This is a genomic window from Nannocystis sp. RBIL2 (assembly GCF_026626745.1).
Taxonomy (GTDB): Bacteria; Myxococcota_A; Polyangia; order Nannocystales; family Nannocystaceae; genus Nannocystis.
Genome location: NZ_JAPNJW010000001.1, coordinates 5,601,684 through 5,716,728, shown reverse-complemented (window position 1 = coordinate 5,716,728; position 115,045 = coordinate 5,601,684). Strand labels below are relative to the sequence as shown.

98 protein-coding genes (2 of these 98 only partly in view) are annotated in these 115,045 nt (G+C 70.8%); 51 read left to right on the top strand and 47 right to left on the bottom strand.

From position 1 onward, the window contains the following. A protein-coding gene (locus OV090_RS22785; RefSeq protein ID WP_267706228.1) for a hypothetical protein crosses the window boundary here: on the top strand, positions 1-187 show its 3' portion. Its footprint begins 179 nt before the window's first position; 187 of the gene's 366 nt are visible here — the last part of the coding sequence; its start codon lies off the left edge, out of view; it ends in the stop codon at positions 185-187. Between the two features lie 269 nt (positions 188-456). On the opposite strand, the gene OV090_RS22780 is transcribed toward OV090_RS22785, so the two are convergent. Further along, positions 457-1,404 carry an HDIG domain-containing metalloprotein gene (locus OV090_RS22780; RefSeq protein ID WP_267706226.1) on the bottom strand — a complete coding sequence of 316 codons (948 nt, stop codon included), beginning with the start codon at positions 1,402-1,404 and terminating at the stop codon, positions 457-459. Positions 1,405-1,569: 165 nt separating this feature from the next. Between OV090_RS22780 and OV090_RS22775 the strand changes: the two genes are divergently transcribed. From OV090_RS22775 to OV090_RS22765, 3 genes are all read left to right on the top strand, one after another. Then, on the top strand, positions 1,570-2,274 hold the full coding sequence (locus tag OV090_RS22775) for a hypothetical protein (RefSeq protein ID WP_267706224.1): 705 nt from the start codon (positions 1,570-1,572) through the stop codon (positions 2,272-2,274). A 30-nt stretch (positions 2,275-2,304) separates the two neighbouring features. Continuing rightward, positions 2,305-2,607, top strand: coding sequence for a glutaredoxin domain-containing protein (locus OV090_RS22770; protein WP_267706222.1), 303 nt, complete (start codon positions 2,305-2,307; stop codon positions 2,605-2,607). Positions 2,608-2,750: 143 nt separating this feature from the next. Then, positions 2,751-3,452 carry an MYXO-CTERM sorting domain-containing protein gene (locus OV090_RS22765; protein WP_267706221.1) on the top strand — a complete coding sequence of 234 codons (702 nt, stop codon included), beginning with the start codon at positions 2,751-2,753 and terminating at the stop codon, positions 3,450-3,452. 183 nt (positions 3,453-3,635) lie between these two features. Here OV090_RS22765 and OV090_RS22760 read toward each other — a convergent pair whose 3' ends face one another. Further along, a complete protein-coding gene (locus OV090_RS22760; protein ID WP_267706220.1) occupies positions 3,636-4,595 on the bottom strand; it encodes an AraC family transcriptional regulator in 960 nt (319 codons plus the stop codon). Between the two features lie 101 nt (positions 4,596-4,696). Here OV090_RS22760 and OV090_RS22755 point away from each other — a divergent pair, with 101 nt between their 5' ends. Continuing rightward, the gene (locus tag OV090_RS22755) at positions 4,697-5,083 is read left to right on the top strand and encodes a nuclear transport factor 2 family protein (RefSeq protein WP_267706219.1); all 387 of its coding nucleotides are present in this window, start codon (positions 4,697-4,699) and stop codon (positions 5,081-5,083) included. A gap of 24 nt (positions 5,084-5,107) precedes the next feature. Here OV090_RS22755 and OV090_RS22750 read toward each other — a convergent pair whose 3' ends face one another. The 3 genes from OV090_RS22750 to OV090_RS50810 all read right to left on the bottom strand — a co-directional run bounded on the left by OV090_RS22750 (position 5,108) and on the right by OV090_RS50810 (position 7,973). After that, entirely contained in the window at positions 5,108-5,677 is a 570-nt protein-coding gene (locus OV090_RS22750) for a thioredoxin family protein (protein WP_267706218.1), read from the bottom strand. 10 nt (positions 5,678-5,687) lie between these two features. After that, positions 5,688-6,746: a type I asparaginase gene (locus OV090_RS22745; RefSeq protein WP_267706217.1), complete on the bottom strand. Its 1,059-nt coding sequence runs from the start codon at positions 6,744-6,746 to the stop codon at positions 5,688-5,690. 210 nt (positions 6,747-6,956) lie between these two features. Next, positions 6,957-7,973: a WYL domain-containing protein gene (locus OV090_RS50810; protein WP_267706216.1), complete on the bottom strand. Its 1,017-nt coding sequence runs from the start codon at positions 7,971-7,973 to the stop codon at positions 6,957-6,959. A 461-nt stretch (positions 7,974-8,434) separates the two neighbouring features. On the opposite strand from OV090_RS50810, the gene OV090_RS22735 reads away from it, so the two are divergent. Further along, on the top strand, positions 8,435-9,781 hold the full coding sequence (locus tag OV090_RS22735) for an AarF/ABC1/UbiB kinase family protein (protein ID WP_267706215.1): 1,347 nt from the start codon (positions 8,435-8,437) through the stop codon (positions 9,779-9,781). 48 nt (positions 9,782-9,829) lie between these two features. Here the strand turns inward: OV090_RS22735 and OV090_RS22730 are convergent, their stop codons facing one another. The 6 genes from OV090_RS22730 to OV090_RS22705 all read right to left on the bottom strand — a co-directional run bounded on the left by OV090_RS22730 (position 9,830) and on the right by OV090_RS22705 (position 18,691). Further along, a complete protein-coding gene (locus tag OV090_RS22730; protein WP_267706214.1) occupies positions 9,830-11,236 on the bottom strand; it encodes a glycosyltransferase in 1,407 nt (468 codons plus the stop codon). A gap of 280 nt (positions 11,237-11,516) precedes the next feature. Beyond that, positions 11,517-12,677 carry a sugar phosphate nucleotidyltransferase gene (locus OV090_RS22725; RefSeq protein WP_267706212.1) on the bottom strand — a complete coding sequence of 387 codons (1,161 nt, stop codon included), beginning with the start codon at positions 12,675-12,677 and terminating at the stop codon, positions 11,517-11,519. A 176-nt stretch (positions 12,678-12,853) separates the two neighbouring features. Then, the gene (locus tag OV090_RS22720) at positions 12,854-15,529 is read right to left on the bottom strand and encodes an MMPL family transporter (RefSeq protein WP_267706210.1); all 2,676 of its coding nucleotides are present in this window, start codon (positions 15,527-15,529) and stop codon (positions 12,854-12,856) included. Between the two features lie 11 nt (positions 15,530-15,540). Continuing rightward, a complete protein-coding gene (locus OV090_RS22715) occupies positions 15,541-16,530 on the bottom strand; it encodes a glycosyltransferase family protein (protein WP_267706207.1) in 990 nt (329 codons plus the stop codon). Between the two features lie 3 nt (positions 16,531-16,533). Continuing rightward, positions 16,534-17,286, bottom strand: a complete 753-nt coding sequence (locus tag OV090_RS22710; RefSeq protein WP_267706206.1) for a polysaccharide deacetylase family protein — start codon at positions 17,284-17,286, stop codon at positions 16,534-16,536. Positions 17,287-17,527: 241 nt separating this feature from the next. After that, positions 17,528-18,691, bottom strand: a complete 1,164-nt coding sequence (locus OV090_RS22705; protein WP_267706205.1) for a glycosyltransferase — start codon at positions 18,689-18,691, stop codon at positions 17,528-17,530. A gap of 335 nt (positions 18,692-19,026) precedes the next feature. Between OV090_RS22705 and OV090_RS22700 the strand changes: the two genes are divergently transcribed. The 5 genes from OV090_RS22700 (at position 19,027) to OV090_RS22680 (ending at position 25,578) form a co-directional block, all read left to right on the top strand. Beyond that, positions 19,027-19,941: an alpha/beta fold hydrolase gene (locus OV090_RS22700; RefSeq protein ID WP_267706204.1), complete on the top strand. Its 915-nt coding sequence runs from the start codon at positions 19,027-19,029 to the stop codon at positions 19,939-19,941. 143 nt (positions 19,942-20,084) lie between these two features. Then, complete coding sequence (locus OV090_RS22695) at positions 20,085-20,843, top strand: lysophospholipid acyltransferase family protein (protein ID WP_267706203.1); 759 nt, start codon at positions 20,085-20,087, stop codon at positions 20,841-20,843. A 732-nt stretch (positions 20,844-21,575) separates the two neighbouring features. Beyond that, positions 21,576-22,217 carry a 2-dehydro-3-deoxyphosphogluconate aldolase gene (locus OV090_RS22690; protein WP_267706201.1) on the top strand — a complete coding sequence of 214 codons (642 nt, stop codon included), beginning with the start codon at positions 21,576-21,578 and terminating at the stop codon, positions 22,215-22,217. 129 nt (positions 22,218-22,346) lie between these two features. After that, positions 22,347-24,620 carry an Rv1355c family protein gene (locus tag OV090_RS22685; protein ID WP_267706200.1) on the top strand — a complete coding sequence of 758 codons (2,274 nt, stop codon included), beginning with the start codon at positions 22,347-22,349 and terminating at the stop codon, positions 24,618-24,620. A gap of 226 nt (positions 24,621-24,846) precedes the next feature. After that, the gene (locus tag OV090_RS22680; protein WP_267706198.1) at positions 24,847-25,578 is read left to right on the top strand and encodes a hypothetical protein; all 732 of its coding nucleotides are present in this window, start codon (positions 24,847-24,849) and stop codon (positions 25,576-25,578) included. A 124-nt stretch (positions 25,579-25,702) separates the two neighbouring features. Here the strand turns inward: OV090_RS22680 and OV090_RS22675 are convergent, their stop codons facing one another. After that, positions 25,703-26,131, bottom strand: coding sequence for a hypothetical protein (locus OV090_RS22675; RefSeq protein WP_267706196.1), 429 nt, complete (start codon positions 26,129-26,131; stop codon positions 25,703-25,705). Between the two features lie 401 nt (positions 26,132-26,532). Here OV090_RS22675 and OV090_RS22670 point away from each other — a divergent pair, with 401 nt between their 5' ends. After that, complete coding sequence (locus OV090_RS22670) at positions 26,533-28,854, top strand: Rv1355c family protein (protein WP_267706194.1); 2,322 nt, start codon at positions 26,533-26,535, stop codon at positions 28,852-28,854. 57 nt (positions 28,855-28,911) lie between these two features. Here OV090_RS22670 and OV090_RS22665 read toward each other — a convergent pair whose 3' ends face one another. From OV090_RS22665 to OV090_RS22645, 5 genes are all read right to left on the bottom strand, one after another. Next, a complete protein-coding gene (locus tag OV090_RS22665) occupies positions 28,912-29,652 on the bottom strand; it encodes a hypothetical protein (protein WP_267706192.1) in 741 nt (246 codons plus the stop codon). Next, positions 29,639-30,184, bottom strand: a complete 546-nt coding sequence (locus OV090_RS22660; RefSeq protein ID WP_267706190.1) for a hypothetical protein — start codon at positions 30,182-30,184, stop codon at positions 29,639-29,641. Before OV090_RS22660 ends, OV090_RS22665 begins: the two co-directional genes overlap by 14 nt. A gap of 71 nt (positions 30,185-30,255) precedes the next feature. Then, positions 30,256-30,801 carry a hypothetical protein gene (locus OV090_RS22655; protein WP_267706188.1) on the bottom strand — a complete coding sequence of 182 codons (546 nt, stop codon included), beginning with the start codon at positions 30,799-30,801 and terminating at the stop codon, positions 30,256-30,258. Further along, a complete protein-coding gene (locus OV090_RS22650; protein ID WP_267706186.1) occupies positions 30,798-31,343 on the bottom strand; it encodes a hypothetical protein in 546 nt (181 codons plus the stop codon). Before OV090_RS22650 ends, OV090_RS22655 begins: the two co-directional genes overlap by 4 nt. A 72-nt stretch (positions 31,344-31,415) precedes the next feature. Next, on the bottom strand, positions 31,416-32,015 hold the full coding sequence (locus tag OV090_RS22645) for an RNA polymerase sigma factor (RefSeq protein ID WP_267706184.1): 600 nt from the start codon (positions 32,013-32,015) through the stop codon (positions 31,416-31,418). Between the two features lie 62 nt (positions 32,016-32,077). Here OV090_RS22645 and OV090_RS22640 point away from each other — a divergent pair, with 62 nt between their 5' ends. Beyond that, positions 32,078-32,884, top strand: coding sequence for a pseudouridine synthase (locus tag OV090_RS22640; RefSeq protein ID WP_267706182.1), 807 nt, complete (start codon positions 32,078-32,080; stop codon positions 32,882-32,884). 1 nt (position 32,885) lies between these two features. Further along, positions 32,886-33,605, top strand: a complete 720-nt coding sequence (locus OV090_RS22635; protein WP_267706181.1) for a 4Fe-4S single cluster domain-containing protein — start codon at positions 32,886-32,888, stop codon at positions 33,603-33,605. Positions 33,606-33,620: 15 nt separating this feature from the next. On the opposite strand, the gene OV090_RS22630 is transcribed toward OV090_RS22635, so the two are convergent. The 3 genes from OV090_RS22630 to OV090_RS22620 are packed head-to-tail and all read right to left on the bottom strand — an operon-like array spanning position 33,621 to position 36,957. Then, entirely contained in the window at positions 33,621-34,388 is a 768-nt protein-coding gene (locus OV090_RS22630; RefSeq protein WP_267706180.1) for a hypothetical protein, read from the bottom strand. Next, the gene (locus tag OV090_RS22625; RefSeq protein WP_267706178.1) at positions 34,385-35,347 is read right to left on the bottom strand and encodes a hypothetical protein; all 963 of its coding nucleotides are present in this window, start codon (positions 35,345-35,347) and stop codon (positions 34,385-34,387) included. The genes OV090_RS22630 and OV090_RS22625 overlap by 4 nt, the downstream gene beginning before the upstream one ends. A 14-nt stretch (positions 35,348-35,361) precedes the next feature. Further along, positions 35,362-36,957 carry an aldehyde dehydrogenase family protein gene (locus OV090_RS22620; RefSeq protein ID WP_267706176.1) on the bottom strand — a complete coding sequence of 532 codons (1,596 nt, stop codon included), beginning with the start codon at positions 36,955-36,957 and terminating at the stop codon, positions 35,362-35,364. Positions 36,958-37,113: 156 nt separating this feature from the next. On the opposite strand from OV090_RS22620, the gene OV090_RS22615 reads away from it, so the two are divergent. Both OV090_RS22615 and OV090_RS22610 read left to right on the top strand, forming a co-directional pair. Continuing rightward, positions 37,114-38,193: an MYXO-CTERM sorting domain-containing protein gene (locus tag OV090_RS22615; protein WP_267706174.1), complete on the top strand. Its 1,080-nt coding sequence runs from the start codon at positions 37,114-37,116 to the stop codon at positions 38,191-38,193. Between the two features lie 117 nt (positions 38,194-38,310). Further along, positions 38,311-39,705, top strand: a complete 1,395-nt coding sequence (locus OV090_RS22610) for a hypothetical protein (protein WP_267706172.1) — start codon at positions 38,311-38,313, stop codon at positions 39,703-39,705. Positions 39,706-39,792: 87 nt separating this feature from the next. Here the strand turns inward: OV090_RS22610 and OV090_RS22605 are convergent, their stop codons facing one another. After that, positions 39,793-40,455 carry a DUF4920 domain-containing protein gene (locus tag OV090_RS22605; RefSeq protein WP_267706170.1) on the bottom strand — a complete coding sequence of 221 codons (663 nt, stop codon included), beginning with the start codon at positions 40,453-40,455 and terminating at the stop codon, positions 39,793-39,795. A gap of 93 nt (positions 40,456-40,548) precedes the next feature. Here OV090_RS22605 and OV090_RS22600 point away from each other — a divergent pair, with 93 nt between their 5' ends. Further along, on the top strand, positions 40,549-42,264 hold the full coding sequence (locus tag OV090_RS22600; protein WP_267706169.1) for an alkaline phosphatase family protein: 1,716 nt from the start codon (positions 40,549-40,551) through the stop codon (positions 42,262-42,264). Positions 42,265-42,274: 10 nt separating this feature from the next. After that, positions 42,275-43,414: a gluconolactonase gene (locus OV090_RS22595; protein WP_267706167.1), complete on the top strand. Its 1,140-nt coding sequence runs from the start codon at positions 42,275-42,277 to the stop codon at positions 43,412-43,414. Between the two features lie 67 nt (positions 43,415-43,481). On the opposite strand, the gene OV090_RS22590 is transcribed toward OV090_RS22595, so the two are convergent. Then, positions 43,482-44,270: a hypothetical protein gene (locus tag OV090_RS22590; RefSeq protein ID WP_267706165.1), complete on the bottom strand. Its 789-nt coding sequence runs from the start codon at positions 44,268-44,270 to the stop codon at positions 43,482-43,484. Between the two features lie 366 nt (positions 44,271-44,636). Between OV090_RS22590 and OV090_RS22585 the strand changes: the two genes are divergently transcribed. The 5 genes from OV090_RS22585 (at position 44,637) to OV090_RS22565 (ending at position 49,205) form a co-directional block, all read left to right on the top strand. Next, a complete protein-coding gene (locus tag OV090_RS22585; RefSeq protein WP_267706163.1) occupies positions 44,637-45,836 on the top strand; it encodes a hypothetical protein in 1,200 nt (399 codons plus the stop codon). Between the two features lie 181 nt (positions 45,837-46,017). Further along, positions 46,018-46,260, top strand: coding sequence for a hypothetical protein (locus OV090_RS22580; protein WP_267706161.1), 243 nt, complete (start codon positions 46,018-46,020; stop codon positions 46,258-46,260). A 288-nt stretch (positions 46,261-46,548) separates the two neighbouring features. Continuing rightward, entirely contained in the window at positions 46,549-47,865 is a 1,317-nt protein-coding gene (locus tag OV090_RS22575; protein WP_267706160.1) for a HAMP domain-containing sensor histidine kinase, read from the top strand. Between the two features lie 338 nt (positions 47,866-48,203). Continuing rightward, positions 48,204-48,761 (top strand): hypothetical protein, encoded by a 558-nt coding sequence (locus OV090_RS22570; RefSeq protein WP_267706158.1) that lies wholly within the window; start codon positions 48,204-48,206, stop codon positions 48,759-48,761. 309 nt (positions 48,762-49,070) lie between these two features. Next, a complete protein-coding gene (locus tag OV090_RS22565; RefSeq protein WP_267706156.1) occupies positions 49,071-49,205 on the top strand; it encodes a hypothetical protein in 135 nt (44 codons plus the stop codon). 240 nt (positions 49,206-49,445) lie between these two features. Here OV090_RS22565 and OV090_RS22560 read toward each other — a convergent pair whose 3' ends face one another. The 4 genes from OV090_RS22560 to OV090_RS22545 form a co-directional block, all read right to left on the bottom strand. Further along, complete coding sequence (locus OV090_RS22560) at positions 49,446-50,597, bottom strand: AI-2E family transporter (protein WP_267706154.1); 1,152 nt, start codon at positions 50,595-50,597, stop codon at positions 49,446-49,448. A gap of 171 nt (positions 50,598-50,768) precedes the next feature. Next, positions 50,769-51,443 carry a hypothetical protein gene (locus OV090_RS22555; protein ID WP_267706152.1) on the bottom strand — a complete coding sequence of 225 codons (675 nt, stop codon included), beginning with the start codon at positions 51,441-51,443 and terminating at the stop codon, positions 50,769-50,771. A 1-nt stretch (position 51,444) separates the two neighbouring features. Continuing rightward, a complete protein-coding gene (locus tag OV090_RS22550) occupies positions 51,445-53,175 on the bottom strand; it encodes a carboxyl transferase domain-containing protein (protein WP_267706150.1) in 1,731 nt (576 codons plus the stop codon). A 31-nt stretch (positions 53,176-53,206) separates the two neighbouring features. After that, positions 53,207-54,571: an acetyl-CoA carboxylase biotin carboxylase subunit gene (locus OV090_RS22545; RefSeq protein WP_267706148.1), complete on the bottom strand. Its 1,365-nt coding sequence runs from the start codon at positions 54,569-54,571 to the stop codon at positions 53,207-53,209. 311 nt (positions 54,572-54,882) lie between these two features. Here OV090_RS22545 and OV090_RS22540 point away from each other — a divergent pair, with 311 nt between their 5' ends. Further along, positions 54,883-57,279, top strand: coding sequence for a serine/threonine-protein kinase (locus tag OV090_RS22540; RefSeq protein ID WP_267706145.1), 2,397 nt, complete (start codon positions 54,883-54,885; stop codon positions 57,277-57,279). 61 nt (positions 57,280-57,340) lie between these two features. Here the strand turns inward: OV090_RS22540 and OV090_RS22535 are convergent, their stop codons facing one another. Next, positions 57,341-58,264 carry a ribonuclease Z gene (locus OV090_RS22535; RefSeq protein WP_267706143.1) on the bottom strand — a complete coding sequence of 308 codons (924 nt, stop codon included), beginning with the start codon at positions 58,262-58,264 and terminating at the stop codon, positions 57,341-57,343. Between the two features lie 183 nt (positions 58,265-58,447). Between OV090_RS22535 and OV090_RS22530 the strand changes: the two genes are divergently transcribed. Next, positions 58,448-59,449 carry a hypothetical protein gene (locus OV090_RS22530; protein WP_267706141.1) on the top strand — a complete coding sequence of 334 codons (1,002 nt, stop codon included), beginning with the start codon at positions 58,448-58,450 and terminating at the stop codon, positions 59,447-59,449. A gap of 7 nt (positions 59,450-59,456) precedes the next feature. Further along, the gene (locus tag OV090_RS22525) at positions 59,457-59,750 is read left to right on the top strand and encodes a DUF971 domain-containing protein (RefSeq protein ID WP_267706139.1); all 294 of its coding nucleotides are present in this window, start codon (positions 59,457-59,459) and stop codon (positions 59,748-59,750) included. A gap of 84 nt (positions 59,751-59,834) precedes the next feature. Here the strand turns inward: OV090_RS22525 and OV090_RS22520 are convergent, their stop codons facing one another. From OV090_RS22520 to OV090_RS22500, 5 genes are all read right to left on the bottom strand, one after another. Continuing rightward, entirely contained in the window at positions 59,835-62,057 is a 2,223-nt protein-coding gene (locus OV090_RS22520; protein ID WP_267706137.1) for a DUF3160 domain-containing protein, read from the bottom strand. A gap of 84 nt (positions 62,058-62,141) precedes the next feature. Then, positions 62,142-62,687: a GNAT family N-acetyltransferase gene (locus OV090_RS22515; RefSeq protein WP_267706135.1), complete on the bottom strand. Its 546-nt coding sequence runs from the start codon at positions 62,685-62,687 to the stop codon at positions 62,142-62,144. Positions 62,688-62,733: 46 nt separating this feature from the next. Continuing rightward, positions 62,734-62,973 (bottom strand): RNA-binding protein, encoded by a 240-nt coding sequence (locus tag OV090_RS22510; protein WP_267706133.1) that lies wholly within the window; start codon positions 62,971-62,973, stop codon positions 62,734-62,736. Positions 62,974-63,193: 220 nt separating this feature from the next. Next, positions 63,194-64,807: a FecR domain-containing protein gene (locus tag OV090_RS22505; RefSeq protein ID WP_267706131.1), complete on the bottom strand. Its 1,614-nt coding sequence runs from the start codon at positions 64,805-64,807 to the stop codon at positions 63,194-63,196. After that, positions 64,804-65,430 carry an RNA polymerase sigma factor gene (locus OV090_RS22500; protein ID WP_267706128.1) on the bottom strand — a complete coding sequence of 209 codons (627 nt, stop codon included), beginning with the start codon at positions 65,428-65,430 and terminating at the stop codon, positions 64,804-64,806. Before OV090_RS22500 ends, OV090_RS22505 begins: the two co-directional genes overlap by 4 nt. 91 nt (positions 65,431-65,521) lie before the next feature. On the opposite strand from OV090_RS22500, the gene OV090_RS22495 reads away from it, so the two are divergent. After that, a complete protein-coding gene (locus OV090_RS22495; protein WP_267706126.1) occupies positions 65,522-66,130 on the top strand; it encodes a hypothetical protein in 609 nt (202 codons plus the stop codon). An 86-nt stretch (positions 66,131-66,216) separates the two neighbouring features. After that, the gene (locus OV090_RS22490; protein WP_267706125.1) at positions 66,217-66,645 is read left to right on the top strand and encodes an HU family DNA-binding protein; all 429 of its coding nucleotides are present in this window, start codon (positions 66,217-66,219) and stop codon (positions 66,643-66,645) included. A gap of 119 nt (positions 66,646-66,764) precedes the next feature. Here the strand turns inward: OV090_RS22490 and OV090_RS50805 are convergent, their stop codons facing one another. Next, the gene (locus OV090_RS50805) at positions 66,765-68,645 is read right to left on the bottom strand and encodes a PEP-utilizing enzyme (RefSeq protein WP_267706123.1); all 1,881 of its coding nucleotides are present in this window, start codon (positions 68,643-68,645) and stop codon (positions 66,765-66,767) included. Positions 68,646-68,886: 241 nt separating this feature from the next. On the opposite strand from OV090_RS50805, the gene OV090_RS22480 reads away from it, so the two are divergent. Then, on the top strand, positions 68,887-69,360 hold the full coding sequence (locus tag OV090_RS22480) for a hypothetical protein (protein WP_267706121.1): 474 nt from the start codon (positions 68,887-68,889) through the stop codon (positions 69,358-69,360). Next, a complete protein-coding gene (locus OV090_RS22475; protein WP_267706119.1) occupies positions 69,357-69,716 on the top strand; it encodes a hypothetical protein in 360 nt (119 codons plus the stop codon). The genes OV090_RS22480 and OV090_RS22475 overlap by 4 nt, the downstream gene beginning before the upstream one ends. Positions 69,717-69,766: 50 nt before the next feature. Here OV090_RS22475 and ppk1 read toward each other — a convergent pair whose 3' ends face one another. Continuing rightward, a complete protein-coding gene (gene ppk1 / locus OV090_RS22470; protein WP_267706117.1) occupies positions 69,767-71,908 on the bottom strand; it encodes a polyphosphate kinase 1 in 2,142 nt (713 codons plus the stop codon). A 22-nt stretch (positions 71,909-71,930) separates the two neighbouring features. After that, complete coding sequence (locus OV090_RS22465; RefSeq protein WP_267706116.1) at positions 71,931-72,407, bottom strand: phosphoglycerate mutase family protein; 477 nt, start codon at positions 72,405-72,407, stop codon at positions 71,931-71,933. Between the two features lie 130 nt (positions 72,408-72,537). Here OV090_RS22465 and OV090_RS22460 point away from each other — a divergent pair, with 130 nt between their 5' ends. The 6 genes from OV090_RS22460 to OV090_RS22435 all read left to right on the top strand — a co-directional run bounded on the left by OV090_RS22460 (position 72,538) and on the right by OV090_RS22435 (position 77,527). Beyond that, positions 72,538-73,479 (top strand): DUF2079 domain-containing protein, encoded by a 942-nt coding sequence (locus OV090_RS22460; protein ID WP_267706113.1) that lies wholly within the window; start codon positions 72,538-72,540, stop codon positions 73,477-73,479. After that, positions 73,452-74,687 (top strand): DUF2079 domain-containing protein, encoded by a 1,236-nt coding sequence (locus OV090_RS22455; protein ID WP_267706111.1) that lies wholly within the window; start codon positions 73,452-73,454, stop codon positions 74,685-74,687. The genes OV090_RS22460 and OV090_RS22455 overlap by 28 nt, the downstream gene beginning before the upstream one ends. 117 nt (positions 74,688-74,804) lie before the next feature. Beyond that, entirely contained in the window at positions 74,805-75,542 is a 738-nt protein-coding gene (locus OV090_RS22450) for a hypothetical protein (RefSeq protein ID WP_267706110.1), read from the top strand. A gap of 1 nt (position 75,543) precedes the next feature. Further along, positions 75,544-76,077 carry a hypothetical protein gene (locus tag OV090_RS22445; RefSeq protein WP_267706109.1) on the top strand — a complete coding sequence of 178 codons (534 nt, stop codon included), beginning with the start codon at positions 75,544-75,546 and terminating at the stop codon, positions 76,075-76,077. Positions 76,078-76,087: 10 nt separating this feature from the next. Next, on the top strand, positions 76,088-76,591 hold the full coding sequence (locus tag OV090_RS22440) for a hypothetical protein (protein ID WP_267706108.1): 504 nt from the start codon (positions 76,088-76,090) through the stop codon (positions 76,589-76,591). A 402-nt stretch (positions 76,592-76,993) separates the two neighbouring features. Then, positions 76,994-77,527 (top strand): hypothetical protein, encoded by a 534-nt coding sequence (locus tag OV090_RS22435; protein ID WP_267706106.1) that lies wholly within the window; start codon positions 76,994-76,996, stop codon positions 77,525-77,527. A gap of 36 nt (positions 77,528-77,563) precedes the next feature. Here the strand turns inward: OV090_RS22435 and OV090_RS22430 are convergent, their stop codons facing one another. Next, positions 77,564-80,245, bottom strand: a complete 2,682-nt coding sequence (locus OV090_RS22430; protein WP_267706104.1) for a glucosidase — start codon at positions 80,243-80,245, stop codon at positions 77,564-77,566. Between the two features lie 93 nt (positions 80,246-80,338). Between OV090_RS22430 and zwf the strand changes: the two genes are divergently transcribed. Genes zwf through ppsA form a run of 4 tightly spaced genes read left to right on the top strand, consistent with a single transcriptional unit; the run spans position 80,339 to position 86,327 of the window. Then, complete coding sequence (zwf, locus tag OV090_RS22425) at positions 80,339-81,865, top strand: glucose-6-phosphate dehydrogenase (RefSeq protein WP_267706102.1); 1,527 nt, start codon at positions 80,339-80,341, stop codon at positions 81,863-81,865. Continuing rightward, entirely contained in the window at positions 81,862-82,545 is a 684-nt protein-coding gene (gene pgl, locus OV090_RS22420; RefSeq protein ID WP_267706100.1) for a 6-phosphogluconolactonase, read from the top strand. Before zwf ends, pgl begins: the two co-directional genes overlap by 4 nt. Further along, positions 82,538-83,989, top strand: coding sequence for an NADP-dependent phosphogluconate dehydrogenase (gndA, locus tag OV090_RS22415; protein WP_267706098.1), 1,452 nt, complete (start codon positions 82,538-82,540; stop codon positions 83,987-83,989). The genes pgl and gndA overlap by 8 nt, the downstream gene beginning before the upstream one ends. A 31-nt stretch (positions 83,990-84,020) precedes the next feature. Further along, on the top strand, positions 84,021-86,327 hold the full coding sequence (gene ppsA, locus OV090_RS22410) for a phosphoenolpyruvate synthase (RefSeq protein WP_267706095.1): 2,307 nt from the start codon (positions 84,021-84,023) through the stop codon (positions 86,325-86,327). Positions 86,328-86,441: 114 nt separating this feature from the next. On the opposite strand, the gene OV090_RS22405 is transcribed toward ppsA, so the two are convergent. The 7 genes from OV090_RS22405 to OV090_RS22375 form a co-directional block, all read right to left on the bottom strand. Beyond that, positions 86,442-87,341, bottom strand: a complete 900-nt coding sequence (locus tag OV090_RS22405) for a hypothetical protein (RefSeq protein ID WP_267706093.1) — start codon at positions 87,339-87,341, stop codon at positions 86,442-86,444. A 356-nt stretch (positions 87,342-87,697) separates the two neighbouring features. After that, positions 87,698-88,681 (bottom strand): zinc-dependent alcohol dehydrogenase family protein, encoded by a 984-nt coding sequence (locus tag OV090_RS22400; protein ID WP_267706090.1) that lies wholly within the window; start codon positions 88,679-88,681, stop codon positions 87,698-87,700. A 1-nt stretch (position 88,682) separates the two neighbouring features. Then, complete coding sequence (locus tag OV090_RS22395) at positions 88,683-89,324, bottom strand: hypothetical protein (protein ID WP_267706088.1); 642 nt, start codon at positions 89,322-89,324, stop codon at positions 88,683-88,685. A 434-nt stretch (positions 89,325-89,758) separates the two neighbouring features. Next, a complete protein-coding gene (locus OV090_RS22390) occupies positions 89,759-90,376 on the bottom strand; it encodes a hypothetical protein (protein ID WP_267706086.1) in 618 nt (205 codons plus the stop codon). Between the two features lie 21 nt (positions 90,377-90,397). Beyond that, entirely contained in the window at positions 90,398-92,143 is a 1,746-nt protein-coding gene (locus OV090_RS22385) for an AAA family ATPase (protein ID WP_267706084.1), read from the bottom strand. A gap of 101 nt (positions 92,144-92,244) precedes the next feature. Beyond that, complete coding sequence (locus OV090_RS22380; protein WP_267706082.1) at positions 92,245-93,276, bottom strand: agmatine deiminase family protein; 1,032 nt, start codon at positions 93,274-93,276, stop codon at positions 92,245-92,247. Between the two features lie 4 nt (positions 93,277-93,280). Continuing rightward, entirely contained in the window at positions 93,281-94,258 is a 978-nt protein-coding gene (locus tag OV090_RS22375; RefSeq protein WP_267706081.1) for a deoxyhypusine synthase family protein, read from the bottom strand. Positions 94,259-94,375: 117 nt separating this feature from the next. On the opposite strand from OV090_RS22375, the gene OV090_RS22370 reads away from it, so the two are divergent. From OV090_RS22370 to OV090_RS22350, 5 genes are all read left to right on the top strand, one after another. Next, positions 94,376-96,010 (top strand): glycerol-3-phosphate dehydrogenase/oxidase, encoded by a 1,635-nt coding sequence (locus OV090_RS22370; RefSeq protein WP_267706080.1) that lies wholly within the window; start codon positions 94,376-94,378, stop codon positions 96,008-96,010. Between the two features lie 61 nt (positions 96,011-96,071). Beyond that, positions 96,072-97,019: a diacylglycerol kinase family protein gene (locus tag OV090_RS22365; protein WP_267706079.1), complete on the top strand. Its 948-nt coding sequence runs from the start codon at positions 96,072-96,074 to the stop codon at positions 97,017-97,019. A gap of 30 nt (positions 97,020-97,049) precedes the next feature. Continuing rightward, positions 97,050-98,726, top strand: a complete 1,677-nt coding sequence (locus tag OV090_RS22360) for an FAD-binding oxidoreductase (RefSeq protein WP_267706078.1) — start codon at positions 97,050-97,052, stop codon at positions 98,724-98,726. Beyond that, positions 98,723-99,277: a hypothetical protein gene (locus OV090_RS22355; RefSeq protein WP_267706077.1), complete on the top strand. Its 555-nt coding sequence runs from the start codon at positions 98,723-98,725 to the stop codon at positions 99,275-99,277. The genes OV090_RS22360 and OV090_RS22355 overlap by 4 nt, the downstream gene beginning before the upstream one ends. 118 nt (positions 99,278-99,395) lie before the next feature. Beyond that, complete coding sequence (locus tag OV090_RS22350; RefSeq protein ID WP_267706076.1) at positions 99,396-100,244, top strand: hypothetical protein; 849 nt, start codon at positions 99,396-99,398, stop codon at positions 100,242-100,244. A 9-nt stretch (positions 100,245-100,253) separates the two neighbouring features. On the opposite strand, the gene OV090_RS22345 is transcribed toward OV090_RS22350, so the two are convergent. Beyond that, positions 100,254-101,144 carry a hypothetical protein gene (locus OV090_RS22345; protein ID WP_267706075.1) on the bottom strand — a complete coding sequence of 297 codons (891 nt, stop codon included), beginning with the start codon at positions 101,142-101,144 and terminating at the stop codon, positions 100,254-100,256. A gap of 578 nt (positions 101,145-101,722) precedes the next feature. Between OV090_RS22345 and OV090_RS22340 the strand changes: the two genes are divergently transcribed. Further along, positions 101,723-103,129, top strand: a complete 1,407-nt coding sequence (locus tag OV090_RS22340) for a hypothetical protein (RefSeq protein WP_267706074.1) — start codon at positions 101,723-101,725, stop codon at positions 103,127-103,129. Positions 103,130-103,141: 12 nt separating this feature from the next. Here OV090_RS22340 and OV090_RS22335 read toward each other — a convergent pair whose 3' ends face one another. After that, the gene (locus OV090_RS22335) at positions 103,142-105,454 is read right to left on the bottom strand and encodes a hypothetical protein (RefSeq protein WP_267706073.1); all 2,313 of its coding nucleotides are present in this window, start codon (positions 105,452-105,454) and stop codon (positions 103,142-103,144) included. Between the two features lie 788 nt (positions 105,455-106,242). On the opposite strand from OV090_RS22335, the gene OV090_RS22330 reads away from it, so the two are divergent. Together OV090_RS22330 and tssD are read left to right on the top strand one after the other, a co-directional pair. Then, positions 106,243-106,548: a hypothetical protein gene (locus tag OV090_RS22330; protein ID WP_267706072.1), complete on the top strand. Its 306-nt coding sequence runs from the start codon at positions 106,243-106,245 to the stop codon at positions 106,546-106,548. A gap of 235 nt (positions 106,549-106,783) precedes the next feature. Continuing rightward, positions 106,784-107,341 carry a type VI secretion system tube protein TssD gene (gene tssD / locus OV090_RS22325; protein WP_267706071.1) on the top strand — a complete coding sequence of 186 codons (558 nt, stop codon included), beginning with the start codon at positions 106,784-106,786 and terminating at the stop codon, positions 107,339-107,341. A 36-nt stretch (positions 107,342-107,377) separates the two neighbouring features. On the opposite strand, the gene uvrA is transcribed toward tssD, so the two are convergent. Further along, a complete protein-coding gene (gene uvrA / locus OV090_RS22320) occupies positions 107,378-110,665 on the bottom strand; it encodes an excinuclease ABC subunit UvrA (RefSeq protein WP_267706070.1) in 3,288 nt (1,095 codons plus the stop codon). Beyond that, complete coding sequence (gene pdxA, locus OV090_RS22315) at positions 110,662-111,570, bottom strand: 4-hydroxythreonine-4-phosphate dehydrogenase PdxA (protein ID WP_267706069.1); 909 nt, start codon at positions 111,568-111,570, stop codon at positions 110,662-110,664. The genes uvrA and pdxA overlap by 4 nt, the downstream gene beginning before the upstream one ends. 131 nt (positions 111,571-111,701) lie before the next feature. On the opposite strand from pdxA, the gene OV090_RS22310 reads away from it, so the two are divergent. From OV090_RS22310 to OV090_RS22300, 3 genes are all read left to right on the top strand, one after another. After that, positions 111,702-113,024, top strand: a complete 1,323-nt coding sequence (locus OV090_RS22310; protein WP_267706068.1) for a DUF3108 domain-containing protein — start codon at positions 111,702-111,704, stop codon at positions 113,022-113,024. A 133-nt stretch (positions 113,025-113,157) separates the two neighbouring features. Beyond that, entirely contained in the window at positions 113,158-114,600 is a 1,443-nt protein-coding gene (locus OV090_RS22305; protein ID WP_267706067.1) for a serine/threonine-protein kinase, read from the top strand. A gap of 26 nt (positions 114,601-114,626) precedes the next feature. Further along, a protein-coding gene (locus OV090_RS22300) for a gamma carbonic anhydrase family protein (RefSeq protein WP_267706066.1) crosses the window boundary here: on the top strand, positions 114,627-115,045 show its 5' portion. It continues 100 nt past the right edge of the window; only the first 419 of its 519 coding nucleotides appear in the window; the start codon lies at positions 114,627-114,629; the stop codon falls past the right edge of the window.

Genomic DNA, 115,045 nt, shown 5'->3' with positions numbered 1-115,045 from the left:
GCCCGCGGACGCCAAGTCCGGCGAGATGAAGTGCGGCGAGGGCAAGTGCGGCGAGGGCAGCTGCGGCGGCGCCAAGCACGGTGACGGCAAGGCCGCCGACGGCAAGGCGATCCCCGTCGACGGCGCGCCCGCGGCAGGCGGCACGGCCCCGGCCGACGCCAAGGCCGTCGACGGCAAGAAGACCTGAGCGAGCGCGGAGTGAACTGTCCTTCGGGACAGTTTTGTTCATCGATGCGCTGCCCCTTGCGGCAGCCCGCTGCGATGGAATGAGCTGTCTCTCGGGACAGCATCAAACGCCAGAGAGCTGTCCCGGGGGGCAGCTCGTTGTCTTGGAGGCGCTGCCTCGCGGAGCTGCTCAATGCGCCGACGACGACGGCCGCGGCGCTTTGGGGCCCGAGACTCGTCGGGCCCGATCGGCGCGAATTATCGCAAGGACGATCTGTCCCGGGAGACAGCTCAGGTTGTCGGTCCGGCGAGCTCGGTCAACAGCCCGCGCTCGCGCACGACCCCGACATAATACTCCGCCGGCTGACCGGCCTCGATCTCGCCGGCCTCGCACAGGGCCGTCAGGCGGTTGCGCAGCAGGCCGATGATCTTGCCAGGCGCGAGGCCCAGCTCGCGGATCAGCACGTCGCCGACGCCCGAGGGCAGCGGGGGCACACGGGCGTCGAGCTCGGCGATCTCGCGGATCCGCCGGCTCAGTTCGCTGATGAAGAAGAGGCAGCGCTGGCGCTTGCCCGGGCGCTTGCTCGTCACGTCGGCGCGCGACAGGTCGAGCAGGTCGGTGAGCAGCGGGCCCATCTCGTGGGCGAAGCGCCGCACGGCCGCGTCGGTCCAGCCGCCGTCGTACTGACCCGGCCGCAGGTGATGGAGGATGAGCAGCTCGACCTGCTCGCGCAGCTCGGGGGGGAAGCCGATCCGGCGGGCCGGGCCGCGCCGGTACATGCGAACGCCCTCCTCCGCGTGGCCGTGGAACGTGACCTTGCCCGGGCCGACGAAGCGGCGGGTCGTGACCTTGCCGATGTCGTGCAGGACCGCCGCCCAGCGGACGGCCGGGCGCGGCACCGACTGGCGCACCACCGCCTTCGTGTGCTCCCAGACGTCCTTGTGCCGGCGGCCGCCCTCCTGGGAGAACGCGACCGTCGCGTCGAGCTCGGGCAGCAGGTGGACCAGGAGGCCGGCGTCGCGGAGCCACTGCATCGCGACCTCGGGGTAGCGGCCACAGAACGCCTCGCTGAGCCGTTCGAAGGCCTCTCGCGGGTCGATGGCCGCCACCCGTTCGGCGCAGGCGGCGATCTGCGCAGTGAGCGCGATTTCGGGGATCTCCCCGGTTTTGCCGGCCTGGACGGCCGGTGCGAGCAATTCGCCGGGGGAGGGGAGGAGCGGGACGACGGCTGCGGACACGGGACTTCGCGGCCCGACGATGTCGGGTGCCGCAGCATAGCAGGAGCCCTCGCCGCCGTAGTTACAGGACATTTGTGTGAGTGGACCGCCTGCGAAGTACAGTTGGGCTTGCGGTGCGCGTAAATCGCCGGCAACCTAGACCGGCACGCTCCTGCGAGCAGCACCATGGCGGCCAACCAGTCCCCCCAGCTCGGCTACAACCACAACATCCCGCACCGGGGGCGGCTCTATCACGTGCAGACCGAGGATTCGGGCATTCAGAAGGCCCACATCTTCACGCACGTGTTCTACGACGGCACGATCATCTCCACCAACAAGGTCGACTATCGCGACCGGTTGGAGAGCGAAAACCTCGACGCGGTGATCGTCGCGGCGATGCAGGACTCGCACAAGTCGATGATCCGCCAGCTGCGCAGCGGGTCGTTCGACGAGCGGATCATCAAGTACATCGGCGCCCACCCCGAGGCCTCCAACAAGCCCGAGGTCGCCGCGCCGGTGGTGCAGGAGAAGGCGCCGGCGAAGCGGCCCGATCGGCGGCCGCCGCCCGAGCCGCGCGAGGTCGTGCCGCAGGGTCCGCCGCTGGCCGCGGGTGAGCCCGGTCCGACCCTCGATCCCACGCTCGGTCACGTCGTGTTCACCGCCCCCGAGGCGCAGGCCCAGGTGGCCGCCTCGGCCGCGGGTCAGGGTCCGCCGCGTCCGAGCCGCGGGCCGAGCCGCGTCGGACGGCGCCCGATCGGCGGCATCGGCGGACAGGGCGTCACCGCGGGCACGCCCATCGCTCAGCGGCGCGACGTCATCGTCGGCAAGTTTGCCAGCGAGCACCAGCACAAGCTCGACGACGAGATCCTCGCCCTGCTCGCCGAGGACTGATTCTCTGCTACACCCTCGGCGAGAACCGCCATGGGTGTCGCCGAGGCCATCACTGAATTCAAGACGCCGGAGCAGCTCGGCGCCGACGTCGTGTTGTACGTGACCGACACGTGCGGGTACTGCCGCATGGCCGAGTCGTTGCTGCGACGGCGCGATATCGCGTTCGTCGCCGTCGACGTGTCCGACCTGCCCGAGGCCCGCAGCTGGCTGATCGAGAGCACCGGCCGCCGCACGGTCCCGCAGATCTTCATCAAGAATCAGAGCATCGGCGGCTTCACGGAGCTGGCGGCGATGGACCGCAGCGGAGCCCTGGCGACGGCCCTGGGCGGCTGAGCCCGCGCGTTTTGCACGTGCTTTCGCTCCGGGGGGCGCGGCAGCGAGACGTATTTTGGGGTTCACAGTCCCCGACGCGGGCTGTGCTACCCTCCGTCCCGACCGCCATGACAAGCACACCGCGCATCAACTTCCTTCGACGCTTGACGCTCTCCTCGGCGTTCGCGCTGGCCGCGCTCAGCAGCGCCGCGGCTTACGCGGGCGAGGTGAAAGTCGGCGCCACTCCGATCGAGATCGACGGCACCGGCAAGATCACCGCCAAGGGCAAGTCGGCCGTCGTCGACACGCTCGACGAGGTGCCCGGCGAGGATCGCTGGATCGCCTACGTCCACGCCAAGCTCGAGAACCCGGCGCCCGGCCCGCTCTACATCGAGTTCTTCCAGGAGCTCGACGGCAACAAGTCGTCGGTGTGGCGCCACGACGAGAACGACTTCGCCGGCGACAAGTGGTTCTACGGCGAGCTCGAGCTCGACGGCCGCAAGGGCTTCAACAAGAACCGCACCTACGACATCAAGGTCACGCAGGTCAACGCCAAGGGCAAGGAGCTCACCCTCGCCAGCGGCAAGATCAAGCTGATCAAGAGCGGCAAGAAGCCCGAAGCCGCGAAGGAAGACGAGACGAAAGAGGACGAGGCCGCGGCCGAGCAGGACGCGCACGACTCCCTCGGCGGCGACGGCGACGGCGGCGGCGGCAGCAGCACGCCCGCCCCGGACTCCGCCAGCGAGGGCCCGCCCCCGGTCGAGAAGAAGAAGGGCTGCTCCGTCGACGCCGACGGCAACGCCTGGAACGGCGCGATGGTCCTCCTGGCCCTCGGCGCCGGCTTCATCCTCCGCCGCCGCCGCTAGGCTCGCTGCCGGCGAAGCCCGAGGGAACCCTGGCCCTCGGGCAGCTCGGCGGGAGCTTCAGAGCGGAAGAGCCTGGTCTTCGGGTCAGGCTCCGTAGCGACGTCGATGGCGTGTGCAAGCGCTTTGGGACATGTGCGTTGCGCCATGTCCTGAAGCGCAGGCGATCTGCGTCGGGGCGACGATCTACGTCGTGTCGGAAGTGCCAGGCGCGGCGCGGCGGAACGCGCCCGGCCCCACGCCCACGTACCTTTTAAAGGTTTTGCTGAAGGCGGCCTCCGACGTGTAACCGACCTGCTCGGCGAGCTGCGCCAGGGACAGCTCGGCGTCGCGGAGCAGCGTCATCGCCCGGGCGACGCGACAGCGCGTCAGGTAGCGCGCGGGAGACTCGCCGACGAGGACGCCGAAGCGCTCGGTGAAGACGGTGCGCGACAGGCCGACGCGGGCGGCGATGCCCGTCACCGTCCACGGCCGGGCGAACTCGCGGTGGAGGAGCGCCACCGCGGCGCCGATCTGCGGGTCGCGGAGGGCGTCGAGCCAGCCGGGCGGCGCGTTCGTCGGCGCCTGGAAGTGCGCGCGGACGGCCTGCACGAACAGGATGTCGAGCAGTCGATCGAGCAGCAGCTTGCGGCCGGGGCTGGTGGTGTGGACCTCGTGGTCAAGCAGGGCCAGAGTCGAGCGTAGCCACGCAGTGTGCGGCTCGGCCGGATCGGCGTCGTGTGCTCGCACCAGCAGCACCGGCGGCAGCGCGTCGAGCAGCGCCCGCCCGCTCTCGTCGTCGAAGAAGACCGCGCCGCACAGCAACGTCGTCACCGGACCGTCGCCGCCGTGCGTCAGCCGGCCCTCGGCGTCCACTGGCGACACTGCCAGCATCTCCTCGAGCGTCGGCGTCGGCGAGCCCGGGCTGTCTCGCACCGAGTACGCGTTGCCACCGGGGATGATGGCGAGATCGCCGGGGCCGAGGCTCAGGGGCGCGGGGAGGTTCTTCAATTCGAGCAGCAGGCTGCCGCCCAGGACCAGATTGAAGCTCGCCGGGCTGCGGCCCTCGACGCGGAAGCCCCACGGCGCGCGCATCGTCGACTGACAGAAGACGCGGCTGCGCAGGCGCACATTTTTTAAAATGTCGCTGAGGGGGTCGATCGTCATGGCCGCGGCGACGCCATCTTGCCCGAGCCGCGCGACGAACGGACAGAGATCGCGGACGTTCGCACATGGCGCCGGCCGGGCGCCGGCGGCACGTTTACGCCATGAACAGCGAATTGAAGGCGACGAACAGCGCGAGGGAGACGGTGATCGAGTTCGAGGCCGCGTGGCAGCGCGGCGACTACGCGACGGTGCGGCGACTGCTGGCCGACGACGTGACCTTCGCCGGTCCGTTCGAGACGGTGCACGGCGCCGACGCCTACGTCGCCTCGCTGGCGCGGGCCGGAGAGCGACTCGAGCGGATGGAGGTCCGGAAGATCTTCGCGGACGCCGGCGACGTGGCCGTCTTCTGCGACCTGGTGATGAAGGCGCCGCTCCCGACCTCCTTCGTCGCCCGCTGGTACACCGTCGAGGACGGCAAGATCCGCGCGGCCCGGGTCGTGTTCGACGCGCGGCCCTTCGTGTCCGCTGCTCCGCCGGCCCGCTCGTGAAGGATCGGCGCGGCCTGCTCGCGGCTAGGTCGCGCTCTTTGGCCGCGTGTCGGCCAGCCAGTGGGCCAGGGTCGGCTCGATCTTCGCAGCCTCGAGGCGCTCGATCGCCTGCTTCATCTCCTCGCGGGGCTTGCCCTCGTCGTCGAGCAACATCAGCAGCGGATACGAGCCCGTCTGGCCGACCCAGCGGCGGCGCAATTCATTAAATTCGTCCATGCGGGCGGCCGCGCTCCAGTCCTCCTCCTTGAGCTCGAGGAACCGGACGTCGCCGATCTCCGCGGCCGGGTGGCGGTTGCCGAGCTCCTGCTCGAGCTCGCGGCACGGCTCGCACCAGTCGGCGCTGAACAGCACCGCCACGCGCTTGCCCTCCGCCAGCGCTTGCGCCCGCAGGCGGTCGAACATCGCGGCCAGGGTCTCCTCGTCGCGCGGTCGCAGGCGCCGCAGGTCGTAGCCGATCAGCGCCTCGCCGGCCGGTTTGGCCGCGGGCTTGGCCGGAGCGGCGGCGGCCGGCGCGGGAGCCGGCTCCGAGCTGCACCCAAGAACAGGTGCCAAAAGACATGCACAAACGGACAGGCTTATGAACAGGTCACGCATCGTCGCACCTTCACGAGACGGTCGCGCTCGCGGGGTCCGGCGTCATCTCGCCGGCGAGGTCTTGTTGCATGCGCGCGCGGACGGCGGCCGGCGGCAGGCCGGAGGCGAGCAGGCAGTAGAGCTTGGTGAGGGCGGCCTCGGGGGTCATGTCGAAGCCGGACAATACGCCGGCGCGGGCGAGCGCGGCGCCGGTGCTGTAGGTGGTCTGGCGGACCGAGCCGCCGTGGCACTGCGAGCAGTTGACGATCACCACCTCGCGCGGCGGCGCGGCGCTGCGGGCGATCGCCGACAGCAGCGCCTGGTCGCGGCTGGGCGCGTTGCCGACGCCGTAGGTCTCGAGCACCAGCGCCTCGAGCGGGGGCTCGAGCAGCTTCGACATCATCGCCGCGCCGATGCCGGGGAACAGGCGCACGGAGGCGACCTCGGGCCGGCGCACCTGCGGGAGCATCGTGAGGCCGGCCGCGCCGGCGCTACCTGGCTTTCGGACCAGGTGGCGCGCGACCTCGATGCCGACCCCGACGTGGGCGAGCGGCGGGAGGTTGCCGCTGTCGAAGGCGACGAAGTCGAGGTTGTGGACCTTCTGGGCCCGGTTGCCGCGCAGGAGGCGAGAGGCGAAGTAAATGCAGACTTCGGGGATCTCGCAAGTACCGGCGAGCAGGATGGCGGTGATGATGTGCTCGCGGCCGTCGCTGCGGACGTGGGTGAGGCTGAGCTGCGAGCCGGTGAGGATGACCGGCTTGGCCAGGCCGGGCAGCAGGAAGCTCAGCGCCGAGGCGGTGTAGGCCATCGTGTCGGTGCCGTGGACGACCACGAAGCCGGTGTAGTCGGCGTAGCGGGCGGCGATGGCCTCGGCGATCCGGACCCAGTCCTCCGGCGCCATGTCGGCCGAGTCGAGCAGCGGCTCGAGCGAGACGACGTCGAAGGCCGGTAGCTCGGGGCGGCGCAGCTCGGGCATCGCGTCCATGTACTCGCCGAGGAACCCCGGCTGCGGCGCGTAGCCGGTCTCGGTGCGGACCATGCCGATGGTGCCGCCGACGTGCAGGACGCAGACTCGCGGGCGCGTGCTCACGCGCGGATGATAGCAAAAGGAGGCGGGGGACCCACGCGACGACCTGCGTCGCATGGGTCCCCCGCCGGGGCCTGAGGTCACCACGACTCCAAGCCCGAAAGGCCAGCTTCGGCCCCGGGGCGATGGAGTCACCCTCCCAGAGTCAATCTCCCCTCGACCTCGCGGAGGAGCTTGCCACGGGCGCTTGATCCGCGGCAGACAACGCGGCGCTCACGCCTGCGCGATGTGGCGATCGAGGCGGTCGAGGAAGGCGCGCGCGTCGCTGACGACCTCCTCGCGCAGCTCGGTCGGCTCGATCGACTCGAGGCCGTCGACGATCGTGAACAGCCGCCGCGCGAACTCGCGACACGAGTGATACGGCACCTTGCGCTCGAGCAGCTCGCCAGGCTCGATCCACTTGTCCTCCTGGCCGGGGTCCCACACGAGGTTGGCGATCCAGCGGGCCACGCCGCCGCGCACGCGCAAGGTAGCGACGCCGGGGCGATCGCTGTCGATGCCGTAGCCCGGCTCCGAGCCGCCCCACAGGTTGCTCTTGGTCGGCACGGCCTCGCGCGGGGTCTGGCCCGGGAGCACGCGCGCGTGGACGATCTGCGCGACCCGGAAGCTGCGCGCGTCGCCGGTCGTCCGCGAGAACGCGCGCATGTACATCACGCCGTCGTGCAGCCGCAGCTGCCACGGCTCGACGTCATGCGTCTTGCGCGTGCCCGACCACGGGCTGTCGTACTCGATGCGCACCACGCCCGAGCCGACCGCCTGCAGCAGCTTCGACACCAGCCGCGAGTCGACCCGCGTGCCGGTGGTCATCGTCGCGGTGACGCTCTTCGGCCGCACCTTGGCGGCGCTCTTCTGCGTCTCCTCGACCGCGGCGTCCATCTGCTCGACCAGCCGCTTGACGCGAGCGTTGAGCTCGGCGTCGGCGACCGGCTGCAGCAGCGCCGAGGCGAACACCACCGCTGCGAGATCCTCCGGGTCCGGGTCGGTCAGCGGCAGCGTGAACTTGTCGTCGAGCAGCTTCCACACCTTGCTCGCGTGCACGAACTCGAGCGGCGCGTCCCACTCCTCGCGCATGTACTTGAGCGCCCGCTGCACCGTGACGCCGGCGACGCCGGCCTTGGTGGACAGCGTCTCCTTGGTCGCGCCGTCGCCGTTCTCTCGCAAGTAGCGGAGGATGAAGCGCGCGGTCTCCTGGACGGTCCTCGACGAGTCTGGCTTCGCTTCGCGGGTCACGGTCTGCTCCGTCGCCCATCCTACAGGCTCGCGGGCCCGGCGGCGCGGGCTCCTCGCAAGGCCGGGCGGGCGGGCCCCTGGCCCCGCGAGCGCCCGGACCCCAGCTCCGCGGGGCGTTCGGCCCGATCTCGGCACGATCGGCCGATCTGCGGCGTTCGGAGCGCCACCTCGGCGAGGGCGTGGCGCCGCGGCCGCGAGCCAGCGCACACGGGGACGCGGGTAATCACTCCCTCGACCGCGAGCGGCGATACGGGACGAACTTGTTCGTAGGAACATGTCCCTGAGGACATCTATTCCGACCGGAAGACCTGTCCCGAAGGACATCTGCGTCAGGTCCGCCGGCGGCGGTCAGGTCACGGCTCGGTGGCGGCGAGGCCCACGGGCGCGCGCCTGCGACGCGCGGGCGCGTGGGCTTGCGCGGGCCTGAGCGGGCGGGCAGAGTAAGAGGAGCGAGCGGCGCGATGAACGAGGGCCCGGTCACCAAGGGGAGGCGCTTCTTCAAGCTCGCCGGCATGACCGCGCAGGTCGCAGGCAGCTACGCGAAGACGCGGATCAAGGGCCTGTTCCAGTCGGAAGAGGACGCCGAGCGCGAGCGCAACGCGGCCCACGAGCTCAACGGTAGCCGCATCGCCCGGACCCTCGGCGAGCTCAAGGGCGCGGTGATGAAGGTCGGGCAGATGGCGTCGATCGCCAGCGACATGCTGCCGAAGGAGCTGGCGGAGGCGCTGCGCTCGCTGCAGCGGCAGGCTCCGCCGGTCGACTTCGCGGTGATCGCCCGCCAGATCGAGAGCGAGCTGGGCGCCGCGCCCGAGGTCCTCTTCAAAAACTTCGAGGTCGAGCCGTTCGCGGCGGCCTCGATCGGCCAGGTCCACCGCGCGACCACCGACGACGGCCGCGAGGTCGTGGTCAAGGTGCAGTACCCGGGCGTCGACGGCGCCGTCGACTCCGACCTGGCGCAGCTCAAGTTCGCCCTCAAGGCCGGCGGGTTCGTCAAGCGCGCCACCGGGCTGGTCGACGTGAAGCAGCAGAGCCTCGACGAGGTGTTCGCGGAGATCCGCGCTCGCCTGGTGGAAGAGCTCGACTACTGCAACGAGGCCGACAACGTCCGCCGCTTCGGCGAGATCCACCGCGGCGACGCGCACATCATCGTGCCCGAGGTGGTGGGCGAGCGCTCGTCGCAGCGCGTGCTCACCCTGACCTTCGAGCCAGGTGACCGCATCGACGAGCTCGATGAACGCGGCTACTCGCAGGAGGTCCGCGACCGGATCGGCGACAACCTGTTCCGCGCGCTGGCGGCCCAGCTGTTCGAGCACCGGATCCTGCACGCCGACCCGAACCCGGGCAACCTGGCGTTCCGCCCGAACGGCGAGATCGTCCTGTACGACTTCGGCTGCGTGAAGCAGGTGCGGCCGGAGATCGCCGCGGCCTACGCGAAGACGATCCGCTGCGGGATCGCCGAGGACTGGGACGGGGTCGACGAGGCCCTGCGCGAGCTCGGCGTGCGCAACCCCGAGGGTCCGCCGGTCGAGCCGGCTTTTTATAAGCAGTGGCGCGACACCCTGGCGCTGCCGTTCCTCACCGGCGAGCCGTTCGACTACGCCCGCGCCACCCTGCACGAGGACGTGATTCGCCTGATCCCCGCGGCCATCAAGCGCATGGCCTCGTTCCAGCCGCCGCGCGAGATCATCTTCATCGACCGCGCGATCGCCGGCCACTTCGGCAACCTCCGCCGCGTCCGCGCCCGCAGCCGCGTGCTCGACATGGTCCAGCCGTACCTCGACGTCGCGCTGGCCAACGCGCCGGAGTAATGCTGTCTTTCGGGGCATGTGCCATCGCACATGCCCTGAAGACCATGTCTAGCTCCACGCCGGCTGCTCGCCGCCGTTGCGGTTGAGCAGGGCGGGCGGGCGCAGGGCGCTGAGGCCGACGACTGCGCCGTGGACCGCGAGCCAGCGGGAGATCAGCCGGGGCGTGTTCAAGCCCTGGGTGCGGCGCTCTCCGGCGGTGCTGCGGCAGTGCTCGCGAGCGGCCTCGAAGGCGGCGTAGTAGCGGGCGATGCTGCGGTCGGGGTCGGCGCGGTCGCGGGCGTGACTGGCTGCCTCTTCGGACATGCTCTTCAAAGCAGCCTCGTCGCGCAGCAGGGCGACGACGCGGGCGCCGAACTCGGCGTCGGCGGCCTCGGCGTCGGGCCCGGGCTCGACGAGCCAGCCGTCGCGGCCGCTGCGGATCTGCTGCGAGACGCCCATGCCGTCGGCGAAGGCCACGGCCGCGAGCCCGCACCACATCGCCTCGCTGACGACCTGGCCGTAGGTCTCGGACAGCGAGGTGTAGACGAACAGGTCGGCGTGCCGGTAGTAGGCCGGGACGTCGGTGACGGGCACCTCGCCGACGAAGTGGGCGCGGCCGCCGAGGCCGAGGCGCTCGGCGAGCGCGCGGAAGACGTCGTGGTCGGGGCCGTCGCCCACGAGGGTGAGCGACGCCTGCGGGCACGCGGGCGCGACGTGGCGGGCGAACAGCCGCAGCAGCCGCTCGACGCCCTTCTCGCGCGAGTGACGGCAGACGACGAGGAGGCGCTGGCCGGCGGTGGCGCTCGCGGGGAACGGATCGTCGCCGGCCGGGGCGTCGAAGATATGCGGGGCGACGGCGCGCGGGATCACGTGGATCGGCACGGTCACGCCGCGTTCGCGCCAGTAGTCGACGAGGCCCTCGGCGAGGACGATGAGGCCGTCGCCGAGGTTGTAGACCTCGGCGGAGTGGTGCTCGAGCCACGGCATCAAGCGGTCCTGGAACAGGCCGTTGATGGTCCGGTTCTTGCGCATGCGATCGGTCAGGACCACGCCGTAGACGCTCGGCAGGTGCAGCGTGTTGACGCACAGGAGCGGCACGTCGTGCTTGAAGCGCAGCCACACGCCGAGGTCGCACAGGTCGTGGTTGCTCTGGCTGAGCACGAAGTCGAACTTCTGCGCCGCGGCCTCCCGGAAGCTCCGCGCCGAGGGGAACGGCATGTACACCCCCGGGTGATTGCGCAGCGGCAACGAGGGCAGCAAGATCCGCCGCGGCGGCAGCTGGTCGGGCCGCGCGTGCGGGTCGTTGGGACCGATGACCGTGACCTCCTGCCCGCGCGCCGCGAACTCCCGTCGCAGCATCTGCGAGGCGAACGAGGAGCCGTTGGCGTAGGGGACCCGCGCGTAGTCGTTGAGGATGGCGATGCGCCGCAGCCACTGCGGCGGGGTGGCGCGGGTGCTGGCCTCGGTGCTCGTCACGTGCGGCGAGTATAACGAAGCGGCGCGGCCGGCCCAGGCGCGCCGGCGTGCGAGGCCTCGCGCGGGCGAGGGCCGGGGACCGCGCGGGAGGGGCCAGGTGATCCTGTGTTCCCGGCGTGAGTCGCTGTCTCTCGGGTCAGGTCAGTGAGGCACGCGCCACGGAAGGCTCACGAGACTCGTCGCCGGTCGCGAAGTCTGCGGGCCGCTGGCCTTCTTCGTCCCGCGGGCGCGCAGGCAGGACCGCTGGAGGACAGCGGCTGTCCTTCGGGACAGCCCGCGATCAGGCGTCGGGCTTGTCGCGGGGGCGGGCGGCGTGCCTGGCGGAGGCCTCGGCGGCGGCGCGGACCTCCTGGGCTCGCTCGAGCGGGCACACGAGGATCCGGCCGCCCGAGGAGATCACGGCGACGCCGTCGAGGCCGACGATGGCGACGTCGGCGCCGTCGGTCCACACCAGGCCGTCGCGGCCGTCGACCACGTGGACGGCCGCGCCGTTCTCGGCGTGGACGGCGAAGCCGTCACCGTCGCGCGGCAGGGCCTCGCGGATGGCCGCCCACGAGCCGAGGTCGGTCCAGGCGACGTCGCTGGCGGCGACGCGGAGGTCGGCGAGCTGCTCGAGGATCGCCACGTCGATCGAGGCCGGCTGGATCGCCGCGTAGGCGGCAGCGGTGCGCGTGCGGGCCAGCTCGGCCTCGCCCTCGCGCAGGGCCGCGACCACCGGCGCGAACGCCTGCCACAGCGTCGGCGCGTGGCGCTGGTACTCCGCCAGCATGCGGCCGATCGGCGTGATGCACACGCCGGCGTTCCACAAGAAACGTCCGCTCGCCAAGAACTCGCGCGCGCGGGCCAGGTTCGGCTTCTCGACGAAGCGCACCGCGGAGTAGAGGTTCAGCGCGGCGCAGGCGGTGTCGTCGGGGGACGTGCGCGGCAGGCCGTCGCGTTCGATGTAGCCGTAGCCGGTCTCGGGCCGCGTCGGCGTGACGCCGAGGACCACTACGTCGCGGGTCTCCGCGGCGCAGTCGCAGGCGCGCGCGAGCAGGTCGGCGAAGCGGCCCTCGTCGCCGACGTGATGATCGGACGGCAGGACCATCAGCGCGGTCTCGTCGATCTGTCTCTCGGACCAGCCGCGGGCGCGTAGGCGCTCGACGATGTGGACCAGCGACAGGGCCACGCAGGGCGCGGTGCTGCGCGGGCACGGCTCTTCGATCACCTGCTCGGGTGCGAGCTGCGGCGCCGCTGCGCGGACGGCGGCGGCCAGGCCATGGGTGGTGACGAGGAAGGTGCAGTCGGCGCCCGCGACCGCGGCGGCGCGATCGACCGCGGCGGCGAGGAGGCTCTGCCTTCGATCGTCGCGCAGCGCCATGAACTGCTTGGGCCGCTCGGGGGTCGAAGCGGGCCAGAGCCGGGAGCCGCCGCCGCCGGCCATCACGAGGGCGATCCGCATGCTCCCCTCACTTTAGCGGCTTTGCCCCACAGCAGGCCAGTACGCGCGCTTGCGCGCACGACCAACCCGTGCAACCGCGAGCACGGCCGCGCGGCTGCTCCCGTGCCGGCCGGCGGGACGGCTGCCGGCGGCGCCGGAGGAGCGTCTGGCGTTCGGAACATGTCGTAAAGGACCTCTCACTCGCCGCGCCGGACCCGCAGCCACTCGCCGAGGCGCAGGCAAGCGGGCACGAGCGTGAGCGAGGCGACCAGGCAGAAGGTCATGCCGACGACCGCGGTCCAGCCGAGCGAGCGCAGGCCGATGTGGTCGACGAACAGCATGCTCGAGAAGCCGATGACCGTGGTGACGGTGGTGAGGACGACGGCGCCGCCGGTCTCGCGCATGGTGTGCGCCAGCCGGCCGAGGCCCTCCTCGCGGTAGCGGTGGATGATGTGGAGCGAGTCGTCCTGGCCCATGCCGACGAGCAGCGGCAGCGCGACCAGGTTGAACAGGTTGAGCGTCCAGCCCATCCACACGAACACTGCGGCCAGCCAGCCGAGCGCCGAGCCGACGGTCGCCAGCACGATCGCCGCGTGGCCGACGCTGCGGAACATCACCAGCGCGGTGACGATCAGCACGCCGAACACGGCGCACATCACCAGCGGGCCGTCGCCGCGGATGGCGTCGACGACCTCGGGCACGACGAAGTGCGAGCCGACCGCCGGGGCCGGGCCCAGCGGCGTGTCGATGGTGTCGAAGGCGTCGTGGATCCGCTTGGCGTGGGCGTACTCGGACTTGGGCCCGCGCTGCCAGCAGGCGACGAAGCGCCCGAGCTCGCCGTGCATGTCGGTGAACTGGACCTTGACCCACGGCGGCAGGTCGTCGGGCCCGACCGGGCGGTCGACCTGCAGGTAGCGCTCCCACGACTTCAACTTCTCGAGGTCGGCGTCGCTGAAGGAGCCGCGCTTGTTGTCGATGCGCGTGCGGATGTCACGGATGATATCGAGCTTCTCTTGCTGCAGCTCGGGCACGAAGCTGTAGATCGACAGCACGCTGCTGAGCAGGTCGTCCATCTCGCGCAGGCGCTCGGGCGGGTACTGCTTGAGCTGTTCGAGCACCGCGGGGTCGACCGTGCCGCGGGTGCGCGCGAGCTCGGCGAGGCGGACGAACTTCGGGTCGTCGGGCTCGACGTCGTCCTCGTCTTCTTCCTCGTCGCCGCTCGCGGGCTTCGGCGCGGGCGCGGGCTTGGGCTCGGGCTTCGGCTTGCGCGGGGTGTCCGGGTAGGGCTCGAGGCCGGTGATCTCCGCGATCTGCTCCGGCTCGAGGTCGAGGATCGCCTGCAGCTGGCGGTTCACGGCCTCGGTCTGCGGCAGGCTCTCGGTCAGGACGATCGTCGGGTCGGTCGACTGCGTGCGGCCCACGGCGTCGCGGTACTCGTTGGCCCGCTGCTGCTCCTCGGGGCTGGTGCGATCGGGCGGACCCAGCTTGCCGAGGTTGTACTCGAAGCCGATCCGCGGCAGCTGGGCGGCGCCGAGGACCCCGCCGACGAGGCAGACCACGGCTGTCCCGAGGGCCAGCCAGGGGAGCTCGCGCGAGACGATGCGGGCGCCGGGAGCCTGGGTGGCCGCCGCTGCGGGCACGCGCCAGGGGACGATGCGGTCGAGCACCAGCACCAGCGCGGGCAGGACCACCAGCGCGGCGACGAAGGCGATCATGATGCCGAGGCTGCCGATCACCCCGAACTGCGAGAAGCCGCGGAACTCGGCCAGGACCAGGAACAGGAACGCGAACGCGGTGCTCAGCGCGCCGCCGGCCGTCGATACGCCGGTGGTGGCGATGGTGGTGCGGATCGCCGCGTACTGCTCGAGGCCGCGGCGCCGCTCGTCGCGGTAGCGCGACAGGATGTGAGTGCCGAAGTCGATGCCGAGGCCGAGGGTGACGGCGAAGATGAAGGCGCTGACGAGGTTGAGCTCGCGGTAGAGGGCCCAGGCGATGGCGAGGGTGGTGACGACCGCGATCAGCAGCGGCACCAGCACCAGCGGGACCGCCCGCAGGCCGCGGAAGTAGATCGCCACGACCAGCAGGAGCAGGCCGAAGGCGAAGGCGGTGCCGGAGATGATGTCGCGTTCGAGGCTGCTGGCCTGGGCGGTGTGCTCGGCGTAGCTGCCGTCGATCGTGACCTCGATGTCGGGGTGGAACTGCTTGGGACCGATGCCGTCGATCGCGGTCTTGAGGTTGCGCGACAGGCCGCGCGCGAACGAGATGTCGGTGTTGGGCCGGGTCGGCCGCGCGCGCACGACGACCAGCCGGCCCTCGTCGCGCTCGAAGTACTCCGAGGGCTCGCGGTCGAGGCCGTAGCGCTCGCGCAGGGCCTTCTCGTCGAGGCCGAGGTCGTCGCGCTCCCCGCTCGCCTCCTGGTCCTCCGGGAACATGCTGAGCTCGCGGCGGACACGGGCCTGGATGGCGTCGATGACCTGCTGGCGCAGGTCGAGCAGGTCCTGCAGCCCGGCGTAGAGCAGGAGGTTGTCGCGGAAGAACGCGGGGTCGCGACGGAACAGGACGTAGCGGATGTCGTCGCGCTGCTCGAGGTCGGCGGCGATCGCCGCGCCGAGGGCGAGGTTGGCCTCGCGCGAGGGGCCGCGGATCGTGACGTAGAGGTCGGACTGGTTGCCGAGCCGATCGGTGACCGCGTCGAGGCGGGTGACGCTGGGCGCGTCGTCGGGGAGCAGCGCGCGCAGCTCCTGGTCGATGCCGAGCCGGCGGGTGCCGAAGTAACCGAGGACGCCGAGCACCAGGGCGACGACGACGATCGCCAGCGGGCGGCGCACGACGAGGGCGGCGAGGCCGGTGGCGCGGGACGACGACTCGGACATGCGCGTGGGCCTTATACCAGGAGCGCCGCGACGGCGCTGACGACCACCTCGGACACCGGCGGCATGGCGGTGACGAGGTCGGGCGCGGCGAACTCACCGCCGCGCACCCGGGCCAGGAAGTCGGCGATGTCCCCGGGCCGCAGGTCCTCGAAGCTGCGCGCGAGGGCGACGCCGGCGTGCTCGGCGAGCCGGGCGTTCAGGGCCTGCTCGGCGTCGCCGCGCTTGTACAGCGCCAGGGCCGGCTTGCGCAGCATGACGCACTCGGCGAGCACGTTGCTGCCGGCCGAGGTGATGACGCCGTCGCAGCGCCGCAGGTGGTCGGCGAAGCCGGCGCGGCCCGAGCGATGGAACACGAGGCCGGGCAGCTGCGGGTCGCGCTCGCCGAAGCAGACGACCTGGGCGCCGGCGGCGAGGGCGAGGGCGAGGGCGTCGCGGCCGTTGTCGTCGCGGAAGTAGGCCAGGAGGAAGCCCTCGCGGGCGACGGGGCCGCGCAGGTCGTCGCGCAGGTCGGGGCGGGCGACCGCGACGCGCGGATCGGTGACCTCGAACGGCAGGAAGTGGACGGCGACGAGGCGGTCGGCCAGCGCCAGCGGGGCGTTGTTGAGCCGCTCGTACAGCCGCATCGCCGCGGGCGGGCGGATCGGCAGGCGGCTGTGGGTGAGCGCGAGGCCGTGATCGATCGCCACGCTGCCGACCTTGCGCCGGCGCGCGACCACGAGGCTCGGCTGATCGCCGTCGCTGACGACGCACTCGGGCGCGGCGGCGGCGAAGCGGTCGGCGTCGCTCGCCAGCCGCCCCAACCACCCGCTGACCGCGCCGAGGCCGGGCCGGACGATCGGGACGGATGTCACTTCGTACATGTCCTTGAGGACATGCTCGGCGTCGCCGCCGGCGAACACGTGAAGGGCGTGGCCGGCGTCGCGCAGGGCGCGGGCGCAGGCGACCGCCCGGCTGGCGTGGCCGCGACCGCGGCCGTGGACGACGAGGCTGACGCGGGCCATGGCTCAGGCCTCGACGAGGGCGCGCGCGGGCACCACTGCGTCGCCGACGGCCCAGCGCAGCAGGCCGCGGATCTCCTTGCGCAGCACCTCGTGGCGCATGTCGGCAGGGTGGATCGCCACGCGCGCGGGCAAGAAGCGCCGGGCCGGGCGCGCGAGTCGGCAGTAAATCAGGCTCGACCACAGCCGCGCCGGGGTGCGGCTGGCGTAGTTGAGGACGACGCTGGCCCGGCGAGCGCCGGCCGCGGGGTCGTACACGTGCAGGTGATCCTCGGTGTAGCGGTAGCCGCGTTCCCGCAGGACCGCGTGCATCCACGGCGGCATCGACCACGCGGGGGCGATGAAGCCGTCGAGCTGCTCGAGACCGGCGCGGCGCAACACGGCCTCGCCGTCGTCGAGGCGGCGGCGGGCCTCGGCCTCGTCGACGTCGCTGAACTCGGCCTCGCCGCCGGACACGACCTTCTGCGCCCACAACTTCCGCAGGCCGCGCGGTGCCGTGTTGCCGGCAGTGGCGCTCGCGCGGCGGTCGGCGCCCGCGAGGTGGTAGTAGCCGTGCAGGAAGATCTCGTGGCCGTCGGCCTGCCACTGTCGCAAGCGCCGGGCGTAGTCGGGGTGCTCGTCGAGCGGCCAGGCGCCGTGATAGTTGGGGATGACCAGAAGGCCAGGCTTGATGCCGACCTCGGCGCACGCCTGCAAGGCGGCGTCGACCTCCGCGGCCCAGGCGGGGGTGACGTCGTGGATCGATACGTGGACCGGCACGCGCGGATGCTGGCACGCCGGAGGTGCGCTCGCAATGACGCCGCGGTCCACGCGGGCCTGCGGGCCGTGGCGCAGTGACCCAGCGCGCAGCGAGGTCGGGGCGCGGTCGATGATTTATAAAGGTCGGCCGACCTCGCCCGCGAAGCAGGGGGGCGCTTCGCATCGCGGAGCCGCGAGCTCGCGACAGCGGGCGCGCTCTGTCACTCGATGCAGGGTGAGCGCACGGTCGCGGCTCGCAGCGTCAGCGCGCCAGCAGCTCGCGGTAGCGGCCGAACAGGGCGTCGAAGTGGTCGACGACGCTGGGCACGCGGCGGGCCGCGATCGCGGCGCGGGCCCGCAGCTCGGCCGGGTCGACGGCGAGCAGCGCCTCCGCGGCGGCCACGCAGGCCGCGACGTCGCCCGCCGGGTACTGCACCGCGCTCTCGGGCGGCGCCTGCTCGGCCGCACCGCCGGCGTCCGGCACCACCACCGGCAGGCCGCTGGCGATCGCCTCGGCGACCCCGAGGCCGAAGGTCTCGAACGGGCAGCCGTGCAGCAGCAGGTCGCCGCTGGCGAGCGTCACCGCCAGGAGGTCGCGGTCGCGCTCGAAGCCGAGGACGCGGACGTCGTCGCGGTCGCCGAGCCTGTCCTTGAAGACATGTCTCTCGGGACCGTCGCCAAACACCGCCAGCACCGCCCCGGGCCGGTGCTCGGCCAGCCGCGCGTAGGCGTCGACGACCACGTCCCAGCGCTTCTCGACGGCGAAGCGGCCGATGGCGAGCACCAGCGGCCCGGTGCGCCCGGCCAGCAGCTCCTGGCGGCGGGCCTCGCTGCGCCGCTCGGGGGCGAAGCGGCCGGGCTCGATGCCGAACGGGATGTGCTCGACGCGGGCGACGCCGTGCTGCTCGAGCTTGTACTTCTGCCAGCGCGAGCCGACCACGGTCATGGCGCAGGCGTCGGCGATCCGGCGCACGTGGGCCCACAGCGGCTCGACCAGGCGATCGGCGGCCCGCGGCGCGCGGCCGCCGAACAGCAGCGCGAGGCGCCGCTCGAGCCCGCCGCGCAGGTAGGTGTCGATGAAGTCGGAGTGCCAGACGAAGGTGCGCGCCCCGAACTCGCCCGGCCGCAGGCCGAGGGCCGCGATCGCGGCGACGTAGGGCGAGTGGATCTCGAGCACGTCGGGCCGCTCGGCCCGCAGCAGCCGCCGCGCCGCGCCGATCCGCCACAACAAGTGGTAGGTCGGGTCGTAGGGCAGCGAGGGGCCCGGGATGTAATGCACGCCCGGGTCGGCGGCGTGACGCGGACCTGGCGCGAAGACCAGGTGCTCGTGGCCCCGACGCGCGGCGGCGGCGGCCTTCTCCGTCAGGTGCGTGCGCACGCCGCCGCCGCGCTGGGAGTAGAACTCGGTCACGTCGACGAGCTTCATGGCGCGGGCGCCGGGTTTTACGCGGGCGGCGACGAGGCAGTCAAGCAGTCCCGAGGGACATGTCCGAAGAGGCATGCGACATCTTCGCCGCCCTCTGCCCCCAGCGCGGGCGCCGCTGCGCGGGCGGCCGATGCGCAGCCGTCGTGGACGCGCGCCCGGTCGCGGCCGTCATCTGTCTCGGGGGACAGGTCACACCCGGGGGCCGCAGGGGTCGGGCGGAGCGCGGCCGCATGCGCGCCTGCGCAGGGGGGTTCACAGCGGTCCTGTGATCCCCAGCACGGTCTGAACGCGCCGCTTTGTGGACATTTCCTGGGGCTCTGAAGTCTCCTAATCCCATGCTGACCCTGCCCGAGCGACTCGCCCGCCGTGTCCTCAACGTCTCCGGCCTGAAGAGCCGCCGGGTGGCCACCCGCGTCGGCGACATTCACGTGCTGGACGGGGCGGGCGGCGGTGGTTTGCCGCCGATCGTGGTGCTGCACGGGCTCGCCGCCCACGCGGTGTGCTACGGCGGGCTGCTCAAGCGCTTCCAGCCGCACGTCCGCCGGGTCATCGCGCCCGACATGCCGGGCCACGGCTTCTCCTCGTTGCTGCGACCGGGCGACCCGCCGACGGTGCTGCTCGACGCCTTGGTCGAGACCCTCGACAAGGTGCTCGACCAGCCGGCGCTCATCCTCGGCAACTCCATGGGCGGCCTGGTGGCGATCCGCTACGCCCTGGCCCGCCCGCACATGGTCCGCGGCCTGGCGCTGGTCTCGCCCGGCGGGGCCCCGCTGCCCCCGGCCCAGCACGCGGCCTTCCTCGACCGCTTCCGCATCGACACCTACGGCCAGGCGCTCGATTTCGTCGACGACGTGTTCGCCAAGGTGCCGCCCCTCATGCGGCACCCGATCGCGCACAACCTCCGCCGCCGCTTCAACCATCCGCAGCTGCGCCAACTGCTCGGGGAGATCTCTCCCTCCGTGCTGCTCACGCCGGCGGAGCTCGCGAGCCTCCACATGCCCGTGCTCTTCGTGTGGGGGCGCGAGGAGCGGATCTTGCCGCGCGCGCACTATCGCTTCTTCGCGCAAAATCTGCCCGCACACGCCGAGATCGAGGAATTCACCGATTTCGGTCACATCGGCTTCATGGAGCAACCGGAAGCGCTGACCCGACGCGTGCTTGATTTCGCCCGGCGCTTGCCTGCGCAGGATGTTTCACAGCGCTCCTCGACGTGTGCCCCGGGTCATGACACTTTTCGAGCATCCGCCTAGCAAGACCATACCCCCTCGAGGGCTTCGCGCCGCAGGCTGCTGAGGGAACGCCCCCCCCGTTGCTGCGCGCGGCCCCTGCTGTGGATTCAGCCGCTCCCTCCGGCGATGTCCCAGGGGTGTGCCGCTCGACACTGCGGTCGGCGGTGGCGGGCTTCGACGTGCTGTCCCGCTACCACCGCTGCGAGGTGCGCGGGGTCGAGAACGTCCCCGAGGGCCCGGCCCTCATCGTCGCCAACCACAACGGCGGCCTCAATCCGGTCGATGGCCTGTTCCTGGTCGAGTACTACCGCCAGCGCGGCTACGACCAGCCGATCTTCATCCTCGCCCACGACATCCTGTTCCGCATCAAGCGAGTGGCGAAGCTGCTCGAGTCGGTCGGCATCATCCGCGCCCGCAAGGGCCAGGCCCGCTCGCTGCTCGAGCAGGGTCACAAGGTGCTGGTGTTCCCCGGCGGCGACGTCGAGTCGATGCGCCCGTTCCGCGACCGCCGCCGGATCGTCCTGGCCCAGCGCCAGGGCTTCGCTCGCCTGGCCCTTCGGGCAGGCGTGCCGATCGTGCCGGTCGTCAGCGCCGGCAGCCACGAGACGATGATCGTGCTCACCCGCGGGCACCGACTGGCGCGCCTGATGCAGACCCACAAGTGGGCCCGGATCAGCTCCCTGCCGATCATCCTGGCCGCCCCCTGGGGCCTGCTGCTCGGCCCGACCTGCGCGCTGCCCTACCTGCCGCTGCCGTCGAAGATCACGTTCCAGGTCGGGCAGCCGCTCGCGCTCCACGACCAACCCTGCTGCGAGGTCGAGGCGGCCGAGCGCGCCCCCACGATCTACGACAGGGTCGAGCAGACGATGCAGACGATGCTCGACTCGCTGTACGAAGAGCGCCTGCTGCCGATCTTCGGCTGACCGCGCGCGGGACGGCCGGGTCCGAGCGGGGCCGAACCAGAGCTGTCCGTTGGGACAGGTGATGCTCGCTGCTCGGCGAGTCGGCGATGCGGCGCCGTCATGGGCTCGAACTCAGGGGGCGTCGTCGCGGAGAGGGAGGCGCTTGAGTCCCGCTCGGCATGTCCTCAGAGACAGGTAATCCGAGCTCGCGGACGGCGACGGTCGTAATCGGGACAGTCGTGAGGAAGTCGGACGGGATCACCCGCGAGTTGGTGCCGACGTCGTCGTCGAGGATCGATGACCTCGCCGCCGTGCAGAACACTGCGGTGAGCGGCTGTGGAGGCCGACTCGACTGGCTCTGCCGAAGGCGACGAGCCTTCGGCGAGGTGTCGTTCGAATATGAACAAAAGGACATGTGCGGCGACCCGCAGTCCTTGGCACCGCGGTGGGCGACCGAGATCGCGTCGCACAGCGGAGCACTGCGCAACTGCTCGCGCGGCGTCGCCTCGCGTGCGAGTCGGCCACGGCCGGGCGCTCGGCCGCCGGAGCGCCTCGTCGCAGCCCCCTCCGAAACGCAGTGCGATAGTCGTCGCCGAGTTGCGCAGAGCATCGCACCTGCGTGACCGCCGCTGACCGCGAGGCTGCGCGGTCGCCTCCGCCGAGGCCGGGTGCGCTTCACCTCGGGTCGGCCCCGGCCGCGGCCCGGCGGCGAACTTGCGGCGCGAGTGGCCGTTGGCCTACGATGGCACCAGCATGTCCTCGGAGACAGCCTTCACCGCGGCGCTCGCCGAGCACCGCGCGGTCGCCATCATGCGCGCGACCAGCCGCGACCACGCGGCCGCGGCGATGTGGGCCGCCGTCGAGGCCGGCTTCCGCGTGCTCGAATTCACCGTGACCACGCCCGACGCTCTGGGTCTCATCGCGGAGTTCGCCCGCGACGGCCGCCTCACCGTCGGCGCCGGCACCGTGATGGACGCCGAGACCGCCGGCGCGGCGGTCCGCGCCGGCGCGCGCTTCCTGGTCTCGCCGGTGCTCGACGAGCGCGTCGTCGCCTGCGCGCGCGCGCTCGGAGCCGCGGCGGTGCCCGGCTGCTTCACCCCGACCGAGCTGTGGCGGGCCCACTCGGCCGGCGCAGCGGCGCAGAAGCTGTTCCCGTCGCCCGGCGACGTGGCCGCGTTCGTCCGCGCGGCGCTCGGGCCCATGCCGTTTTTGCACATCCTACCGACCAATGGGGTCGACGCCGCGAACACCGCCGCGGTGCTGCGAGCCGGCGCTGTCAGCGTGGGCTTCACGACGCCGCTGTTCCCCCCGGAACTCGTGCAGTCCGGAGATCTCGCAGCGATCGGGGCGCGCGCGACGACCCTGCTGACGGCCGTTCGGAGCGCCGCCGCATGAACCGCGAGCTCGCTCCGACACGTCGGGAATTGAAGGCAATGCGCCGCCCTTGTCGACTTCGCGCGCCTTGCGCTATCGTCGAAGCGTTGCGAGCCGAGCCTACGCGCCGCGTTGTCTGAGGAGCCGTCGATGCCTGCGCGCCGTTTGCCGAAGACTCTGGCTCCGTGGCGTGAGGTGCTCGCGTCCGCCGAGCGCGAGTCGTGGTTCCCGTTGATCTTCGATCGCTCCGTGCCCGCCGAGGCCGAGGCGATGGACGAGCTGATGAACGACGGCGAGGTCGTGTACATCCACGACATGCTCGAGGCCCAGCTCAAGGACCTCGTGCGCTCGCGGACGCCGAGCAAGAACTACACCGACGACGAGGTGGCGCAAGAGATCGTGCGCCTGCTCGACGGCCAGACGCCGCAGAACTACGGGCGCTGGGCCTTCTATCCGTGGTCGCGGCGCATGGTCCACCTGCTGCCGCCCGACTCGTTCACCGAGCTGCGCTCCGATCGCAACCGCAACAAGATCACCAGCGAAGAGCAAGCTCGGCTGCGCAAGATCAAGATCGCCCTCGCCGGCCTCAGCGTCGGCAACGCGGTCGCGGTCACGCTCGCGCTCGAGGGCGTGTTCGGCGAGCTCCGCCTCGCCGACTTCGACACCCTCGACCTGTCGAACATGAACCGCATCCGCTGCGCGGTGCATCACCTCGGGCTCAACAAGGCGATCATCGCGGCGCGCCAGATCTACGAGCAGAGCCCTTACGCCAACCTGGTCCTCTTCACCGACGGCGTCACGACCGACAACATCGGCGAGTTCATCGACGGCACCGGCCCGGGCGACCGCGCCGACATCGTCATCGACGAGTGCGACAGCATCCAGATCAAGCTCAAGCTCCGCGAGGAGGCGCGCGCCCGTCGGCTGCCGGTGCTGATGGAGACCAGCGACCGCGGCATGCTCGACATCGAACGCTTCGACCTCGAGCCCGACCGGCCGATCCTCCACGGCCTCGTCGGCAACGTGACCTCCGACCAGGTCAACACGCTGCCGCCGCCGGCGCGCCTCGGTCTCATTCTGCAGATCGCCGGCCTGCACACCATCTCGCCGCGCCTGGCCGCCTCGCTGCTCGAGCTCAACCTCACGCTCAAGGGCTTCTCGCAGCTCGGCTCCGACGTGACCCTCGGCGGCGCGACCACGACCACCGCGGTCCGCCGCCTCGCGCTCGGCATGCCGCTCGCATCGGGTCGCGTCTACATCGACGTCAGCGGCCAGCTCGCCGAGGTCACCTCGCCGCCGCTGCCCGACTTGAGCCACCCGCGGCGGCTCCGCGACATCGCGGAGGTCCGTGAATTGGTGCAGTACGCGATCATGGCGCCGTCGCACGGCAACGACCAGCCGTGGCGATTCGAGTACGGCGACGGCGTCCTGCGCGTCCTCCACGACACCGAGCGCGGCGGCGGCGGACGCGATGAGATCGGCCGCCACTGGGCGCTGGTGGCCATCGGCGGGGCGCTGGCCAATTTGCAGATCGCGGCGGGGGTCAAAGGTCGCGAAGCCAACATTCAGCTGTTCCCGCCCAAACAAGACCCGTCCCTGGTCGCGGAGGTGCGATTCGGACTGCGCGCCGGCGGACCGGCCGACGACCCCCTATTCGAGGAGATCCCGCGGCGAAACACCAACCGTGGCCTCGGGACCCGTGCGCACCTGTCGCCGGTCCATGTGCAAGCGTTGTCGGCAGCCGCCCGCGACAGCGGGGCCAAGCTGCAACTATGTACGGACCGCGCGCTGCTCGGCGAGCTCGGGCAACTGATCGGTGAGGCCGAACGGCTGCGACTGCTCACCCCGACGCTGCACGGTCCCACGATGCGCCAGATCCGCTGGTCGGAGGCCGAGGCCCACGACACCCAGGATGGCATTCGCGTCGAGGCACTGGCAGTGACACCGATGGACTTCGCGGCGTTTCAGCTGCTCCGCTCCACCGATGTCGCCAAGGTGCTACGAGACACCAATGGTGGGCGCTTGCTGATGATGTCCTCGGTTCAGGCCCTAGCCTCATCCGCAGCGGTCGGCCTGCTCACCATTCCGGGCCAATCGCCCACCGCGCTGGTGCGCGGGGGGCAGGCGATGCAACAGCTGTGGCTCACCGCCAGCGCCCTCGGCGTCGCCATCCATCCGATGAACACGCTGATTGATATGTTCGCCCGGGTGGAACGCTTCCACGGGGCCGGCTTCGACAAACGCGAGATTCAGCGCTTCCTCGAGATGCGCGAGCGCTTCACTCGCGCCTTCACCGTCGCGCTCGCCGATGTCGAAATCCTGCTGTTTCGCCTCTCCTACGCAGACCCCGCGCCGTTGCGGACCTTACGCAGACCGGTCGATGCCGTGTTCTCTGCGCTGCTTCCGGAGAAGAAATCGCCGTGATGCTCTCCGACCGATCGCGACGCGAAGGGGCCCAAAGACCGCAAACTCGTTGCAATTTGTGTATCGCAGCACACATTTGCTGCATGTGCAAGAAAGCAGCGCGTCTTGACACTGCCAGGTGATTCCCGTACTCTCGACCGAACATGCGGTGGCGGGAGGCAAACAGGGTTTTGCGTGCCAGTGAGGGTTGCCGCGCCCTTTCCACACATGGACGGTGGTTCCACACATGCTCTCGCTCTCCCTCGTGAACCCGCATCTTGAGCCGTCCGTGGTGGACGAGTTCTCGCAGGCCCAGCGGGCCTGCTATGAGGAGTTCTCGGCGGAAGCGGCGGTCAGCGAGGTCGCGCAAGAAGACCTGATGAGCGGCCGTGTGGTGTATTTCGTGGCCCGCGACGAGACGGGCGCGATGGTCGGGGGCCTGCGGCTGCACCTCAGCTTTCCAGGCACCAAGTTGCCGGTCGAGCACACGCTCTCGCAACTGTCACAGCTCGCACGATTGTTGGAGAGCCGGCGACAGCACGGTGTCGCCGAGGTGTGTGGCCTGTGGGCCTATTCGCGGTATCGCGGCACCAAGCTGAGCAATGCGCTGGTGCGCACGGCCGTGGCCGCTGCGCCGCTGTGTGAGACCAACCTGCTGATCGCCCTGTCGCACCACTATGTGGTGAACCACTGGGCCCCGATCGGATTCACCGCGGAGCCGCGCCTCGGCGTGCATTCGTACCCCGACGCCCGCTACTTCTCGAAGGTCATCCTGCTCGACCCTGTGCGCCTCGCCACCGCCGAGCCCGAGCACAAGTGGCGGATCTTGGGCCTCCGCCAGGCGCTGCGCATGCACTGCCCGATCTTCTGGTCGCCCGAGACCGAGGAGCACGTGCCCGTGCAGCCCAGCGAGCACGTCCCGGTCTCCTCGTCGTCCGAGCACATCGCCGGCATCGCGCAGGCCGAGCACCCGGCGTGACGCGGGCAGCGCGTCGCGTGACGCGGATCATCGTCGCGACGCCCGGACGTCGCGTTCGCGCTGCGTCGCGATCGACGACGCGCAGGACGGCTGCGGGCTCGTCTGTCGGGGACTCGCGGGGCCGCTAGGTCATCGCGCTCGAGATGCCGACCTTGTCGCGCAGCCGCTTGATCTCGGCCATCAGGCGCTCGTGGTGGTCCTTCGGGATCTCGAGGTACTCGATGGCCGCGGGGATCTGGACGGTCGTGAACGCCTTGACGTTGGGATTGAACCAGCTGAGGGCGGTGACGATGCCGCGGACGAGGCGATTGAGCGTCACGACCGAGACCTTGCCCTTGAAGCCGTTGGCCTCGAGCAGGTCGTTCATCGCCCCGCGCTGGGTCGCGTTGGGCCCCCCGCCCTCCGAGATCACGAGCGAACTGGTGTATTTGCCCATCTGCTTGCGCCCGAAGTCGACGTAGCCGCTCCACTCCTCTTCGGTGGGGTTGTCCTTCGTGTGCACGGCCACCAGCACCGAGTGGTAGAGCGAGTAGGCCATCGTGGGGGCGGACATGGGGCGCGCTTCTTCTGGGCGTGGCGACGGCGGTGCGGACCCCGCTGAGCCTGCGAGAGTATAGACCAAGAGTGTGGGGACCGGGCCGCCGCGGGCGCGCGATTTTGCTCCTCGGAGGGGCTGCGGGATTTGCGCATTGTCGCGCTCGCTGCGTCTGCGGAGCTGTTTTTTGAAACATGTCCTTTGCGACATGCCGCAAAGAGCATGTCACGAGGACCCGGCGGATCGGCCGTGCGGAGCGTTACCGCCCGCAAGCCGGCTGCGGCTCCAGGTTCCGCGCCCGCGGCGCCGGACGAGCGCGATCGAGCGCGCCGGCTGCGGTGGATCGACGCGACGAGCCCAGCCTATCATGGCGGGGAGAACGGGCCGCGCAGGCGCGACGGGCAGCGGCGGGAGAGCACGTGGAAACAGGGGACCGACTGGGCAAGAGGCTGCTGGAGGCGCGTTACGAGTCCGAGGCGTGGCGACCTCAGCTCTTTCGCCTGGCTGTCGCCGAGGACCGACGTGCGCTGTCGAAGCTGCTCGACGAGGTGCCTGGCCTCCAGGTCTACGACGCGATCGAGGAGCAGCTGATCGACCTGATCCGCACTCGCAACCCGAGCGAGAGGATCAGCGACCTCGCGGCGCGCGAGCGGGTGCAGGTGTACCTCGGCGAGACGCCGCCGGACGAGTACGGCGTGTGGGTCTACTACCCGTGGGCCGCGCGTCTGGTGCACTTGCTCGACGAGGCCGAGTTCGTCGAGCTGCGGACCAATCGCAACAAGTACAAGCTGACGCCCGAGGAGCAGGCCCGGCTGGCGAAGAAGCGGGTCGGCGTGATCGGCCTGTCGGTCGGTCAAACGGTGGCGACGACGATGGCGCTCGAGCGCAGCGTTGGTGAGATCCGCCTGGCCGACTTCGACCGCCTCGACCTGTCCAACCTCAACCGGATCCGCAGCTCCGTCCACAACCTCGGCGTCTCCAAGGTCCTGATCACCGCCCGCGACATCGCCGAGATCGACCCCTTCCTCAAGGTCGTGCTCTACCCGGTCGGCGTCCACGACGACAACCTCACCGCGTTCCTCCTGCGCGGCGGCAAGCTCGACGTGCTGATCGACGAGTGCGACAGCATCGACATCAAGCTCAAGCTGCGGTTCACCGCCAGGCTGCACAAGATCCCGGTGTTGATGGAGACCAGCGACCGCTCGCTCATCGACGTCGAGCGCTTCGACCTCGAGCCGACGCGTCCGATCTTCCACGGCCTCGTCGGCAACATCGAGCCCGAGCGGATCGCCAACCTCTCGACCGAGGAGAAGATCCCCTACGTGCTCAAGATCATCGGCGAGGGTACCATGTCGAGCCGCATGGTCACGTCGATGATCGAGATCGAGTCGACCATCAAGACCTGGCCGCAGCTCGGCTCGTGCGTCGTCTACGGCGGCGGTGCGGCCGCCGACATCGTCCGGCGCATGAACCTCGGGCAGATGAACTACTCGGGCCGCTTCATCGCCGACATCGAGAACATCGTGCCCAACGATCCGGGCGGCGGCGACGGTCGGCTCGACCTCCCGCACGTGCCCGAGTGGACCGCCGAGGGCATGGAGCGCGCCGCCGATCGCTGGTCGCACGGGCGCCCGGCCGCGCACGCGTGGCCGCCCGAGCTGGCGCGCGAGCTGGTCGAGATCGCGGCGCGGGCTCCCTCCGGCGGCAACACCCAGCCGTGGCGCTGGCTGCTGCGCGGCGGTCGGCTGTTCCTGTTCCACGAGCGCGCCCGCTCCGAGACCCTCGCCGACTTCCGCACCCTCGGCGGCGTCGCAGCTCTCGGTGCTGCGGCGGAGAGCTTGCGCCTGGCCGCGCACGCCCGCGGGCTCGAGCTGTCGCAGGTCGCGTTCCCCAGCGCCGACGAGCCCGACCTCGCGGCGGTGTTCGAACGCCTCCCCGGTCCCGGCCCCGACGCCGCGCCGCACTGGCGCGACGAGCTCGCCGGCGCGCTCGGTATGCGCCACACCAACCGCAAGAACTCGGCCCGCGCGCCGTTCGACCCGGCCCACCACGCCGCGCTGGTCACGGCCGTCGGCTCGGTCGCCGGCGCGCAGCTGCTGTTCGTCAGCGGCGACGCCGAGCTGGCCGAGATCGCCGATCTGGTCGGCATCGGCGACCAGCAGCGCATCATCGACGATCGGCTCAACCGCGAGATGTTCCGCGAGGTCCGCTGGACCCCCGAGGAGGCCGAGGCGACCCGCGACGGCATCTACATCGAGTCGCTCGAGCTCAGCGCGGCCGACCTCGCCGGTCTGTCGATGTGCCGCCGACGCGACGCCCTGGCCCTGCTGCGCGCCCTCGGCGGCGGCAAGGGCCTGCGCAAGTCGGCCGCCAAGGCGATCGCCTCGGCCTCGGCAGTCGGCCTCTTGACCATGCCGCGCGTCAGCGCCGATGACTTCTTCCGCGGCGGCCAGGCGCTCCAGCGCATGTGGCTGGTGGCGCACACCCTGGGGCTGGCGATCTATCCGATGACGACGCTCGCCTACATGTTCCTGCGCGCCCGCCACGGCGGCGAGGGCCTCAGCGAGGCCGCAGTCGCCGCGCTCGTCGAGGCCCGCCCGCGCTTCACCCGGCTGTTCCCGGTGAAGCCCGAGCAGGCCGAGGTGCTGCTGTTCCGGGTGTCGCAGGCCGACGCGCCCACGCAAGCGTCGCTGCGCCGCCCGGTCCCGGAGATCTTGCACATCAGCGGCGCGGGGTCGTGACAATGTCCTTCGGGACATGTCACAACAAATAGGATCGCGGAGTCTCGTGATTCGCGATCACGGCGAGCAGCGCTGGCAGGCCTCGGCGGCCAGGCGGCAGTCGTCGTCCGCGCGCCGGCACAGGTCGCCGTAGCGCGGGTCGCCGGGGTGCCGGGTCGCGAGGTCGCAGATCTTGCCCTCGAGCTCGCAGGTCGCGGCGGACAGGTCGCAGATGCTCTGGCAGCGGTTGCTCGGCGCCTCGTCGTCGGCGGCGGTGTAGCCCTGCGTGTTCGTCGCGGACTTGGCGTCGGGTTTGTACTCGACCTTCTTCTCGCGCGTGGCCGAGGTGCTCGAGGTCGTCGCGCCCTTCGACTTCACGGGCGCGGGCGCGGGCGCGGCCCCCTGGGCGACCGTCGGCGCGTCGGCGGCCCGTCCGGCGCCGGCGTCCTTGCGCGGTCGCTTGGCCTTCGCCGCGTTGACCTGGAACTCGTCCACGGCCTCCTCGGCGGGCACCGGCGCGGGCGGAGGCGGCGGCGCGAACGCACCCTCACCCCTGGCTTCGGCCACGGTCGCCGAATCGCGCACGGCCAGCAACACCCCGGCGGCGCGCAGGCGCGACTCCTTGTCGGCGAGCAGGCGCTCGTACTCGGCGAGCCCGAGCTCGTCGTCGTTGTTGGCGCGCTCGGCCTCTTCGCGCTCCGGGGCCACCGGCGCCGGAGCGTCGAGCGGCGCGGGGGTGGCGAAGCGCTCGGCGTCCTGCGAGGCACAGGCGGCGGCCAGCACCATCAGTGAAGCGCCGGCGAGATCACGAGCACGCATGGCAGGCCTCCGTGGCGAACTCGCAGTCGGTGGTGGCGCGCTCGCACGCCTGCTGGTAGCGCGGCTCGCCCGTGTGACGCGGCGCGAGGTCGCAGATGTGATCGCGCAGCTGGCAGATCGAGGTGGTGATGTCGCAGACCGACTCGCAGCGCGCGGGCGAAGGCTCGGCGGGGGCTGCGGAGGGCGTCGGCGACGCGCTCGGGGGCACAGGTCCCGCTGCCGAGGGCGTCTGCCGCTCGGCCGACTTCGCCGCTTTGTCGCCCGCCCGCGAGTCCGCGTCCGCCTGTGCGTTGCGGTCCTCGGCCTCGGTCTTGGCCAGCGCCTCGCCGCCGCCGCCGGCCGCGGGCGGGGTCGCTCCGAGCGCGCGCAGCTGGTCCTCGCGCGCGGCCAGCTGGGCCTCGAGCGCGTCGATGTCCTCCGGCCCGGCCATGGCGTCCGCCGTCGTCTCCGGCGGGGCCGTCTCGGCCGCCCGCTTGGCGCACCCGGTCAAGGCCAGCCCGGCGAGCGCGAGCGAGAGTGTTCGCAGGGACATGTTCATTGCGACAGGGCTGAAACGCAAGGTGCGAAGGAACAGGTCGGAACGGACAGGCCCGAACATCGCGTTCATGGCGCGGCTCCGGCGAGCGCCTGCTGGAGCAGCGCGCGGTTCATGTCGAGGGCCTCCTCGTAGGCGAGGAGGGCGTCGCCGTCGCGGCCCTGCTTCTCGGCGATCTCGCCGCGCAGGCCGACGAGGCGGGCGGTGAAGGCGTTGGTGGCGATCGCCTTGTAGTCGGCGCCGAGCCCCTCGCCGACCAGCTCGGCCAACGCGTCGGGGGTCTTGGGGTCGACGTCGGGGTGATCGAGGCGGAGGCGGACCAGGCGGCCGTAGACGTCGTGGCGCAGGACCGCCGCGGCGTCGCCGGCGACCGCTGGCTCAGGCCAGGCGATGGTCCGCATCTGCTCCAGCGCCGCGATCGCGCCGGCGTAGTCGCGCTGCTTCAGCAGCACGTCGACGCGGCGGTGCTCGGCGTCGACGGTCTGGGCCAGGGTGACGAGGACCTCGGGCCGCGGCGCCGGCGCCAGCCGCCCGGCCTGCGCCAGGCCGGCCAGCATCACGCCGGCGCCGACGACGGCGCCGAGGAGCGTGGCGATCCACGTGTGGCGCGTCATGGCTTGTCTCCGAGTGACATGGCCAAAAGGTCATGTCGAAGGACGCCGCGATCGTCGTCGACGCGGTCGTCGAGGTCGCGGCGCGCGTCGTGCTCGAGCTGAGCGAACTGCTGCGCGAGCAACTTCGAGGTGGTGGGACCGGAGGCCGCGGCGGCGGGTGCGGCGGCGGACTCGGCGGTGGCGACCTGGGGCGGGGCCGCCGGCTCGGGCCCGCGGATCACCACCAGCACGACCGCGGCGGTGGCGACCGCGGGCACGGCGCCCCACAGCCAGCGACGGCGCCACCACGGCGTCGGCGTCAGCGCCGGGGCGAGTCCGCCCGACCACAACTTGTCGAGCTCGCCGGCCGTGAGCGCCTCGGGCGCCCGGGCGTGGCGGAGGAGGCGGACGATCGCCAGCTCGTCCTCGATCGAGCCGGCCTCGCCCTCGGCCTCCTGGCCGCGTCGCAGCTCGTCTTCCCACGCCGGGTCGAGGACGCCGCGCGCGGCGGCGCGGTCGATTTCGGGCTTGGGGGACGTGGCGGACGGATCAGACCCGGTCATGCGAGCCTCCTGAGGCGCGGTCTGGTGGCTGAACGTGGGCAGCCGGAAGAAGCTTACGCGAGGCCATGAAAGTCATAACTCGGCGCCTACGGGTAGGCCGCGTTTTTCGCACGCGGCCCGGAAGGCTTTGCACGCGCGGAAGAGGAGCACGTCGAGCGTGCCGATCTTCACATCCAGAGTCGCGGCGCACTCTTCGCGCGGACGATCTTCGAGCAGGCGCAAGCGGAGCACCAGGGCGTAGCGGGGGTTCAGCTCCGACAGCACGGCCTCGATGCGGACCCGCAGAGCGTCGCGCTGCAGCTCCTCCTCGGCCGGGTTCTTCGGCTCGGCCGCGCCGGCGTTGCCGAGGTGCTCCTCGAACGCGCCGCGCAGCCGCTGCCGCCGACCCGAGGCCCGCAGCAGGTCACGCGCCTTGTTCTTCGCCATCGTCTTCAGCCACGGGTAGACCCCCGACTCTTGCCACACGAAGTTGGGCAAGTGGCGATACGCCGAGAGGAAGGTCTCGCGCAGGCAGTCGTTGGCGTCGTCGCGGTCGCCGAGCATCGGCACCAGCACGTACGAGAACAGGGTCGGCGCGTAGGCGCGGTACAGCCGCTCGAAGGCGCGGCGGTCCCCGGCGGCGGCCTTGTCGACCACGCTGCGTTCGTCGGGGAGCGGCTCGGGGCGACCCACGCGCCGCGAGACTATCGCGCTTTTCGTCGGTGTGGCGAGCGCGGCGAGGTTAGGCTTCGGGGGTGCCGCGGCTCGACCTCCTCATCGCCCACAACCTCGGCCTGTCGCGCGGGCAGGTGACCCGGGCCGTCCGCGCCGGGCGCGTGCAGACGCCGGAGGGCGAGCCGCTGCGCGACCCGGGGCTGAAGATCGCGCCGAGCGCCCTGCCGCAGATGGTGATCTTCGCCCACGAGCCGCTGGTGCTGCGGGTCCGCTATCACCTGCTGCAGCACAAGCCGGTCGGCGTGGTCACGGCCCTGCGCGACGATCGCCACCGCACCGCCTACGAGCTGGTCCGCGGCGCGCCGCTCGGGCGCGATCTCCGGGCCGTCGGTCGCCTCGACCTCGACACCTCCGGCCTCTTGCTGTGGACCACCGAGGGCGCCCTGCTGCACCGACTGACCCACCCGCGCTACGCGGTGCGCCGCACCTACCAGGCGGCCCTGACCGGCCCGTGGCGCGCGCCGCCGCCCGAGCTCGAGCTCGACGACGGCCACCGCCCCGAGATCCTCGACCTCCGCCCGCTCGCCGCCGAAGAGGTCCACCCCGGCCTCCAGGTGCCCGAAGGGACAGGTGCGCTGGCGAGCATCACGATCGCCTCCGGCAAGTTCCACGAGGTCCGCCGGATCTTCGCCGCCCTCGGCGCCGAGGTCCTCGGCCTGTGCCGCGTCTCGTTCGGCCCGCTCGAGCTCCCGCGCGACCTCGCCGCCGGCGAGCACCGCGAGATCGATCTGCACGCCCTGTTCGCCGGCACCCTCCACCCGGCGCCGCTGGCCGCGGGCGAGGCGCCCGACGAGGCGCCGCCCGACCCGCTGCTCGAGGACGAGTGACATGTCCGAAGAGACACCCGGGGCGGCGAGCGAGAGCCCGACCGAGCCGATGATGGGCTCGCTGTCTGAAAAGACAGGTGATTCCTCCGCGACATCTTCGCCCTGCAGCCCCGAGATTCGCCGCGATCTCCAGCTCCGCGTCGGCGCCCGGGTCGCCTGCACCGAGGCCGAGGGCCCGGGCAGTCGGTTCGCGGTGTGGGTGCAGGGCTGCGACCTGCGCTGCCCCGGCTGCTGCAACCCCGAGTTCTTCGCCCGCGACGGCGGCGAGTCCCTGCCCGTGACGACGCTGGCGGACGAGCTGCGCGCGGCCAGGGACAGCCACGCGATCACCGGTCTCACCGTGCTGGGCGGCGAGCCGAGCGAGCAGGCCGAAGCAGTCGCCGCGCTCTGCAAGAGCGCCCGCGGCCTCGGCCTGAGCACCCTCGTATTCACCGGCCGCACCCTCGCCGAGCTGCAGGCCATGCCCGAGGCGCGCGTGCTGCTCGACGCCGCCGACACGCTCGTCGACGGCCGCTTCGACGCCCGCCGCCGCGAGCCGCCCGACGGCCGGCGGTGGATCGGCTCGACCAACCAGCAGATCGTTCACCTCACGCCGCGCCACGCCGACCCCGCGCTATGGCGCGGCCGCGATCACGTCGAGCTGCAGATCGACGCCGCCGGCCGCCTCACCGCCCACGGCGCCCCCGATCTGCTCAGACGTCTTTTAAAGTGTATGTCCTGAAGACGAGGGACGGCTTCACAGCGACATCGTCGCCGTGCCCCAGCCCCACAGCTTCTTGATCTTCGGGCAGCGTCGGCGGAGCTCGAGCATCGCCGCCTCGTTGCCGCCGTAGTTCGGAAAGATGTCGACCAGCGCGACGTCGGCCGCGAGCGTCGGCAGGACCGCGAACGCGTCGCCCACGATCACCGTCAGCCGCTTCTTCACGTGCGGGCGGATCTTGGGCAGATAGAAGTCGACCAGCTCCTGGCTGAGCTCGACCAGCACCACTTCTTTCACCTGCAGCCGGCGCGACACCTCGATGAGCTGATGGCCGAGGCCGAGGCCCGCGATCACCACCCGGCCCTTCGCCAGGCGCGTGCCCTCGCGCAGCGTCATCAGCTCCGCGGGCGTCAGCGACATCCACGGCGACTCGTTCCACACCCCCGGCTCGCCCTCGCGGCACTGGAAGATCGCCGGGATCGGCACGTCGCTATCAAAAATCACCGAGCCCGTCTGCGGGCCCCACCACGTCAGCAGCCGGCGACCGGCGCGGTGCAGGCGGATGCAGTAGCGGAACAACTTGTTCGGCGAGTCGGCGTGCTCGGCCGGGTTGAGCTCGGCCACCGGCGCGTCGCTCGGCGCCAGCTCGGGGAAGGCGATGAACGGCCGATACGAAGCGCCGACGAGGTTGAGCTCCGGCACCCACTTCATCGCCGAGTCCCACGGCACGCAGCTGCGCATGCGTCGCTGGTACTCCTCGAAGATCTCCAGCTTCTGCGCCGGCGTCAGCTCGATCTTGGTCATGCCGCGCCCAGTGTATCAGCGCGCAGCCAGCGATATGCCGCCGCCGCGACGGGCACATAGAGGAGCACGAGGAGCTCGCCGTACACCCGCGGCTCGTAGATGTTGGCGACCAGCATCAGGCCGGCGAACCAGGCCAGGGCGACGAGCGCGAGGCGCCGGTGGTCCGCGGAGATTTGTTTAAAGAACAGCACCCACGCCAGCGGCAGCAGCGCGAAGTACATCGGCAGCCACAACCAGTGGACCGGCTCTGCCAGCCACTCGAGGTTGTGCAGCCAGCGCGGCGTGTCCTTTCCGATGGCGAAGTGCAGGGCCTGGCCGGGGTTGTCGGGCAGCGCGAGCGCGACCGCCAGGCGCGCTGCGACGAACGCCGCGATCATCGCCAGCGCCGGACGGATCGTTCCCCGCATGTCCCGAAGCACATGTCCCGAAGACCCGACGTGCAACGCCAGCGCGGCCGCCGGGATCAACGCCGCGCTCTCGCGGTTGAGCGCCGCGACGAAGCACAGCGCCGTCGCGGCGGCGAACCGCCGGCTCGCCACCAGCGCCAGGCCGGCGGCGGTGAAGGCCATCGCCGGCGTGTCCCACGGGTAGAACACCGCCCACTTGTGCTTCAGCAGGAACGGGAACGCCAGCAGCGCGAAGAAACATGTCGCGAAGAACATGTCCCATCGCGCACCCACGAGCGGACGCAGCGCCGCGCGCAGCGCGAACCACAGCCCCAGCGCCGCCGCGGCCTCGAGCGCGCCCCACACCAGCGCCAGCGGCCAGTCGGTCGCGGCGCGCAGCGGCCAGGCGATCAGCGCCATCAGCGGGCGGTGGCCGAACGGCAGCGGCGCCGTGAACTCGGCGATCTGGGCCCACGTGGCGCCCTTGTACTCGCCGTTCATCTGCAGGCGGAGGGCGGCCCAGCCGGCGGCCAGCAGGACCAGCGCCCCGCCGCGACATGCCCTTGCGAGCATGTCCCCAGAGACAGCTACTTCCCGGCCGTCGCGCGCTTCCACAGCGCCTTGCCCATGTCGACGAGCCCGCGGGCGCGGCCGGCCAGGCTGGTGCTGTAGAGGATGTGGAGGATCGCCTTGCCCTGCTCGTAGGTGCCGGGGCGGACCGGGTACATCTCGACCGCGGCGTGGATCGGCAGGCGGTCGGTGATCACCGCCTTCACGTTGGACAGCCCGCGCAGGCCCTCGGGGCCGTTGAGGCGGCCGAAGCCGGAGCCGCGCACGCCGCCGAACGGCAGCTCGTGGGCCATGTAGTGCATGGCGAAGTCGTTGATCACCGTCGAGCCGGCGACGATCTGGCGGGCGATCCGCTCGGCGCGGGCGCGGTCGCGCGAGAACACCGACGACGACAGCCCGTACGCCGAGTCGTTGGCCAGGCGGATCGCCTCCTCCTCCGAGCGCACGCGCATGATCGCGATCACCGGGCCGAAGGTCTCCTCGCGCATGATCTTCATCTCGTGGTCGACGTCGACCAGCACCGTCGGCTCGAAGTACTGCCCGCCCGGGCCGCGCTTGCCGCCGGCGAGGACCCGCGCGCCGCGGTGGACCGCGTCGGCGACCAGGCGCTCGACGATGTCGACCTGGCCAGGCATCGTCATCGCGCCGACGTCGACCGTGCCGCCGCCGAGCGGCGGGCCCTGGCGCAGGCCGCTGACGATGCGGGCGACCGCGGCGACGAACTCGTCGTAGACCGCGTCGAACACGTAGATCCGCTCGGCCGCCATGCACAGCTGGCCGGCCGACGTCAGCGTCCCGATCAGCGCGTTGTGCAGCGCCTGGTGGATGTCCGCGTCGTCGCACACGATCATCGGGTCCTTGCCGCCGAGCTCGAGGATCACCGGCGTCAGCGTCTCGGCCGCGGTCTGCAGCACGCGCTTGCCGTTGGCCATCGACCCGGTGAAGATCACCTTGTCGACGCCCGCGCCGACCAGCGCCGCGCCGGTCTCGGCGTAGCCGGTGATCAACTGCACGAGGTCGGTCGAGTGGCCCTCGGCCCGCAGCGCCTCGTCGAAGATCTGCTGGATCCGCGGCGCCGACCAGGACGTCCACTCCGACACCTTGATCATCGCCGCGTTGCCGGCCATCAGCGCCGGGATCGCCGGCGCGAGCACGTTCTGCAGCGGGAAGTTCCACGGGCAGATCGCCGCGATCACCCCCAGCGGGTGGTACTCGATGCGGGCGGCCTTGTGCATGAGCACGCCGGACGAGGCCTTCTGCGGCTTCAGCGCCTGCTCGGCGTGGGCCAGGTTCCAGCGCAGCATCTCGCAGATCGGCCACATCTCGACGGTCGCGTTCTCGAGCGTCTTGCCGGAGTCGCGGCTGATGAGGCGGCACAGCTCGTCGGTGTGGTCGAGCAGGTGCTCGAGGATCCGGCGCACCACCCGGCGGCGCTGGGCGAAGCTCGTCTTCGCCCACGCGGTTTGCGCAATTCGGGCGCGCTCCAGGCGGGCCTGGACCTCGGCGCGGTCCATGGCCGGCACTTCGCCGAGCGACTCGCCGGTGGCCGGGTCGGAGCAGGGAATGGTCGAGCGCGCGGCAGCGAGGCTCTTCGGCGAGGCGGCGTGGTCCATGGCGCGGGGACCCTACCCCAAACCGCCGCCCGCCTGCGCGTGATCCGCCCCACTGTGGCCTCTCGTGGTCCGCCCCATGCGTGCCCGCCGGCCGGCGTGACACTTTGGCAGCCGGTCGCACTTGAGCGCGTCATCGTGTCCGATTAGCTTGTGGGTATGCGGGTCGCGTCCACGCTCCTCGTCCTCTCGGTGCTCGCCGCTTGTACCAGCGAGTTCACCTTCTCCGATTCGGTCAACAGTCGGCTCTACGAGTTCAAGCCGCGCGCCGAGTACGGCGACGAGCTGAGCACCCCGTACGTGCTCGGGGCGCAGTTCGAGGTGTTCGTCGAGGACAACGATCAGGAGACCGACTTCCTCGGCTGGAAGGTCGAGAGCATGGACCCCAAGGTCCTGCAGCTGCGCGCCGAGCCGTACAAGATGAGCCCGCACATCCTCGTCGTCGAGGTCGGGGCCATCGGCGAGGGCGTCACCGAGCTGCTGCTCAAGGACACCTCGGGCGCGATCCGTGGCAGCGCCGCAGTCGAGGTCAAGCGGCCCACCCGCGCCAAGTTGTTCGCCGCGCCGATCTACGCGCTCGACAACCCCGACTTCCGCGGCGAGACCCCGCACCCGCGGATCCTCATCGGCGGCACCGCGACCTTCGCCGTCGAGTACTTGCACGAAGACATCCGCCTGCAGGGCTCGACCGACATCCAGGTGGCCACCAGCGCGGCGATCGACGCCACCATCCGTCACTCCGAGCTGGTCGACAACCGCAACTGGTTGCAGGTGAGCGTCGGGGCCCAGGGCCGGCACAGCGCCGAGCTGTGGCTCGGCGACAGCCTCGTCGAGGAGGTCGACATCTACGGCGTGCCGAGCAGCATGATCGCCGGCGTCGAGCTCATCGACGGCGACGCCACCAATCCGGACGAGCTCGCCGGCGAGTGGCTCTTGGTCGGGCAGGCGGTCGCCGAGGACAAGCAGCCGATCTACGGCGTCGACTTCGAGTGGGCGCTGCCGGACCGCGGCTTCACCGAGCCGGGCGACGTGTTCATCTACGAGCACGACCCCGAGCAGGAGTTCCGCAAGATCACCGCGCGGGCCTACGGCGTCGAGTCGCAGATCTCTGTGCGCGTCGCGGCCGGTGAGCCGGCCTCGTCGAACGACACCTCGATGACCTGCAGCGTCACCGGCGGTCCGTCGCCCTGGGCGCTCGGTCTGTTGCTGCTCGGCCTGCGTCGTCGTCGTCGCGCCTGAGCGAGTTTTCGCGCTCGGCGAACCCCGGAGTCGCCCCTCCGCACCGAGAGGGGATCTCCGCTTCCGCTGACGAGAATTCCCCCTCGCTGTGCTAGCGTGCAGCTTCGGGGAGTTCTCATGAGAAACGAGCTTAAGTCCTTAATCGCCGCCTCGGTGGTGTTCGCCTGCGGGGACAACGGCGGGCGTGACGACGGCGGGGCGTCGGCCACGTTGACGCCGCCGACCTCGAGCCCGATGACGGTCAGCACGACCGAGCCGGGCACCGCGTCGGAGAGCGCCGGGCCGACCAGTGAGACGCCCACGATGGGGACCGGTAGCGACAGCAACGCTACCACCCAGAGTCCCACCGACCCGACCGAGGGTGTCACCGGGACCTCGGTGACCGCGAGCGGCGGGCTCAAGTTCGACCTCGGCATCACGCCTGACGGCGGCATGGCCTGCAGCGGCGGCGGCGGCGGCGAACCCGACTTCTCGTACATCTGGATCGCCAACAGCGGCCAGGGGACGATGAGCAAGATCAACACGGTGAACCTGGTCGAGGAGGGGCGCTACATCGTGCGCCCCGACTCGGCGGGCAACCCGTCGCGCACCTCGGTCAACCTCTCGGGCGACGTGGTGATCGCCAACCGCAGCGGCGGTCTGACGAAGGTGTACGCGCAGCCCGAGCGCTGCGCCGACACCAACGGGACGCCGGGGATCCAGACGGCCGTCGACGGCAACTTCCTGCCGTGGGGCGCCGACGAGTGCGTCGCCTGGTACACGCCGATGAGCTACATCAGCCAGCGGCCTGTCGCGTGGACGCAGGGCAATTTCAACAAGGCGACGTGTCAGTGGGAGAACCAGAAGATCTGGACCTCCGGCAACAACGACGACTTCGTCAACGCCGACAACCAGCTCGACGTCTTGCTCGTCAACGGTGACACCGGCGCGATCGAGGCGACCGTCAACGTGGTCGGCGTGAACCCCGACTACTACGGCATCTACGGCGCGGCGGTCGACGGCAACGGCAACTTCTGGGGCTCGCAGCTCGGCGTCGGCCAGCTGGTGTTCATCGACCGGCTCAGCCTGCAAGTCAAGATGTGGCCGATGGCGATGTCGGGCTACGGCATGACCGTCGACTCGAAGGGCTACGTGTGGACCTGCAGCGGCAGCGGCGCGGCGCGCTTCGACCCGATGACCGAGACGTGGCAGACCGTCGTGGTCTCCGGCGGCGGCGGCTGCATGGAGGACGGCGCCGGCACCCTCTACATGTCGGGCAACCCCAACCTCATCATCGCAGTCGACACCGAGACGATGGTCCAGAAGGACGTGCTGAACGTCCCCAGCTACGTGCACGGCATCAGCATCGACTTCTACGGCTACGTCTGGGGCGTGACGCTGTCGGAGCCCTACGCCTACCGCGTGCACCCGGTCATGAAGACGGTCGACACCTTCACCGGTTTGACCGCGCCCTACACGTACAGCGACATGACCGGCTTCGCCCTCAGCAACGCCGGCTCGCCGTCGGGCTAGCCGATACGACGAAGGGCCATGTCCTCGCGGACATGGCCCTTCGGGCATGAGCGTAGCGACCTGTCCTGCAGGACAGGCCAGACTGGCTCAGCTGTTCTGGATCTTCACGCCCGAGGCGGTGAGCACGTACTCGGTGCGCTCGCCCGAGGCGGTGGCCGGGTCCTTGCCGGCGTCCTTCTCGAGGTGCTTGACCTGGGCCTCGGTGAAGGTGCGGGCCTCGATGGTGCCCTCGACGACCACGGGCTTGCCCTTGGTGTCCATCGGCACGGTGAAGCCGTGGTCCTTCATGAGGATCCGGGCCTCTTGATCGCCGTCCTTCACGACCATCCAGCAGCCCTTCTTCTGGCACACGCTGTCGACGGTGCCGCTGACCTGGACGGCGTCCTTGGGCAGGGCGTCCTTGCCGGCGGCGAGGATCGGGCCGAGCGGCTTGGCACCCTTGAGGGCGAAGGCCGCGCCGAAGTGGCCGGGCTCGCCGGAGTTCGGGGTGCCCTCGGCGCCGCCGTGCGGGCAGTCGGCCTCGTCGCCTTCCTTCTTGTGGGCGTCGGCGTAGATGCAGCCCTCTTCGGCCTCGTGCTTTTCGGCGACGGCGACCTTCTCTTCGGGCTTCGCGGCTTCGGCAGCCTTCGCGGGTTCGGCGACCTTCGCCGGCTCGGCAGCGGGCTGGGCGGCGGGGGCAGCGGCGGGGCCCTGGCAGGCGACGACGGTGCATCCGAGGAGCGAGGCGAGGATCGCGTGGCGGACGTGCATGGCGCGGAGTGTGAAAGGGCGACCTGGGGCTGTCAATCAGTGCCTGCCTCACACCTGGACCCTGGCCGCGAAGGGGCGTAGATCTGCCGCCGCATGCTCGCAGCGAAGCACACTGCGTTCTCGTGGACCCTCGGCCTCGGCCTGGCCGCGGCTTGCACGCGCGAGTCCGGCGGTCAGTCGACGGTCTACACGCCCGAGGTCCCCGAAGCTGCTGCGCGGCCGCGCCTGGTGGTCCTCCTGGTCGTCGACCAGATGCGCGCCGACTACCTGTCGCGCTACGCCGACCTCTATACCGGCGGCCTTCACCGCTTGCGCCAGCAGGGCGCCCTGTTCGAGGAGGCGCACATCCAGCACGCGCTGACGTTCACCGCCCCCGGTCACGCCAGCGCGTCGACCGCGACCCACCCGAGTCACCACGGCATCATCGAGAACGAGTGGTACGACCGCTCCATCCGCAAGAAGGCCTACGCCGCCGACGACAAGGACGCCCGCATCGTCGTGTCGGGCCAGCGCGCCGGCTCGCCCGACGGCCGCTCGCCCGAGCAGCTGATGCGCCCGGCGATCGGTGACTGGCTCAAAGAACAGGTCCCGAAGGCCAGGGTGTTCGCGGTCGCCTTCAAGGACCGCGCGAGCGTGATGATGGGCGGGCAGCACCCCGACCGCGCCTACTGGTTCGACGCCGCTGCCGCCGGCTACGTGTCGTCGAGCTGGTACGGCGAGTCGCTGCCGGCGTGGGTCGCCGACTTCAACGGCGAGACCAACGTGTTCCGCCGCTTCGCCGAGGGCTGGCAGCGGCTGCGCGACGCGGGGACCTACGCGCGCTCGGGCGCCGACAAGGTCGAGTTCGAGGCCGACGGCGTCCACAGCGAGCTGCCGCACGCGTTCGACGACGGCTCCCCGCAAGCGCGCGACACCTTCCTCAAGGAGCTGCAGTGGACCCCGTTCGGCGACGAGCTGACGCTCGCGTTCGCCCAGCGCATGTTGAAGGAGGAGCAGCTCGGCGTCGACGCCGACCCCGACATCCTGCTGGTCAGCTGCTCGAGCGCCGACTACGTCGGCCACCGCTACGGGCCGATGAGCCACGAGGCCCAGGACTACTACATGCGCCTCGACGGCTACCTCGACGTGTTCCTGCGCGAGCTCGACACCCAGGTCGGCGCCGGCAACTACGTCCTCGCCCTCACCGCCGACCACGGCGCGATCCCGATCCCCGAGCTCCTCAAACAGACGGGCCAGCAGAAGGACGCGCGTCGCGTGGTCATGGCCGACTACAAGGCGCAGGTCACCCAGAAGGTCGGGCTCGCCACCAAGGCGCTGAACCTGCCGCCGGAGATCTTGCTCGACATCGGCGAGACGGGAGTATGGCTCGACGTCGCCGCGGCGGAGGCCAAGGGCGTGGGGCCCGAGCAGCTGCGCGCGGCCGTCGGCAAGGAGCTGGCGAAGCTCGACTTCGTGGCCGAAGTGTTCACCGCCGACGTGCTGTCGGGCACCACCCCCGACACCGGCGCGTCCGAGTTCCTCGAACGCTACCGCCGCAGCTTCTTCCCCACGCGCAGCCCCGACGTGACCCTGCGCTTCAAGGAGTGGACGCTGGCCGCGAGCTACCCGAGTGGCACCAGCCACGGCTCGCCATACCGCTACGACACGCACGTGCCGGTGCTGTTCTTCGGCGCGAAGGTGGTGGCGAAGACGCTCGCCGAGCCGGTCGGGACCGTCGACGTCGCGCCGACGCTGGCCGAATTCCTCGGCATCCAACCGCCGGCGCAGGTCGACGGACGCAGCCTGGCGAGCCTGGTCACGACGCGATAGCGTGCGGCCCATGGCCTCGCGCGCACCTACTCTTGCGATCTTCCTGACCCTCGCTCCGCTCTCTGCCGCTTGCGGAGACTCCGGCGGCCAGACCACCGCCGACACGACGTCGACGAGCGACGCATCCACGACGGACGCGACCACGACGACGAGCGACACGACGTCGACTGCCGAACCGACCACCGGCACCTCGGAGCAGTCGACGACCACCGGCGAGCCGCCGACGACGTCGCTCCCCGGCACCGAGGCGACCACGTCGACGACGACCGCCGACCCGGTGACGTCGACGACCACCGACGGGACCACCGGCGACGACCTCGACTGCGTGACGATCGAGCCCGGGCCGTTCACGCCCGAGCTGATCGCCGGCGGCTTCGACGGCAGCGAGGACCTCGGCTTCGACGGCAAGGGCGGACTGGCGCTCAAGCGCGGCGACACCGTCGTGATCGTCACCGGCGAGATGCTGGAGACGGACCTCGCGGGCGGCTTCCCGCAGGTCTACGGCACCCGCTTCGCGACCACCGGCGACTTGCTGGTCGCGCTGCCGCAGTCGGGCGATCTGCAGGCGATCGCGGGCGACGGCACCGTCAGCGATCTCGCAGGCGGACTCGTCAGCCCCAACGGCCTGTACGTCGATCCCGCGGGCCGCGTGTGGCTCACCGAGTTCGGCGGCAGCCGGGTCGTTCGCTTCGACGCGCAGTTCACCAAGACCACGGTGTACGAGGGTCCGATGGCCTCGTCCGCCAACGGGGTGGTGCTCGACGAGGCGCGCAACTTGCTGTTCTTCACCAACTACGGCGCCGGGCGGGTGCTCAAGCTCGCGGTCGACGACCTCGGCGAGGCGGTCGGCGAGCCGAGCGAGGTCCTCACTGTCCCGGGCTCTCGCCTTGACGGTCTGGTGCTCGACCAGTGCGGCAACATCTACGCGGTCGACCAGGGCGGCAGCCGGCTGTTCCGTGGGATCCTCGACGGCGAGGCCGAGCTCGTCGGTCAGCCCGAGCTGCTGGCCGAGTTCGACAGCAACGTCGCCAACGCCCAGTTCGGCTGGGGCGTCGGCTGGGACCCCGAGAGCCTGTACCTCTCGGGCAACCCCGGCGACCTCTACCGCCTGCCGGTCGGGATCGCCGGCGCCCCGATCGGCCTGCCCTGAAGGGCATGCTCTCGAGGACATGAATGCAAGGGCATGTCCATGTGGGCATGCCCTTGGGGACACGTGACTATTTGAAGGTGATGCGGAACACCTGCGAGGTACAGGTCTTGACCGCCTTGCCCTCGACCATGAACGGGCGGAAGCGCCAGGTCTTGAGGGTCGAGCGGATCACCTCGTCGACGCCCGGGTCGCCGGGGAACGCCTTGAGCGTGCGGATCTCCGTGGTGCGGCCGGTGGCGTCGACGCAGAACGAGGTCTCGTTCTCGCCCGGCCGCTTGTCGAACATGCCGGCGCGGGTAGCCGCGAGCCGCTGCTGGTCGGGGTTCGGGGTGTAGACGCCCTGCGCGCGCACGACCGCGAGGGGCACCGGGGCTCGTTGCTCGTTCTTCGGCTGACGCGGGGCGGCCAGCGTCGGGGCGTTGAAGCCGGGCGGCAGACCGGTGACGCCGGGGATCCCCGTGCTCACGCCCGGCACGCCGATCTTCGCCGTGCCGGTGGCCGTGGGCGCGCCGTTGCCCACCGGACCGGGGCGTGGCCTGGGCGGCGGGAGCAGCTCGGTGAAATCCTCCGGCGGCTCGTCGTCGGGCTTTGGCTCCTCCGGAATCACCTTGTCCTCCGGTTCGGTGCGCGCCGGCGCGGGCGGCAGCGGAGGCGGCGGCAGTGGGGTGTCGAGCGACATCTGCACGAGCACGAAGCTGGCGTTCGGCGGCGCGACCTGAGCGATCTGCAGCTTGCCCATGAGCCAGGTGAAGCCGAGCGCCCCGACAGTGGACAGCGCCGCGAGGTGGGCCGCCACCAGCAAGCGCAGACGACGACGACGATCCGGGGCGTGCTGATCTAGATAGTGCTCGAACATGGTCTCACGTTAACGGCACGAGACCTCGCACGGACCGGACGTGCTTCGGAACCAATGTCTTCGCGCGACACGCTGACTTCGACAGCGGAGCGTCGATATTCACTTGCGAGATCTGACCGCGAGCGGACCTGGTCCGTGACTCGCAAGCCGACTCGAGGAGGGACGGGCTCGGGCTCGAGCATGCCCGGGAGGGCGACTCGCGGAAGGAAGATCTTCCGCTCGAAGAGTTCGGCCGTCGCTGGCGAGCCTCGACGATGAGGCGTCCGCGGGCCGTCGAGTTGCAGCGGCGACGCGAGTGGCCTCCGCACCCACGAGAATGATTCTTGCCCTCTGCTGCCGATGGGTTCGCTGTGGCATCCTCGGGCTGTGAGCGAGCAACACATCCTCGAGCGCGTGGCCCGGGGCGTGTCCGCCTGCTGGTCGTTCGTCGTGCTCGTGTTCGTCGGCGGCTTCCTCATCGTCGGGCCCTGGTGGGCGTTGAGAGGGATCCCCGCCATGGCCGTGTTGCTCGCGGCGTTCGGCCTGTGGTTCGACCTCGGAGGGCTCGCGGACCTGCTCGCGTGGGCGCCCGCGTGGGTGCGACGGGCGGCGGTGCGACTGGCGGTGGCCTCGCACCTGCTCGTCGCTGGTTGGGGCGTGGTCGAGTGGTGGCGGCCGATCGATCCGGCGTGGACTCCGCTGGCGGGCAGCGCCGACTGGTCGGACCCTCTGCTCGTCTTCTCGCAGGTCGACGGCTTCGTCGTGCAGAGCGGCGGCGGTCGCGTGTGGGCCTGGGCCGGCGACGACTGGCGCGACCTCGGTGAGCCGCCCGGCGGGCGCGCCTGGGAATTTCACGCCGCGCCTGACGGCGCGCTGTGGACGGCGCCGGCTGGAGTGGCGCGGCTCGACCGGCGCGACCCGATCACCGGGCAGTGGCGATCGGTCGGCCGGCCGGCCGGTCAGTTGAAGTCGCTGGCCATCGGCACCGACGAACTCCTGGTGACCGTCGACGGCGCGCTGCACCTCCTCGACATGGCGGAAGGGACATGGTCCAAAGAGCAGCTCGCGGGTCGAGTCGAGCAGGTCGCGCTCGGCGGTGGCTCCGCAGTGGCGCTCGGGCGGTCATGGTGGTCGCGCGATGGTGCCGAGGCGTGGGTCGACCGCACGCCGTCCGAGCGGGGAGACGGATGGTTCTATCCGGCCGTCGGCGGCGGGTGGCGCTACGCGTGGCACAGCGGCATCTGGTCGAGCGATCTCCAGGTCGCACCACCTGGCCGGTCGTTCGAGCCGAGGACGCCGCCGGCGCCGGACTTGCGGGTGATGGTGCCCGACCCCGACGACGGCGCACGGGTGATCGCCGGGTCGTGGGGACAGGGTGTTTGGGGCAGCGACGACGGCGGCGCGACGTGGACGGCGCTGGGGCTGAAGCGGGTCCAGGTGCGCAGCCTGGCCGTCGACTGGCGCCGCGGTGTCGTCTGCGCCGCCTCTTCGAACACGATCTGGGACCGCGGTGTGTTCTGCCGCGAACTCCCACACGGACAACCGTCCGGCGGTTCAGAGGCGGCAGCAGCGACGGGAACTCCCTGACGACCGGGGCGCGGGGCCCGGCTTTTGCGATCTGGGATACACAGTTTTCCCACCTCGACTTGCGTCGATGGATGGATCGCGCGTTCCAGCCCATAGTAATCTGAAGTCCCCCCTGGCGGAACACCTGGAGTTCGGTGTCGTGATCGCTAACAGTCCTCGCCGGTACACGCATCTGGTCAACTTGATCGCGCAGCGCAGCAGCGCATTGCTGACGCGCGATCCCAACTGCTCACACGACTACATGACGTGGGTGCGCTCGCTCGAGCAGACCTTCGGGGTCAGCATCGAGGTGCAGACCGTCATGGACCCCGAAGGTCGACCCTCGGCGATCGGCGGCACGATCTGCGAGAGCGAGCGGCCCGACTGTCGATTCATCTTTCAGGTCGACGGCGAAGAGACTCGCTGCGCGCTCCGCTACACGTAGCGTCCGTCCGTCGTTTTTCGCATGGCGCATGGGCCATGTGACGCGGTGACGTCGGGTCGCACGCGTGACGACGGAGGGCCGAGAACGCGGCCGAGACAGCGATGGCGAGCCCGAGCGGCACAGCTCGCATGCGGGCGGATCTGCGCGAGCACGGGGCCGTCCGGCGGGCCCGGCGGGGCGTGCCTGTCGAACAGTTGATACGCCCGCGCCGATGGTCTAGGCTGCCATTCTAGCTACAGGACGCGCTCCGAGCCCACGGGACGCGTCATCTACCTAGCCCTTCGAGTCATGATCCGGAAGTCGCCCACGCCGCTCGCGTTGCCCGAGATCGTCCGGATCGTCGGAGCCGACGCGGCCTACCTGTACTTCTACTCGGAGAGCACCGAGCGGCTGCACCTCAAGTCGGCGCGCGACGCCGAGGGCAAAGAGGCCGACCTGTCGCTGGCGAGTGCGGCCGTGCTCGAGCGGGTGCGCCTCAGTCGTGAGCCGTTCGCCGTCTCGGGCGACGCCGCCGGCACCGAGCAGCTTGACGGCAGCCCGTTGCCGCCGCGGCACATGTTGGCCGCGCCGCTGCTGCTGGGTCACCGCTTCTTCGGCGTCATCTACCTCGACCGGCCGCTCACGCGCGGGCCGTTCACGCAGGACGATGTCGACATCCTGCTGGCGATCGCCGACCACCTGGCGCTCGCGCTCGAGACGGCCCACACCGAGCGGCTCGAGAGCGAGCGCAACACGCTCGAGCGCCGCGCGCGTCGCCTGGCTCGCTCCAACGAGGAGGCCCTCGACGCCTCGCGGGCCAAGAGCGCCTTCATCGCCCACATGAGCCACGAGCTGCGCACTCCGCTGACGGCCATCATCGGCTACAGCGAGCTGCTCGAGGATGAGTTCAACGATGTCGTCCAGGCGGGGAGCTTCATCCCCGACATGCAGAAGATCCAGGCGGCCTCCAAGCACCTGCTGTCGCTGATCAACAACATGCTCGATCTGTCGAAGATCGAGGCCGGCAAGATGGAGCTCTTCCTCGAGGAGTTCGAGCTCGGAGAGGTCATCGACGAGGTGTCGATGACCGCGCGCCCGCTCATCGAGAAGAACCGCAACACCTTCGCGCCCCGCTGCGAGGAAGCCCTCGGCCCGGTCCGCCTCGACCGCGTCAAGGTCCGCCAGGTCCTGCTCAACCTCCTCAGCAACGCCGCCAAGTTCACCAGCAGCGGCGAGGTCGTCCTGGCCGCCCATCGGACCGCCACCGACCACGGCGAGCAGCTCGTCTTCACGGTGTCCGACTCCGGGATCGGCATGTCGCCGAGCCAGATCAAGCGCATCTTCCAGGAGTTCGCGCAGGGCAGCGCCGCCACCACCCGCCGCTACGGCGGCACCGGCCTCGGCCTCGCCATCAGCCGCAACTTCTGCCACCTCATGCGCGGCGACATCGAGGTCGAGAGCGCGCTCGGCCGCGGCACCACCTTCACGGTGCGCCTGCCCGTCCGCCTCGCCGAGGCCGACCTCGAGCCCCCCGTGGAGGTCGAGGCCGCCAGCAGCATGGACGGCGAAGAAGAGCCGATCGAGGAGAGCCCCGCGCGTTCGGGGGTCTACCCCTGGACCGTGTGAGCCCGTCGCCTCTTGGAGGCCAGCCCGCGTCCGTGGCGTCGGCGATCGCGTTCACGGCAGCCGCGAGGTCGCGTTCGCATCCTTGGCCGGCGACGTAGGACTCCGCCGCGATCGTCACTCGCGTCCACTGCCCGCGACGCCCGCGGCGAGGGACGGCCCGCGCTCGCGAGCGTCAGCGACGTCCGATCGACGAGCGACGCGCCGCGAGAGCGACGGCGCGCGCGTCGTTCATCGCTGCGTGCTCTGGTCCAGATCGACAAGGCCGTCGCGCTCCGTGGCAAACTGCTCCGGTCACAGTAGCCCCTCGAAGAACGAGTGGGCCCTGGGGAGGAGGAGCGATGGCTACGTCATATCGGAAGAAGGCAACGAAGAAGACCGCGCGCAAGAAGACGGCGAAGAAGGCCGCGCCCAAGAAGGCGGCGAAGAAGGCCGTGGCGAAGAAGGCCGCGGCGAAGAAGCCGGCCGCGAAGAAGACCGCGGCGAAGAAGACCGCAGCGAAGAAGACCGCGGTCAAGAAGACCACCGCGAAGAAGGCGGCGGCGAAGAAGACCGCGAGCAAGCGCCCGCCGCAGGACACCGCGCCGGTGGCCGCTGCGACCGCGAGCAACGAGGGCGACGGCGGCGGGGCTGCGACGGCCGAGACCTCGAGCGGCAGCTCCGACTCGGAGGAGGAATCAGCCGGCGACGCCGAGGATGACTTATCGGACATGTCCGAAGAGACCGAGCCCTCGGAGCTAGAGATCAGCCGGCGCCTCAGCGCCGACCTCGACGCGATCGCCGACACCGACGACGACGACGAGCGCCCCGCCGAGCCGGAGATCCCGCCGGACTCGGGGGCCCCGCTGGACGACGACGTGCTGTCCCGGCTCGGCGACGACGACGACGACCTCGATTGAGCCCGCCGCGCGGCCCGGCGCCGGACGCCGCGCTCTCCGGCTCGGCGACACCTCGACCAGGCGAGCCGCGCGCTCCGGCGCCGCGCTCTCCGTCTCGGCGACGACCTCGTCGAGCCCCGCGTCCCCGCGCCGGACGCCGACACGTCGTTCGGGCGACGACCTCGCTGCGCGAGCGCGGGGCGTCGCTCGTTGCTTCTACAAGGGTCGGAGCAGTTCCGCGCGCATAGCGCGCGCTAACAGATCTTGCGACGACCCTTCGTTCTGTTACAACTGGGAGTCATGGACGTTACGCGTACTCGAGATTTCCCGATGCTGTTCGAAGAAATCTCCCCCCAGGGCCCGCTCGCTCTGGCGCGGTTGCGCAGGCTCAGAAGTGACCTCTGCTGCCTGTTCGCGGCGGGTGGCGTGATCAGCGCGGTCGTCCGCCTGGTCATGATGGGCTGAGCGAAGGTGACAGTCTCGCGACGTGCAGGTCACGTCGCTGCGCGCGGATCTGCGCGCGATGGTCCCGCCAAAAATCCGTGATCCGTTGAGGACCGAGGCGACGCTCATTCATCGAGTCATCGGTCTGTGTCCTCGACCGGTCACGGCGCACCTGGGCCTTGGTGTCCAGGGTTCGGGTCCAAGTGCGCCGTGGCCGGTCGCAATCTATTTAAGGACCCGATGACGGGCTCCGCGTCGCTGTCACGCGCCCTGATCGGGGGGTGAGACCACGGGCGGGAGCACCGGCGCCGGCGGCAGGTCCGGTGGCGGAATCGTCGGCCGTCCCCCCTTGAGCGACGTGTCGGGGTGGAGGAAGGCGTCGAACAGCGCCAGCGCGATGGCGAGGATCACAGGGCCGAGGAACAGGCCGACGATCCCGAACAGCTGCAGCCCGCCGAGCACGGCGAAGAAGATGAACAGCTCGTGCAGCTTGGCCTTCTCGCCGACCAGCTTCGGGCGCATGAAGTTGTCGACCAGGCCGATCACGATCGTGCCCCACAGCGACAGGCCGATGGCCGCGCCCCACGAGCCGGTGATGGCGAGGTAGATCGCCGCCGGCACCCAGACCACGAACGAGCCCGCCAGCGGGATCAGCGACATGAAGGTCATCACCAGGCCCCACACCACCGCGGAGGGCAGGCCGATGAACCAGAAGGCGATGCCGCCGAGCGTGCCCTGGATGACCGCGATCACGAACACGCCGTAGACGCTGGCGCTGATGACCTCGCGGATGCGCACGATCATCTGGTTCATGGTCTTCCCGCGCAGCGGCAGCGCGTTGGCCAGGGCGGCCCACAGCTTCGCCCCGTCGCGGAACAGGTAGAACATGGTGAAGAAGACGAAGAAGGCCTCGATGATGACGCCGGCGATGCCGCCGAGGATCCCGCGCACGTAGCCGATCGAGTTCGTGGTCACCTCGCCCATCGCCGCCTGCGCCTGCTCGATCGCCTGTTGCTTCACGGCAGCGATGTCGACGCCGCGCTCCGACAGCCACTGCGTCAGCTTGCCGATCACCGGCGAGTTCGGGTCGAGCAGGCTCGAGATCATGGCCTGCAAGGTCTCGAAGGCCGGCGCGAGCTCGCGGACGAGGGCCAGGCCGATGAGGGCCGTCGGCACGCCGATCGTCAGCACGACGGCGAAGCAGGACACCAGGGCGGCGATGTCCTGGTTCTTGATGCGCTGGCGGATGCGCCTGTGAACCGGGCCGAACGCCGAGGTGAGGACGAGGCCCCACAGCAGCACCCGGACGAAGGGCTGCAGCATCAACCAGCAGAGGTAGAAGGCGAGCGCGACTCCGCTCAGGAGGATGAGCCAGCGGACCTTCTCGCGCTTGTCTTCGGCTCGTTCGTCCACGGATTACCTCATCAGCGGCGGTCAGAAAAAAATCGCATCGACCTGTCATCCAAATCGGTCGGACAGGCACTTCATGATCACGCGGGTTCGCTGGTCCGCAGTCAGCGGATCCGTCGCCAACTGAGGCCGTCCCCCCTCAACGCTATCTAAGTCGACCCCCACCTGCTATCGCTATGCCGGGTGGGGTTTCGTATTTTGGTCGTCCGCGGCGTCGACCGGCTCGACCTCGAGGAGCGGGTCGCCCTGCGCGACATCCGACTCGTCGGCCTGGCAGATCCGGACCACCCGGGCGCGTGACGGCAAGGCGTCCCCGCCGTACAGCACGCGGCTGAAGGTCTTCATGACCTCGATGAGGCCGACGGTCTGCCCGGGCTCGAGCACCGCGCCGACGCTGACGAAGGCGGGTTTGCCCGGGCCGGAGCGGACGTAGAAGCGGCCGCTGGTCGGGGCCCGCAGGACCGCTCCACCGCTGACGCCGGGGCCGGCGGCCGGACCGGACTGGTTGGCGGCGGACTCGCTGCGCGTGGCGCTCGGATCGAGGACGAGCAGCAGGTCGTCGAAGCCGACCGCACGACGCGCGGGCGCGGAGCTGCGGGGCGCGTCCTCGGGGGCGACCACGAGGCCGCCGGCCCCGACGGGGGCGAGGACGTGGTGAACGACGCCGAGGATCTCGAGCGCGCCGATCGGTTGGTCGGGCCCGACGAGCATGCCCGGGTCGGGCGCGCCGCGGAACATGCCGACGCCGGGCGCGAGCAGGCGCTGACGACCGTCGGGTCCGGCGGCCAGGCGCGCGCGGAGCACCGGCGGAGTGAGGCGAGCGTCGAGGACGAAATTCTTCACGGGCATGTCAGCGGATCCCTCCGGTGAGCACCGCGAGGTCGTGCATGGTCCAGATCCGCGGGTTCTTGACCCGCCGGTAACCTGTGTACTGGTAGCTCATCTCGACGAGCGCGCAAAGGTAACTGCGGAGCTCGCTGACGCCGACGATCTCGTCGGTGTCCATCTGTCGGGCCGCGACGTACGGGTCCATGTCGGCCTCGATGCGCTGCTCGACCGAACGCATGCCGGTCTCGATGGCGCGCCGCTCGTCGGGATCCTTGGCGAGGATCTCGAAGTTGTCGTCGAGCTTGGTGTTGTAGGTGGCGATCGCCAGAGTACGACCCTCCATCACCGAGAGCCGCGTGAGGCAGGTGGAGAGCTGCACCACCGGGTCGTAGGGCAGGCCGGCCATGGCGTAATAACCGGCGCCGGAGGCCTTGCGCAGCAGCACCGTGAACATCGGCGTGGTGTTGGTGCTGTTGGTGTAGATGAGGTTCGAACCATAGGCGAGCAAGCCCTGGCGCTCGGCCTCGACGCCGATGTCGAAGCCAGAGATGTCCTGCAACCAGATGATCGGCAAGCCGTCGCTGTCGCACGCGCGCGAGAAGGCGGAGATCTTGGCGATCCCGGCGCGGTAGAGGGTGCCTCCGGGCCTTCGCGCACCCGGATGCTCGGGGTCGCCGACCAGGCCCTGGCGGTTGATGATGAAGCCGGCGTAAAGCCCGCCGATCCGGCCGACGCCGCAGATCATCTCCTCGCCGGCGTCGGGCATGAGCTCCCAGAACAGGCTCTGGTCGCACAGGCGCGCGAGCACCTGGTACGAGTCGTAGCTCTCGCGGTGGTCGACGGGCATGAGGCCGCACAGCTCGTGCGCGGGGAACAGCGGGTCGATCGCGCCCGCGTCGCCGCGGTAGAAGTCGGCGCCCGAGCTCGGCAGCTTGCGGACCTCGCGGCGCAGGCAGTCGATCAGGACCTCGTCGTTGGGCACGCGCCGGTCGGCGCAGCCGCTGAGGTGCACGTGCACCTCGGGGCCGCCGATGTCGAGGCTGGTCAGCTTCTGGCTCTTGGCGCCCTTGATCAGCGCGGCGCCGGCGATGACCATGTACGCCTGCTCGGTCATGTAGACGCGGTCGCTGATGATCGGCATGTAGCCGCCGCCGGCGATGCAGTCGCCGAACACGCCTGCGAGCTGCGGCACGCCGTTCGCCGACAGCAGGCTGTTCATCTTGAAGATGTGGCCCGCTCCGGTGCCGCCGGGGAAGCTCTTCGACTGCTCGGGCAGGAACAGGCCGGAGCAGTCGACGAGGTAGATCGTCGGCAGCCGCAGCCGCAGCGCCATCGTCTGCGCCCGCTCGATCTTCTCCGGTGTGCGCGGCCACCACGAGCCCGAGGCGACCGTGTTGTCGTTGGCGATGACCATGCACCACCGCCCCTCGACGCGGCAGAACGCGGTGACCACCCCGGCGGCCGGCGAGGTCAGCTTGTCGCCGAACACCAGGCCGTCGTTGACGAAGGTGCCGACCTCGAAGATCCGCGTGCCGGGGTCGATGAGCTGGGCGACGCGCTCGCGCGCGGTCAGCTTGCCCTTGGCGTGGACGCGGGCGACGTAGGTGTCACCCCAGCCGGCGTGGACGGCGGCGCGGCGCGAGGCGAGGGTGGCCTCGAGGTCGCCGAGCGCCTGGCGCTGCTCGTCGAAGGTGCGGGAGTCGGCGACCTGCTCGCGCGGGGTGCCGATCGGGACCAAAGGGACATGTGCCATCGGTCAGGTTCCTGGGAGGCGCGGGCGATCGTCAGATGCCGGGGATCGCGCGGGTGTCGTAGTGATTGCTGCGGAAGGCGGGGGAGCGGAGGATCTGCAGGTGCAGCGGGACGGTGGTCGGCACGCCCTCGCACACGAGCTCGCCGAGGGCGGCGATCATGCGGTCGGCGGCCTCGTCGCGGGTGGCGCCGGCGGTGATGACCTTGCAGAGCAGGCTGTCGTAGTGCGGCGGGACCTCGTAGCCGCTGTCGACGTGGGTGTCGACGCGCACGCCCTCGCCCGTGGGGCTGTGCCAGCGCACGATCTTGCCGGGCGCGGGCTTGAAGTTGTGGGCCGGGTCCTCGGCGTTGATCCGGCACTCGATGGCGTGGCCGGTGAGGACGACGTCGGCTTGCCCGAAGGACAGGGGCTGGCCGGCGGCGACGCGGATCTGCTCGACCACGAGGTCGCGGCCGCTGCGGACCTCGCTCACGCTGTGCTCGACCTGCAGGCGCGTGTTCATCTCCATGAAGCGGAGGGTGCCCTGATCGAGCAGGAACTCCATGGTGCCGGCGCCGACGTAGCCGATGCTGGCGGCGGCCCGCACGGCGGCGGCGAGGGTCCTCTCGCGCTCCTCCGGCGACAGCGACGGCGAGGGCGACTCCTCGAGCAGCTTCTGATGATTGCGCTGGACGGTACAGTCGCGCTCGCCGAGGTGGACCACGTTGCCGTAGCGGTCGGCCATGATCTGGATCTCGACGTGGCGGCCGCCCTCGATCAGGCGCTCGAGGTAGAGGCGGCCGTCGCCGAAGGCGGCGATCGCCTCGGCCTGCGCGTCCGCGTAAGCCGACGCGACCTCGTCGGGGCCGCGGGCGATCCGCATGCCGCGACCGCCGCCGCCGCTCTCGGCCTTGAGGAGGATCGGGTAGCCGACGCGGTCGGCGACCTCGCGCGCCTGCTCGACGCTGTCGAGGATGCCGTCGCTGCCGGGGATCAGCGCCAGACCGGCGGCGCGCATGGCGGTCTTCGCCGGCGTCTTCTTGCCCATCAGGTGCATCGCGCGGGCGGGCGGGCCGATGAAGGTGACGCCGTGGGCCTCGCACAGCGCCGCGAACACGGGGTTCTCCGAGAGAAATCCCCAGCCGGGGTGCAGCGCGGTGCACTCGCTCTGGCGCGCGGCCTGGACGATCGCCTGCATATTCAAGTAACTCTGCGGCGAGCGTGCGGCGCCGATGCATACGGTTTCGCGCCCGCGCAGATAGCCGGCGTCGCGGTCTGCGGTCGAGGTGGCGAACACCGGCGTGATGCCGAGGAGGTCGCAGGCCCTGGCGATCCGGACCGCGACTTCGCCCCGGTTGGCGACCATCAGCCGGCGAAACGTCGGTACAGCGGGTGTGCCGCGGGTCTTGGCGCTCATGGAGGCGCCGAGGCTACCACCTTTTGCGCGGTACTGCCCCGCCGCTCGTCGCGCGCACGAGGTCGGTGCGCGCCGACGATCTCGGCGCGCGCTTTCCATTTATAATCGCCGCCGAGGTTCTCCTTATGGCGGACGAGGACAAGGGACGCGGTCAGAGCGACGACAAGGGGCGCACGGTCTTCGGCATCGGCTTGCCGGCGTCGGTCCAGGCGGCCACTCGCGCGGCTCCGGCCGTGTCGCCGCCTGCGCCCCCGGTCCCGAGGCCCGCGCCCCCGGTGAAAGTCCCCGCGAAGCCCGAGGACGAGGACACCATGCGCGACGTCCGGGACCTCACCCGTCCGGACGACAAGCGGGTCGCCGACGACAAGCGCACCATCGTCGCCAGGCCCGGGCAGATCTTCGGCGCAGCGGCCACGCCGGCAGCCGCGGAGCGACCGGTGTCGGACCACACGATGCCCGACATCCGCGCGGTCACGGGGCAGAAGCGGGACACCGGGGAGTTCACGCCGCCCTCGATCGCGAACGCCGATACGCACCTCGAGCTGCGCACGCCGGTGAAACTCACGGCGGGCAAGCCGATCCCGGGCACCCGCTACAAGCTGCTCCGCTGGCTCGGCGAGGGCGGCATGGGAGTGGTTTATGAAGCCGAGCACATCGACATCGAGCGGCGGGTCGCGCTGAAGATCCTGCGCGCCGAGCTCAGCCTTCGCAGCGACACGGCGCAGGTGTTCCGCGACGAGGCGCGCGCGGCGACCCGCGCCGGTTCGAAGAACATCGTCGAGATCTTCGACTTCGGCGAGCTGCCCGACGGGCGCCTGTTCTTCTGCATGGAGCTGCTCAACGGCGTCGACCTCGCCAGCCTGGTCGACACCGAGCTCGAGTTCGGCCGCCTCATCGCCGTGCTGCGCCAGGTGTGCAGGGGCCTCGGCATGGCCCACAAGGCCGGCATCGTCCACCGCGACATCAAGCCCGAGAACATCCTCCTCGTGACGCACGAGGGCCGCCGCGACATGGCGAAGATCGTCGACTTCGGCGTGTCGGCGATGCTGTCCAACGACCGCGGCTCCGGCCCGATCGCCGGCACCCCGGCCTACATGCCGCCGGAGCAGATCAACAACACCGACTTCGACGGCCGACTCGACGTGTACGCGATCGGCTGCGTGATGTACGAGGTGCTGGTCGGCCACCCGCCGTTCGTCGACGACAACCTCGCCGAGGTGCTGCTGGCGCACATCAAGATCACGCCGCCGCTGCCGAGCCAGATCAAGCCGGAGCGCAACATCCCGAAGGCGCTCGAGGACGTGGTGATGCGCTGCCTGGCGAAGTCGCCGGCCGACCGCTACGCCAACATGGCCGAGCTCGAGGCGGCGCTGTGCGAGGCCCAGATCGCGGCGCGGATCACCACCGAGTGGGACGACCTGCCGCTGCCCGACATCGATCCGGAGCGGCGCGCCGCCCTGCTCGCGCGCATGCCCGGCTCGCAGTCCGAGCAGGCGGAGAAGCGGCGCTGGGTGCTGCCGGTGGTGGCGGCCGTGGGCGCGGCGGTGGTCACTGCGGTGGTGCTGATGCTGACCGGCGCGCCGGAGGTGACGCCGGAGGAGCAGGAGCAGATCGAGTCGCTGAGCCGGACCGCGCGCCAGGCGGCGAGCATCGGCCACTACGTCAACCTGCCCGAGGACGGCGGGCCGACTGCGCTGCTCAAGGTCAAGGAGCTCGAGGCGGTCGAGGGCAGCGGCGAGCGCATGGCCGACGAGCTCGGCGAGGAGCTGCGCCAGGAGTTCTCGAACCAGCTGCTGACGATCGGCGACAAGTTCTGGGACACCGACGGCACGCGCTCGCTGTCGCGGGACTACTACGCGTGGGCGCTGGCGTTCGACCCCAAGAGCGAGCGCGCCTTGACCCGCGCGGCCCGCTCGCAGGCGGAGATCGACGACTACGTCAAGCGCGCCGAGGCCGGCACGCTGAGCCCGGGCGAGAAGGCGACGGGCGATCTCGCGGTGGCGCTGATCCAGCCCGACGAGAAGAAGCGCGAGGCGGGCTTCAAGAAGGCGATCGCCAAGGCGCGGACCGACGCGCCGCTGTCGGCCCAGACGGCGATCCTCGAGGTCGCGCGCGGGGCCGGCGTGGCGGTCGAGCCCGAGGCGGCGCCGCCCAAGGAGGCGGAGCCGGAGGCGGAGCCGCCAAAGCAGGTCGAGACGCCGCCCGAGCCGAGCGAGCCCGAGGTGGTCGAGACGCCGCCGGAGCCGACCGCGAAGCAGACGCCGAAGTCGAGCAAGGGCAGCAAGAAGAAGAGCGAGCCGGAGGACCCGGGCGACGACGAGCTGCCCGACGCGCCGGTCAAGCGCGACCCGGCCAAGGCGACCGAGATCGCCGGCCAGGGCAAGGCGGCGCTGGCGTCCGGCCGCCGCGACGAGGCCGAGTCGCTGTTCAACCAGGCGATCAGCTACGACCGTCGCAACGCGGAGGCGCTGATCGGCCTGTCGGACATCTACTTCGACCGCGGCTCGGCCGACAAGGCCCAGCGCTTCGCCGAGAAGGCGGTGGCGGTGGCCCCCAACAACGGCACGTACCGGATCAAGCTCGGCGACGCTTATTACAACGCGCTTCGCTACCGCGACGCGCTGCTGCAGTACGAGAAGGCCCAGGAGCTCGGCGAGGCCAAGGCCGCCCAGCGCATCTCCAAGGTCAAGAGCAAGCTCGGCGGCTAGGCTGGCGCCAGGGACATGCTCCGAGGGGCATGTCCCTCGGAGCATGCTCCTTCGGGCAGGCTCAGGCGCCGACCTCGAGGCGCTTCGGCACGGGGATGACGTCGCAGTCGCGGGCGGCGATCACGTCGGGGTGGATCGCCCGCGCCTCGGCGACGAAGGCCTCGGTGTCGGTGTAGCGCTGGGAGAAGTGGGTGAGGACCAGGCGGCGGACGCCGGCGTCGCGGGCGATGGTGGCGGCCTCGACGGCGGTCATGTGGCCGTGGTCGTGGGCGAGGTCGGCGTCGCAGTGGAGATAGGTCGACTCGCACACCAGCATGTCGGCGCCGCGGGCCAGCGCGAACGCGTTCTTGCACATACGGGTGTCCATGACGAACGCGAACACCTGGCCCGGCTTCGGCAGGCTGACGTCGTCGAGGTGGACGGTGCGGCCGTCGATCTCGAGCGAGCCCTCGAGCATCAGGCGGCGGACCATCGGCCCGCGCACGCCGGCGGCGGCCAGGCGGTCGGGCAGCATGGTCCGCTTGGCCTTCTCCTCGAGGCGGTAGCCGAAGGCCTCGACGCCGTGGTCGAGCGGCAGCGTCGACAGGGTCAGGTCGGCGTCCTCGTAGATCGTGCCGGGGCCGCGGATCGGTCGGGCAGTGATGTGGGCGACGTCGTGGAAGATCGAGGCGTGGCGCAGGCGGTCGAAGTACACCTGGCCCGACGCGGGGTAGTGGACGGCGACCTCGTGCTGTACCCGATCGAGCGAGATGCGCTGGGAGATCCCCGCCAGCCCGAGGCAGTGGTCGCCGTGGAAGTGGGTCACGCAGATCCGCGTGATCGCGGCGGTCGTCACCCCGGCGTAGATCATCTGCCGCTGTGTCCCCTCGCCGGGGTCGAACAGCAGGCCGTGGTCGTCCCAGCGCAGCAGATAACCATTGTGGTTGCGGTAGCGCGTGGGCACCTGGCTGGCGGTGCCGAGGGCGATCAGTTCGCGGGCGGACATAAGGGCGCGGAGCATAGATCAGGCGGCGGGGCCGCGGGGGCGAGCGGACGGCCGAGAGCGGCGTTCTCTCCAGTAGCGACTAGAACTTCGGGACAGGTCCGATGGGCCAGGCGGCGCCGCACGGGCTGATACGATGTTCAGCGGTGCGCGCGCGAGTTCGCCGCTTGTGGTAGAATCCGCGCCGTGCATTCTCGCCTCCTGAGGCTGGTCGGCGGCTCCACGGTGTGGATGCTCGGCGCGTGCGGGGCCCAGCCGACCGAGGTCGAACTGCGGCTGTATCCCTGTGATTTGATGAGCGGCGCGCCGACGAGCGTGTCGCTGCGGATCCAGAGCTACGGGGCCGACGGCGCCATCGGTGAGCCGCTGAGCAAGACGTTTCCGATCGCCGATCAGGACGTGTTCGCGGACAAGTTCGCCACGGTGGGCTTCACGCCGCCGGCGGGCACCCTCAGCGCCGACATCACGGTGACGTGGATCGCCGCCGACGAGATGGTCCAGGCGGTCTACAACGAGGCGGTGCCGGCGCTCGGCGAGGCTCTCGAGCTCGGCAAGGACGAGTGCGAGGGCGCGCCCGACTCGACGACGACCCCGACGACGATCGATCCGACGACGGCAGGGCCGGGCACGAGCGAGACGGGCACGAGCACCGAGACGGGCACGACGACGTCGACGGACCCGACCGAAACGACGAGCACGAGCACGAGCACGACCGAGACGACGAGCACGAGCACGACCGACGAGACGACCACCACCACGTCGACGACCGACACGACCGACACGACGATGGGGACGAGCGGCGGGCCGATGGAGGGCGACGACTGCCCGGTCCACAACACGGCCGTGTGCGACGCCGGGCCCGGGGTCCTAGGCAAGGTGCTCCATTGTCAGGTAAATAAGTGGGTGGTCAACAACGGCCTCTGCAGCGCAGACAGCTGCGGCGAGACCGGCTTCGCCAACCCTCAGGTGGCGGGCTGCGTGGGCACGCTGGAGTCGTGGTACTGCGCGTGCGCCGACACGCCGAAGAGCGAGTGTTCGATGGGCATGCAGAGCCAGTGCGGCGAGGCCACCGGCGACGGGGTCAAGGTCGAGCTGTGCATCGAGGACGCCGGCCAGACCTACCACTACGTGTCGGTGTGCCCGAACTGCGAGGAAGTCGACGGCGAGCCGCTGTGCTTGCTCCGCTGAGGTGCCGATGGTCCCGGTCGACATCGCCCATCATGTGAAGGAAGCTGTCCTCGAGGTCACGTGGGACGACGGCGCGACGTCCCGCCTCTCGGCGGCGCTGCTACGCGGCTGGTGCCCGTGCGCGACTTGCCAGGGCCACACGCCCGGGCTGCGCTTCCACGAGCCGCCCGCGGGCGTGACGATCGCCGAGCTGCACGAGGTCGGCGCCTACGCGCTCGGCATCCGCTTCTCCGACGGCCACGACAACGGCATCTACACCTGGCCGCACCTGCGCTGGATCGCCGCGTACGGGCAGGGCTGAGTAGCCTTCGGGACATGTCCGTGAGGACATGTCCCGGAGAGAGGCACCTCCGCATCGACGCGGAGGTGCGGGGAGCTGCTGCGACTAGCGGACGAAGCTCTCGGTCCACGACGGCCGGGCCGGCGGGTCGCCGGCGAGCTTCTCGGCCCAGGCGGAGTCGGTCTGGCGGTCGTAGTTCTCGGTCAGGACGCTGTGGAAGCTCGAGACCGGGCCGACGTAGGCGCGGGTGCCGGAGCAGTCTTCGAGGGTGAAGACCATCAGCATCGGGCGGCCGGTGGCGGCGTGCAGGACCCAGCCCTTGGGATCGCCCGCGGCGTCGGTGGGGGCGGTGTGGACGTCGGCGATGGTCGGCTCGAACTCGGCGATCTTCGCCTGGTCGAAGAACAGCTTGCCGTACCAGCCGTCGTACTGGACCTCGCCGCAGCCGACGAGCTCCATCTCGATGGTGCCGCGGAGGAAGTCGTACTCGGCGGTGGTGAGGGCCTGACCGTCGATCTCCTTCTGGGCGATGCTCTCGAGGGTGGTGGAGACGTCCTTGAGGTGGGTGAAGAACGACTGGGCGTGGCTGACCTCGAAGCCCTCGCCGCCGAGCTCGCCGGTGAGCTCGAGGCCGAGGTCGCCGAGGTGGGCCAGGCGGTTGTAAAGCGCGGGCACCGGCTCGACGTAGGCGTCGATGTACTCGCAACCATTGCCGCCGGAGTACGACTGCTTGACGTAGAGCAGGGTGTCGTGGCGCAGCTCGGCCCACGAGGCGGTCTGGGTGTTGAGGCCCTTGTCGGCCCAGGCGGCGGTGCGCATCGACTCGGGCAGGTTGTCGAACTCGCTGTGGTCGCCCAGCGCCCGGATGGCGTTGAGCCAGCCGTTGTAGAAGTTGCCGTCCCAGAACTCCTGCGGGTGGCTGTCGACCAGGAAGCGCATCTCGTGCAGGGTGCCCTGGTAGCCGTACTCGTCGAGCTCGGGCTTGAGGTGGTGGCCGGCGGCGTTGTTGCCGAGCACGAACTGGACGTCGAGCTCGCTCGGCAGCATGCGCGTGACCTTGGTGCCGGTGCGCAGGTCCTGCACGCGGTCATAGGTGACGTTGTTGAAGACGTACGAGTCGATCGTGAAGCGCTGACCCATCAGGTGGAACACGCGCGGCAGCATCAGCTGCGGGGCGTTCGGGTCGGTGTACATGATCTGCGACATGATGCGCTGGATGCCGTAGTCGCCGTCGATGAGGGCCTTGTAGACGGCCTCGTCGGACAGCTTGACCAGCTCCTCGGGGGTGTGGGCCTTGACGGCGTCCATGTAGGACGTCATGTCGGCCGGGCTCATGCTGTCGCGCTCGCCGATCAGCAGCGAGATGGTCTTGTCGATGCGCTTCCAGTTCTTCTCGGCGCCGCTGTCCTGAAGGACATGGTGCATGAGGAAGGCGGCGTCGAGGCCGCGGCGGTTGAACTGCGGCTTCTGGTTCTCGTCGTAGACGACCATCGGCAGGTCGGTGCGGCCGAGCCAGATCATGGCCTGGAAGTAGGTCTGGAGGTCGGTGTCGTCCTCGTAGTGGCCGCGCGGCTCGAGCTGCGAGAAGTCGTAGTCGACGGCGACGCCGAACAGGTCGAGCGTGGCCGGCTGCAGCGAGGCGGCGGCGGCGAGGATCCGGTCGACCTTGTCCTGGACCGCGGGGTCGTCGCTGACGGGCTGGGCGAAGCCGGAGAGCAGGGAGCGGCCGACGGTGAGGTAGACGTCGAGGTCGGCGGCGGCGGCGGCGAGCTCGGGCGGGAGCTTGGCGAGGCGCTCGCCGAGGGCCTTGTGGCTGGTCTCGAGCATCGTCGCCATCTCGACGCGGAGGACGGTGCGCTCGAAGTACATCAACATCGAGTCGAACGACTTGTGCAGCGCGTAGAGCATGCTGTCCGCCGTGATCAGGACGGGCAGATCGGCGTCGTAGATGTCGAGGTAGGTGGTGGCGAAGGTCTGGGTCTCGGCGGCGTCGACCGCGACGAAGCCGTTGTTGGCGAGCAGCTTGTCGTGCGCGTCGGTGAGGCCGGCGTAGGGGCGGATCAGGTCGAGGCCGGCGGCCTTGAGCGCGTCGTACGAGACGGAGGCGACGTAGGCGGGCTGCGGATAGAGCTCGAGGAACTTGTCGACGCTGAGCTTCTTGGCCTCCTCCTGCACCGGCGCGTAGTTCTCGGCGATCCACGGATCGGGCGCGGGCTGCTCGACTTCGGGGGCCGGGCTCGGGCCGTTGCCGTCGGGGCTGTCGGGCTGACAGGCCGTGACGGCGAGCGCGAGGGCGATAAAGGAGGAGGACAGTCGAAGCAAAGTCATGACCCCGAGGGTAGATGGACTTGCGGCCCCGTCAACCAATTGTCAGGTGCGTGTCGCCATGACGCCCGTGCCCTGGCGCGGCGGTCATACTGGGGGGACGAGGCGACGCGCGAGATAGATGTCGTGCTGGCCGAAGCCGTTGGCGTCGGGCATGACGCCGATCACCGAATAGCCCAGCTGTCGATAGAAGCCGATGGGGTGCCCGCGCAGGTTCTGCAGGCGGGCGAGGTGGCCGATCACGTCGGGGTAGAGGTCGACGCCGGCGAGCGAAGTCAGCCCGAGCTCGTCGTCGGAGCCGACGAACATCGTATGGATGCCCATCGCGCGCACGCGATCCTCCAGGTCGCGCACCAGCATGGTGCCCACGCCGCCGCGCTCGCGGTCGACCCGGACCACGAGCGGGTGGATCTCCCACACGTGATCCGTGTACCGCTCGTTGGCCGCGGCCCAGCCGAGCAGGGTGTCCCCCGCGACCACGGCCCGCGCGATCCGGGCCGGGTCCAGCGCCGCGTCGACCTCCTCGCGCGCGGCCGCCACGTCGGGCCAGCCCTCGGGCATCCGCGCGTGCAGGAGCTCGGCTGCCTGCTCGAGCAGGTCCGGACGGTCATAGGTGAGATCGACGAGCTGCACGCGGGCAAGCTAGCCAGCTTTTGCCCGGAGCGACAAGCGTCGCGGCTCAAGCGTCTTCTGTGACGCTGATGGTGGCGCCGTTGAACGGCGTATTGTTCATGATAGCGATCGCGGCGGAGCCGGACTGCGTGTTCGTGAACTCGACGTGGGCGACGCCGGTCGACGCGCCCGTCTCGTCGACGTCGAGCTGGCAACGGATGATCGATCCGAAGCCGTCGAAGCCGGCCTTCACTTGTGCCGGCGTGGTGGTGGCGGACATATTTTCTACGCGGATGCGCTTCGGCATCGTTGACTCCTTTTCGATAAACTGAAGGTCGTCCCGCGGTCCTGGAGCCGCACGTCGCGGTGTAGCACGGCGAAACCGAAAGCGCCGGTCAGCTCGCCGCGTGGCGACTTCGCCGATCGTCAGTGTCTGGCCGCGGCGCATCCGTTCGAGGTGAACGTCGTGCCGAAGTCGCGAATCGTCGCGTCGTCGACGAGCGCGGCCTGAAGGCCGCAGTCGGGTGCTACAGCTCGGAGACCAGCTGCGGGAAGCGCTGGAGGATCTTGCCGGCGTACTTGCCGTCGGGGTGACGCCGCAAATAATCGCGGCCGTGCTCGATGGCCTCGTGGATGTCGCCGTTCTCGGTGCTGGCGAGCCACAAGCGGTAGCGCGCGAGCTCGACGTCGGCGTGGTCGGGGGCGCGGGCCAGGAACTTCTCGAACGCCTGCTTGGCGGCCGGGTAGTCGTTGGCGAAGTCCATGCGCAGGATGCCGATCAGGAGGTGGCCCTCGGCGATGTCCTCGTCGCCGTGCTCGCTCATGAATTGAGTGAGGCAGCGGGCCGACAGGTAGCGGGTCTCGGCCGACTCGTAGAGGCCCTGGCAATGGGCGAGCGAGGCCATGAGCTGATCGCGGCGCGAGGCCCGGGTCTCGCGCACGAGCTTGTCGATGAGCGCCTGGCCGTCGTCGCCGCGGACCTGGCGGCCGCGCTTGGCTGCGGAGGCGTGCGGACGATCGATGCGGGGGCGATCGTCGGCGGCGGGGGTGCGCACGACGATGTGCTCGAGGCGGCGCAGGCCGGGGACGTCGGGCAGACCGGGGACGACCCAGCTCGGCGGGATGGTGCCGTCGGCGAAGACGAACTGGCCCTCGCCGTCGCCGTCGCTGAGCGGCATGGCGAGGCCGACCTCGGGCCGACCGACGTCGGCGTAGGTCGAGCGGGCGACGTCGAAGCGATAGCCGGCGCTGACCTCGGCGAGCAGATCTTCGGTCTTGAGATCGAGGACCTCGACCTCGCCGCGCAACACTGCGACGGCGGTGTCGCCGTGGTCGTCGACCTCGACGGTGAAGACGGTGCCGACGACGCGGACGATCGCGGAGGGCGTGCGGATCTTGAGGATCGGATCGGCGGGCAGGCGCTCGTAGCGGACGGCGATCATGCCGCGGCGCAGGTCGAGCTCGACGAGGCCCGGATCGGCGCGCGTCCAGTGGACCTCGGAGCCGCTGCCGAAGTTGGCGAGGATCTTCCCGACCAGGCCGATCTGCATGCTGCTGCCCGGGAACACCTCGAAGCGGGTGCCGACCGGGAAGGTGTCGGTGGCGACGGGGCGCTCGCCCTCGGCGACGAAGCTGTTGCCGGCGACGACGCGGCCGTAGTCGGCCTGGGCGTGGTGATCGAGGCCGGCGGGGCGCGCGGGCTCGGCTCGCGCGGGCGGCAGGGCGGGCAGGCTGGCGAGCAGGTCGGGCGCGTCACCGCCGGCGTCGGCCGAGGAGGCGGGGCCGTGCGTCGGGCTGATGACCACCCACGCGAGCACGGCGGCGAGCGCGGTGACGCCGACGAGGCTGACGTTCTGCCTGTACCAAGGGACAGGTGCGGAGGCGCGGACCTTGCGGAGGATCGCGCCGAACTCGCGATCGCGGGAGACCATGCCGGGGCCCGAGCTGGCCGGGTCAGGGCCGCGGTAGACGGCGGCGAGCAATTGATGGGCGCGGCGACAGGCGTCGCAGCCGCGCAGGTGGGCGTGGTAGCGGGCGAGGCCCTCGGAGTGCAGGCGATCGCACACGACGAGCTCGGCGTCCTCGCGGCACTCGAGGCAGCCGTAGCGCGGAGCAGAGTCGTCGTGGAGCGCGTGGTTCATGCGTCGCCGTTGACGAGGTCGTGGAGGCGCTTGCGCGCGCGGGTGAGCCGGTCGCCGACAGTCGAGACCGGCTTGTCGAGGATCTGGGAGATCTCCTGCAGGGTGAGGCCCTCGTAGTGATAGAAGACGAAGACCTCACGCAGGTCAGGCGCGAGCCGCTGCAGCAGCCGCTCGGCCTCGCCGCGGACGTCGACGCGGCCGGTTTGCAGGTGCGCGTCTCGCCCGTCGGTCCACCACTGGAAGGCCGACTTGACGCGGTTGCGACGGAAGCGCTGGCGCAGCAGGTTGTGCGTGGTGTTGGTGGTGATCCGGTACAGCCACGTGCTGAGCGCCGAGTTGCCCTTGAAGGTGCCGAGCGCCGCGAAGGCCCGCGCGAACACGGTCTGGACGATGTCGTCGATCTCGCTGTCGGGCCCCAGCAGGCGATAGAGGTGGCCGCGGACCTGGGACTGGTGCGCCTCGTAGAACTGCCGCAAGGCCCGCGGGTTGCCGGCGCGCGCGCCGGCGAGGACGAGCTGCTCCTCGGTGGTGAGGTACTCGGGGGCGCGCGCCTCGGTGGAGGCGGCGGCTTCGGTGGTCGCGTCGGCGGCGAACAGATCGGTGATCGGCAGGGCCTGATCCATGGGGCGGGCGTTGCGTGTCACCGATCCGACAACCTTTCCGCGGAATTTTTCCGGGCGCTTCGCCTCACCATAGCAGGGTTACACTGGGGATGTGATCGATCCGGCGACGAGCGCGCTCTCGTCCTGGCGGGCCCGCTACTGGGACCGGCCCGTGGACCGGGCGACGTGTACGGCGATGGCCGCCAAGTACGCGGCCCTGGCCGCCCTCGAGGCGCTGCCCACCGGCGCGGCCCAGGACGCGGCCCTCCGCGCGGCGGCCGAACGCTGGCCAGGCTGCCTCCGCGAGTCGCAGCTGGCCGGTCCGGCTCGCTGTCAGACCCGTCATGAACAGGCGGCGGCCGGCCTGAACGGCGAGGAGCGGCCGCGTGCGCGCTGGCGCGAGGCCGGGGCCGCTCCGGTGGTGCTGTGGGCCGACCTGCATCCGCTGCTGGCCGATCTGCTGGCCTGGCGACGGGCGACGGCCGGCAAGGGCGGCCCAGCAGGGCTGCTGGCGTTCGTCAAGGGCACTCCGGCGGCCGAACGCTGGCCGGCGGATCCCGCGCTGCTGATCCGGGTCGGCGGTCCGCAGGCTCGGGTGCGCATGGCGTATGCCTGGCTGGCCGCCCAGGCCGGTCTGGACCTGTCGGCGCTCAACCTGGAGTTGTTCGGACGTGAGGGTCCGTGGGACGCCAGGGCAGGCGATCCGCCGCCAGTGCCCTAGCGGCCTCAGGGACCGTCTTACTGCTTGAGATCCCTCGTTTTTTCCGCCTAACATCATCGCCCCCGGCGGTCTGGGAGATCTGCGACGTGACCAAATCCGAACTCATCGAGCGCGTGTCCGAAGCTGCGAAGCTGACCAAGGGCAAGGCCGAGTTGGTCGTCGGGACGATCTTCGGAGCCATGACGGAAGCGATGGTCCGCGGCGAGGGCATCGAGATCCGCGGCTTCGGCAGCTTCACCGTGCGGCAGTACAAGTCCTACGAGGGCCGGAACCCGCGCACCGGCGGGTCGGTCCACGTGAAGCCGAAGCGCCTGCCGTTCTTCAAGGTCGGCAAGGAGCTGCGCGCCCGCGTCAACCTGTCGACCGCCCCGCTCGTCGAGGACGACGGCGACGACGTCGAGGTCCAGGAGCGCAAGACGGCCGCGCCCAAGCCGGTCGCCGCCGCCCCCGCAGCCGCGAAGCCGCGCCCGGCCCCCAAGCTCCGCGAGGAGCACCTCTCGGAAGACGAGATCTAGGCCGCGGAGGCGGCGCCGGGTCGGCGAACCTGGTTCAAGAGACAGGCCATCTAACCTGTTTGAAGGGACATGTCCGGCCGCGCGCCCGAGACCGGCGCCGGGCAGGAATGACCTGTGCTTCAGGACAGGTCGGGAGAGCGCGCGCGCAGGCGACCGACGCGGGTGTCGAGCTCGACCTCGAGGCCGTCGGGCAGCTCGCTGCAGCCGGTGCAGCCGATCAGCGCCGACAGGCCGAGCTCGCGGGCCATCAGCGCGGCGTGGCTGAGCGCGCCGCCGTACTCGCAGCAGACAGCGCGCACGCCGAGCGCCCGCAGAGCGACCGCCGCCTGGGCGGTGAGCGCCGGCAGGACGACCACTGCGTCGGGCGCCGGCGGGCGCGCGAGCAGGTCGGCGAGGTCGCTCCGCTGCGCCACTGCGCCGCGCATGGAGAGACCGACGGGGATGCCGCCGAGCCGCCGCCGCGGTGAGACGGGTACGGGCCGGCCGTCGAACAGAGCCGGCGGCGGCTGCAGCGAGGCGAACTGTTCTTGCTGGCGGCGGCGGGCAGCGAGATCGGGGAGGTCCCGGCCGGCGAGCGCCTCGCCCAGCTCGTCGGGCGCGAGCAGGAAGACGTCGTCGCCGAGCCCGAGGCGCCCGCCCGCTGCGAGGTAGATCCGCCGCAGCGGCGCCAGGCCGAGCGCGAACAGGTGGTCGTCGAGCTCGCGGACGAGGACGGCGGCCCGCTGCGGGTCGGCGGGATCGGCGTCGCTCTCGGGTCCGCGAGCGAAGGAGGCCGGGGGATCGCCGGTCGCGCCGTCGGCCTCACGGCCCGCGGGCTTGCGCTCGAGACATGTCGGATCGACCAGGTCGGCGAGGGCCGGGCTGGCGATGTCCCAGGCCGCGGGCAGGACGTCGAGGTAGTCGCCGCGGTCGTGCAGGGACAGGAGGGACCGCGGATCGGGCGCCGGGAGATCTCGCGGGAGCTCGACGCGCAGCTCGGCGTGGACTGCGATGATGGCCCGCAGGTGCTCGAGAGCGCGCGGGAGCAGCGGGCGGAGATCTCCGGCGAGGTCGTCGATGAACGCTTCGAGGGCCCGCCGCGCGGCCGGGAGATGGCGCCGACGCAGCTCGGCCAGAGCGTGATGCGGGTCGACGCCGGGGCGGCCGGAGGACGAGGCGCGCTCGTACAGCCAGCCGCCGAGGACGCGCAGGCCGGCTCCCTGTCCGATGAGCCAGGTGATGACGCCGGCGTGGGCGGGCGAGAGGACGGCGGGGTTGTGCTCGCCGTCCAGCTTCCACAGGCCGGGGAGGTCGGGGACGCGGTCCGCACCGGGGGCGACTGCGGCGAGGAAGTCGGGCCAGCCGGGCACGAGGGGGCGCGCGAGCGGCCGCGCCTGGACCAGCCACACGGTGCCGGCCGGGTCGACCACGAGCTCGAGGTCGAGGGCTGTCACTTCAGACATGACCTCTGCGACATGGTCGAAGATGCTGGTGATGGCGGCGGCCAGGGCGGGTTCGGCGAGCGCGAGCGGGCCGGACCAGCTCGGGCTGGCGCCGGCGGCGAGGGCGTCGGCGCGGGTGGGGTCGTGCAGCTCGAGCAGGCGCGCGCCGCCGCGGTCGGCGGCGGCGACAGCGAGCCAGCGGCGCTCGACCTGGCGCTGGACGAGCAGCTGATAGGTCGGGGCGCCGCCGCTGTAGCGCCGGAGCCAGGGATCGCCGGCGGCCTCGGCGATGGCGGCCGCCGCCCGCTCGATGTCGGCGAGGCCGTGGCAGTCGGGCACGGACAGGCCGAGGCCGGCAGCGGCGGCGTCGATGGTGTCCTCGCTCGTAAGCGCGGCCCGGACGATCACCGGACCGCCGGCCAGGAGGTCGGCGAGGCGCTCACGCACCGCGCTCTCTGCCAGCTCCTCTGCATTGCAGGCGAGGCCGGGCGGGACCGGAAGGCCGGCGCGGAGCAGGCGCGAGAGGACGGCCGGCTTGGGCGCGGCGTCAGGCCCGGGCGAGTCGCCGAGGACGAGCACGGCGAGACTGTAGCGGATGCGCGAGGACCGGGACGGACGACGTCGCGCTCGGCCTGTGACAGTGAAGCGCTCGGCTGCGACAGTCCTCGGGGGATGGCTTCGAGAGGCCACCGATGGCGCCGCGGGTGATGCGCTGTTGAAGACGACTGCGTCCAGAGGAGCGAGGATGGCGGTCGCGGGCGTCGTACCACCGGGCGGAGCGGCGGCTCGGCGGACGCGGGCGTGGTACACCGCGCGGGTCATGGACCTGCTGCTGCCCGGGCCGGGGCTGGCCGAGTGGTTGCTCGCCGCGCTGAGCGGCAAGAAGGTGGCCCTTTGGACAGGTTCGGACGCGGGCCGCGGGCGCGGAGGTCGGGCCGCGCGGGCGACCACGACGGCGCTGCGCCACCGGCTGGGATGGGTCCCGCCGGCGGGCGCGAGCGGGCTCGATGGCCTGGTGGTGGTGATGGCGCTCGGGGGCGTGGAGCCGCCCGCGGACGTGTTGCAGGTGGTGCAGGGCGGCGGCGTGTTGATCGAGCTGGCGCATCCGCCGGGGGTGCCGTGGTGGCGGCCGTCGCGATGGGCGGGGCGGGCGGAGCTGGTGCGGCGGGCCTCGGAGGCGCGGGCGGGCGTGTGGCTGGGACGTGGGTGCTACGCCGTCGAGCAGTGGGCGCCGATCGACACGCCGCGGCTGCTCGTGACGTGCGGGCGGGTCCGTGCGATACCCGGCGCATGAGCTCCGACTTTCTGACCGTCGAGGTCGACGACGCGACGTTCACCGAGCCGGTTCAGTTGACCTTCCGCCGGCTGGAGCCGCCGCAGCGGGTGCACACGGTCGACCTCGACGGCGCGGGGCCTCGGCGCGCGCGCGGGCTGCAGCGCCGGAGCGACGGCAGCCTCGACGCCGATGCGCCTGCGTGGGCCTGCCCGGTCGAGGACAGCGGCGCGGGCGTGTCGTGGCTGGTGTACGGCGGCAACGCCGGGCTGTGGCTGGCGCCGGCGACCGCGAGCGAGCCTGACCTCGAGGACAGCGGGCAGTTGGTCGAGACCTACGTGCTCGTCGACCGCGGCGACATCGTCCTGGCGGAGTGAGGCGAGCGCCTGAAGGTACATGTCGTCATGGACATGTCCTTCAGGACAAATCACTCGAGCATGTCCTGGCGGACCAGCAGGTCCTCGAGGATCTGGCGCTGGGCCTGGGCGGCGCCCTGGTTGGCGGACAGCAGGCGGAGCAGGGTCTCCTGGGCCGGGCGGGGCTCGTCGGGGGGCACGGGGGCGCAGCGGACGTAGCTGCCGTCGGTCTGCAGCTCCCACGCCTGGGTGTTATCGGCGAGGTAGGTCGTCAGGCCCTCGGTGACGACGCGGGCGCGCAGGGCCGGCTCTTCGATCGGGAACGCGGTCTCGACGCGGCGCAGCAGGTTGCGCGACATCCAGTCGGCGCTGGCGCCGTAGGTGACCTCTTCGCCGGCGTTGTGAAAGTGGTAGATGCGGTGGTGCTCGAGGAAGCGGCCGACGATCGAGCGCACGCGGATGTTGTCGGACACGCCCTGCACGCCGGGGCGCAGGCAGCAGACGCCGCGGACGATCAGGTCGATGGTCACGCCGGCCTGCGAGGCGCGGTACAGGGCCTCGATGACCTTGACCTCGGTGAGCGCGTTGAGCTTGGCGACGATGCGCGCCGGCTTGCCCTGGCGCGCGTGCTCGGCCTCGCGGTCGATCAGCGCGATCAGCCGGTCCATCAGGGTGAACGGCGAGACCAGCAGCTTGTTCATGCGCGGCACGGTGCCGAGGCCGGTCAGCTGCATGAACACGTTGTGCACGTCCTCGCCGATCGCGTCGTCGCAGGTGAGGAAGCTGAAGTCCGTGTAGAACTGGGCGGTGACGCTGTGGTAGTTGCCGGTGCCGAGGTGGACGTAGCGGCGGTAGCGGCCGTCCTCGCGGCGGACGATGAACAGCGCCTTGGCGTGGGTCTTGTAGCCGACGATGCCGTAGACCACGGTGACGCCGGCCTGCTGCAGGCGGGTGGCGAGGTCGATGTTGGCGGCCTCGTCGAAGCGGGCCCGCAGCTCGACCACCGCGGTGACCTCCTTGCCGGCGCGCGCCGCCTCGAGCAGCGCCTCGGCCATCGGCGAGTCGGCGCCGGTGCGGTAGAGGGTCTGCTTGATCGCCAGCACCTTCGGGTCGCGCGCGGCCTGGCGCACCAGCTCGAGCACCAGAGAGAAGCTCTCGTACGGGTGGTGCAGCAGGATGTTGCCGCGCCGCAGCTCGGCGAACAGATCGATCTCGGCGCCGGGCGTGCGCCGCGGGCCGGGGATGAACGGCGGGTACTTGAGCTCGGGGCGCTTGATGACGTCGTAGATCGCGGCCAGGCGGTGGAGGTTGACCGGGCCGTCGACGCGGTACAGATCGTCGGGCTGGAGGTCGAACTTGCTGAGCAAGAACTCCGCCATCTCCGGGGGGCAGGTGTCGCTGACCTCGAGGCGCACGGCGTCGCCGAAGTTGCGGGTGCGGAGCTCGCCCTTGAGCGCGTTGAGCAGGTCCTCGACGTCCTCTTCCTGCACCCACAGCTCGCTGTCGCGGGTGACGCGGAACTGGTAGCAGCCGCGGACCTGCATGCCGGGGAACAGCTTGTGGACGAAGGTGGTGACGATCGAGCCGAGCAGGGCGTAGCCGTGCGGGCAGTCGGCGACGCCGGGCGGCAGGAACACCAGGCGCGGCAGGCTGCGGGGGATCTGCACCACCGCGGTGCCGCTGTCGCGGCCGAACGCGTCGCTGCCGGCGAGCGCCACGATCAGGTTGAGGTTCTTGTTCTGGATGTTGGGGAACGGGTGCGACGGGTCGAGGCCGATCGGCGTGAGCACCGGCAGGACCTCGCGGTCGAAGTAATCCTCGAGCCAGGCGCTCTGCTCCGGGGTCCAGGTGTAGAGCTTGAGCAGACGGATGCCCTCGGCCGCGAGCGCGGGCAGCAGTTGCTGCTGCAAGAACACGTACTGCTCGCGCACGAGCTGCTGCGCGGCCTCCTTGAGCGCGCGCAGGGCGTCCTGCGGGGTCCGGCCGTCGGGGCCGACCTGCGGCAGGCCGAAGCCGACCTGCTCCTTGATGCTGGCGACGCGGATCTCGAAGAACTCGTCGAGGTTGGTGCTGACGATGGTGATGAAGCGCAGGCGCTCGAGCAGCGGCACGCGCGGGTCCATCGCCTGCTCGAGCACGCGGCGGTTGAACTCGAGCTGGCTCAGCTCGCGGTTGATGTAGAGACTCGGATGGGTGAGCTCGACGGGCGCCATGATCGCAGCGGGGCGCAGAGTATCAGGCGCCGAGCTTTCGCAGCATTTTCGGCAGAACCAGCGCCTGCAGCTCCATCGACCCCGGACGCAGCGGTCCGGAGAGCAAGGCGAACCCGCCCTTCCTGAGCGGAAACCGCTCGCCGCGAGCGATCTCACCGACCGTCAAGAACGCCAGCAGCGCGCTGAGGTGCGGCTCGTGACCGACCAGCGCGACGCGCTCGCCCTCGATGTGCGCGAGCATCTCGAGGTCCGGCGGGCGCGCCAGATCGGTCAAACTCTGGCTCTGGCCTTCAAGCAGAGGCTGCAAGAGCTCTGCGGTCTGGACCGCGCGCAGGAGCGGGCTGTGGTAGAGGCGGTCGAAGCGCCAGCCGAGTCGGCGCGCGCCCTTCACCGCGGCGGCGAACTTGCGCTCGCCCGCCTGCGTGAGCGGGCGTGACGCGTCGGGGCGGTCGGGTGTGGCCTCGGCGGCGATGGCGTGACGAACGAGAAACAGGAGCACGACGGGTGAAGTGTGCCGCAAAAGAGCGCGGCTTGCTGGGCTGCTGGGCCCGCTGTTACACTCCGCCGTCCGGAAAAAAGGCCCGGGAACGCGGTCCTTCGCCCGCGGCGGGCCCCGCGAGACAGGCCTTATGACGACGACACCGGAGACCGAACCGCCGAAGGGACGCCTGCTGCGGGCCATCGACGCGACGGTCGCGCAGCTGTGGAGCTGGGGTCCGCTGTACCTGCTGATCGCCATCTCGCCGGGGCTCGCGCTGTGGCCCCTGCTGCGCGCACCGGCGCTGCGCTTCGTCGTGAAGAACGACCTGACGATCGGCCAGCGGTACGAGGTGCTGGCGGCGATCGCAGCGTCGGTGGTGGCGACCACCGCGGCTTACGTCGCGATCTGGCGGCGCCGCCGGCGGACCGAGCCCGAGCTCGGCCTCGGCGCGTCGTTCGCCGCGACCAATCGCTGGGCCTTCGTGCTGCTCGCGGGGCCGCTGCTGATCGGCCTCAGCGCGGTCCGCATCGAGGTCAAGCACCCGGTCTTCACCTCGTTCCTGATGGCGGCGGTCACGGCCCTGGCGATGGTGTTCTTCTACCGCGCGCTCGGGCTCAAGCGGTTCGCGCCGCCGGAGGACCCGTTCGTGCCGGCGCGCGACGGGCGGCTGGCGCGAGGCGTGTTCGCGGCCGGGCTGCTCGGCTACTGCGCGCTGCTGTGCTGGTTCTCGCTGCTCGACCACCGCAACCTGGCGACGACGGTCTACGACCTCGGGATCTACGACAACTTGGTGTGGCAGACGGCGCACGGGCACTTCCTCGATTGCTCGCTGATCCGCGGCGGCAATCACATGTCGGCGCACTTCGACCCGATCTTGCTGCTGATCGCGCCGCTGTACCTGCTCTACCCGCACGCCGAGACGCTGCTGGTGGTGCAGACGCTGTGGCTCGCCAGCGGGGCGCTGCCGCTGTGGCTCTCGGCGCGGCGCCGGCTGAAGAACGAGTGGATGGCGACGATCCTGACGATCGTCTACTTCCTGTACCCCGCGCTGCACGGGTCAACATGTTCGACTTCCACTCGGTGGCGCTGATGGTGCCGCTGGCGATGTGGGCGGTGTACCTGCTCGACTGCGGGCATCTGCGCCGCTACTGGCTGGTGTTCGCGCTGCTGCTGGCGACGCGCGAGGACATGAGCCTCCTCAACTGCTTCATCGGCGCCTACGCGATCCTCATCAGCCGCACGCGCACCGGCCTGGTGACGATCGCCGTCAGCCTGATGTACCTCGCGTACGTCAAGGCGTTCGTGATGGCCGACTCGAGCCTGCTGATGTCGGCCGACAAGGCGTACTCGTACATCTACTTCTACGAGGAGATGATCCCGCACGAGAAGGAGGGCGCGCGCGGGCTGTTCACCACGCTGCTGACCAACCCGCTGTTCGCGCTGCTGGTGCTGTTCAAGGAGGAGAAGCTGCTGTTCTTCTTCCACCTGCTGCTGCCGCTGCTGGCGCTGCCGTTCGTCGCCGGCCGCAAGGTGGTGCTGATGCTCCACGGCCTGCTGTTCCTCGGCCTGGCCAGCCGCAAGCACCTGTTCTCGCTGCACTACCAGTACTCGGCGCTGCTGTTCCCGATGCTGTTCGCGGCGCTGCCCGACGGCCTCGCGCGCGCGGTCGACAGCGAGCGCCTGCGCAGGCTCGGGCTGGCGCGCGCCCGCGTGGCCTGGACGCTGCTGCTCGGCATGCTCACCGGCTCGCTGCTGGTGTCGTGGAAGCGCGGCGTGCTGTTCGAGAACGCGTCGTTCGTGGCCGGCTGGACCCGCCTCGAGCGGCGGCCGACGCAGCACATGTTGGACCGCTACGCGAAGGTGCAGGAGATCGTGGCGCGCATCGGCCCGGACGCGAAGGTGACGGTGAGCCACGAGATCGGGCCGCACTTCTCGAACCGGCGGTACGCGTACCACTGGCCCATGATTGCCGACGCGCAATACGTGGTCCTGTTTACCGACGTCTACAGCTTCAGCAAGGAGGACGACCGCCGCTACAAGCGGCTGGTCGAGCGCGGCAAGTTCCGCGTGCTCGAAGACACGATGGGGCTCATCCTGCTCGAGCGCGTCGAGGGCACGGAGCTGCCCGAGGAGCTCCGCGGCGAGCCCGGCGAGCGGCCGAGCGAAGACGCGGCGATCGAGGCGGCTTCGGGGCAGGCGAGCAAGAAGGCCCCGGGGCGCGCCGCCGGCTCCGCAGGCCCCGCGTCCAGCGCGAACGACGACGGCAACAAGGCCGAGGCCGCGACCGCGAGCCCGTGAGCACACGCGCGGGCCTCTCGCCCCGATCCTTGACGGGGGTGGACCTGGGCATTAGTTTTTGCGATGCGGCGCGGGAAGCCCGCGCTGCGAAAGACACCCATGAAGAGTCCACTGTCAATGGTTGCGGTCCGTCCTCTCGTTGTCGCGCTGTCGGCGGCGGTCGCGCTGGGCGGAGTCACCGGTTGCGAGTCGGGGCGCTCGAACGAGCGCTGGGTCGTCACCGAGGACACGCGCGTCGAGATCGACTGGGACGCGGTCAACCAGGCCTACCGCGACGCCGAGGGGCCGGAGGACTTCGAGAAGCGCGTCAACGAGATCTACACGGGCGACGAGGTCATCAGCATCTCGGTGCGTGACCAGGACGACAAGTCGCAGGTGGTCACCGGCTTCTTCGACAAGGACGGCGACGGCGGCGCCGGCGAGTCCGAGAAGATCTTCACGATCAAGCGCGACCTCGTCGGCGAGGGCGCCGCGAAGTACCAGATCGCAGGCGCCGGCCCGTACTCGCACTACCACTCGCCGATGTGGGACATCGCCGCGGGCATGATGCTCGGCTCGTTCCTCAGCAACATGTTCATGCCGGGCTACCGCCCGATGTACATGGTGCCGTACAACACCAGCCCGGCCCGCGCCGGGGCGCTCGCGGCTCACCGCGACAGCTATCGTTCGGCCAACCCGAGCAAGTTCCCGCCGAAGTCGGGCGCGAGCTCGGGCCGCTCGTACGGCAGCCGCGGCGGGGCGTGGGGCTCCGGCGGCTCGGGCCGCTCGAGCGGCGGCGGCGGTCGACGCGGCGGCGGGTTCGGCATCCACTCCAAGGGTGGGTCGAAGCGAAGCCGCGTGCTGCTGCGCGCCTGACATGAGCTCGCTGCGCGACCTGCCGTTCGAGCAGACGCCGCCGCTGGCGCTGTTCGGGCTCGACCGGGACGGCGACGTCCCGGTCGACCACGAGCACACGCGCTACGGCTGGTGCGCGCTGCCCGGGGTCGAGCTGGTCGGCGAGGACCAGACGCTGTGGGTCGAGTCGCCGCTGGTGCTCGCGCTCCACAGCCCCGACGAGGACGAGATCGCGGTGCCCCGCAGGGGCGGGGTGCCGAGCGACATCAACCTCGAGTTCACGCTCTCCGCCGAGGACTCGGCGATCGCGCTGCTGTCGGAGTTCCTCGCCGCGCGCGTGCCGGCGATCGTCGGCGAGGCCAAGACGATCGTGCTCGCGCTGTGCAACCCCCGGCGCGCGCGGATCTCCAAGCCGCCCGCGCTGGCCGGGCGGCGCATGTACTACGGGACAGGCGACGTCGTCGCCTGGCTGCGCCGCCGGCCCGGCGCGACCGACTGGTCGCTCGCCGACGGCGCGTTCGTTCAGCTCGCGGCCGCACGCTGGTACAGCTGCTGACAGGAGCACCATGACCGTCTCGCACGCCAAGAAGATCGTCTACGCCGGGATGTACGTCCTCAAGAAGCTCGACCTCAAGGGCGGCGAGGGCGGGATCCGCCTGCCCGTGCTGCTCGAGCCGCAGCACGCCCCGCTTGAGCCGGTGCTCGAGACGCTGGTGATGGACGGCTACATCGAGATCGATCGCAAGGCCCAGCTCTACAAGCTGACGAAGCGGGGGATCTCCTACCTCGGCAAGCTGATCGACGAGGCCGAGAGCTATATCGACGAGTTCGACGAGCAGGAGATCGCCGACATCGTCGACGAGCTGCGCGCCCGCAACATCGACCCGCTGCGCGTCCGCTTCCTGTGGGGCTGGTACCAGGGCGAGTTCGACGACGTGGCGATGTTCCAGGAGCGCCGCGGCTTCGTCGAGATCGAGCCCGACTGGCCGCTGTTCATCGTCAGCGATGATTTTTATGAGAACCTCGAGCTCGACGTCGAGGGCGACGAGCCAGACGCGCTGCCCGGGTGAGCTGGCGACATGTCCTGAGGGACATGTCGATGCGAGCGTGACCTGCTCGGCGGCGAGCCGAGAGCGTTGCCGGGGGGAATGGGCGACATGTCCGGAGGGACATGTCGCCCTTCTCGCGACTGCGCCTGCTCGGCGAGCGGCCGCGCTAGCGAGGCCGCGTAAGGAGCATCTCTCGCGGCCACGAGCGCGGACGAGTTCGCAAGGAAGGCCCTGAGCCGCGCGGAGATGCCGGCTCGGGCCGGTCCTGGCGCGCGACGTCATCGGTGGGCCTGCGATCGACAGCTGAGGATCCTTCACCGACGCTGTGGGGAGGCTTTGGCCTTCCCGGCGTCCCCGGGCGCCGGAGATTCATCTGTCACGGGCCGCACGGCTCGACGAGGACGTATGCGCGAACATCGAGGATTGAAGAAGCGGCGCCAGGGGGCAGGGTTGCTGGCGCTGGCAATGGCGCTGGTCGGTTGCGATTACTTCTACGACGTGACGGTGCCGGCGAGCGACAGCACCCCGCCGGTCGCGTGGGCGGCGGTCTATCGCGCGGAGGTGTACGAGGCGATCAGCGGCGGCACCCAGACGCCGCTGTCGTTCGAGGTCGCCGACCCGAACCTCTACTACCTGGTGATCGCCGCCGGCACCGACGCGGGCGGGACCCGGAAGGTCACCATGAACCACGAGTTCACGCGCACCTGTGTGCAGGGCGACCTCGGTCAGAATACGTCGGGGTTGCTCGCGCCGTTCGTGGACACGCAGTCGGGCTCGGTCGGGTCGACGGTGTCGAACGGGGTGTGGACCGGCCCGCTGGTCCGCCTCAGCGACTACGCGACCTGTAACCCGGGATGGACGCTGAGCTACGTGGCCTACGAATGGACCGCGACGGCCGAGGACTTCCACGGCAACACTGCGACCCATGGGTGGGCGCGGATGTATTGGACGCCCTGAAAATCGGATGTCCTTCGGGACAGCTCGCTGCAGACGTCAGTGATCGTCGTCGGGCGGCGGGCACTGCTGCAGGAGCAGCTTGGCCACCAGGGCGGTCCAGCCGGTCTGGTGGCTGGCGCCGAGGCCCTGGCCGGTGTCACCGTGGAAATATTCGTGGAACTGCAGGTGCTCGCGCCAGTGCGGGTCGTGCTGGCGCGGGTCGTCGCCGGCGTAGGGGCGACGGCCGCGGGCGTCGGGCAGGAACAGGCGGGTGAGGCGGCGCGACAGCTCGTCGGCGATCTCGCGGATCGACATGTAGTTGCCGGAGCCGGTCGGGCACTCGACGCGGAAGTCGTCCGAATAGTAGTGATGGAACTTCTGCAGCGCCTCGATGATGAGGTAGTTGATCGGGAACCACACCGGGCCGCGCCAGTTGCTGTTGCCGCCGAACAGGCCGGTGCGCGACTCGCCGGGCTCGTAGCCGATCGAGAGGGTGCTGCCGTCGATGTGCAGGCGGTACGGCTCGGTCGCGTGGATCTTGCTCAGGGAGCGCACGCCGTAGTCGGACAGGAACTCCTTGGGGTCGAGCAGGCGCCGCAGCAGGCGCTTCATGCGGCTGCCGCGGACCAGGGCGAGCAGGCGGCGCTCGCCGGCGCCCGGCTCGTACCAGCGCGAGACCAGGCGCGCCAGGTCGGGGCGGTGGGCCAAGAACCACTCGAGGCGGTGGCGGAAGCCGGGCATCTGCTCGAGCAGCAGCGGCTCGACGGTCTCGACCGCGAGCAGCGGGATCAGGCCGACCAGGGAGCGGGCCCGCAAGCGAAGCGCGCGACCGTCGGGCAGGTGCAGGACGTCGTAGAAGAACTCGTCCTGGTCGTCCCATAGGCCGATGCCCTCGCCGCCGAGGTTGTTCATGGCGTCGGCGATCGACAGGAAGTGCTCGAAGAACTTGCTGGCGATCTTCTCGTAGACCGGGTTTTCGCGGGCCAGCTCGAGCGCGATCGTCATCATGTTGAGCGAGAACATGCCCATCCACGCGGTGGCGTCGCTCTGCTCGAGCACGCCGCCGCGCGGCAGGCCGGCGCTGCGGTCGAACACGCCGATGTTGTCGAGCCCGAGGAAGCCGCCCTGGAAGATGTTCTTGCCGGCCGAGTCCTTGCGGTTCACCCACCAGGTGAAGTGCAGCAGCAGCTTGTGGAACATCGCCTCGAGGAAGGCCCGGTCGCCGTGGCCCCCGTGGCGCTGCTCGATCTTGTAGACGCGCCAGGTCGCCCACGCGAACACCGGCGGGTTCACGTCGCTGAAGTTCCACTCGTACGCCGGCATCGCCCCGTTCGGGTGGAGGAACCACTCGCGCGTCAGCAGGTCGAGCTGCGACTTGGCGAACTCCGGGTCGACCAGCGCCAGCGGGAGGCAGTGGAACGCCAGGTCCCACGCGGCGTACCACGGGTACTCCCACGTGTCGGGCATCGACATGACGTGGTGGTTGTAGAGGTGCTTCCAGTCGACGTTGCGCCCGTTCGTCCGCTCGCGCGGCGGCGGCGGCTGGGCCGGGTCGCCGGCGAGCCAGTCGCGGACGATGTAGTGGTAGAACTGCTTCGACCACAACAGGCCGGCGATCGCCTGGCGGAACACCTGCCGCTCGTCGTCCGTCATGTGCGCGCGGACGCCGTCGTAGAAGGTGTCGGCCTCGGCCCGGCGGGCCTGCATCACCGCGTCGAAGTCGGCGAACGGGGCGAATTCGGGGCCCGCGACCGGCTCGGCCGGGCACTGCGGTGAGGCTGTCTTTTGGGACAGACGCAGGCGCACCGTCCAGCTCTCGCCGGGGGCGACCACTGCGCGCAGGTGGACCGCCGACTTGGTGCCGTCCTGGGCGAGGACCCCGGGCTCACGACCGACGACGTGGCGGTGGAAGGCGTCCTTGACGTGCGGGGTGCGGTTCTCGGCGCCCCACAGCCGCTCGGCGTTGGTCTCGTTGTCGGTGAACAGGAGGTCGCCGGCGGCGTCGGCGACGAACCACAGTTCGCCGAGCTCGCGGTGCTCGGCGACGATCGCCGGCAGGCCGTCGGGGCGGCCGACCGGGGTGAGCGAGGGGACGCGCGGGTCGTTCGACCAGGCCCAGGTGTTGCGGAACCACAGCGTCGGCAGCAGGTGCAGCGGGGCCGGCTCGGGGCCGCGGTTGTGCGCGGTGACCTGGACGAGGATGTCGGTCGGGCCGGCCTTGGCGTACTCGACGAACACGTCGAAGTAGCGGCCCTCGTCGAACACCCCGGCGTCGACCAGCTCGAACTCGGGCTCGGTGCGCGAGCGGCGGGCGTTCTCGGCGAGCAGGCGCTCGTACGGGTAGGCCGCGTGCGGGTACTTGTAGAGCGCCCGCATGTAGCTGTGGGTCGGCGTGTTGTCGAGGTAGAAGTAGACCTCCTTGACGTCCTCGCCGTGGTTCCCCTGCGGCCCGGTGACCCCGAACAGCCGCTCCTTCAAGATCGGGTCGCGCTCGTTCCACAGGGCCAGGGCGAAGCACAGCCGCTGGTGGTCGTCGCTGAAGCCGAGGAGGCCGTCCTCGTTCCACCGGTAGGCCCGCGAGCGCGCGTGGTCGTGCGGGAAGTAGCGCCACACGTCGCCGTTTTCGCTGTAGTCCTCGCGCACGGTGGCCCACGCGCGTTCTGCGAGGTAGGGCCCGAACAGGTCCCAGCGGCGCTCTCGTCGACGTTGTTCGGCTTGGCGCTGGCGCTCGGGATCCATGGCCGCGCGCAATGTACCACGCGACCCCGCGTTCGCCCGCCCGGCGGTGGGGGCTGCCGCGCGCGGCGATGCGGGCTACCATTGCCGCGCCTCATGTCCTCCTCTCCTCCGGCGCACGTCGTGATCTTCGGCGCGAGCGGCGACCTCACGCTGCGCAAGCTGATGCCCGCCCTCACCAGCCTCGCCGCCCGCGGCCGCCCGAACGGCGGCTTCCACGTGCTCGGGGTCGCTCGCCGTCCGCTCGACGACGAGACCTACCGCAGCCAGATCCGCGAGGCCATGCCCGAGGAGCAGCGGGCCGACTTCGACGCCCTCGCGCCGCGCGTCCACTACCTGCCCGGCGACGTCGGCGCGCCCGAGGACCTCGACCGCCTGTCGCGTCGGCTCGACGAGCTGCCCGGCGGGCGCGAGGCGGGGCGCCTTTTCTACCTGTCTTTGAAGCCAGAATTGTTCGCGCCCACGGTCGCGCTGCTGTCGGTCGGCGGGCTCTTGCACGTGCGCGCCGACGAGGCTCGCGCGTGGCGGCGGGTGGTGGTGGAGAAGCCGTTCGGGCACGACCTGGCCTCGGCGGCGGCGCTGAACCGCCAGCTGCACGAGTCGCTGCGCGAGGACCAGATCTACCGCATCGACCACTACCTCGGGAAAGAGACGGTGCAGAACCTGCTCGGGTTCCGCTTCCACAACGCGATCTTCGAGCCGCTGTGGAACCGGCACCACGTCGAGCACGTGCAGGTCACGGTCGCCGAGGACCTGGGGATGGAGCGCGGGCGGGCGGCCTACTACGACTCGACCGGCGCGCTGCGCGACATGCTGCAGAATCACATGTTGCAGGTGCTGGCGCTGGCGATGATGGAGCCGCCGAGCTCGCTCGAGCCGGCGGCGATCCGCGGGCAGAAGATCCAGTTCCTGCGCAGCCTGCACGTGCCCGGGCCGGAGCACGCGCTGCGCTACTCGGTCCGCGGGCAGTACACTGCGGGCCGCGTCGGCGACAAGAAGGTGCCGGGCTACGCCGAGGAGGAGGGCGTGCCGCACGGCTCGCGCACCGAGACGTACGTGGCGATCCGGGCCGAGTGCGACTCGTGGCGCTGGGGCGGGGTGCCGATTTTGTTGCGCCACGGCAAGCGCCTGCCCAAGAAGTTCACGGAGGTGCGGATCCAGTTCCGCGTGCCGCCGGTGCAGCTGTTCAACCGCCCCGAGGGCATCAGCGACGACGAGTTCCGCGAGCGCCTGCGCCAGGGCGATCTGTGCCAGATCCGCCCCAACGCGCTGACGATCTCGATCCAGCCGCGCGAGGCGATCCGCCTGGCGTTCGGGGTCAAGCGCCCGGGCGCGGCCATGGTCATGGCCCCGGCCGAGCTCGACTTCGACTACCGCGAGCGCTTCGGCGATCGCACCGCGCCGGCCTACGAGCGGCTGCTGCTCGACGCGCTGAACGGCGACCAGACGCTGTTCCTCCACGCCGACGAGATCGAGGCCAGCTGGCGGTTCGCCGACGCGTTCCGCGGCGCCTGGGACCGGCCCGACGCGCCGCCGCCGGCCCAGTACGCGGCGGGCTCGTGGGGCCCCGAGCAGGCCGACGAGCTGTTCAACGGCTGCGAGGGCGGGTGGTCGGAGGGATGACGCCGACGCTCGAGATCGTGCGCACCTCGCAGCCGAGCGAGGCCGCGGCGGAGCGGCTGGCCCGGGCGATCGCCCGCGTCGACGCCCAGCGCGGCGCGTGCCGCCTGGCGATCCCCGGCGGCTCGGCGCTGGCGGTGCTGCCGCATGTCCTCAAGGACCTGCCGCAAGGGACATGGTCGAGAGTACAGCTCACGTGGGTCGACGAGCGCTGCGTGCCGGTGAGCGAGCCCGACAGCAACCGCGGGGCGTACCTGCGGCTGGGGCTGCCGCCGCCGCGGGGGGTGCTGCCGCTGTGGGCCGACGACGACGACGACCCGGTGCGCGCGGTGGAGCGGTTCGGGCGCGAGTTCGTGCGCAGCTTCGCGGGCGCGCTCGACGTGGCGCTGCTGGGCCTCGGCGAGGACGGGCACGTCGCCTCGCTGTTCCCCGGGCACGCGGCGCTGCAGGCCGCGGGGGCGGCGGTGTTCGTGGCCGACAGCCCGAAGCCGCCGCCGCGGCGGATGAGCCTGACGCTGCCGGTGCTGCGGGCGACGCCGCTGGCGGTGATGATGGCCGCGGGCGCGGGCAAGCGGGCCGCGCTGCGGCGAGTGATAAGGCGCGAGGCGGGCCTGCCGACGACGGCGCTCGCGTACCTCGTGATTGCGACCGACATCGATTCGGAGGGTGAGAGCGATGAGTGAGACAGGGCTGTGCGATCTGGCCGTGGTCGGCCTCGGCGTCATGGGCGGTAACCTCGCCCGCAACTTCGCCAGCCGCGGGCTGCGCGTGGCGGGCTATCAACGCACCGTCGAGCACGCGCACGCGCTGGCGGCGGCGCATCCGGAGGCGCACCTGCGGATCGCCTCCACGCTCGAAGAGCTGGTCGGGATGCTCGAGCGGCCGCGGCGGCTGGTGTTGATGGTCAACGCCGGGCCGGCGGTCGACTCGGTGCTCGACCAGCTCGACCCGCTGCTCGAGGACGGCGACATCGTCGTCGACGGCGGCAACAGCCTCTACACCGACACCGACCGCCGGGTCGCGCGCGCCGAGTCGCGGCCGTGGCGGTTCGTCGGCATGGGCGTATCGGGCGGCTCGGAGGGCGCGCTGCTCGGGCCGTCGATCATGCCGGGCGGCGACCGCTACGCGTGGGAGCGCCTGCGCCCGCCGCTCGAGGCGATCGCGGCCCGCAGCGCCTCGGGCGTGTGCGTGACCTACTGCGGGCGCGGCTCGGCCGGGCACTTCGTGAAGATGGTGCACAACGGCATCGAGTACGGCGACATGCAGCTGATCGCCGAGGTCACGGCGTTGATGCGCGAGGGCATGGGCTGGCCCTGGGGACAGGTCGCCGACACGTTCGCCGAGTGGAACCGCGGCGAGCTCGAGAGCTACTTGATCGAGATCACGGCCGACATCCTGCGCGCGCCCGACCCGCAGAACGCGGGGGCGCTGCTGATCGACGCGATCCTCGACCGCGCCGGGCAGAAGGGCACCGGCAAGTGGACGGTGGCGGCGGCGGCCGAGCACGGGGTGCCGATCCCGACGATCGCCGCGGCCGTCGACGCCCGCCTGCTGTCGGCCGGCAAGGACCTGCGCACGCGCGCCGAGGCGGCGCTGCGGCCGGCTCGCGGGGTGATCCAGGGCGTCTCGCCGGCCGACCTGCGCGACGCACTGTACGCCAGCAAGATCGCCAGCTACACGCAGGGCTTTGCGCTGCTGCAGGCGGCCAGCGAGGCCCGCGACTACGGCACCAACCTGGCGGAGGTCGCCCGGATCTGGACCGGCGGCTGCATCATCCGCGCGGTCTTCCTCGAGCGGATCCGGGCCGCCTTCGCGGAAGCTTCACGGCCCTCCGGGCCTGAGGCTGCCGGCGACAAGCCCGAGCTGCTGGTGCTCGCGCCCGACTTCGCCGCCGACGTGGCGCGCCGCCTGCCCGGTTGGCGCCGCGTGGTCGCGGCGGCGGCCGCGGCCGGTCACCCGATCCCCGGGCTGTCCGCTTCGCTGGCGTGGTTCGACACACTCACCCAGTCGCGCGGCAGCGCATCGCTCATCCAGGCCCAGCGCGACTACTTCGGCAGTCACACCTACGAACGCGTCGACGCCCCCGGAGTGTTCGTCCACACCGAGTGGCCCAAGTCCTCGCAGTAGCGGCCCTCGCGACATTCGCCATAGTGGGGCCATGGCGACGTACATCGCGTGGCTCTCCGAGCTGTCGGCCGCCGACGTCCCGAGCGTCGGCGGCAAGGGCGCCAACCTCGGCGAGATGACCCGCGCCGGCCTGCCCGTGCCGGGCGGCTTCGTCGTCACCACCGCGGCCTTCCTCGCCGCGGTGGACGCGGCCGCGGTGCGGGCTGAGCTCTTCGACATGTTCAAAAAGACAGACGCCGAATCGCCGCAGGGGCTGGCGGAGGCGTCGGCGCGGATGCGGGCGCTGGTCCAGCGGGCGGGCGTGCCGGCGGACGTGCGGGCGGCGATCGCCGGGGCCTACGCGGAGCTCGGCGCCGACGTGCCGGTCGCGGTGCGGTCGTCGGCGACCAGCGAGGACGCCGGCTCGACGTCGTTCGCGGGGATGCACGAGACGTACACCAACGTGGTCGGCACCGCGGCCCTGTGCGAGCGGATCGTCGCCTGCTGGGCCTCGGCCTACGGGCAGCGGGCGCTCGCGTACCGCAAGGCCGAGAGCATCGGCGAGGAGCCGACGATCGCGGTGGTGGTGCAGGCCATGGTCGACGCGGCTCGCTCGGGGGTGATGTTCACCGCCGACCCCGCCAGCGGCGACCGCGACACGATCGTCATCGAGGCGGCGTTCGGCCTCGGCGAGGTGGTGGTCGGCGGGCAGGTCGAGGTCGACACCTACGTGCTCGCCAAGGCCGGGCCGACGGTCCGCTCGGCGCGCGTCGGGTCCAAGCAGTTCAAGATCGTCCGCGACGCCCGCGGGCACGAGAGCAAGGTGTCTCTCGGGACAGACGAGGCGAACCGCCGGGTCCTGAGCGACGACGAGCTGCTGCAGCTCGCGCGCCTCGGGGCGCAGGTCGAGGCGCACTACGGGGCGCCGCAGGACGTCGAGTGGGCCGAGGCCGGCGGCGCGTTCTTCCTCGTGCAGACGCGGCCGATCACGACCCTGCAGAAGGTCGCGGCGGGGCCGGTCGAGGCGGCGCGCGGGCGCGTGCTGCTGCACGGGCTCGGGGCGTCGCCCGGGACGGCCAGCGGCAAGGTCCGGGTGCTGCGCTCGCCCGACGAGGGCGGCCGCCTCGAGGCGGGCGAGGTCCTGGTCGCGGCCATGACGTCGCCCGACTGGGTGCCGACGATGCGCCGCGCCGCCGCGGTCGTGACCGACTCCGGCGGGATGACCTGTCACGCGGCGATCGTCAGCCGCGAGCTGAAGATCCCCGCGATCGTCGGCGCGCGCGAGGCGACCCGCGTGCTGCGCGACGGGGAGCTGGTGACGGTCGACGGCAAGCGCGGGCAGGTGCTCGCGGGCGCGAAGCCGGAGCGCGTCGAGGTGGTGACGCCGAGCGTCGGCGAGCCGACCGCGCCGAGCGAGGCGCTGGCGACCCGGCTGTACGTCAACCTCGCGCTGGCCGAGCGCGCGGCCGAGGCGGCGGCGCTGCCGGTCGACGGGGTTGGGCTCTTGCGCGCAGAGTTCATGATCCTCGACGCGCTGGCCGGCCAGCACCCGCGCGACCTGGTGGCCCGCGGCGGGGGCCGCGAGTTCGTGGCGGCGATGGCGGAGCGCCTGCGGCAGATCGCGCGGGCGTTCGCGCCGCGGCCGGTGATCTACCGGACCTACGACTTCCGCAGCAACGAGTTCCGCGGGCTCAGCGGCGGCGAGCGCCACGAGCCGCGCGAGGACAACCCGATGATCGGGTACCGCGGCTGCTTCCGCTACATCCGCGACCCGGCGCTGTTCGACCTCGAGCTCGAGGCGCTGGCGCAGGTCCGCGAGGAGTCGCAAAACCTGCACGTGATGATCCCGTTCGTGCGCACCCGCTGGGAGCTCGAGCGCTGCCTCGAGCGCCTCGACAAGAGCCGGCTGGGGAGCGACCGGGGCCTGCTCCGCTGGGTGATGGCCGAGGTGCCGTCGGTGGCGTTTTGGATCCCCGAGTACGCGCGCCTGGGGATCCACGGGGTCTCGATCGGCTCGAACGATCTCACTCAATTGATGCTCGGGGTCGACCGCGACTCGGAGCTGTGCGCGGAGCTGTTCGACGAGTCCGACGCGGCGGTGGTCGACGCGATCGCCCGCATCATCGCCACTGCGCGCGCGCACGGGCTCACGTCGTCGCTGTGCGGGCAGGCGCCGTCGAATCGGCCCGAATTCGCGGAGACGCTGGTGCGCCTCGGGATCACGTCGATCTCCGTCAACGTCGACGCGGTCCACCAGACCCGCGCGACCGTGGCCGCCGCCGAGAAGCGGCTGCTGCTGGCGGCTGCGCGTTCGGGCATGTCCGATGGGACACACGCGACCGAGGCGCCGCTGCGCTGAGAATTCTTTCGATGCCTCGCGCGACAAAGCATGAGGGCGACGGGTCGTAGTGAATCGCCAGATGTCCGAGAGGACATGTCCTGAGTTGCTACACGCCACGCGATGGCTCGTCGGTCACGGCGTCCGGCGGCACACGCCGAGGTGCAGGCACTGCGGGGCCTCGTCGGGTCCGTAGAACGGCTGGCAGGCCTGTCCCGCGCCGGGGCACGCAGACGGCTGGGTGAGGTCGCACCACGGGACGCAGCAGCCGGCGGCGTTCGGGTCGCACTCGAGGGCTGCGCCCGGGCCGGCGCAGTGGAGGCCGGGGTCGCACTCGCTGCCGTCGTTGCAGCCGTCGCCAAAGGCGCCCGCGGATCCGGAGGCGTCGGTCAGACACTCGAACACGATGCCGCGGCCGAGCGCGAGCGGGACGCACACCTGCGAGTCGGAGCAAGGATCGCGGATCGGGTCACAACCCGGGAGGCAGACCGACAGGCCGGAGCCGAAGATCGAGCACCAGTGGGCGGTGCTGCACTCGGGCAGGCCCTGCGGAGGACAGCTGGGCGCGTCGGGGCTGCCGGTGCAGAACGAGACGCACACGCGGTCGGACGGATCGGCGCCCTGCTCGTAACAGAACGAACCGGCGGCGCACGAGTCGAGGCCGTCGAACGCGTGCTCGCCGGTCGAGCACGGCTCGCCCGGATGGTCGGGATCGCGGGCGACCGGGACGCAGCGAAAGGTGTCGAGCGGGCCGCTGCCGCTCAGCGCGGTGCACTTCTGTCCTTCGGGACAGTCTTGTAAAAAGAGGTCGCACTCGAGGATGGCGGTGTCGGGGCGAGCGATGAAGGCGCCCGCGCTCGCGTCGTCATCGGTGGTCGGCGTGGCGGTGGTGACTGTAGCGAAGGTTGAGGTCGAGCCGCCGAGCGAGGTCGTGGTGGTGCTGCCGTCGCCGGTCTGATACGCGGGGCCGGTGCCGCATGCGAGCAGGCCGGTCAGCGCGAACGCGACGCCAGGGGACGAGCACGACCTCCGCATCGCGCCCAGAGTAGCAGCGCTGCGTCGGCGACGACTGGCAGGGTCCTAGTGCCGAGACGACGCCCTCGGCCCGCGAGTGCTGCGAGCAACACGCGACGCGCGGCAAAGCGAAGCGAGCCGGCCTGGAGGCAGAGAGCAGATGACGCGGACGCAAGGTGGTGATCGCCGGGTCGCGCCCTCGCGCGAGTGTCTTCGTCGCGGGAGCGAGGTGCGTCACTCACGGGACGGGTCTCCGCGGGGCCAATGAGGGGCGCCGGTCCGAGACCTCGCGCGAGTGTTTTTCGTCGCTCTCGGGCCGAGCAGCGTGTCGGCGATGAGAGGCGCCGTCGCGCGGGCTTCTGGCGTGACGGGCTGGCTCACGGGACGAGGACCGCGGCGCCCGTGAAGGCGCCGGCGCGCAGGTCCGCGAGGGCCTGATTGGCCTGGTCCAGCGGATAGGTGTGCGTCGCCAGCACGAGCGGGGTGCGGGCCGCGGCGGCGAAGAAGGCGTGGCCGTCGGCGCGGGTCAGGTTGGCGACCGAACGCACCACGCGTTCGCCCCACAGCAGGCGGTAGGGAAAGCCGGGGATGTCGCTCATGTGAATGCCGCCGCAGACGACCACGCCGCCGGGACGCACTGCCTGGAGAGCGAGGGGGACGAGCGCGCCGACGGGGGCGAACAAGATCGCGGCGTCGAGCGGTTCGGGGGCGGGCTCGTCGGAGTCGCCGGCCCACGCGGCGCCGAGGCTGCGCGCGAAGCTCTGGGCCGCGAGGTCGCCGGGGCGGGTGAAGGCGTAAACGCGGCGCCCCTCGTGCGCGGCGAGCTGACAGAGGATGTGCGCGGCGGCGCCGAAGCCGTAGAGGCCGAGCGCGACCGGGTTGCCGGCCAGGCGGTAGCTTCGGTAGCCGATGAGGCCGGCGCAAAGCAGCGGAGCGGCCTCGACGTCGCGGTAGCGCGCGGGCAGCACGAAGCAAAACCGCGCGTCGGCGACCGCGTATTCGGCATAACCACCGTCGAGGGTGTAGCCGGTGAAGCGCGCGGCGGGGCACAGGTTCTCCTGTCCCCGAAGACAGGCGTTGCAATGTCCGCAGGCGCCGCCGAGCCACGGTACGCCGACACGTGTCCCGAGAGGCAGGCCGCTGGCGTCCGCGCCGCGAGCGACGATCCGGCCGACGACCTCGTGGCCGCAGACGAGCGGGAGCGATGGATCGGGCAAATCGCCGTCGGTGACGTGCAGGTCGGTGCGACACACGCCGCAGGCGGCGACCTGGATCACGACCTGATGCCGGGCCGGCTCGGGGACCGGTCGTTCGACGAGCCGCAACGGGTCGCCGACGCGCTCCAAGATCATCGCGCGCATGTCAGGAGGTCGGTGCCTCGAGAGCGACCGCGGCGCGCCGGATCGCCCCGAGCCACGGGGTGGCCTTGCGGATCAGCCCGTGCACGTGGATCGGTCGCCCGAGCACGAGGTCGTCGCGGCGCAGGACGTCGAGGGTGAAGCTGACCTCGCACGGGCCGCCGCGGTCGGCGGTGACGAGCCGCAGCTGGTCGCCGCCGTCGATGATGAGCTCCCCCGCGAGCGCGCCGTAACCGACGGTGCCCTCGCCCCCGACGCCGGACACTGCGGCGAGCTGGGCGGCGTCGAGCCGCCGCAGGTGCAGCTCGCGGACGACCTGGGCCCGCTTGGCGACGAGCACGAGCTCGCCGTCGGCGTCGCGCTCGAGCACGCCGGTGAGCAAGACGTCGTGGCCGAAGAAGTCCCGCAAGCCGCGTGGATGCCGGCCGCCGGGCCCGGCCAGGCGCGGCGAAAAATCATCCATCGGCAACCACGGGGTGACTCGCAGGCGCCGACCCTGGGTGTCCTCGAGGACAGGCCACATGGCGGCGACGCCGTCGCCGCCGCACCGCCGCAGGTGCCCGCGGCCGGTGACGAGCCGCCGCAAGAGCTTGTCGGAGTGCTCGAGCAGCGTGCTGAGATCGATGGCACGCGAGGCGTCATACATGGCCGGGAACCATGGCCGGCGGCGCCGCCGCGGCAACCGCGAGAGCCACCAAGTCGAACACGGCCGAGCTCACGAAGCATGGACGGCGAGACAGCCGCCGGCGCGGCGCTCACGGCGGTCGCCGCGGTGCGGCGCGCAGGGCGAACGAGGTGGAGCATGTCTCTAAGGCCATGTGACGAACAGGGAGCGTGCTCGAGCTCGAAGGGGAATCCAGGGTCGGCCGCGGCCGCGGCGAGCGCGTCGCCGAGGAATGCGAGACGAACAAAGTCAATGCGGGTACGGGGATGTTTCCGAGGACAGGTCGAGTCAGCAGAGGACGCGACCCTCGTCGGAATGCTTGAGGCAGAACCGCCGGGTGCGAGCCCCTGCCCGCGAGCGCGAGCGCAGAGGATGCGACTCTCGTCAGAATGTTTTTGAGGCAGAGCGCCGCCGAGTTACGCGCGTAGTCCTGCGAGCTCGAGCGCGAGTTCGCAGTTCGCGTCGACGTCGCCCGGCGAGGCTGGATCGCCCGGGGGTCGCTGCACTCGCGGAGAAGCCAGCGATGATGCCGGTCGCGGGTACAGCAGCTCCCACTGTTCGTCGTCCTCGTAGTCGAGGAAGGCCGCGCGCGCCTGACCGGCCGCGGCGAGCGAGGTCATGACCTTGCGGAAGCCGCCGGGCCCGGCGAACAGCCGGCTCATGCCGCTGCTCGCGGCGGACAGGTCGAGGGCGATGTACCGCGCGCCGGCGCTGAGCTTCATGTACACGAGGCCGACGCCCGCCTTGCCGTCTCGCACGTGGCGCGCGATCGGCTCGCTGTAGCCGTCGAAGTAACGCCGGACCTCGGCGTCGACCGGGACCATCACGACGAGGTCGTAGTGGTTGACGATGTCGAACACCGGCGGCAAGCCGCGCACGCCGGCGTTGGCTCGCTGCGGGGTGTTCGGTGACCAGGGCAGACAGGCGCGCAGGCGGCGGGCGTAGCCGTCGTCGACGCGGTCGGCGAGCGCGGTCAGCAGCGTATCGCAGGAACTGCGGGGGGCGATGAACTCGAAGCTGTAGCTGAGGCCCATGGCGCTCCTGCGGAGAGGAGTTCAGGGGAGCGGGCGCTCACAGGTGGCGCACGTTTTGGAGGACGGCGCTTCGAGCTGGTTGGCGTGGCGGATGAACGCGACGAGTCTTTCTAGCTGAGTCTGCAAGTCTTCTCCCGCGGGACCGGCGAACCAAGTCTCCGTGGAGAGAGCCTTCTTCACGACGCGCTCGGCATAGGCGGTCTTGCGCTCTCCTGCTGTCCCCGTTCCCCGGCTCTTGGACGCCTTTAGATGATCGTAGAAGGGGAGGTCGGCGGTCCCGCGTCGTGCGCGAACATGCTCGGCTGCGGCAACGTCCCAGAGATGCTCAATGGCCTCGTTCGGGAGGTACCACTCGATCTCGTAACCGTGGGTGATCCAGTGGTTGTCGCCGACGAGCTTGCCGATGTCGCGCACGGGCTCTTTCGCCGGGATTTGGCCGATGCCGGCGTCGCGGTCGCAGATGAAGTAGTTGTGGCGGCAGATCCGGTTGATGTCCTGAATCCACGCTTCCGGGTCAGGGGCGATGTCGGCTGCGAGGCTGAGGATGTTCGAGCCGCCGGTCTGGGCAAACGTGTAGTGCTGGTTGACGAGGAGCTCCGGAGCGACGAGGCCGAGCCAGTGCGTGACGAGCCGAACCTCGGTCGGGCCCTCGACCCAGATGACGCAGTTGGTCTGCGTGAGGCTGCTGGGCAGGACTCCGAGCTCGTCGAGGACTTGGCGCTGCTCTGGCTTCGATAGGCAGGGATGCGCGGTGGTCCTCTTGGGTTTCGGGTTGCTTGTGAGACGATAGACGTTCGCGCCGGAGAACTCGTTGACGAAGATCGGGCTATGGGTGGCCAGAAAGACTTGGCGCTTGCCGCGGTGTAGCTCGATCTGCTTGATCAGCCGCCTTTGAGCTGACTCATGCAGGTGCGACTCGGGTTCTTCGAGGAAGACGGCGCCTTCGTCGGGCTCCGCGAGTAGCACGAGTGCGAGAGCCAAAACTTGTTCTACGCCCCCCCCGAGATCCTTGAGACCCCGGGTAGTCTCGCCATCGTCAAAGGCGACCGAAATGTCAGTCGCGCTTGTATTCTTTTCGCGATGGATGCCGATTTTGCCGATGCCGGGAATGACCGAATTCATAAATTGATCGATTCGACCGCGCAGCTTGCCGCCAGCCATGCTGGACAGGATGTGGTCGAGACGACCAGTGAGGTGCTCAGCCTCGGAGTCTAGCCTTTCGTGATAGGCACCTAACTGCTCTACATAGAATGATTTGCGTCGGTGCCACAAGAAGTACGAGCTCTTGAGCCACGCTTTGTGGGAGCCGCTCAGGTGTTGCTCGGTCGCTTTCATCAAAGAAATATCGCTCCCCCGTCCGCGTTCGACCCATTGGATTTCGGGTATCTTCAGCTGACCGGTGTGGTAGCTCCCGGGCATGATACTGGCAGTCGCCTGGACGGCCTTGAAGGCTCGATCTTGGTCGTCGCTCCAGACCGCCTCCGTGCCCCCTTTTTTATGATGAGACCAGAAATAGGTTATGCCTGCTGCGAATTTTGCGGCCCGAAGTTTGACCTGAGCTTCGGGAGAGGCTGGTGTGCCAATCATAAGCTCCTGAGCGTGTTCGACCTTGACCTGCTCGCCTGCTGCCTGGGCGAACGTCTGGATCCCTTTGAACAGCGTCGTCTTACCGACATTGTTCGGCCCGACGATGATGTTCACCGGCGCGAGGTTGCGGAGCTGGAGGCCCTCGAGGTGGCGGAAGTTGAGCAACAAGTCACTGATCATCGTCAGCTCCTCTCGGGGCGACCGCCGCCCTGCTGGGTTGTCTGGGGGCGCGCGGCCCTGCGCGCGCGCCCCTTCTTCATCAACGAAGAGAACGAGAATTTTTAGAACGGCTGCTGCTGGCTCAGGCAGTGCAGCGAGCCGAGGCCCACGACGAGATACTTCGCGGCCACCGGGACCACCACGCGGTCGGGGAACAGCTGTTCAAAAATTTTGAGCGCCTGCGCGTCGGTGGGTTGGTCGAAGGTCGGCACCAGCACGGCGCGGTTGGCGAACAGGAAGTTCGCGTAGCTCGCGGGCACCTGGCGGATGCCGCCGGGCCAGTCGTCTTCTGCGGGGAAGTCCCAGAAGATCGGCGTGGGCACGGGGAGCTCGACGAGCTGCAGCTTCTGGCCGTTCTGATCGCGCGCCTGCGTCAGCGCCTCCCAGTTGCGCTCGAGCACGTCGTGGTCCGGGTGGCCTTGCGGCGCCCGCACTGCGGCGATCGTGTCGGTCTTGACGAAGCGGGCCAGGTCGTCGATGTGGCCGTCGGTGTCGTCGCCGGCGATGCCTGCGGGCAGCCAGATCGCGTGGGTCGTGCCGAGGGCGGCGTGCAGCTCGCGCTCGATGTCGGCGCGGTCGAGGTCGGCGTTGCGGCCGGGGTGGAACAGGCACGACTCCGAGGTCATGACAGTGCCGACGCCGTTGACCTCGATGCTGCCGCCCTCGAGCACGAAGTCGTGGACCCACAGCGGCATGCTGAGCATCAGCGCGACCTTCTGCGGCACCACGTCGTCGTTTTGGCAGTCGCCGTACTTGCCGCCCCAATTATTAAAATGGAAGTCGTGCAGGGCCAGCGCGCCGTCGGACTTGCGCTTGACGAAGATAGGCCCATAGTCGCGGATCCACGCGTCGTCGGTGGCGATCGAGATCGACTCGCCGAGCATGCGCACCGGGACGAAGCGGCGCACCGCGGCGGCGAAGTCGGCGTGCTGCGCCTGCGCCTCGGCCAGGCAGCCGGGCCAGGTCGTCGGGTTGTGCGGGCGCGCCAGCCAGATCGACGACAGCGGCTCCCACTCCGCGGGCATGCGGTAGCCGAGCTCGGCCGCCGACTGCTTCAATTCGTTCAGGGGATGGTTGATGCGCGGGTGCTTCACGACGTCACCAGCCGAGTACGTAGGCGAAGACGAGCGGCGCGACGATCGTCGCGTCGGACTCGATGATGAAGTTGGGGGTGTTCACGCCGAGCTTGCCCCACGTGATCTTCTCGTTGGGCACGGCGCCGGAGTATGAGCCGTAGCTGGTGGTGCTGTCGCTGATCTGGCAGAAGTAGCCCCACAGCGGCACGTCGGTGCGCCGCAGGTCCTGGTGCAGCATCGGCACCACGCAGATCGGGAAGTCGCCGGCGATGCCGCCGCCGATCTGGAAGAACCCGATCGAGCTCTTGTCGGCGGTGCCCGCGTACCACTTCGCCAGCTCCGTCATGTACTCGATGCCGGTGCGCACCGTGTGCACGTTCTTCACGTGACCCTCGATCACGTGGCCGGCGTACATGTTGCCGAGCGTCGAGTCCTCCCACCCGGGCACGAACATCGGCAGGTCGCGCTCGGCCGCCGCCATCAGCCAGCTGTCCTTCGGGTCGATCTGGAAGCTGTCCTTCAGGACACCCGAGCGCAGGATCTTGTACATGAACTGGTGCGGGAAGAAGCGCTCGCCGGCCTGGTCGGCGCGCTCCCACTCGGCCAGCACCGCGCTCTCGATGCGCCGCATCGCCTCCATCTCGGGGATGCAGGTGTCGGTCACCCGGTTGAGGTGGCGCTCGAGCAGCGCCTGCTCGTCCTGCGCGGTCAGCGAGCGGTAGTGCGGGACGCGCACGTAGTGGTCGTGGGCGACCAGGTTGAACACGTCCTCTTCCAGGTTGGCGCCGGTACAGCTGATCGCCGTGACCTTGCCCTGGCGGATCATCTCGGCCAGGCTGAGTCCGAGCTCGGCGGTGCTCATCGCGCCGGCGAGGGTCACCAGCATGCTGCCGCCGCGGTCCAGATGGGCCCGGTACGCCGTCGCGGCGTCGACGAGGGCCGCCGCGTTGAAGTGGCGGTAATGGCGGCGGATGAACTCGGAGATCGGTCGGTCCTGCATGCGGCGGGCAGAGAATACGCGATCGCTGGGCCCAGCGGCACCGTGTGAACGGCGTCTCGCGGACAATGCGCACGAGGGCCTGGCCGCCGGGTCGGAAGGACAGTAGGTTTGCCCCGCATGCGGAGCCTCGCGCGCCTGGCCCAGCAGACCTTCGACCTCGTGATCCTCGGCGGCGGGATCACCGGCGCCTGTGTCGCCCGCGACGCGGCGCTGCGCGGGCTGCGGGTCGCGCTGGTCGAGAAGCGCGACTTCTGCAGCGCCACCTCGGGCGCGTCCTCCAAGCTCATCCACGGCGGCCTGCGCTACCTCAAAAACTTCGAGTTCGGCCTGGTGCGCGAGTCGCTGCGCGAGCGCCGGCTGTGGGAGCTGCACGCGCCCCACCTGGTCTACCCGTTGCCGATGCTGATGCCCGTCTACGCCGGCGCGGGCAATTCGCTGGCCGAGATGCGGGTCGGCCTGACCCTCTACGACCTGCTGTCCTGGGACCGCAATCGCCTGCCCGACCCCGACCAGCGGCTGCCCGCCCACCGCGGGCTGAAGCCGGCGGAGGTCCTCGCCACCGAGCCCAGCCTGACCCCGGAGGGCCTGAAGGGCGGGGCGCTGCTGTGGGACTGTCAGATGTTCTCGCCCGAGCGGCTCGAGCTCGAGTGCCTGCTCAGCGCCGCGGCGGCCGGGGCCGAGCTCGTGAACTACGTCGAGGCGGTCGGCTTCGTGCGCGAAGGCGCGCGGGTGGTCGGCGTGAAGGTCGAGGGCCGCCAGCCGGGCGACGGCTTCGTCGAGCTGCGCGCCCCGGTGGTCGTCAACGCCACCGGGCCGTGGGCAGACCTCATGCTCGCGACCCTCGGGCAGCAGCCGCACGCCCACCTGGTCCGCTCGAAGGGGATCCACATCATCACCCGCAAGCTGACCCGCGAGGTCGCGCTGATGATGGCCGCCGGGACAGGTCACTTCTTCGTCCTGCCGTGGCGCGACCACGCGCTCATCGGCACGACCGACGAGGTCTACTCCGGCCACCCCGACGCCTTCCGCGTCACCGAGGCCGACATCACCGGGCTCATCGCCACAGTCAACCAGTACTTTCCGGCGGCCGAGCTGCGCCGCGAGGACGTCCTGCACAGCTACGGCGGCATGCGCCCGCTGGTCGACGACGCCGGCCCGAAGTCGGGTTCGTACCAGAAGAGCCGCCGCGCCGAGGTCTGCGACCACGGCCCGACCGACGGCGTGCCCGGGCTGATCTCGGCCATCGGCGGCAAGTGGACCACCTCGCGCGCGCTCGCCGAGAAGGTCGTCGACCTGGCCCTGCGCCTGCTCGGCCGCCCGCGCACCGCGAGCATCACCGACCGCACCCCGCTGCCCGGCGGCGCGATCGGCAACTTCCGCGCCTTCGTGGCCGGGCTGCACGCGCGCCACCCGAGCCTGCCGGAGCCGCTGATGTACCACCTCGCGCGCAACTACGGCGCCCGCGCGGGCGAGCTGCTGGCGCTGATCCAGGCCGACCCGACGCTGGGCGCGCCGCTGCGGCCGGGGCTGCCGGAGGTGGGGGCGGAGATCGTGCACGCGGCCCGGGCGGAGTGGGCGATCGAGCTCGGCGACGCGGTGCTGCGGCGGACGGGCCTCGGGCAGCTCGGCGACCCGGGGCTGCGCGCGCTGGAGTCCGCCGCGCGCCTGATGGGCGGGCCGCGCGGGTGGGACCGCGCCGAGCAGGTGCGCCAGGTCGACCGCGTGCTCGACCGCTACGCCGCGCCGGCATGACAGGCCGGGCCGAAGCGACATAAGCTCAGGTCCGGGCCAGACTCGGCCGCGAAGGTTCCTCATGCGCGCGCGAGCGATCGTCAACCCGAACTCCTCCCGCGGCCGCCTCGCCCGCGCCTGGCCCGAGGTGCACGCGAGGTTGCAGGCGGCGCTCGGCCCGGTCGAGGTCGCGTTCACCGACGCGCCGATGGCCGCGGCCAGGCTCACGCGCGAGGCCCTGCGCGACGGCGTCGAGCTGGTGATCGCCTGCGGCGGCGACGGGACCAACAACGAGGTGGTCAACGGCTTCTTCGAGCCGCCCGCGCCCGGCGGGCCCGACGTCCGCGTCGGCGAGGGCGCGGCGCTGTCGATCCTGATGCTCGGGACCGGCGGCGACTTCCGCAAGACCTTCGGCGCCGCCGGCGAGGTCGACGCCCAGGTGCGCCGAATCGCCGAGGGCACCCCCAGGCCACTCGACGTCGGCCGCGTCGACTACGTCGCCGACGACGGCTCGCCCGCGGCCCGCTACTTCATCAACATCGCCAGCTTCGGCGTGTCCGGCGTGGTCGACCGCGAGGTCAACCGGGCCCGCCTCACGAAGTTGTTCGGCGGCAAGTTCACGTACTTCGCGGCGACCGTGCGCGGCCTGCTGCGCTACCGCCCGACCGAGGTGGTGATGCGGGTCGACGACGGGCCCGAGCTGCGGCTGGTCGTCAACACCGCGGCGGTGTGCAACGGCCGCTACTTCGGCGGCGGCATGCACGTCGCGCCGATGGCCGACCCGAGCGACGGCCGGCTCGAGGTGATCGTGATGCACGACATGGGTATCCTCGATCTTCTCAAGGACCCGAACGCGATCTACCGCGGCGAGCACCTCAAGAAGCCCAAGGTGCGCCACCTCTCGGGCACGCGCGTCGAGGCGCGGGCGCCCGCGGGCGCCGAGGTGCTGCTCGACATCGACGGCGAGGCCCCCGGCCGGCTGCCGGCGACCTTCACCGTGTTGCCCGGGGCGCTGACCCTGCGCTATTGAGTCTCACCACATGTACGAAGGGACAGACCGATGATCGACCGCCGCGCGCTGCGCTGGAACGGCTGGGGCTTCGTCCACGCCGGGTTCGAACTGGGCCGTCGCGAACCCGAGGTGTGGCGCTGGGTCGCCGACCAGCTCGGGCGCAAGACGCTGCCGCACCGCCCGGCCGCGCCGCTCGACCGCCTCGAGCTGGCGGCCAGCGCGCTGGCCGAGGCCGACCTCGCGGCCCTGCGGGCGATCGTCGGCGCCGATCACGTCAAGACCGACCGCTACGAGCGCGCCTTCCACTCGCGCGGCAAGAGCTACCTCGACCTCCTGGCCGTTCGGGCAGGTGACCTGCGGCACGCCCCCGACGCGGTGGTCTACCCCGGCAGCGCGGAAGAGGTGCAGGCGGTGGTGAACCACTGCGACCGCGAGGGCGTCGCCCTGGTCCCGTTCGGCGGCGGCTCGTCGGTGGTCGGCGGGGTCTCGGCGATCCGCGGCGACGCGCACAAGGCCGTGGTCACTCTCGACACCACGCGGCTCGGCCGGGTGCTGGCGATCGACGGCGAGTCATTGACCGCACGAGTGCAGGCCGGCATCTACGGCCCCGAGCTCGAGCGCACGCTGCAGCGCGAGGGCTTCACCCTCGGCCACTATCCGCAGTCGTTCGAGTTCTCGACGCTGGGCGGGTGGATCGCCGCGCGCGGGGCCGGGCAGCAGTCGTACCGCTACGGCAAGGCCGAGAAGTGGCTGGTGTCCGCGGAGCTGGCGACGCCGAAGGGCCCGTGGCGCACCGAGAGCTTCCCCGCCTCGGCGGCCGGGCCCAACCTCAACCAGTTCGTCGCCGGCAGCGAGGGCATCCTCGGCGTCATCACCGCGGCGACGGTGAAGATCCACCGCGTGCCGGCCGAGAAGGACTACCGCGGCTTCTTCTTCAAGGACTTCGAGGCGGGGGCCAAGGCGGTGCGGACGATCCTGCAGGAGGAGCTGCCGGTGGCGATGCTGCGCCTGTCCGACGGGTCCGAGACGCACTTCCTGCAGAGCTTCTCGGCGGCCCAGAAGCCGCCGGGGGCGATCGAGCGCGCGGCCATGCAGGCGCTGGCGTGGCGCGGCTACGGCGAGGGCCGCTGCCTGATGATCGTCGGCCTCGAGGGCGACCGCGAGACGGTGCTCGAGTCGCAGGTCCGCACCCGCGCGGTCATCGAGCGCCTCGGCGGGGTGCACCTCGGCAACCGCCCCGGCGAGCGCTGGTTCTCGAAGCGGTTCGCCATGCCGTACATGCGCGACCCCATGCTCGACCGCGGGATCGCCGTCGAGACGCTCGAGACCTCGGTCCGCTGGTCCGACCTGCACAACCTCTACCGCGGCGTCCACCTGGCCATCCACGACGCCCTGCGCGACAACGCGGCCGACGCCGATGCGCGCGCGATCGTCATGTGTCACCTGTCCCATGGTTACATCGACGGCGCGAGCCTCTACTTCACGATGATCTTCCCGCAGAAGCAAGGCGCCGAGGTCGAGCAGTGGCTGGCGATCAAGCGCGCCGCCTCCGACGCGATCGTGGCGGGCGGCGGCACCATCAGCCACCACCACGGCGTCGGCACCGACCACGCGCCGTGGCTGCTGCGCGAGAAGGGCGAGGTCGGGGTCGCGCTGCTGGCTGGCCTCAAGGACAGCCTCGACCCCAAGCACACGTGCAACCCGGGCAAGGTGCTGCCCGGGTGAGCGCGCCCGCGCCCGCGCCCGCGCGCCCGCTGCGACGCGACGTCGCCGCGGCGCTGCTGGTGCTCGTGGTCTGGGTGGTGCCGATCAGCCAGGGCGCGATCCAGGCGGCGCCGGCGACGTGGTGGCCCACGGTCGTCCGCGATCTCGGAGCGATCTCCTGCCTGTTCCGCCACCGGCCCGAGAGCGTGTCGTACTTTTATATTCAGGTGCTGCGCGACGGCCGGCGCGAGTGGGAGCCGATCGACGAGCGGGCGATGTTCCCGATGGAGCCGTTCGGCTACCGCAGCCGCTTCGACCGCTTCATGGAGCGCTTCGGGGCGAAGCACGAGGCGTCGCGCCTCGACCTGGCCCGCTGGGTGGCCGCCCGCGACCGCGAGCTGAACCCGACCCGCACGCCGGTGGTCGCGGTCCGCTTCCTCGCCGGCGCGCAGAAGATCGACCCGGCCCGCCCGCCGACCGGCCACTGGCAGAAGCCGGCGCCGACGCCCCAGACGGTCCGCGTGCTGTCGAGCCACGACCTGCGGATGGCCGAAGGGACAGGCGGGCGATGAGCTTTAAGCCTGTGTCCGAAGGGACGTGTCCACGAGGTGATGGGCGGGTCTGCTTGATGAGACATGTGCGAAGAGGCATGTTCTTGGGCATGGTCGAAGAGACAGGAGAATCCCCGGCGTGACGCCGCTGCAGCGGGCCCAGGCGTTCGTGTTCGGGCCGGTCGCCGCCGGGCGGCTGGTCGCGTTCCGCTCGCTGTTCGCGGCGACGCTGCTGTACTACGTCGTGTTCCGCTGGCGCTTCGCGGCGGAGTGGCTCACGCCGGTCGGCTACCACCCGAGCGGGGGCGCGAGCGGCGGGTTCCAGCAGGCCGTGCCGCTGCTGTCGGAGGCGGCGCTGCCGTGGTTCGGCGTCGTCTACTTCGCCTCGATCGTGGCGCTGATCGTCGGCATCAAGCCGCGCCTGGCGATCTGGCCGGTCCTGCTCGGCACCGCCTACGTCACCGGGGCGGACCGGCTGGCGGCGTTCACGATCAACAAGATCTTCCTCGGCGGCCTTTTGATCCTCGCCCTCGCCCCGCCGATCGCCACCGACGCCGAGGGCCGCGCGACCATCCGCTCGGCCTGGCCGCTGCGGGTGCTGCAATTCACCCTGATCGTGCAGCTGTTCGGCGCGGGTGTCTGCAAGGTCAGGTACGGTGATTGGCTGGCGCACAGCGACACCCTGTGGTATCAGGTCCAGCTCAACTTCATGACCGACAGCGCGGCGTGGATGGTCCGCACCTTGCCGATGTCGGTGTGGGCCGGCCTGCAGCACCTCGCGCTGGCGTTCGAGCTGGCCTCGCCGCTGCTGTTCACCGTCCGCCGCCTGCGCCCGCTCGGCTACGCGATGGGCTTCGGCATGTTCCTCACCATCGCGGTGACCATGCGCGAGCTGGTGTTCTTCGCCCTGCAGATGTGCGCGTTCTTCGTGCTGTTCGTCGACGAGGCGCGGCTGCATCGCCTGCGGCGGGCCTTCAGCCGCGATTGAGGCGACGGGTCACCGCGCCGCGCCGTCGATTCGCTGCAGCAGCTCCGGGACGTCGAGCTTCACGAAGACGTCGCCGGCGAGCGCCTCGAGCGGGGTGAACGGCCGCGGACGCGCGCGCAGCCACGCGGCGATTGGTTCGGCCGCCGCCGCGGGGACGTGCTCGCCGGCGCGGGCGCGGATCAACCACAGGCCGAGTTGCATTGGCGGGGGGAGCTCGTTCGCCCGCGCGTCGACGTGGCCGCGCTGGTCGAGGTACGCACTCCACAGCAATGATTCGGCGGCCGCGTCGCCGCCGGGCATCGCCTCGGCGTATTCGTCGTACCCGCGGGCACGGTAGAGGCCGGGGAGGTCGACGAGCCTGGTCAGCAGGTCCATCACGGTGATCGCGTCGGCCTCGAGCGCGGCGTCGCCGAGGAGCATCCACAGCTCGACGTCGCGGAGCGGCTGCACGCGACCGGCCCGCACCAGCGACCACAACAGCAGATCCCAGTCGTCGCCGGCCGCCCATTGCAGCTTGCCGAGCATTGCGAACTTGCGCCGATGCGCCCGCAGGTTGCGCGCGACCTCGCTGGCGACCTCGGGCTCGATGCCCGGTAGCGCCGTGAAGCGCCGCTCGGCGCTCGGGAATTCCGCCTCGTCGGCCAGCAGCCGCGCGCCCCGGGCCTGCAGCGCCGCGACCTGGCGCTCGAGAAACGCGGCCGCCGCCGGGGGCGAGAGCGTGGTCGTCGTGCGCGCGGCGAACCTGCGCTCGGGCCGACCACGCGCCGTCGTCACTGTCTCGCCGCGCCGGCGCAGCTCGTACGTCCGTACTGCGCCCGACCGCTCCGAATGCAGCAACCGCCGGACGTCATCGCCCTCGCCGGGCGGCTCGTAGCTCCGCGGGTGATCGGGGACGGCCATCGAACAGCAAAACAATTTGCCCAGCTTCACCGATTCGTCAAGCCGCCAATTTTTTCTGAATGGCCCGAGTCGGGAGCTCGCAATAGGTGGCCTGGCTTCAGGGGCAGCTTAGTGACGGCCTGCAGCCGAGCGTCGGGACAGCGCAAAACGCCCCGGGACCGCGAGCAACGCGGCGCCGGGGGCAAGTTCAGCGGATGTTGCCGATCGAGTTCTTGGCCGTATCGTGCCGCGTGCCGGCGCGAACGCCCGTCTTGATCGGCAAGGGATTGGTTTGCTTCTTGGTCTTCATCACGATCCTCCTTCAGGAGCCACCGTAGCACGGTGATGCGAGCGCATGAGCGCGGCCGGGCGGCCGGGTGCGGGCGAGAGCCAGCGCGTGTCGATCGCCCGCGATCGCCATCGCGCGTCGCTCCAAGAAGCAATGGCGAGTTCCTAAGAGCGACTGCGAATGGGACGTCTGGCTCTTCGGACATGTTTTTCGCGATCTCCTCGACCCGGGGCCTGGGAGCCACGGGCCTGCGTATGTGGACTTTTGAGGTACTTGCCCGCGACCGTGGCGCGTGGATACCCTTTACAAAATGCAACGCTGCATCGATCCGTCGCGGGTCCTCGGCTCCACGCTGGTGCTCGCGCTCGTCGCGTGCGGTGACGCCGGCTCGCAGACCACGGCCGGGGACACCAGCACCACCGCCCCGACCACCGCGCCGCCGGGGACCACCGCGGACACGCCGACGAGCACGGGCAGCGGCGGGCAGACGACGACCACGAGCAGCAGCGGGGCGAGCGACTCCGACAGCGACGCCACCACCGTGGCGCCGACGACCAGCACCGCCACGACCAACGGCCTCAAGCTCGATGTCGCCGCCCCGGACCAGGGCGGCTCGTGTGCGACCAAGTGCGGCAACACCGACTGGAGCTACGTGTGGATCGCCAACAGCGGCGAGCACACGATCAGCAAGATCGACACGCGGACGATGGAGGAGGAGGGGCGCTACATCACTCGCGCCGACCAGGCGGGCAACCCCTCGCGGACCTCGGTCAGCATCGACGGCAAGGCCGTCGCGGTCGCCAACCGGGCCGGCGGGATCACCAAGATCTGGGCGCGGCCGGAGTACTGCACCGACAAGAACGGCAACGGCACCATCGAGACCTCGCAGGGCAAGGACAACGTCTTGCCGTTCGACCAGGAGGAGTGCGTGGCGTGGTTCACCGCCTTCCCCGACGCCACCACGCAGCGGCCGATCGCCTGGACCTCGGGCACCTACAACGAGGCCACCTGCGAGTTCGAGGACCAGAAGATCTGGACGGCCGCGGCCAACGGCACCAAGGGCGCGCCGTGGCCGTGCGACGGCTCGCCGGGCATCTTCGTCTACCGCCTCAACGGCGACACCGGCGAGGTCGAGGACACCATCCACATGCCGGAGATCACCTGCGGCGGGACCTTCGGGCCGTACGGCGGCGCGGTCGACAGCGACAACAATTTTTGGATGTACATCTGGTCCGCGGGCACTCTGGTGCACGTCGACCACGAGACGCTCGAGTACTACACGATAAGCGGCGGCTCGTACGGCATCACCGTCGACACCAAGGGCCGGGTGTGGATCGACAGCGGCCAGCGCTACGACCCGGCGACGATGCAGTGGGCCTCGCAGATCGGCAACCAGCCCGGCAACGGCGGCAGCGGCGTGGCGGTCGACCTCAAGGGCCGCGTGTGGAAGGCGACCACCGGCGGGGTCGGGTGGGTCGACTCCGAGACGATGATGGTCGGCGACACTGTGACGCTGCCGAACCCGGGGCTCGCGCGCGGGGTCGGGATCGACGTCGACGGTTACATCTGGGCGGTGATCCTCGGCGGCACGCAGGCCTTCCGGATCCACCCTGACACCTACGAGATCGCCACGTACGACGGGCTCAACGCGCCGTACACCTACAGCGACATGGCGGGCGGGCAGATCAACAACGTGACCTGCAACCCGCAGGGCTGAGCGCGGCGCGGCTCAGCGCGCGGCGGCCGGGGTCGCGCCGCCGCGGCGGCCGTCGGTGCACTCGGACAGCTTGAACGCGACCTTGGTGACGCCGAAGTGGCCGCGCCGCTGGGCGTACGAGTGCGTGTGGCGGTTGACGACCTCGGTCACCGAGTTGACGTTGGCGTCGGCCTCGCCGCGGTCGGCGACCTCGTTGAGGCTATTGCTGGTCCAGAAGCCCATCGCCGAGATCATGCCGCCGCGAGGGCCGAGGATCTGGTCGCCGTCGGCCATGATGTCGACGCCGGACGCGGGGAACTTGCGGTTCATCTCGGTCTGCACGCTCTGGAAGTTGCCGCGCCCGGTGAGCTGCAAGTAACCCTTGCCGCGGTAGCGCCAGCCGTCGCCGCTGGCGATGTTGCCGTTGCCGTTGCGGTTGGCGTAGGCGCGGTTGGCGATCGCCTGCTGCTCCGCCGCGTGCCCCGGGGTGCGGCCGAGCTGCTGCGCTTCGGCGCGGTTGCGCGCGAAGTAACTGAAGGTGCTGATGAGGCGATCGGGCGGGTAATCGAGGCTCTCGGCCAGCGCCCGCACCGACGCGCCGACCTCCTCGCGCACCTGGGCGAAGAAGTGCGCCTTGCGGCGACAGGTCACGATGTCGAACTTCTTGAAGGCCTCGTTGAACACCGCCTTCACCTCGTCGATGCGCGCGTCCGTGGCGCTGGGGAAGATCTGCTTGAGCTGCGCGGCGGTGATCTCGGCCTCGCAGTTGGGGCAGCCGCCGCCGGTGCCGAGGAAGTTGGCGACCAGCGCGATCGGGTGGATGTGGTGGACCATCGGGCTCGCCGGGAAGCCCTCGACCTTGCCCGCCACCTCCGTCCACCAGCGCAGCTTGTCGATCCGCAGCTTCTCCACCTGCCACTCGGGCAGACCCTCGAGCATCAATGGGTCGAGCTCGTTCCACTTCGTCATCTCGCCGCCCCACTCGCTCTCGTAGTGGGCGACGATCCGCGCCAGCGCGCGCGCCAGCAGCGGCTGCCGCATCGCCGTCTTCAACTCCTGGGCGTCGAGGTTGCCGTCGCGGTTCTCGTCGATCTGCTCGTAGATCTTCGTCACCAGCGCGCTGCCCTCGGCCTTGTCCGCGCGCGCGGTGAAGTCGCCCTCCTCGCGCAGCGTCGCGGCGCCGTCGCGCAGCAAGTCGCGCGCCATCAGATCGACCGGCCGCACCTCGCCCTCGGACACGCACTCGAAGCCGGGCCAGGCCCACGGCGATTGCCACGACACCTTGTCGTGTCCGGTCTCGCGGACCCACCCGCCGCTGCTGCGCCGCGCCGCCGCGCCGCCGGCCCCGACCCCGTCGAGGCGCCACCACTTCTTGCCCTCGTGGTCGACCGCCTTGTCCTCGGCGGGCAAAGCCTCGAGCTCGGCCTTCGGGACCACGCGCGTGAAGCCGGCTTCGGGCCCGGTCGGATTGGCGACCTGCAGCGGGAACGCGCTCCACCCCGAGGCATCGGCCGCCGGTCCCGCGCCGCCCTCGCCGAGCGCGCCGCGCTCGACCCACAGCTCCGGCCCGCTCGGCTGCATGACCTCGCGCCTGCGATAGTTCAGCCGCTCGGCCTCGGCTTCGGTGCGCGTGCGCTGGTCGTCGCGCGCCCCGACGTACCAGCCGGTCCACACCGCGCCGCTCGAGTAGGTGTTGGTCGACGACGTGAACGTCCCGAGGGTCGAGCGCTCGGCGACCCGCACCTCGCTGCGGCGGACCTTCACCCATCGTCCCGCGGCCGCGCCACCGACGGGCGCCAGCCGCGTCCCCGCCGGCACCGTGACGTCAGGCTGGCCCGGCTGCACGAACTTGGCCGTGCTCTCGACCTGCAGCAGGGTGCGGGCGGTCTCCGGCAGCGTCTTCGCGTAGGTCCGCGAGCGCTCGATGAACGCCGGCACGTCCTCGCCGCTGAACACCTCGACGTGCAGCAGCGGCCGCTTGCCGCGCTCCGGCACCGGCTTCGCGTCCTCGTAGCGCTGATATTCGCCGAGGTACCCGATCTGCTTGCCGGCCTGGATCGCCCGCGGCGGCTTGACCGCGACGACCGTCTCGAGCTCGGGCTCGGTGTTGGTGTCGGGGTCCAGCTCGCCGAGGAACACCCAGCCGGTGGAGGCCGCCGGATCGACCGGCGTGCCCGCGCGCACCGGCGCGATCTGCCCCTCGATGACCTTGGAGATCCGCCCCCACTTCTTGTCGGCCGATCGCTCGCCGACCTCGATGCGAGCGCCTCGCGGCAAGATGCCGACCTTGGCGCTGCGGCTGGAGGCCTCGCGACGAATGTTCAGGCCGACGATCGGTTCGGTCATTGCGTGCTCCTCGCGGCTCCCGCGAGCGCCCATGGCCACGCTACCACATCGACTGCGGGCGAGTGACCTGGTGGCGACGCGCGACTCTCATCGGGTCGGTGCGGACTCGGATGAAGCCGGACCATCGCGCAGCTCGTGCTCGTCGGCGAGCAGCCCGGCCGTGGCGTTACGCCCGCGATAGGCTTCACCGACCCCGTCTCCAAGACATCCTCACGCGTCGCGCCGAGCGAGGACTCGTGGTGCGCCGGAACCGCTCGAAACCGCAGGGCGGGAGTCCGAGGGTGCGCCGGTGGAGGACAGCCACTCCATCACCCGTGCCGGCGACGCAGGGCCGGAGCCATGACGGCCGGGCAGCACGAGGACGCCAATCCATCGACGCGATTCGGGCGCGCTTACGATGGAATCGGCATTCGATCGAGTCGCCATGTCGATATCCGACTCACGCCATTCACAGGACTCCGGTGGAGGCATGACCGCGAATGCGTGCCTTCGATCACCGGCGCCGACGGGTGGCGCGCCGGCGTCCTCCGCGACGCGCGACCGGTCTTGCGACGGTGCCTCCATTCGCTCGCTGCACGAAAGATCGCGTCCGCCCCGTGGTGAGCCGCACAGCCGCATGGGCCAGCCGACGCGAGCTCGCCCGTGGCGACGAGTCGGCGGCGGCGGCGGCTCGACGAACCGCACAGCTCCCCGCCTCGGCGCCGCCCCGATGCTCGACAGGCTTCGGCTCCGGAACCATGTTTTCGGCGACCTCCCGCCGCGCTGGCGGGACTGCAGAGGAGACAGTGATGCCGTTCGAGAAGTGGGTCCTCGTCATGTCGCCGAATACACTCTTCGCGCTGTTCGCCGCGGTCGCCGGTCCGGACTTCGCCAGTCCGAGCCAGCCCATCGATGTCCGGCCCGTCCTCGATCGGGGCGACGTGGACGCGGGGTTCGACGAATTCTCGCCGCGAGAGGACGCCGACCTGAAGCTGTTCGATGCGCCCGACAGCGACGATTTCGTCCAGCGCGACAACCCGCACCACCCTGCGCCGAGCTCGAATCCGTGCAAGAAGAAGGAGAACGAGCCGAAGGGGTGTCCGGGCGACAAATAGCGCCAGTTCTTTGGTACATGTCTTTTCAGACATGTACCAAAGATAATGCGTTGTCGATGCGCGCGAGGCCGTGGTCCTCGGCAACCCCCAGCGATGTGGCGAGCGGGCCGCCGCGGCATCGCGCGCGACCTGGGTGGAGCGCGCCGGCGCGCCGCTCGTCGCCTGTGCATCGAGCCGGCGATCCGCGGTAACGTGCCGCGCGCGCGAGGATTCGTCGCGCAGGAGCACGATGGCGATGTCGAGCAAGCGGTGGTTGCGTTCACTGGCGCTGGTGGCGTGTGTCTCGGGGGTCGCGTTGGCCCCGTTCGCGGAGGCCGAGGCGGCGCTCAACGCCTACCTCCGGATGAAGGGCCAGAAGGTCGGGGACATCAAGGGCAGCGTGGCCAGGAAGGGGCGCGAGAACTCGATCGAGATCCTCTCGCTGAACCACGAGGTCAGCATGCCGCGCGACGCCGCCTCGGGCCTGGCGACGGGCAAGCGCCAGCACAAGCCGATGGTGCTGACCATGGAGCTCGGCAAGGCGACGCCGGCGATTCAGCAGGCCTTCCTCGACAACGAGCTGCTGACCTCGGTCGAGCTCAACGTGTTCGGCCCGGACGCCAAGGGGGCGGAGACGCTGACGTACACGGTCAAGCTGACGAACGCGAGCATCAGCGCGATCCGGCTGCTGCCGGGCCCGAACGACAAGGTCGTGCAGGAGGTCAGCCTGACCTACCAGAAGATCGAGTGGATCTGGCGCGACGGCAACATCACCTCAGTGGACGACTGGGAGCGGCACAACGTCAAGAAGTGACGTGCCCCGAAAGGCATGTTTTTCAGAACATGCCCTTCAGGACAGGCCGAGGACGCGCGCCAGGTAGTGGCCGGTGGCGCTGTCCTTGACCCTGGCGACCTGCTGCGGCGGGCCGGCGGCCAGCAGCTTGCCGCCGCGCGAGCCGCCCTCGGGCCCGATGTCGACGACCCAGTCGGCGCACTTGATGACGTCGAGGTTGTGCTCGATGACGACGATGGTGTTGCCCTCGTCGACCAGGCGGTCGAGGACCTTGAGCAGCTGCTTGATGTCGCCGAAGTGCAGGCCGGTGGTCGGCTCGTCGAGGATGAAGAGCGTCTTGCCGGTGCTCTTCTTCGCCAGCTCCTTGGCCAGCTTGATGCGCTGGGCCTCGCCGCCCGACAGGGTGAGCGCGCTCTGGCCGAGCGTGACGTAGCCGAGGCCGACGTCGCGCAGGGTCTCGAGGCCGCGACGCAGGTTGGGGTAGTTGGCGAAGAACTCGCAGGCGTCGGCGACCGACATCTCGAGCACGTCGGCGACGCTCTTGCCGCGGTAGGTGATCGCCAGCGTCTCCCGGTTGTAGCGGCGGCCGTCGCACGAGCGGCAGGTGACGTACACGTCAGGCAGGAAGTGCATCTCGATGCGGCGCACCCCGTCGCCCTGGCACGACTCGCAGCGGCCGCCCTTGACGTTGAACGAGAAGCGCGCCGGCGTGTAGCCGCGGATCTTCGACTCGCCGAGGTTGGCGTACAGCGTGCGCAGCTCGGCGAACAGGCCGGTGTACGTCGCGGGGTTCGAGCGCGGCGAGCGGCCGATCGGCGACTGGTCGACGTGGATCACCTTGTCGAGGTGCTCGAGGCCGGTGATCGAGTGGTGCGCGAGGCCGAAGTTCGAGGCGCCGTTGAGCCGCCGCGCCGCCTCCGGCAGCAGGGTGTCGATCACCAGGCTCGACTTGCCGGAGCCGCTGACGCCGGTGACGCAGGTCAGCGCGCCGAGCGGGATCTTGACGGTGACGTCCTTGAGGTTGTGGCCGGTCGCGCGCGAGATGCAGATCGCCGGGCCGCTGCTGCCGCGCCGCTTCTCCGGCACCGGGATCGTCATGCGCCCGGTCAGGAACGCGGCCGTCAGCGAGCGCTTGTTCTGCAGCACCTCCTGCAGCGGCCCGGCGGCGACGACCCGCCCGCCCTGGGTGCCGGCGCCGGGGCCCATGTCGACCAGGAAGTCGGCGGCGCGGATGGTGTCCTCGTCGTGCTCGACGACGATGACGCTGTTGCCGAGGTCGCGCAGGCGCACGAGCGAGGCGATCAGGCGGTCGTTGTCGCGCTGGTGGAGGCCGATGCTCGGCTCGTCGAGGATGTAGGTGACGCCGACCAGCGCGGCGCCGATCTGCGTGGCCAGGCGGATCCGCTGGGCCTCGCCGCCCGACAGCGTCATCGTCGTGCGGTCGAGCGTGAGGTAGCCGAGCCCGACCTCGAGCATGAACTTCAGCCGCTGCTTGGCCTGGGCCAGGATCGCTTCGGCCACCTCGCCCGTCTCGGGCCCGAGGTCGAGCGCGTCGAGGAACGGCACCAGCTGCTCGATCGGCAAGGTCGCCAGCTCGGCGATGTTGCGCCCGCCGATCTTGACCATGCGCGCCTCCTGGCGCAGCCGCTGGCCCTCGCACGCGGGGCACGGCACCTCGGCCATGAGCTCGGCGATCTCCTCGAGCGAGCCGCCGTTGTCGTCGGCGTCGGCGTCGTCGACCTTGTCCTCGGCCTCGCGGAGGCGCCGCTGCAGCCCGGGTATCACGCCCTCGAACGGCGCGGCCTTCTTGCCGGCGAGGCCGGGGATCGCCTCGCCGCCGGTGCCCTGGATGATAGCGATCTTCACGTCCTCGGACAGATCGATCCACGGGGCGAACAGGTCGAAGGCGTAGTGCTCGGCGAGCGCCTGCAGCTGGGCGTGGGCGGTCTTGCCGGCCCGCCGCGTCCACGCCGAGAGCGCGCCCTCCTTGATGCTGAGGTGCTCGTTGGGGACGATCCGCCGCGGGTCGAAGATCCGCTTGCCGCCGAGGCCATCGCACTCGGGGCAGGCGCCCTCGGGGCTGTTGAACGAGAACAGGCCGGGGGTCAGCTCGGGGTAGGCGAGGCCGTGGTCGAGGTCGGCGAAGCGCTCGGAGAACTGCAGCTCCTCGCCGTCGAGGGTGACGACCTTGAGCTGGCCGCCCGACAGTCGCAGCGCGGTCTCGACCGAGTCGGCGAGGCGGCCGCGGACGTTGTCCTTGAGCACGAGGCGGTCGACGTAGACCTCGATCGTGTGGCGGACCTTGGGGTCGAGCTTGACCTCCTCGCTGCTGAGGTCGCGCACCGCCTCGTCGACCGCGAGGCGGGCGAAGCCCTGGCGACGCAGGTCCTCGAGCAGCTCGTGGTGGTCGCCGGGGGTCTCGCGCACGACCGGCGCGAGCACGCTGAAGCGGGTGCCGGCGGGCAGGGCGAGCACCGCGTTCAGCATGTCCTCGACGCTGTGGCGCTTCATCGGCTTGCCGGTGCGCCAGCTGAAGACCTCGCCGCAGCGGGCGAAGAGCAGGCGCAGGAAGTCGTAGACCTCGGTCGAGGTGCCGACGGTCGAGCGCGGGTTCTTGCCCGGCGACGACTGCTCGATGGCGATCGACGGCGACAGGCCCTCGATGAGATCGACGTCCGGCTTGGGCAGCTGGGCCAGGAACTGGCGCGCGCTGGCCGAGAGGCTCTCGACGTAGCGGCGCTGGCCCTCGGCGAAGATGGTGTGGAAGGCGAGGCTCGACTTGCCCGAGCCCGAGGGGCCGGTGAGCACGACCAGCTTGCCGCGCGGCAGGTCGAGGTCGATGCCCTGCAAGTTGTGCGTGCGGGCGCCGCGGATCTTGATGCTGTTCGGCGGGACGGGGATCGCGGAGGTCGTGGCGGTAGCGATGGCCTCAGGAGCCGAGGCGACAGTCGTCACGGCCTTCGCGGCCGGTGCGGCTTCGGGCGCGGGCGCGGGCGCGGATGCGGCGGGCGTCGAGGGGGTCGCAGCAGCGGCCTTGGCGGCCTTCCCAGTCGGGGCAGCCGGTTCGACTTCGGGCGCCGAAGCTGCCGCGGAGGAATTGGCCTTCGAAGCGGCGGCCTTGGAGGCCTTCGCCGCCGGGGCCGGAGCGACGGCCTGCGCGGCCGACGAGGTGGCCGCAGCGGCGGCCTTGGAGGTCTTCGCGGTCGGGACCGCGGGAGCGACGGCCTGCGCGGCCGACGAGGTGGCCGCAGCGGCGGCCTTGGAGGTCTTCGCAGCCGGGGCCGCAGGGGCGGCCGACGCCGACGAGGCCGCGGCGGACTTGCGGGTCTTGGATACCTGGCTCATGGTACATGTCCCCGAGCGAGGGCGACGGCCGCCAGCATGCTGCTGGGATCGGCGACCCCGCGGCCCGCGATGTCACGCGCGGTGCCGTGGTCGGGCGAGGTGCGGGTGAACGGGAGCCCGAGGGTCATGTTGACGCCGTCGCGCATGTGCAGCAGCTTGAAGGGCCCCAGGCCCTGGTCGTGGTACATGGCGAGCAGGCCGTCGAGGCCGCCTTCGAGGTGGGTGACGAACGCGGAGTCGGCCGCGAGCGGGCCGACGAAGCTGCACTGCAGTGTTTCGGCGGCGGCCCACGCCGTCAGCTCGGCGACCGCCGGCGCGATGATGCGCTGCTCCTCGTCGCCGAGCATGCCGCGCTCGCCGGCGTGCGGGTTGAGCCCGAGCACGCCGATCCGCGGGGCCGGGAGGCCGAGGTGACGCAGCAGCGTGTGCGCCAGCAGCTTGCCGCAGCGGACGATCGCGGCCGGCCCGAGCAGCTCGGGCACGGCCCGCAGCGGCACGTGGATCGTCACCGGCACGACGCGCAGGCGCGGGCCGATCATCAGCATGGCGAAGTCGTCGACGCCGGCGCGGTGGGCCAGGTACTCGGTGTGGCCGGGGAATGCGAAGCCCTCGGCCTTGCAGGCGGCCTTGTCGATCGGCGCGGTCACCAGCGCGGCGCCGGGCTGCTCCAGGACGAGATCGACCCCGCGCACCAGGGCGGCGACCTGACCGCCGCGCACGTCGTCGACCAGGGGGGCGATCGCCTCCCAGCCGCGGGCGGCCCACGGGGTGGCGAGAGCGCGGGCGAGCCCCTCCAGGCGCTCGCGGTCGGCGACGACGCGATCTCCTGTGCGGAGCGCGCCGGCCTCACCCAGGCGGAGCAGGAGCTCGGGACCGATCCCCTCGGGGTCGCCTTGGGTCACCACGAGATGCGGCACAGCTGGCAGTGCGGTACTCAAGCGCTCCTTGAAGTTGGCGGAAAAGGGCCGGCACTCTACCATCTTTGCCTCGCGTCATGACGAAGCGCCCTCCCTCCTCGCGGCCTACACGCGCGACCTTGAGCGCGGCCCTCGCGGCCCTCGCTACATCGGTGCTGTGCGCCACGGCGACGGTGACGACCTGGAGCATGGCGCGTGAAGCCGAGGCCCGGACCTCGCACAGCGAGGCGCCGGCGAACGCCACGCCGACCGCGACGGCCCCGGCGCCGACGACTGCACCTACAACCACCGCGACTGCACCCGCGACTGCGACCCCTGTCCCCGCAACCAAGGACAAGTCGGTCCGCATCACGCCGTCGAAGCAGCCGCGCAGCGAGCCGCCGCCGGAGCCGGCGCCGCGGCCCGAGGGTCGACTCGCGGCGCCGGAGATCGACCTCGGATTTTTTGCAACAGATGGCTCCCGCCTGCCGCGGGTCGAGCCGCCGAACGCGCTGGTGCAGGGGCGCGAAGAGCCGGGGCTGTCGCCGCTGGTCGGTCGCAGCGGCGAGCTGGCGAGGCCGCCGCTGGTCGACCGCTCGCGGCGCCTGCGAGCGTCGCCGCGGCCGCCGGACTTCGGCTTCACGCTGCAGCCCGGCGAGAAGTTCAAGTACGACATCATCTTTGGCGGCAACCCGACCGGCATCGCCGAGGCCGGGGTGGTGTCGCGCGAGGCGGGGCCGAACGGCTCGCCGGACCGCATCCGCCTCGAGGGCTTCGCGCGCACCAGCGGCGTGGTCGCGCTGCTCACCACCCTCGTCTACGACATGGCGGCCTACGTCGACGCCACGACCGGCGCGCCGCTCGAGACCGGCTCGATCACCCGCCGCGAGGGCCTGCCCGGCTCGTACAAGCGGCGCGAGACGACGACCACGTTCTTCGGCCGCGGCTTCGTCGAGATCCAGGACAAGCGCGACGAGCGGTCGGCGACGCACCGACGGCGCTTGCCGGTCGACACCTTCGACCCGCTGTCGATCATGGCGTGGGTCCGCTCGCTCGACCTCAAGCCCGGCGAGAAGGTCAAGGCGTACGGGCTCGACGGCACGGTGCTGCTGCGCGTCGACATCACCGGCAAGGGGCCGGTGCGGTTCGAGGGGATGCCGCCGATCGGGACGGCCCTGGGGATCGCTCCCGACCAGGTGCAACAATTCGAGGGATCGATCACCCGCGTCGACCGCTACGGGGCTGCAATTCCCGGAAAAAAGTCGTATAAAATGCGGGTCTGGGTGAGCACGGACGGCCGGCGCATCCCTCTGGCCGTCGAGAGCGACATCTGGTTCGGTGTCGTCCGCCTGGTGCTCACGCAGTACGATCCGCCGCGTACGCAGACAAGCTCGACAGCGCCCGCCGGACCGCCTGCTCGGCCCCCGGCGGCGGTTCCGGCCGCCGGGCCCGTGCCCGGATGATGCGCGCCCTGGAGCCGAAACCTTTGTTACACTGCCTCGCGTTTTCGCGGTTTGTCACCGCGATTTGCACGCTCCGCGAGATTGAATATTTCTCCGCCCGACAGGGCCGACCCGCCGAAAACTCCGCGCCGTCATGACCTCGCAACGCTACCGACCCCTCTTCAAGCTCGACGCCGGCGGCATGGCCGAGGTGTACGTCGCCGAGGCCGAGTCGATGGCGGGCTTCAAGAAGAAGGTCGCCATCAAGCGCATCCTGCCCGGCCTCATCAAGGATCAGCGGTTCGTCCGCATGTTCCTCGACGAGGCGCGGCTGAGCCTGCGACTGGCCCACGCCAACATCGTCTCCGTCTTCGACATCGGCGAGAGCGACAGCACCTACTTCATCGTCATGGACTTCGTCCATGGCATCAACATGAAGACGCTGCTCGAGCACCAGGTGAAGCGCGGCGGACCGATGCCGGTGGCGCTGACCGTCTTCATCCTCAACGAGGTGCTGAAGGGCCTGTCGTACGCCCACCGCCTCACCGACAGCGAGACCGGGCGGCCGCTCGGCATCATCCACCGCGACATCTCGCCGCCGAACATCCTCATCTCGTGGAACGGCGAGATCAAGCTGACCGACTTCGGTCTGGCCAAGGCGACCACGCAGCTCGAGTCGACCGACCCGGGCGTGGTCAAGGGCAAGTACAGCTACCTGTCCCCGGAGGCAGCTCGCGCCGAGGAGATCGACGCGCGCGCCGACCTGTACGCGGCCGGCATCCTCGGCTTCGAGATGCTGACCGGCCGGCGGCTGTTCCGCGGCAAGAACGACTACGAGACGATCGCCCTCGTGCGCGCGGGCGAGGTCCCGAGCATCCGCCAGTACAACCCGAACGTGCCCGAGGACCTCGAGCAGGTGCTGTTCAGGGCGCTGCACAAGGACATCTCGCAGCGCTACCAGACCGCCGACGACTTCGCCGAGGCGCTGCTCGGGTTCCTGTTCACGCACCGCCTCAAGGTCTCGGCGCGCGACCTGATCGACTTCTGTCGCCCGGTCCGCGAGGAGCAGGAGGCCGAGCGCCGCCAGGCCGAGACGAAGGCCCAGCAGGAGCGCTCGCCCGGCGGCAACAACCTCATCATCAACCTCATCAACGAGGAGATGCTGCACTTCCGCTCGCTCGGCCAGGAGGAGAAGAAAGAGGCCTCCGCGGGCGCGCAGCCGGTCGTGGCGATCGGCGAGCCGAAGGCGCTCGACCCGAGCCAGCCGCTCGACGTCGACGTGTTCACGCCGGCGCCCGGCGGGGTCACGCCGAACCGCCTGGGGCTGTCGCCGACGCCGACCGAGCCGCTGCCCGACAAGAACGAGCCGTCGCTCGTCGACCAACTCGGGCTCAGCAAGGACGACCGGCCCAAGACGTCGCCGGACAACAAGCTGCCCAAGCGCCCGCCGCCGGGCAATCGCACCATCCCGCCCGACCCGCGCACCGCCCGGCCCCCCGAGCCCACCAACAAGGGCGAGGGCGGCTCGGCGTGGATCATCGTGCTGCTGCTGCTGCTGGTCGGCGGCGGCGTGGTCGCCTTCCTGGTCCTCACCTGACCTTTCGGCCAGGCACGGCCCCTCGCATGCTCGAGAAGCTCCGCGGCATCCGGCCCCAGGTCGCCCCGACCGCGTTCGTCCATCAGGCGGCGACGCTGATCGGCGACGTGGTCGTCGGCCCGCGCGCGTCGATCTGGCCGGCGGCGGTGCTGCGCGGCGACGACGGGGCGATCGTGATCGGCTCCGACACGTCGATCCAGGACGGCACCGTCATCCACGCGACCGAGGGCGTCTCGCACACCACCGTCGGCGCGCGCGTCACCGTCGGCCACAAGGTCATCCTCCACGGCTGCACGATCGGCGACGACTGCCTGATCGGCATGGGCTCGATCGTCCTCGACAACGCGATCGTCGAGCCGTGGTCGTTCGTCGGCGCCGGCACCCTGATCCCGCCGGGCAAGGTGGTCCGCTCGGGCGAGATGGTGATGGGCAACCCGTTCCGCGT

Coding starts and splice junctions, on each gene's coding strand:
- gndA (WP_267706098.1), top strand. CDS start 82,538: ATGAGTGAGACAGGGCTGTGCGATCTGGCCGTGGTCGGCCTCGGCGTC.
- OV090_RS22600 (WP_267706169.1), top strand. CDS start 40,549: ATGCTCGCAGCGAAGCACACTGCGTTCTCGTGGACCCTCGGCCTCGGC.
- OV090_RS22625 (WP_267706178.1), bottom strand. CDS start 35,347: ATGCTCGCAAGGGCATGTCGCGGCGGGGCGCTGGTCCTGCTGGCCGCC.
- OV090_RS22375 (WP_267706081.1), bottom strand. CDS start 94,258: ATGCAGGACCGACCGATCTCCGAGTTCATCCGCCGCCATTACCGCCAC.
- OV090_RS22360 (WP_267706078.1), top strand. CDS start 97,050: ATGATCGACCGCCGCGCGCTGCGCTGGAACGGCTGGGGCTTCGTCCAC.
- OV090_RS22665 (WP_267706192.1), bottom strand. CDS start 29,652: ATGCGTGCTCGTGATCTCGCCGGCGCTTCACTGATGGTGCTGGCCGCC.
- OV090_RS22555 (WP_267706152.1), bottom strand. CDS start 51,443: ATGCCCGTGAAGAATTTCGTCCTCGACGCTCGCCTCACTCCGCCGGTG.
- OV090_RS22500 (WP_267706128.1), bottom strand. CDS start 65,430: ATGGATCAGGCCCTGCCGATCACCGATCTGTTCGCCGCCGACGCGACC.
- OV090_RS22680 (WP_267706198.1), top strand. CDS start 24,847: ATGCTCTCGCTCTCCCTCGTGAACCCGCATCTTGAGCCGTCCGTGGTG.
- OV090_RS22390 (WP_267706086.1), bottom strand. CDS start 90,376: ATGGGCCTCAGCTACAGCTTCGAGTTCATCGCCCCCCGCAGTTCCTGC.
- uvrA (WP_267706070.1), bottom strand. CDS start 110,665: ATGAGCCAGGTATCCAAGACCCGCAAGTCCGCCGCGGCCTCGTCGGCG.
- OV090_RS22480 (WP_267706121.1), top strand. CDS start 68,887: ATGGACCTGCTGCTGCCCGGGCCGGGGCTGGCCGAGTGGTTGCTCGCC.
- tssD (WP_267706071.1), top strand. CDS start 106,784: ATGTCGAGCAAGCGGTGGTTGCGTTCACTGGCGCTGGTGGCGTGTGTC.
- OV090_RS22505 (WP_267706131.1), bottom strand. CDS start 64,807: ATGAACCACGCGCTCCACGACGACTCTGCTCCGCGCTACGGCTGCCTC.
- OV090_RS22460 (WP_267706113.1), top strand. CDS start 72,538: ATGACGACGACACCGGAGACCGAACCGCCGAAGGGACGCCTGCTGCGG.
- OV090_RS22675 (WP_267706196.1), bottom strand. CDS start 26,131: ATGTCCGCCCCCACGATGGCCTACTCGCTCTACCACTCGGTGCTGGTG.
- OV090_RS22705 (WP_267706205.1), bottom strand. CDS start 18,691: ATGAAGCTCGTCGACGTGACCGAGTTCTACTCCCAGCGCGGCGGCGGC.
- OV090_RS22385 (WP_267706084.1), bottom strand. CDS start 92,143: ATGATCAGTGACTTGTTGCTCAACTTCCGCCACCTCGAGGGCCTCCAG.
- OV090_RS22610 (WP_267706172.1), top strand. CDS start 38,311: ATGAGAAACGAGCTTAAGTCCTTAATCGCCGCCTCGGTGGTGTTCGCC.
- OV090_RS22615 (WP_267706174.1), top strand. CDS start 37,114: ATGCGGGTCGCGTCCACGCTCCTCGTCCTCTCGGTGCTCGCCGCTTGT.
- OV090_RS22405 (WP_267706093.1), bottom strand. CDS start 87,341: ATGCGGAGGTCGTGCTCGTCCCCTGGCGTCGCGTTCGCGCTGACCGGC.
- OV090_RS22760 (WP_267706220.1), bottom strand. CDS start 4,595: ATGACGATCGACCCCCTCAGCGACATTTTAAAAAATGTGCGCCTGCGC.
- OV090_RS22650 (WP_267706186.1), bottom strand. CDS start 31,343: ATGACCGGGTCTGATCCGTCCGCCACGTCCCCCAAGCCCGAAATCGAC.
- OV090_RS22440 (WP_267706108.1), top strand. CDS start 76,088: ATGACCGTCTCGCACGCCAAGAAGATCGTCTACGCCGGGATGTACGTC.
- OV090_RS22630 (WP_267706180.1), bottom strand. CDS start 34,388: ATGACCAAGATCGAGCTGACGCCGGCGCAGAAGCTGGAGATCTTCGAG.
- zwf (WP_267706102.1), top strand. CDS start 80,339: ATGTCCTCCTCTCCTCCGGCGCACGTCGTGATCTTCGGCGCGAGCGGC.
- OV090_RS22620 (WP_267706176.1), bottom strand. CDS start 36,957: ATGGACCACGCCGCCTCGCCGAAGAGCCTCGCTGCCGCGCGCTCGACC.
- OV090_RS22565 (WP_267706156.1), top strand. CDS start 49,071: ATGCTGTTCGAAGAAATCTCCCCCCAGGGCCCGCTCGCTCTGGCGCGG.
- OV090_RS22725 (WP_267706212.1), bottom strand. CDS start 12,677: ATGCGGATCGCCCTCGTGATGGCCGGCGGCGGCGGCTCCCGGCTCTGG.
- OV090_RS22700 (WP_267706204.1), top strand. CDS start 19,027: ATGCTGACCCTGCCCGAGCGACTCGCCCGCCGTGTCCTCAACGTCTCC.
- OV090_RS22510 (WP_267706133.1), bottom strand. CDS start 62,973: ATGCCGAAGCGCATCCGCGTAGAAAATATGTCCGCCACCACCACGCCG.
- OV090_RS22770 (WP_267706222.1), top strand. CDS start 2,305: ATGGGTGTCGCCGAGGCCATCACTGAATTCAAGACGCCGGAGCAGCTC.
- OV090_RS22520 (WP_267706137.1), bottom strand. CDS start 62,057: ATGACTTTGCTTCGACTGTCCTCCTCCTTTATCGCCCTCGCGCTCGCC.
- OV090_RS22590 (WP_267706165.1), bottom strand. CDS start 44,270: ATGTTCGAGCACTATCTAGATCAGCACGCCCCGGATCGTCGTCGTCGT.
- OV090_RS22575 (WP_267706160.1), top strand. CDS start 46,549: ATGATCCGGAAGTCGCCCACGCCGCTCGCGTTGCCCGAGATCGTCCGG.
- OV090_RS22655 (WP_267706188.1), bottom strand. CDS start 30,801: ATGACGCGCCACACGTGGATCGCCACGCTCCTCGGCGCCGTCGTCGGC.
- OV090_RS22605 (WP_267706170.1), bottom strand. CDS start 40,455: ATGCACGTCCGCCACGCGATCCTCGCCTCGCTCCTCGGATGCACCGTC.
- OV090_RS22570 (WP_267706158.1), top strand. CDS start 48,204: ATGGCTACGTCATATCGGAAGAAGGCAACGAAGAAGACCGCGCGCAAG.
- OV090_RS22550 (WP_267706150.1), bottom strand. CDS start 53,175: ATGGCACATGTCCCTTTGGTCCCGATCGGCACCCCGCGCGAGCAGGTC.
- OV090_RS22750 (WP_267706218.1), bottom strand. CDS start 5,677: ATGCGTGACCTGTTCATAAGCCTGTCCGTTTGTGCATGTCTTTTGGCA.
- OV090_RS22540 (WP_267706145.1), top strand. CDS start 54,883: ATGCGCGACGTCCGGGACCTCACCCGTCCGGACGACAAGCGGGTCGCC.
- OV090_RS22755 (WP_267706219.1), top strand. CDS start 4,697: ATGAACAGCGAATTGAAGGCGACGAACAGCGCGAGGGAGACGGTGATC.
- OV090_RS22775 (WP_267706224.1), top strand. CDS start 1,570: ATGGCGGCCAACCAGTCCCCCCAGCTCGGCTACAACCACAACATCCCG.
- pgl (WP_267706100.1), top strand. CDS start 81,862: ATGACGCCGACGCTCGAGATCGTGCGCACCTCGCAGCCGAGCGAGGCC.
- OV090_RS22525 (WP_267706139.1), top strand. CDS start 59,457: ATGGTCCCGGTCGACATCGCCCATCATGTGAAGGAAGCTGTCCTCGAG.
- OV090_RS22370 (WP_267706080.1), top strand. CDS start 94,376: ATGCGGAGCCTCGCGCGCCTGGCCCAGCAGACCTTCGACCTCGTGATC.
- OV090_RS22720 (WP_267706210.1), bottom strand. CDS start 15,529: ATGTCCGAGTCGTCGTCCCGCGCCACCGGCCTCGCCGCCCTCGTCGTG.
- OV090_RS22330 (WP_267706072.1), top strand. CDS start 106,243: ATGCCGTTCGAGAAGTGGGTCCTCGTCATGTCGCCGAATACACTCTTC.
- OV090_RS22365 (WP_267706079.1), top strand. CDS start 96,072: ATGCGCGCGCGAGCGATCGTCAACCCGAACTCCTCCCGCGGCCGCCTC.
- OV090_RS22430 (WP_267706104.1), bottom strand. CDS start 80,245: ATGGATCCCGAGCGCCAGCGCCAAGCCGAACAACGTCGACGAGAGCGC.
- OV090_RS22545 (WP_267706148.1), bottom strand. CDS start 54,571: ATGAGCGCCAAGACCCGCGGCACACCCGCTGTACCGACGTTTCGCCGG.
- ppsA (WP_267706095.1), top strand. CDS start 84,021: ATGGCGACGTACATCGCGTGGCTCTCCGAGCTGTCGGCCGCCGACGTC.
- OV090_RS22450 (WP_267706110.1), top strand. CDS start 74,805: ATGGTTGCGGTCCGTCCTCTCGTTGTCGCGCTGTCGGCGGCGGTCGCG.
- OV090_RS22395 (WP_267706088.1), bottom strand. CDS start 89,324: ATGTATGACGCCTCGCGTGCCATCGATCTCAGCACGCTGCTCGAGCAC.
- OV090_RS22335 (WP_267706073.1), bottom strand. CDS start 105,454: ATGACCGAACCGATCGTCGGCCTGAACATTCGTCGCGAGGCCTCCAGC.
- OV090_RS22455 (WP_267706111.1), top strand. CDS start 73,452: ATGTTCGACTTCCACTCGGTGGCGCTGATGGTGCCGCTGGCGATGTGG.
- OV090_RS22345 (WP_267706075.1), bottom strand. CDS start 101,144: ATGGCCGTCCCCGATCACCCGCGGAGCTACGAGCCGCCCGGCGAGGGC.
- OV090_RS22685 (WP_267706200.1), top strand. CDS start 22,347: ATGCCTGCGCGCCGTTTGCCGAAGACTCTGGCTCCGTGGCGTGAGGTG.
- OV090_RS22305 (WP_267706067.1), top strand. CDS start 113,158: ATGACCTCGCAACGCTACCGACCCCTCTTCAAGCTCGACGCCGGCGGC.
- OV090_RS22635 (WP_267706181.1), top strand. CDS start 32,886: ATGTCCGAAGAGACACCCGGGGCGGCGAGCGAGAGCCCGACCGAGCCG.
- OV090_RS22340 (WP_267706074.1), top strand. CDS start 101,723: ATGCAACGCTGCATCGATCCGTCGCGGGTCCTCGGCTCCACGCTGGTG.
- OV090_RS22595 (WP_267706167.1), top strand. CDS start 42,275: ATGGCCTCGCGCGCACCTACTCTTGCGATCTTCCTGACCCTCGCTCCG.
- OV090_RS22715 (WP_267706207.1), bottom strand. CDS start 16,530: ATGGCCCGCGTCAGCCTCGTCGTCCACGGCCGCGGTCGCGGCCACGCC.
- OV090_RS22400 (WP_267706090.1), bottom strand. CDS start 88,681: ATGCGCGCGATGATCTTGGAGCGCGTCGGCGACCCGTTGCGGCTCGTC.
- OV090_RS22690 (WP_267706201.1), top strand. CDS start 21,576: ATGTCCTCGGAGACAGCCTTCACCGCGGCGCTCGCCGAGCACCGCGCG.
- OV090_RS22535 (WP_267706143.1), bottom strand. CDS start 58,264: ATGTCCGCCCGCGAACTGATCGCCCTCGGCACCGCCAGCCAGGTGCCC.
- OV090_RS22660 (WP_267706190.1), bottom strand. CDS start 30,184: ATGTCCCTGCGAACACTCTCGCTCGCGCTCGCCGGGCTGGCCTTGACC.
- OV090_RS22445 (WP_267706109.1), top strand. CDS start 75,544: ATGAGCTCGCTGCGCGACCTGCCGTTCGAGCAGACGCCGCCGCTGGCG.
- OV090_RS22475 (WP_267706119.1), top strand. CDS start 69,357: ATGAGCTCCGACTTTCTGACCGTCGAGGTCGACGACGCGACGTTCACC.
- ppk1 (WP_267706117.1), bottom strand. CDS start 71,908: ATGGCGCCCGTCGAGCTCACCCATCCGAGTCTCTACATCAACCGCGAG.
- OV090_RS22735 (WP_267706215.1), top strand. CDS start 8,435: ATGAACGAGGGCCCGGTCACCAAGGGGAGGCGCTTCTTCAAGCTCGCC.